The organism is Bacillus sp. MN7755 (assembly GCF_054771475.1).
The window spans coordinates 1-113,316 of record NZ_BTRL01000008.1 but is presented as its reverse complement, the minus strand read 5'-3'; the positions used below and the strand labels follow the sequence as shown (position 1 = coordinate 113,316).

The window sequence follows — 113,316 nt, the reverse complement described above, 5'->3', positions numbered from 1 at the left end:
AAAATAGATTTTGTGGTAACCGATGTAAAAATTCAACAATTAGAACTTGCGGGCTTTATTAGAGTTAGAGGGTATGATAAAAACAATAACAAAAAAAACTTTCGTTGTAATAAATAAATCCCAAAATTATAAAGTCGAATATTGGGGCGACGAATAAAGTGAAACTTTAATCAGTGGGGGTTTTGTTCATCCCCATTGATTATTAGCAAAAGAAGCACTTTTGTAAGCGCTTCTTTTAATTTAATATTTAGGACCCATCATCATAAATTGATTGGAGAAGGGGAAATATGGGTAATTTAAAAAAGAAAAATATTATCATTTTAATCATTGTAACAATTATCGCTTTAACTATAGGATGTACAGCAAAAAGTATTCATGACAGAAATATAACAAAAGAAAAAGCTGCTATAGCTGCCATAGTACATATTAAGAAAAAAGAAAATATTGATGTTATAGTGACTAAAGTTGATATCAGGTCTGCCGTTAGTAGTGGTATGATTCGAGTTTCTGGTCATGTAAAAGACCAGAAAAACAGAAATTTCTTTGTTTCAATTAGTAAACGTCAAAATTATTCAGTTGTTGGATGGGGATTAGATCATCTAGAGTCATAATTACCTTATTACATGTCAACTACCTCCACCACTAATTTCAGCCTAAAACGCTAAAAAGACAATCCGAATTATACCTTCTTCTTTTGAAGCATTAATCATTAAAACAAAAAAGCATCCTAAATCACACATTTAGGATGCTTTCTTTTTAATTCCTATTCAGCAATCGCATACGATAACAATTCATCGTTACTTCCCCAAGTCTTTGCAGTAATTGATAGTTCGCATACGCGCCGACCGGGGCACCGATTATTGGTACGAGCTGAAGCATTTTTGCTAAATCGATATAGTCTCGGTACTCTGTTTGGAACTTTTCCCAGTCCATATGGTTTTCTTCTTCTGTATCCCACGTTTCGATGGCTTTCCATATTTCTTTTCGGTGGTCGTCACTTGAAAAGGCAAGTTGGAAAACGTGAAGGATAAAAAGGCGCTCTTCTTTGTCGCTCGTATCAAATCCGTACAATGTTGCTGCATCGAATAAAAATTTAATTTTAATGCCGAGTAAAAGCGGAAAGTCAGCAAGGCCAAGGAGAATACCGCCTGCTCCCGTCCCCGCTCCTTCTGCCGCTGCTATTTTTTTATACTCATCCATTTTTTTACGTACTTCATCATCTCGTCTTTGCAATGACCAGTTCGTCTCTTTTAATTTCGGCTTTATAAAGTTTGATCCGGCGCTAATTGTTTGTACCATCATCCGAATCGTTTCTGTTAATACTTTTTGCACTTTCGCCGGAATAAGCTGTTGTACTTTCGTCTGCACTTTCTTTGAGAACCGTGTCATCATAGAAGAATCTTTCATGAATGTAGCTTTCCACTGCTCCAGCTCTTTTATAACCTTTTCTTCATATGTAATCATAGGTTCATTCCCTTCAATTTAAACGCTCAATTCGTTTCGCCCCGTATTGATAAACGAAACCGATACTAAATACTATGCTTACGACTAGTAAAATTCCTGTCATTATGAAATCTTTCGTCGCAAGTGCAAATATGATTGTAAATATAATACTACCTGTAATAAGGATCGCATTTAGTAAAGTAAGAAAATCTTTCTTCTTCTCTTCTCCCCCGACTGGGTACAAATCAAGCCAAATCTTCATGCGGTGATGTTTCCATAAAGTTAATAGCTGATAACCAATTAAATATAGGAAGATAAGGCTTACGATAAATCGTCCATATAAAAACGGAATGAAGTACAGAATAACTCCTCCAAGAGCGAGCAGGCGCACATATAAGCCGAAATAGTTACCCGATCGTAAAAACGTTCTCGTATATAAGTATAAATATGTACGCTTTTCGCCAATCATCGAAAGAATGAAATCAAGCCATTTCTTGCGGGATACTCTCTCTTTTAATGCTGGTACATCAACGAACATATTCGCGATGCGGTACAGCAGCATCATCTTCTTACCTTCTTCAGAAATTAAATACTCCCAGTTTAGCGGCTTTCCCTTCACCATTTGATGCAGTACTACGAGGTATAACACCATGAGAAGGATGATTCCGCCAATAAATATAACGGAAGTACGCTCTACAAGGAAGTACACAAATAAGCCGTTTAAAATAAAACGAATGAACCAATCCGCTCTTTGTATATTTTGGTCTGTTAAAAATGATTTTTCCCATGCGACGAATAAGTTCCACGCTTTTACAATGACAAACGCGAGTACAATCCATATGTAAGCTGCTCCTGTTTGCTTCATTTGCTGGAAGTATAACGGGGCAAGCGCTGCCGCTACGATTGCGATTATGTATAACTGAATCATAAACGTAAAAAGAAATGCCTTTGTGAAGTAAGGTTTTAATTTTTGTTCAACTGGCAGCAAGTAAACGAGATCCGCTTCTTTTAATAACGTTTGAATGGATCCGGCCGTTAATACGAGACCAAGCAACACTGCCATAACGAGTGCTGTCGGAAACGAAGCTGTTAACGTTTGTAACCATTGCTGGTAATAGTACGCTCCTGCGCCGATGATAAATACGAAAATAAATTTCAAATGATCATTAAATACGTATTTACTATATGTACGAACTTCTTTTAGAAAGTGACGAAATCGTTCTTTCCATAATGCTGTGCTATTCATAATCTTCTTCCTTCGTTAATGCAATATAAATATCATCTAACGTTGCACCTGGCATATTAAACTGTGATTGCAGTTCAGATAATGTTCCCTTCGCTCTCACTTCACCTTGATGCAGAATAATAAATGAATCACAATAACGCTCTGCCGTCGCTAAAATATGTGTACTCATTAAAATACCCGCGCCGCTCTTTTTCATTTGATCCATCATTTGAAGGAGTGATTGAATTGCTAACGGGTCAAGCCCAACGAAAGGTTCGTCCACAATGTAAAGAGATGGCTCCACTAAAAACGCACTCATAATCATTACCTTTTGTTTCATCCCTTTTGAGAAATGAGACGGAAACCATTTCAAACGATTTTTCATACGAAATTCTTGTAATAGTTGTCCTACGCGTTCTTCATATTGTTTTTCATCTACACCGTACGCCATCGCTGTTAACTTCAAATGTTCTTCTAGCGTTAGCTCATCATATAATACTGGTGTTTCTGGGACGAATGAAAAACTAGAACGGTACGCTGTCATATCGTCACGAATTGTTTTCCCATTAATTGTGACAGATCCTTTTTTCGGTTCCATTAAACCGATAATATGTTTAATCGTCGTACTTTTACCCGCTCCATTTAAACCGATTAAGCCGACAAGTTCGCCTTTATTAACAGAGAACGAAACATCTTTTAGTACAGGTCGCTTCGTATATCCTCCTGTAACATTTTCTACACGCAATAACTCGCTCATACGACACCACTTTCTTCATTAGTATTCATTCTATATTCATCTTACCAAAAATGGCGCTGTACTACATAGTATCGATGTCTTAAAAAAAATTTAAATTTGTTAGCATATATTTTTACGAAAGCGGACATCATAATTAGTGAAGAAGGAACACATTGAAAAAGCGACCACCAATTGATGAGTACAACAACATAGTTAAGTCATCATGAAATGGGGTGTCCATGTTGGACAAAGAAATTTACACATAACCAGATCATTTGTTTCATTTTAGAAACGGGGTGTCTCCGAAAGAGCATATACTGTTTTAAAAAATAAACAATTTCCTTTTATAAAAGATTGCAATTCATTTCACTTGAAAATGGGGTGTCTACGGCAGAAACTTTAGCCGATTTACCGTGCATTTCTTAAATAAATGAGGTGTCTGCGAAACGTAAATTACGATAATGCTTTTTCAATCCCTCTTCAGAAAACAGGAAGCTGAGTCAGCTTCCTGTTTTTCGTGTTTGTTCTCTTATGTAATTATGGTAAAATACGGCTAAGGATATTTGAAAGGATGAGATCGATGAATCATACAGCAGATAATTGTATTTTTTGCAAAATCATTGACGGGCAAATCCCTTGCTCAAAAGTATACGAAGATGAACATGTGCTTGCATTTTTAGATATTAGTCAAGTAACAAAAGGACATACTCTTGTTATTCCGAAAGTTCACAAACAAGACATATTTGCGTTAACGCCAGAAATCGCATCACACATTTTTTCTGTCGTTCCGAAAATCGCAAATGCGATTAAAGCAGAGTTTAATCCAGTTGGTTTTAACCTACTTAACAACAACGGCGAGAAAGCTGGACAAACTGTGTTCCACTTCCACCTTCATTTAATTCCACGCTACGGTGAAAACGATGGTTTCGGTGCTGTTTGGAAATCACATCAAAATGAATACACAATGGAAAATTTACAAAACATCGCAAGTACAATTGCAAATAGTGTGAAATAGTGACACTATAATAAGAAGTAATACATAACAAGCCACTTTCCTAAAGTGATTAAATATTGCAAGGCTTGTTTCTCCATTCAAGATGCCAGGGAATATGTACAGTACACTGTTCTTTCCCTTGTCTTAAAGATATGCATATTTTTTCACATCATGAATACGAACAAAAAATAAGGAGGTCTCCTTTTATGTCAAAAGCTAAATCCTTTATTACAGGTATCATTTGCGGCGGAGCAGTTGCTGGATTAGCTGTTCTTTTCTCTACTCCTTCTTCTGGCAAAGACATGCGCGGCAAGTTAAAAGAAAAAGGAAATGATATTAAAAAGACATTAGCTGATATTACAGCTGATACAAAATTATTAAAACGTCAAATCGTTGAAACTGCTTCAGAAGGTAAAGAAGTGTTTCAAGAATTAAAAGACGATATGCACGATACGCTTTCTAACTGGAAGCAAGATATTTCTCAAAACAAACGACATATTGAGCAAGAGATTTTGGACATTCAAAAATCAATTGAGAAACTACAAGAAGCTGTTCCGGAAAAAGCGTAAACAAATTCCTGCTTAGTTTTTTGCATATAACAAATATTTTTTATATAAATTGACCTTAACACGGCATATCACATAGATATGCCGTGTTTTTATGCATTTACAATATATGTTATCACTTAACATGTAAGGACAACACATGTATTCACGACTCATAAAACGCTTCCATAGTTATGCATGATTTGTATAGAATGTCATTTTTCCAAAAAATTTTCACAATTCTCACAAAAAGACTTTATTAATTTTTATTTTACTGGCATAATAGATAGTAATGAAAAAGAATGTTAAAGTGGGTGAGTAAATGAAAAGTGGAGAAAAAGATTACTCGGTAAAAGAAGCGATGATTTTCAGCCAACGCATTGCTCAATTATCGAAAGCGTTATGGAAATGTGTAGAGAAAGATTGGCAGATGTGGATTAAGCCTTACGATTTAAACATTAATGAGCATCATATTTTAACAATCGCTTATCATTTAAAAGGGGCTTCTATTTCTGAGATTGCTAAGTTTGGAGTTATGCACGTATCAACGGCGTTTAACTTCTCTAAAAAGCTGGAAGAACGCGGCTATCTTGTATTCTCAAAAAAAGAAGATGACAAACGAAATACGTACATTGAGATTACAGACAAAGGGGAAGAGTTACTACTTCGCTTAATGGAGGAGTATGATCCTGAAAATAATTCAGTGTTTAATGGGGCTCTTGCACTTCGTAATTTTTATGGGAAGTTCCCAGAAAATATCGAACTGATTGCTATCTTGCGTAATATTTACGGACAAGACTTCATCGATATTTTTGAGAAATCATTAGAAGATATTGAAGAGAACTTTACAGAATCCGATCAGAAGTTAGTTAAGAAGTAATGTATTTATTTTTTCGCAATCATGCTTAAGAATTCATTCATAAGCGGCTTAAATAAACCTTGTTTTGCTAGCGCTTCCGCAGTTTCGTGTACTTCGAGCTGATGTGGAAGCGCTTTTTCAAATTGATCTAACAGCGCATCGAACAAAAGAAGCCCCTCTGCTTTCTCCACTACATATTGCTCGTTCAGTATTTCACAAAGATTTAGTATACGTTCAATATCTTTTTTACGAGCTTTTTTCTTTATGATTAAAGAATAAAATGGACACTTTTCTTCATCAATCATTTTAAATAGTAGGTCTACGTAGTATTCAGCTTGTTCTAATCTTCTAACAACGTCCATTTTCTCCCTCGCTTTCTAACACAAAGTCTTCTATTTCTGAATTTTATAACACGAACAAAATATCGTATGATACAATATATAAAGTATATGTATTTTAGCCAAAAGGAGGTCTCGCCTCATGACACTTATAACAGTTGTTTTTGTCGCATTCGCACTTCTTGTTATATTTTACACGAATTTCATGACACATACACTGTGTGAACGAAAACAAATAGCTGCGAGCCGCCAACCCGGTGTCTTTCGGGTTATTAATGTATGTATAACAATTTTATTAATTTCTAGTTATATAGAAATTATATTTCATGGAAAGTGAGGAAGGAAAGCCCCTTCCTCACTTTTTTCCTCTATAAGCAAATTATACCTACTATAACCAATAAAATAAACAGTACAAGTAATAAAATAAGTTGAGAATTCATCCCCATCCCCTCCTCTATTCTGTATATGCGGCATACGCCCAATATGGCACACCTTCAAAATCTGACACGATATGGTTAATTTTTCTTTATCAATATGAAATCTAGTCGAAATATGATATATTAAATTCTGTACATATTGCTTATACTATGAAATAAATGACACGCATCTTAACTTTATCCTAAAGCCTCGGTAAGCCCTGTTAAGCGCGCTTTACCAATATAAAAAGCAAAAGTATCAGTGAGACTTAATCGGGCTCTGATGAACTAAAATTCATTGGTATAGGATAAATTAAAAATACATAATAGTAGGAGTGTTTATCGAATGAAGAAAGCTATGCTTGCCTTAGCCGCAACAAGTGTAATCGCACTATCAGCTTGTGGAACATCATCATCAGACAAAATCGTTACATCTAAAGCTGGTGACATTACAAAAGACGAATTCTACGAGCAAATGAAAACACAAGCTGGTAAACAAGTACTAAATAACATGGTTATGGAAAAAGTACTTATTAAAAACTACAAAGTTGAAGACAAAGAAGTAGACAAAAAGTACGATGAAATGAAAAAACAATACGGTGATCAATTCGATACACTATTAAAACAACAAGGTATTAAAGAAGAAACGTTAAAAACTGGTGTGCGTGCTCAATTAGCGCAAGAAAAAGCTATCGAGAAAACAATCACTGATAAAGAATTAAAAGATAACTACAAGCCTGAAATTAAAGCAAGCCACATTCTTGTAAAAGATGAAGCGACTGCTAAAAAAGTTAAAGAAGAACTTGGACAAGGTAAATCTTTCGAAGAGTTAGCGAAACAATACTCTGAAGATACTGGTTCAAAGGAAAAAGGTGGCGACTTAGGATTCTTCGGAGCTGGTAAAATGGTTAAAGAATTCGAAGATGCTGCTTATAAACTGAAAAAAGATGAAGTAAGCGAGCCTGTGAAATCACAATTCGGTTACCACATCATTAAAGTAACAGACATTAAAGAACCAGAAAAATCATTTGAGCAATCAAAAGCTGACATCAAAAAAGAAATCGTTCAGAAGAAAGCACAAGACGGCGAATTCATGAACGACCTTATGATGAAAGAAATCAAAAAAGCTGACGTAAAAGTTGACGATAAAGATTTAAAAGATCTTTTCGATGAGAAGAAAGCTGACGCTAAAAAAGAAGAAAAGAAATAACGAAATAAAAAGCTCGGGCTTAGGCCCGAGCTTTTTTTATCCCCTCTTCTCCCCTATTAATTTATGTTTAGATTCGGTAAATGAAATTATATAGTTGGTCCTCTGAATAAATTAACCTCAGCTCTAAATTATATCGGCGATTTTTCAAATATATCGACCACAATTCTAATTATATCGGCGATTTTCAAAATATATCGACCGTAACTCCAATTATATCAGCGATTTTCGAAATATATCGACTTACCGACAAAAACTGACAACAAGCATGACTCCCTCTTCAAAACAAAAAAAACCTTGATCCACGTAACATGGAACCAAGGTTTATCTTATTATCATTGATTAAATTAAAAAACTATGTTAAATTAGTACAGAAACACGTTTCCGAAAATACAAAGAACGTATTTATCCTTATCTTAATTGTACACCAAAACACATCTTCAGTCAACCTCTATTTTTCACTTTTAAAGGAGTGCTTACCGTATGAACAAAAAACTTGATCTAGAGCAAAAAAGATTGGATACCGTAATCGAAACGATTACGCAGCAAATTGATAAACTGGAAAACGAAACTGGCAGACGCCGGGCAGAAGTAATCAATATTCGTAAACATTTCTGGGATGACGTGAAAGTGAATACTGATACTTTTGATGATTATCTTGAAACAGTTATCAACTTAAGACAACAAGCTCAGTCACTAGCTGTTACACAAATTACCCATAAGCACACCTTTAATCGACTTGCCGCATTAAGACGCATGCATAAAGCACCTTATTTCGGACGAATTGATTTCAAAGAAGAAGGAGAATCTGCTGCAGAGCAAATTTATATCGGCGTAGCTACACTTACTGATGCAAGCGGAGAAAACTTTCTTATATATGACTGGCGCGCACCCATTTCGAGTGTCTACTACGATTATCCACCAGGACCGGCTGAATACAGTACACCAGGAGGCGTAATTCACGGTAATGTGGAGAAAAAATTACAATACATTATTCAAAATGGCGAGATTGATTCTATGTTCGATACGAGTCTTACAATTGGCGATGAAATTCTTCAACAAGCGCTCGGAAAAGGCACAAACAAACATATGCAAAGTATCGTTGCTACGATTCAGCGCGAGCAAAATGAAATTATTCGTCACGATGAAGGCCGACTCCTTATCGTGCAAGGAGCTGCTGGTAGCGGCAAAACGTCAGCTGCCTTGCAACGAATCGCCTACTTACTATATAAATATCGCGAATGGTTAAAAGCGGATCAAATTATTCTCTTCTCCCCTAACTCTATGTTCAATAGCTACGTTTCTAACGTACTACCTGAACTCGGTGAAGAAAATATGCAGCAAGTTACATTCCAGGAATATTTAAATCATAGACTAAGTAAGTCATTTGACGTGGAAGATCCATACGAGCAATTAGAATATATGCTAACTGAAACGAATAGTCCTGCCTATAAAACTAGAAATGCAAGCATTCGCTTTAAAGCATCTACTCAATTTTTCGAGATGATTAGAGCGTACAGACAGTCTCTTGAATCTTCGGGTATGCTATTTAGGGGAATGAAATTTAGAGGAAAGCTAATTGTCTCTGCGAAAGAAATTACAGAGCAATTTTACAATACCGACTCCTCTCTCCGCTTCCATAGCCGAATTGAGAAGTTAACGGATTGGCTAAATAAGCAAATAGATGCACTTGAAAAAGCAGAACTGAAAAAGCCTTGGGTAGAAGAAGACATTGAACTACTTAGTAAAGATGAATATCAAAAGGCTTATAAATACTTGCAGAAAAAAGGCGAGTTTGACGATAACTCCTTTCATGATTTTGAGAAAGAAACGAAAGTACTCGGACGTATGATTGTCCGTAAAAAATTGAAGCCGCTTCGTAAAGGCGTTCAAGCACTACGCTTCATCAATTTCACAGGCATATATAAACAACTTTTCACAGATGCATCATGGGTTACTGGAGAAAAACCGAAAGGCTGGGATGATATTTGCTCATTAACAGTAAACATGTTAGATGAAGGAAAGCTACATTACGAGGATGCAACTCCATTTTTACTTTTAAAAGAGTTAATTGAAGGCTTCCAAACGAATAGATCGATTAAACACGTACTCGTAGACGAAGCACAAGATTATTCTCCGTTTCAGTTCGAGTTTTTAAAACGTCTCTTCCCTGCCGCAAGAATGACGGTACTCGGGGACTTTAATCAAGCGATATTTGCACACGCGAGTGAAACAGTGAATTTCAATACACTTACTAGCTTATACGGACCAGATGAAACGAACGGTATTAACTTAACTCGTAGCTATCGCTCAACAAAACCAATTATTGAATTTACACGTGCTCTCGTACCAGAAGGAAAAAATATTCACGCCTTTGAACGTGACGGCGAGAAACCTACAGTGACGAAAGTATCGAATTACAGCGAACTGCACGAGCATATTACTGCCAAAGTTGCTGAATTACAAAAACAAAATCACAACACGATCGCAATTATATGTAAATCCGCAGCTGAAAGCGCCGCTGCTTACGAAGCACTTCGTCATATCGAGAATATTAAACTTGTGAAGAGTAGCTCAGCCGAGTATGAGCAAGGCATCGTCGTGATCCCTGCTTACTTAGCGAAAGGTATCGAATTTGATGCTGTTATTATTTACGATGCTTCTAAAGATGCATACAGTGATGAGAGCGTTCGTAGATTGTTCTACACCGCTTGTACACGCGCGATGCATGAATTACAACTTTATAGCGTTGGCGATGTTAGTCCTTTTGTGCTTGGGGCTGATTCGGAGAGTTTTGAACTTATTACACCTTGATACGAATCAAGGTGTTTCTTTTTTATGCAGGATTTACACCTTTAAAGTAGAATATATCATTTTAGAAAAAAATAAGGAGTGAAAAAATGAATCATTATTTCATTGCTATTTATAACGGTGAGTTTCCTACCGAAAAATTACATACCCTTTTACAATCTAATCCCACTTTTACTGATCTAAACGTCCGCACCCTTTCAATCTCATCACCAAGACCTTTCACATTATTAGTTGGCGAAGAACACAACGCACTCACAACTGGACTTACAGATAAATACCACTTATTAACGAAAGAATTGCAAACACTTGAGCAGCAAGAGAAATATTATTACGTATATGATTATAAGATTAGAAAAACCATCAAGAATCCCACCCAAAAATGCTTTCCATTAGCACAAATCAATATAAGTGTTACGAAATTCCATCAGATGATTCAAAAAGTAAAAGACTTGAAACGACCTGTATTTGCAGGTTATAACATCATTTCTCATGATGCAGACATACTTACGATTGATGTACTTCTTTCTTCACCTTTATTAGATCCTAACACTTCCGAAAAAAATACAGAAGAATACGCCTATTTACAGCAGCTAGCTGAATCAATTTCTCGTTCTGAATTATGTACTTCTATTAAAGCGAGTTCACTTATTTAAATAGAAAAAGAGGGTTATTTATCATAACCCTCTTCTGCTATCTATTTACGTTTGTACTTAATCATAATAATGAATTCTTTTATATACAACTTATATAAGTATCAAGGTGTTTTTCTCATTCTAAACGACATATCTTTACGTCGATATACACTCAGCACAATCCCCATTATAAATGCATGAAACAGAGTTGGTATCAATCCGTAGCTAATAAAAGGTAATGATATAGAAGCACGTGGTAATATTCCGAGGATCATGCCAACGTTACAAATGAAATGGATTACAAAAAGAGTCACTCCACCAACGAGAAGCAATTTACCATAACCATCATTTATTTTATAAGCTATGTTCATTATTCTTACTGCAAAAAGAGACAGAATCAAGACAAGAACTAGCGCAAGCACATATCCATAATAATAAGTCAAACTCGCGAATACAAAATCAGTATGGGCAGCAGGGATAGACTTTATATTTCCATATGTACCAAACCAACCTGCCGAAGACATCGCCTCTTTTAAACGCAAATACCATTGATCATGTTCTGGGTTTAAAAATCCTAAAATTCTAGCTATCCGATATTCTTTTACGGCAGACCAAGAAAGTAAATCCCTAACAATAAAGAAAAAAATTGGTAACATTGTAATGAGCCATGCCGTTTTCTTTCCTAACTTACTCCACCAAAGCATAACGAATACCATCGTGATATAGATGAAAATTGGTAAAAGAATTGATGTAATTAGAAATAGATATAAAGAAAATACGTACAACATGAGAAGATGTATAAACTTTAACCTACTATTATTGAAAAAAGAAGCCCAAGCTAGAAAGAAGAAAGGCACTGCCATTACACAGTCAATTGCAATTGGGCCGATTTGTATTAACGGTTCTCCAATCATTGAAGCGTTTGGAAAACAGTATAGCATTAACAGGACAACTACTCCGATTATATAAAACAACCATCCCATTCTCTCTAATTTCCGATAATCAAGTAACATCATCCCGATAGCTGTTACAACACCGAGAATAACAAATATCACCTTATTCATGAATAAGTCAGCATGTCCAAAAGTTATAACCGGCAAAAATCCTAGCCCCATCGCAGCCACTAATAAAATAATAAGGAACCAATCAACCTTTGGCTTATACAGTTTGTTAAGTTCTTCGCCAAGTTTAATCGGACTTCCCATTTGCTCAACAGCCTTATCTTCAGCAACTTCCTCACTTAACCCTTTTTCTATCCACATATTCTTCGTCTGTTTCAAGTGAAAGTCTAGTTCCGTTGCCACCAAATCCTTCGCTTCTTTCGATTTAATATGGTTCGTAACTTCCTTTAAAAAACGCTCCCCTTTTTTGTTCAATTTTTTCTCACTCCTGTACTAATCCTTTTAATATAAATCGTGCCTTCGTAGCATTCTTCTCTGCCTTTCGTAGCATCTTGTTTCCTTTATCATTTAATTGATAATATTTAGCTCCCGCGTGATCCCAGCTAGATTGGATAAAGCGATTTTGTTCTAGACGATGTAACAAAGTGTATAGAGAACCTTCATCACCTTCGAATTTTTGAATCCCTCTCCCACGCAGTAACTGCATCAATTCATAACCTGTTTTTTCATTCATAAGAAGTTGCAACACTGCTAAAAGGATATCTTCTTCCTTTTCGGACGATTGATTGATTTTTTCGCGCACCCGCTTTCGATGTTGATCAGAAAAACTCAAATATTTAAACGTTGTATTCTCCATTGATTTTCGCAAGCCTTTTAATCGATCTTCCATTTGATTATTCCTCCAATCCTTCCTTCAAAAGTTCCTTTGCTTTTTTCAGCCTTGTTTTTATTGTGTTTTCCTTCACTTCTATTACCGTAGCAATCTCTTTAATTGATAACTCTTCATAATAAAATAGATAAATCACTTCTCGATATTTTATTGGCAAATCCATTACTGCAGAGGCAAGCCTACTATCCTCAGCATTTTGAATAACTGTTTGTTCCACACTTTCTTTTTGACTCTCCATATACGTAAAGTCATCCTCTGTAACGATAACTTTTTTGTTATACCAACTTTTTAAATAGTCCTTACAATGATTAATCGCAATTCTCCATAACCATGTTTTCAAATTCGAATTTCCTTTATATGTATGAAGAGATTTATAGCATTTCACAAATATATCTTGCGTTAAATCCTCCGCAACCTCTTTATTATTCACATATGAATACACAAGCTGTAGGATTTCTTGTCCATACTTGTTCATTATTTCATCGATAAGGTCCTCCTTATCTTCTATTTCAAACGCTTCTATCGTTAATTCATCCACATCATTTCCTCCTTCCCATATATTAGACGACGCATTGTATGGAAAAGTTTTATAAATTCATAAAAAATACGGCTGACAATAACATTTTTTATAAAACACTTCCTCAGCAAATTACATATAATGAACCGAATAGTCGTTACAATACATTCACCTAAAGAGCGTCTTCCTCCCAAGACGCTCTTTCATTTCGCCTTCGTTTTCTATAGTCAAGATTCCCCTCAGCTCTAAATACCGCTAAATGAAAAAGAGAACTCATTTCACCGAGTCCCCCTTCTTCCTAACACTCACTTAAAGAATCTAATATCTCATGGCCATACAAAGAGGGCTTCATAATATCAAAACCGATAAATTCTTCATACTTCTTATCCGAAAAATAAAATACGATATTATGAAATAACACTTTTTGCAAATGAGTATCTTGAGAAAGTCTAAATGAGTATATGTATGTATTATCACTTGACGTTTTCTTTTTATATATTTTACTCTTATTTGTTAATTCTTTTAATTTACTAGCATTGTCTCCAAAAAACTCAATCCCCACTATGCGATCAAATTGATCTATATCTACATTTAGTTTTGGATTTTCTTCCAATTCTTCAGTCGATTCAATCTCAATTTCTGAAGTGAATGGAATTACATACAGATATGCCATCTGAATTTCAGAATCATAAGTAATTAATTTTTTCATGATACACCTCATATCGGTATCTTATTTATTGTATTACACTTATCTCGATAAACTAAATATTAGGTTTTTCAGTTATAAAATACAAGTATAGTATTTAAAATTCTATAAATAACGTACAAAAAACCACCTAAAGGTTCCCCTTCAGGTGGTTTTCTATTTTACGCTAACGCAGCTGCCTGCTCTTGTTGATCTACAGGAATGACAGCATCTGTTAATGCTTTTTCTAATTCAGCTGTGTATTTCATTTGCTCTTCTTTGCTCCAGCCTAGTTTCGTAGCCATGTAGTTGATTACTGCTTCTTTCCACTCGTATACCCAGTGGATGTTGAAGAATACAGCGCCTCTACGGCGTACGAAGAAGTCAACTGGTTTTGCTGTCATTTCGTAATCCATTGCGTATACAAGTGGGATTAGAACGTCAAGCGGCATGTTGTATTCTTTCGCTTCGTCTTTGTGTTTTTTCGCTAAGTCGAACAGTACGTCAACGTTAGAGCCGTAGAATTTCGCGAACTCTTCTGCTTGTGCTTTCGTTAAACCAGATTTCGTACCTTCGTCTGCTTTTTTCGCAACGAATGCTGGGAATCCGTGTGAACCACTTACATGTCCACCAGAGATTGGCATATGTTTCGTATCACTCTTCGGATATGCACTATGACCTTCTTTTTGTAATAAGTTCGTTACGTAGTCTACTACCATTTCAGCCATTTTGCGGTATCCTGTTAATTTACCACCAGCGATTGTAATTAAACCAGATTCAGAAGTCCAAATTTCATCTTTACGAGAAATTTCAGATGCGTTTTTACCTTCTTCGTAAATTAACGGACGCACACCAGCCCAGCTTGATTCAATATCTTTTTCTGTAATTTTCACACTTGGGAACATGTAGTTAATCGCATTAATGATGTATGTGCGATCTTCTGTTGTCATGTGTGGTACAGCTGCATCTTTATCATAGAACGTATCTGTTGTACCTACGTAAGTTTTTCCGTCGCGAGGAATCGCGAACACCATACGTTTATCTGGTGTATCGAAGTAAATTGCTTGACCTAATGGGAAACGTTTTTGGTCAATTACTAAGTGAACACCTTTTGATAACTGAAGTACTTTTCCTTTTTTCGAGTTATCTTTCTCACGAAGTGTATCTACCCAAGGACCAGCTGCGTTTACAATTTTCTTACCGTAAACTTCGTACACTTCTCCGTCTAGTAAATCGATTACACGTACACCGCATACTTTTCCATCTTTATATAAGAAACTGTCTACTTTTGCGTAGTTAACAGCTTTCGCACCATGCTCAATTGCTTCTTTCATTACTTCAATTGTAAGACGCGCATCGTCTGTACGATATTCTACGTAGTAACCGCCGCCTTTTAATCCTTCTTTTTTCACAAGAGGCTCTTTGTTTAATGTTTCTTCACGGTTAAACATCTTTCTGCGCTCGCTTCGTTTTACACCTGCTAAGAAGTCGTATACACGAAGACCAATTGATGTACTAAATGATCCGAACGTACCGCCTGTATGAAATGGAAGTAACATCCACTCTGGTGTTGTTACATGGGGACCGTTCTCATATACGATCGCACGCTCTTTCCCCACCTCTGCTACCATTTTCACTTCAAGTTGTTTTAAATAACGTAGACCACCGTGTACAAGCTTCGTTGAACGACTTGATGTACCTGCTGCAAAGTCCTGCATTTCAAACACAATTGTTGATAACCCGCGTGTTGCTCCATCTAATGCAATACCAGAACCAGTAATACCTCCACCAATTACGATCACATCTAACTCTTGTTTATTTACTCCGTTTAATACGTCTTTACGTTGTTTACTTGAAAATTTCATGGTAATTCCTCCCTTTGATAACGAAAAAAGAGACCACAAACTCCGCTATAGATTTCGCCTCTATAGCGCGTTGTGGTCTCTCCAAATCTCCTACCGAATTATTAACTTGTCACCATTATAACACTGTTTATGATTATTTGAAAGCTTTTGTTGCTTCAATTGCTTTTTTCCATCCAGCATATAGCTCTTCGCTTGTTTCCGCCTCCATCGTTGGTTCAAAACGTTTGTCCATATGCCACTGCGATTTAATTTCATCTTGGTTTTTCCAATACCCAACCGCAAGACCAGCTAAGTATGCTGCACCTAAAGCTGTCGTTTCGTTGATCACTGGACGCTCTACAGGAACGTCTAAAATATCACTTTGGAACTTCATTAAGAAGTTATTTTTAACCGCTCCGCCATCAACGCGTAATGTTTTTAGTTCAATACCTGAATCTGCTTCCATTGCGCATAATACATCTTTCGTTTGGTAAGCTAAAGATTCTAGTGTTGCACGAATGAAATGCTCTTTCGTCGTACCGCGCGTTACACCAAACATAGCGCCGCGTACTTCACTATCCCAGTAAGGTGTTCCTAATCCAACGAATGCTGGTACAACGTATACACCTTCAGTTGATTCAACGCGAGAAGCATACACTTCACTCTCACTTGCATCTTTAAACATGCGCATCCCGTCACGTAACCACTGAATTGCAGAACCTGCTACGAAAATACTTCCTTCTAATGCGTAGTTTACTTTACCATCTATTCCCCATGCAATTGTTGTTAATAGACCATGCTCAGAAGCTACTGCTTTTTCACCAGTGTTCATTAACATGAAGCAACCAGTTCCGTAAGTATTTTTCGCCATACCTTCACCGAAACAAGCTTGTCCAAATAATGCCGCTTGTTGGTCACCAGCTACACCTGCAATCGGTACATTTTGACCGAAGAAGTGATAATCAATTGTTTCTCCATAAACTTCAGATGATGGACGTACTTCTGGAAGCATGCTCTTTGGTACTGTTAACATATCTAGAAGCTCTTCATCCCACTGTAAGTCGTGGATGTTAAACATTAATGTACGTGATGCATTTGAGTAATCCGTTACGTGCGCTTTACCACCAGATAGTTTCCATACAAGCCACGAATCAATTGTTCCGAATAATAGATCGCCGTTTTCTGCTTTCTCTCTTGCACCTTCAACGTTATCTAAAATCCATTTCACTTTCGTACCAGAGAAGTATGCGTCGATTAAAAGACCTGTTTTTTCGCGAACCATTTCGCCATAACCTTTTTCTTTTAACTCATCACAAATTTCAGCTGTTTGGCGAGATTGCCATACGATTGCGTTGTAAATTGGTTTACTAGTTGTTTTATCCCATACAACCGTTGTTTCACGTTGGTTCGTAATACCGATACCAGCGATTTGTTCTGGTTTTACATCTGCTTCGCTTAAGCAAGTTGCGATAACTGCTAAAATAGATCCCCAAATTTCTTGCGCATTATGCTCTACCCAGCCCGGCTTTGGAAAATGTTGTGTAAACTCTTTTTGAGCTGAATGAACAATTTCACCTTTTTTATTGAACAGAATTGCGCGTGAGCTAGTTGTTCCTTGGTCTAATGAAAGAATATATTTTTTCATATCGGTTTCCCCCTTATGCTACTTTTCTACTATTTGTATTGCTTCCACTTTTTTTGCTTGTCATATAAGAGATTGCTAGTACAATCACAGTTGCAATAATCACATAAATAAGTGCTGCGTTTTGTTTTCCTTCAAATACAACTTGATGGAATAATCCTGCAAGTGATCCACCTAAAATCGGACCTACTACTGGAATCCATGCATACTTCCAGTTTGAACCGCCTTTTCCTGCAATCGGAAGGAAGAAGTGCGCGATACGCGGACCTAAATCACGTGCTGGGTTGATTGCATATCCTGTCGTTCCACCTAATGATAAACCAATACTTACAATTAAGAAACCTACGATAAATGGATTTAATCCATCTGCAAATTTATTTGCACCAATTGCTAATATACCAAATACTAAAACGAATGTTCCAATCATTTCACTTAAAAGGTTTGCAAATGTGTTCGGAATTGCTGGACCTGTTGCAAATACACCTAATTTTGTTCCTGCATCTTCTGTTTCTTTCCAGTGTGGTAAGTAATGTAAATATACAAGAACTGCCCCGATAATTGCCCCAATCATTTGTGCTGCGATATAACCTGGTACGTCACTCCATGGGAACGCTCCCTTAAATGCTAATCCTATCGTTAAAGCCGGATTCAAATGTGCCCCACTAATTGATCCAACCGCATACGCTGCAACCGCTACTGCTAAGCCCCATCCCATCGTAATAACAATCCAACCAGAATCTTTCGCAAACGACTTCTTTAAACTTACACCAGCACAAACGCCACCACCAAGTAAGATTAACAACGCAGTCCCTACTAACTCTCCTAAAAATGCTGACATAGTATCCCTCCACAATCAATTTAAACGCTTCCAAATGTGATAGAGGTAAAATGAATGGCCATTCGTTTTTGTCAAAAGAAAAAGACCCACAGCTTTGCACGCTTCTATATAAGTTTATATAGAAACAATGAAATGTGGATCTCTACTTTTCTCCGTCACGTTTATTAACTTGTCTATAATGTTAACCTCTCATGAAAGCGGTGTCAACAGAATTTTTTCACATTTTCGTCACTTTTTTTGGTAATGTTTCCATAGTTCGCGTTTTGATGTCGTAATTGCTGTCGCACCAGCATTTAACGCTTTCTCCACATCATCAACTGTACGAATAAAACCACCCGCCAAAATCGGTACACCAGTACGCTCTTTCACTTCAGCGATAATGTCCGTCATTGCCCCTGGAAGCACCTCTATATAATCTGGCTTCGTCTTTTCTAAAAGATTGCAACTCTTCTCCATTGCACTCGAATCGATTAAAAAGATACGCTGAATTGCCACAACACCTTTTTGCTTCGCCTTCATAATTACGCTCGCCTTTGTCGAAAGTAACCCGTATGGTCTAAATTCCTGGCATAAATACTCCGTCGCATGCCCATCACTCTGCAAACCATGAATTAAATCCACATGTAAAAACACCTTTTTACAATATTGCTTCGCAAGTGATATAACACTCTTCAATTGACCGACATGAATATCTAAAATAACGATATATTCATACGAACTATGTAGTAACTTCTCCAAATCTTTAATTTGCCTCACTGCCGGCAAAATCTTTTGTTCATGAAATTCCATTCTATATGTCCCCTTCTTTATGTCATCCTATCCTTTATAGTACACAATTTAAGTGAAAAGAACAGCTAGTGTCGGGGATTTCTTTCAAAACTTTCTCTTACCTATATATTTTCTTCAACTTATCAGATCCCATACCACCTATAACCATTAATAAGAGCGGTAAAAAATTCATTACATACGGTGCATCCGCTATAATTGTAATACTCGCTCCTGCAAACTTATTTAACATCCACACAACGATTTTTGTAATAAACAAAAATACGCCCATCATAAATAAGCTATCAAAAAACACCTTCCATTTTGGATACGCTAACTGCTTACTATCTTCAATAACTTTCTGTGTCAACTCTTCATCACTCCTTAGCAATTCATCAATCGTAATACCGAACAAATCGCTTAAATGAATAATAATTTCAATGCTCGGATAGTTCTTTCCCGTCTCCCATTTCGAAACAGACTGCCTACTTACATGAATTTTTTCAGCCAAATCACTTTGCGACCAATTTCGTTTCTCTCGTTCTTGTTTTAAGCGTTCACTAAAAATCATACTGTGTTTATCACCTCTCTACGCCTAGTATGGACAAATACATGATGAAGAGTAAAGCGAGTTGTCGTTGCATAGCCTGTGCAACTTGTGCGTTACAGGTTGTAATTGCGCTATGTATTGTGTCAATTCCATATATTTTTCTTCTATAATAATTTCCCGAACAATAATACAAAGAATTAATACTAATAAAGACTAAATGAGGCATAAAAAATACGTTATCCTTTATTATCATTCTCCACAAAGAATAACGTAAAGTTTCATTTTCAAACCTTTTCATCAAAAAAAAAGAAGCTAACAATACATTGTTAACTTGTCAGCTGAAAGCAAAATAGTATCTTTCCTTATCTTCTAATATCTAGGTTGTGATTGAATATTTGTAAGATGAACATCATACATATCAATGATTTCAAGAAATCTATCAGCTTCACGGAAAACGTGGTCTGCCAATAATGGGTGGATGATACTCTTTATTTTACATTGCTCAATTAAATCACGTGCTGTTTTCTTAAAATCCCGAAGAGATGCAACCGACACACGATTTTGATCTAAAAATTGATCTAAAAGAGGGACTGTTTGGGATTGTGGTTTCATAGATTCTAAGTCAATTGCTTGATACATTAATGCATCAAAATCATTGCTAAAATTCCGTGCTGTATCTACAAGCTTTCTTTCTGATGGATCAAGAAGATGACCAATAAATTTAGCATGGTCTGCCATAATCCTCAAAAAGAAAACATTTTCTTTAATAATAGCATCAGGAAGGGCATCTAATTTTCCTTCATTTAATTCCATTAAACGTTTTCTAAAATAATCAGCTTCCCTACTTGTATGGTCAACTAACAGTGGAAAGTTATTTTGTCCTGGCAATTTACATGTGAGAATCAATCCTAAAATTTTTCGTTTAAATCCCCAAATATTAGTTGCGGCTTGTTGTACTTCTGCATTAAATCTTTTGATTTGCTCAGGATCTGTTTCATTTGTATAGGAATGCGCTATTTGTTCGATATGTTCAAACAATCGATAAAATTGATTCGCCTCTTCGATTAGTTGCGTATCCTCGCATCTAAATCCCAAGCGAAGAAAAAGAGAATGCTCCTTCATGATTCTAGACCAAAAACGAATTTCATTTAATGAACGCTCAACAAACATTACAGATGTAACACCTGTATCAGGATGTAATGTAGTTTCATCTCTATGCATTGTTAATCCCCCCCAGTAAAATACCCCGCTAGTTCCATTCTTATGAGGAAAAAAATATATAAATACCATCAATAAAAGTTCATGATGAATTTCGTATAAAGAAAAAATGCTACCACCTATATGTAAAGTTCTACTAGGTGGTAGCATTTCAAAATTTCTATTAAAGCAATACAGAATCCTTATCACTATCCTGATTACGTTTCTCTCGCTCTTCTTCTAAGCGCTTCATATAAACTTCGCCTTCTTTTTCAATAAACTCATTATCCATCTCTTGCTCTTTTTTTGAAGTATATAAAACCATGTAGCCACTTAATACGATCCCAACGATTACAAGATACACCCACCATGGTAAAGTTTCCACTCAACTTCATTCCTTTCCTTAGACAAGCCTTATTAGTTTCACTGTATGAGGAAAGAAGTGCATTTATGCTTAAAATTTTATTGTGGATTCTTCGCGAAGAACGCTTGTACATACTCCATAAACTCAATTGGTTCCTGGCGAAACGGCGCATGATATCCTTTTTCAATAATATGGAACGTACTATTTGCAAATAGCTGGTGATACAGTTCACCATTTTTCCAGGAAACGCTCTTATCGTGTCGTCCCCATAAAATTAAAGTCGGCACCTTAATTTTATCGGCTTCCATCGCAATGCGGCGCTCTCTCATTTTCGTAAGCTGATCATAATGCTCTTTATCGTCGCGACTATTTTTCACTGCATTTTTATTATAGTCCGTAATCTCTGTTACCGTTTGTAAGTCTGTCGATAGCGGCGGCACTTCATAACTTTCTTTTTGCTGGAAAGACTCAATTCCTGTAGAATCTGCTAAAACGAGATGCGTCACTGCGTCCGGATATAAATACGCTAAATTAAGGGACATCTCTCCGCCCATTGAATGACCGAGCACCGCAAACTGATCGTATCCGAGCTTCTTCATTAACTTATAATATAAATTCACTTGCGCAGGAAACGAATACTGAAAATCAACCGGCTTAGATGAACGCCCAAATCCTAAAATATCAACCGCTATAATCGTGTGATCCTTCACCAGTTCCGGATAAATATCACTAAATCCATCAGATGAACCACCAAACCCATGAAGCATAAGTAAAGGTGGTTTTCCCTCACCAATTTGCTTAAAATAAATTGTCTGTCCGTCAATCTGCGCCATACTCTCTTTCGTATTTATCTTCACCATAACAGTATCTTTCACTTCTCCAACCTTCGCAATCGGCTTATCAACGAAGTTACAAACAATTAACAAAACGAGCACAATACCGCTAATCAAATAAAACTTAAACCGTTTCAACATTCCCGTCTCCTTTCTCAAATTGCTATTTAAAGTTTTTACATTTTTTGGTTATTTTATGATTAATTTTAATTGTAACCATACCAGTTACAATTATACCAAAAAAATATTACTCACTACCATTATTAAAGATTACTTTGTAACTATTATAGTTACATATAAAAAGTAAGTCAATTATTTTATTCAATATACTTATAAAGCGAAAATAAAAAAAGCAAGTAATTTCAGCTATCAGCTAAAACTACTTGCCCTCCTACTTACTATCTCTATTTTTTACTCTTTAATAAATTCCTTCGTACTTCTCACTGTATCAATTGGACGAACTAATTTTTCGATTTCTTCACGTTTTGGCTCTAGGAATGGAGGTAACGATAATTTTTCGCCAAGTGTTTCGTATGGCTCATCTCCCATAAATCCTGGGCCGTCTGTTGCAAATTCAAATAAGATTTGTGGTGCAACTCTTGCGTATAATGACTCGAAGAAGTGACGGTCTACATAGCCAGATGAAGGAAGCCCTACGCTACTGATTCTCTCAATCCATTCTTCTAATACAGCGCGATCTTCTACGCGGAATGCAGCATGGTGCACTGTACCAAAACCTTGTCGTGCTTCTGGAAGAACCGTATTATGTTCTACAATAACAGATGCACCATTTCCACCTTCGTTTACTTCAAATAAATAGAATTCTCCTTCTTGCGCAACCTCTTTAAATAATAGAACTTTTTCTAACACTTCTTTGAAGAAACTAAAGTTTGCAATACGGATGAATACAGGTCCTAAACCAGTAATTGCATATTCTAATGGAACTGGACCGTTTTGCCATGGTGTACCTGATTCGATTCCTTTATCTAATTCATCAGAAATTAATTGATAGTGTTGATCATCGAAATCAACGAAAGAAAGAGTTTTCTTACCAAATTGCTCTTTAATGCCTGTATGTTCTACTTCAAGACGGTCAAAGCGTTTCACCCAATATGCTAACGCTGCATCAGTTGGCACTCGGAATGACGTTTTTGAAATTTCATTTGTACCGTGTACTCCTTTTGGAATACCTGGGAAGTCAAAGAATGTCATATCTGTTCCTGCACTACCTTTATCATCTGCAAAGAATAAATGGTAAGTTTGAATATCATCTTGGTTTACTGTTTTTTTAACTAAACGCATTCCTAAAACGTGAGTGAAAAACTCATAGTTTTTTTCTGCACTACTTGTAATCGCTGTAACGTGGTGAATTCCTTTTAATTGGTTCATTTTATATTCCTCCGATGGTTTTAAATTTTATTTTATCTTTTCTCTTCTATTACTTCTCTTCAATAGGTGCTAAATTCGCTTCAATCTCTGCACGCTGATCTTCTAAGAACGGTGGTAAATCAAGTTTTTCTCCTAAATGTTCCACATCTCCATCAACTGTAAATCCTGGTCCATCTGTCGCAATTTCAAATAGAATTCCGTTTGATTCGCGGAAATATAAGCTTTTAAAATAGAAACGGTCGATGATTCCTGAAGATTGGAAACCTCTTTGTATCACCTGTTCTTCCCAATAAGCAAGCTCTGCATCATTTTTCACACGAATTGCTAAATGGTGAATGCTACCACGGCCCGGTTTTTCAGTAGGACCATCTAAATATTTCACAACGATTTCTCCAAAAGCCTCTCCTTTAATGGACTGAAAAATTGCTTCCTCTTCGCTGCGGCTAACCTCTGTATAACCAAACATCTCTGTAAGTGTACTCGCCATTTTATCAAGTCTACGAACTGTCATTTCCACAGAACCCATTCCTTGAATTTGATGCTTTGCAGGAACTTCTGATTTCTCCCAAGTTTCCCAGTGCTCTACTTTTTCTCCGTTTGAAACGAGTAGTACTAAGCGAAGACCTTCAGCATCCTCAAATTGCAAAGCAGGACGATTTGCATATGTTGTCATTTCACTATGTTTCACACCAAATTCTTCAAATCGTTCTTTCCAGTAATGCAAGCTTTCCTCGGAAGGAACTAGTAATCCAATTCGAGTAATGGCATTCGTACCGCGGTACGTTTTTCCTACTAAAGGAATTTCGAAAAACGATAATTCCGTACCTGGACTTCCTGTTTTATCTCCATAAAATAAGTGATACATTGATGGATCATCTTGGTTTACTGTCATTTTCACACGACGTAAGCCAAGTACATTTTTATAAAAGTGATTATTTTCATTTGCATTTTTCGTAACCATTGAAATGTGATGATGCCCTTTAATTTCATACATTGTTTATTCCTCCGCTTCGTTTTACTAGTCAAGTGACAACTAAAAAAATAACATTTCCCACAACTAATATGGTTTTTAGCGTTTCAATTTATTCTTAATTATGTTTTTGTAAATTTATCGTAGTTTTTACTGCATAAGTTACTTTCGTTTTTAACTCGAAAGCAACTGAGTGTATGTTTTTCATATGACTCAATCGCTTTCGTTACTATCACTTTACACCTCAAGTGATTAAAAAGCAAGTGAAATATCTCAAATTCGAGACATTTTTTTATTGCATAGCATTTTGGACTAGAGAATGGTTTAGTAAATATTAAAAACATTAGTGGCGAAAAGAACAGTCACTCTAGATTAAAGTTGCAACGCCATCAGCAAAACAAAACATCATCAAATCAGGAGCTTTCTCCCCCTATGAAACACCAGATGGGCAACTTAATGGATTGAAAGGATACCTTAATCGTAGATGTTGGTGGTATGAGGTTAAGTAAGATAAGAGCCGTCCTGTTGAGCGGCTTTTTTTATGTTCGTTTCATTATGCTTCATATGCCATGCTATCTGGAAATTCTTCGTTCTTTCTAAGACATCGCACAATCCTAGTACACGCACAATTAAAATAATGTTCTCTCATATTTAAGGAATCCACTGGAGCTTGCTCTATGTCATAAAACATTCGTTCCTTTTTATTATAGTGCATCTTACCTATTTTAGCGGGTGATTCAGAAGGATAGTATTGATAAACAACTATCTCTTCATTCTCAAATTCTTTAGTCATTAATAAACATATTGCCATAAATAAGGCCCCCTTTATTTATATTGAATTTCATGTTTAGAGTTGTCCGAGGAAAATGATTTCCTGATTTCTAGGTTGAAGTTGTGGAAAATGAAGCCACTTTATATGTGAAATAGTAGACAAAACCACCTATTAAAAAGGTGGTTTTGTTTATTGTCATACTTTAAATTTTCGCTAATCCCCACATACTGAATTCATAGTAATATTCCGTTCTCTCAATACATAAGCCGAAATCTAAATCATCACCAACTAATACAAAATCTCCACTGCCAATTAAAAAACCTGATTTGATTGATAAATCCTCTAAATTATCAAATATTTCATCAATATTCAGTTCAACTGCTTCAAGGTCATATTCTGTAAAGAAAAATAATCTCCCTTGGTTAACTGGGAAATTAATGCTATTAATAAGTTCACTTAATAGCTCTATTGAGAGCTTTCTATTTTCTTTATAATTGGTATCACCAATTTTCTTTTTGTCTGAAACTTTTTCTAGCTTACTAAATAATCCTTTACAAAATAAATCATTTGTTTCGGCATCCATAAATGATTCTTCAGAAACAGTAACAAGACTAGATAGTTCATTTATAAGTTCTTTTCTTCGAGCTTTTCTTTTAAGAATCTCCATGCGACTTTTATTTAAATTACTCAAACTTTTTCACACCTTTAATTTTTTATTTTTTTTCCTGTTTTTTATACCCGACAAAATCTTCTGGATAATGTCCGTCAAGCTGATTATATCTTCCTTTATCCATTGGATTCCCTTTTCTATTTGTTGCAATATGAAAATGAGGACCTCTTCCCATTTTATCTTCTTGATGCTCAACAATAAATCTCTTTTGCCCCTTAAAATTAGTATATTCCTCTACCCATCTATTTTCACTTGTTCCATCATACACATGAACAGGTTTTTGATGCGGAGTAGAATTAGGAATTGCGGCATCACGTTTCGCTTTTCGGTATGCACCATTACGAGATAATACTTTATCTTGTCTTTCAAGATGGTTTTTATAATTTTCAGCAGCCCTAATAGATTTAGCAGCTTCAGCTGCCTTAGCGCTTTCAACAGCCTTGGCAGTCATCTTAGCACCTTTAGCAACCTTAGCAAGTTTTCCAACTGGTGTAATACCCAAAACCATCATTCCACCAGCTCCAACTCGATCCAACCATGAAATTTTCTCGCCTGTCGAGGGATCTACGCCATCCCAAACACGTCTGAGATCATATTCACCGGTCAATTCTCCAGTTATGTCACGAGCTAATTTTCCACCATCAAATCCTTTTTCCTCCGAAGAAGGTTTACCGCACATTGCACCTTCTTCCATTGTAACATCTTGATTATCCGCATTGCGAAATTTTTCAGCGATTCGTTTCAAATCTTCTCCTACTTGTATAATTGAATTGATAGATGTAAAAGCTTTTGGTCTCGCATCATTGAACATTTGAACGAATTGTTGATTAGAGGCACCAATCCATTGGAAACACAAATAATCTATTTCATTACATAAATTATTATGTATAGATTCTAATGCGATTCGGGTATTACTTGCACGATTAGCAACTTCTTCTAGCATTTCAGGTGTCACTTTGATTTGAACCATTTCTTTCCTCCCTTTCCCCAATTAAAATTATGAGATAAAAAGAAAAAAATGTAAATACGGAAATTTTAGATTAGTATAACAATGTTTGTGTGAAATAAAATCTGCTTAATTGCACATAGAACCTATGTGCAATTAAGCTAATAAAATAAAAGGGCATCCCCAAACGGAAATGCCCTTTTATTTCAGGTTTAAATTACACCCATCCCTTTTAACATCTCAATTAAACTAGTATAGAAGTATTCACATGCCTCTGCCTCAGAATTAAATGTCTTAAGATTACTCTTTGTTCCTCGCTCACTATAATATACTTCCCATACTCCATCCTGTTCATTGAAACAATACGATTCGTTTGGTAATCGACCCTTTAAACTATATAAGTCCTTTGACACCTCTTCTTGTAATAATTTCTGTTCTAACTCATTTTTTTGCATGTTTAGAACTTACCCTTTGCAATGACTCTTCTTCACTTATTTCCTTTTAACTATTTCATTTTTAATAAAAAAAACAGCCTCACTAAGCGTATTAACACTTAATGAGGCCACTTTATTCACACTATTAATTATGGAACGACGGCTTATAGAACGAACGATTATCAAGAGCAAAGACACGCTCAGTGTATTCACCTGGTTTTGTGCGTCCTAATGCACGGTCCATCATGTTCATTTTTGCATCTAAGTTATCGATGTAATGCAGAATTTCTGCTTCTCTTACTAATGGCGGTTTTGGGCTACCCCATTCTGCTTTTCCGTGGTGAGAAAGAACGATGTGTTGAAGAATTAATACTTCTTCTGCATCGATTTGTAGCTCGTCTGCTGCTTTACCAATTTCGTTCACCATAATAGAAATGTGGCCAAGTAAATTTCCTTCTAACGTGTATGTTGTAGAAATTGGGCCAGATAATTCGATTACTTTACCAAGGTCATGTAAAATAACGCCTGCATATAGTAAATCTTTATCTAACGATGGGTATAAAGCCGCAATAGCTTTCGCTAAATCAAGCATCGATACGACGTGATAAGCTAGTCCAGATACGAACTCGTGATGGTTCTTTGTCGCTGCTGGATAGTCTAAAAATTCGTTTTGATGCTTATTTAATAAATGTCTTGTTAGACGCTGAATGTTCGGGTTTCTCATTTCAAATATGTATTGCGTAATTTTCTCGACCATATCTTCTTTTTTCACTGGTGCTTTTTCTACGAAGTCCGAGATATCTGTTACTTCATTTTCATTCGCAACTCGGATTTGTTTCACACGTAATTGAATACGTCCTTTGTAGTTTAGAATATCTCCAGCTACTTTAACGATCGTTTCCGCTACATATTGTTTCTCAACTTCTGGTGATACGTCCCATAGCTTCGCTTCAATATCTCCACTTGGATCTTGTAGGATTACTGTTAAAAACGGCTTCCCATTGCTTGCTAGACCTTTTGTCGCTGTTTTAATTAACAAGAAAACATCGACTTGTTCACCAACTTCATATTCTGCAATTTTCTTTTTCATTCGAATTCCTCCACCAAATCAGTTACTTTTAGTATAGCACATTACAACTCATTTTCTTTACGCTTATGTGTTAATTTTATAATCTGCTTTTCTGTAAAGAACGATAATAAATGAGCGTGACATGTAAAGAAGATGACTTGTCTATCTTTCGCAATTTCCTTTATTAGTTCAATTGTGCGATTCGTTCTTATCGCATCGAAATGCACGAAACTATCATCAGTAATAAATGGATAATCATGCTCGAATGTTTTCGCTAATGCAAATCGTAACGATAAATATAACTGCTCTGCTGTCGCTTGGCTTAGTTCATGACTGTAAAAACGCATACCGTCGTTACGTTCCACAATAAAAGGTTCCGCCTCTGACGGTGAAAAGATTTTACTATATCGTCCGCCTGTTAAATAGATGAAATACTCTTCTGATTTTTGTAAAATACGAGGAAGATGTACTTCATGATAATATTGCTTCGTTTTTGTTAACACTGTCTTTGCGGTCGCATAAGCAGCCCATTTCTTCACTTGTTCACGCACTTGCGCTTTTTTCATTTCCCATTCGTGCATTAAATCACCGTACGTACTACCTTCTTCTAAATTCGCAATTTCCATACGATGTTTCGCAATGCGCTCTGTCAGTTCTTTCTCTTTCGTAAGACAGTTTTGCGCGGCTGTGATTTCTTGCTTTAATTTTTCATCATAACCGTCAGCTTCATAATGTTCAGCTAATGATAAATTCGTTAAGCGCTGTTCTAAAAGATCAATTTGCGGTAATAAACGCCCTACTTGTTTCTCAGCATCTTCACGTTTTTCTGCCAGTTTACCTGCTTCTAAAAACATCTCTTCATCTGTAGAATCTGCGATATGCCATAATCCATCTCGTTCTACTAATAGTTGTTTCAATTGCTCCTGCATGAACTCATATTCTTCTTGCCATTCAGCTAGCTTCTCTTTTAACTGCTTACAAGTTTGGCGCTTCTCTTTCTCATGTTGCATACGACTTTGTGCTGCGTGCAGCTTACTATACTCCACGCTACCGATAACAGTTTCTAGTTTATGTTCAAATTGTGAAATCATTTCATATAATGAAGATTTCCGCGCGCCTTGCTTCTCTAATTCACGGTATAATTGCTGCATTTTTTCCATACGCTCAAACGCCGGCAATATGTGCGCATACGTATAAAAATCAGGGAACATATAGCGCGTTTTATATGCATCTACTTGTTCGCTGACGCGGAACGTCTCTCTCTCCCATTCCTCATACGATGAAACGACTTTATCATATGCTCGCTCCATCTGCTGCAATTTATAAGACTCTCGTTCAAATAGCTTACGAACCTCTTCGTCTTTTTCTAATTGATAGCGCACAGACATCGCTTCTTCACTTTGTCTCCCGCCAGCACTTTGCTGAAGAGTTAGAAGTTCTTCTTGTAATCCACTTGACGGATCTTTATATAAAACAAGGGCAAGAACAATTCCTACAAAAACAATGACGCTAATAAATAAGAGCGGGCGGTTGTCCATAAATAAGCTCGTGAATAAAATGCCTGTGTTAATAAGAAGTAACAGAAGACAAACCCTTTGCCACTGTTTTTTCTTTTGCATCGCCGCTCCTGCTTTTTCCTCATACTTGCGCTTCATTCGCTCAGCGCCCATACCGATAAACGCCGCATCTTGAAATGATTTTTCTTTCTCAACTAACGTGTTTCGTTCTTCATCCGCTAACATTTGTTGCTTAATCTGTCTTATGTTTTCTTCTTGTTCTTCTAATTGCTCCTGCGCTACTTTAAAGCGATCATCAAGCTGTACTTTTTGTGTTTCTAACTCGCGTGCCTTTTGCACTGTTTGCGTAATCAATTCTTTCGTTGCCAAACTCATATCAAACGAAAGGACTGTTTCTTTTTCAAAAGTAGCACCAATTTGTTGCTCTAGTTCTGCCAGTTCTTCTTTTATATTCGTAATCGTTCCTGTCATATCACGCATTTCTTGGCGTGCATTTTCGTAAGACATATGCTGCATACGAAGTTCTTCCACGTAACTTTCTTTTTGTAAAAACTCTTCATCTATTTGAATCGATTCCATTTCCGATTGCACATTCGTTATTTTTTTATGGAGTGAATCAACTTGTAATTGGAGCGGCTCTATTTTCGCCTTAATCGCTTCATAACGCGCCATTCCGTTTACCGGAAACTGCCCATTCTCTTTTTCTAATATTTTCTCATGCGCACGCTTTTCAATAACGAGCGGCTCAAGCGCTGCTAATATTTCATAATCTTGCTTTCGTTTTTCCGCACTCTCTTTTTCTGCACGAACAGAAACAAGCTTCTCTTCACTTTCTTTTAACTGCTCGACCTGTTTTTCATACGTGCCAATTTTCCCTTGCCATTCTTTCATCTTCTCTTCAAGCTTCTTCATCTCTTGCAGTGACACGTTAATTTCCGGCTTACGACCACTCGGCTTAAAACGCTGATCCATTTCTTTTTCTAACTTTTTATCGAGCTGCAATAATGCATCACTTCCAACTGCACTTGCCGAAAATAAATAATTGCCGATATCCGATTCGCCAAGCTGATGGATGTTTTGAAGACCGTGCATATCAAAAGAAAAGACCGATTCGAATAAACTTTCATTCATTCCGCTTAATATATCGTGTAAAATCTCCTCGCCGCCCGTTTTCCCGTCTTCAAAATAAACGGTTACCTCACCAGCTGCCGTCTTTGGCAATCGTTCAATTTTCAAACGACCATACTTCTCTGTTTGCACAGTCATCGCACCGCCATACTTGCCGCCTTCTTTCGGCTCATAACGGCGCTGTCCTCTCGTCGGAAAACCAAATAAAATACTTTTCATAAATGAGCGAATTGTCGATTTGCCCGCTTCATTTTCACCGTATAACACCGTCAACATTGACAGATCCATTTCCACATTTTCTAATTTTCCGTACCCATAAATATGGAGTTTTTCAATTCTCATTTCTTATCCCTCTCTTGCTGGAATAATTGCTCTAAAATAATATTTTCCGCTTCCTTTTGAATCTCTCTCTTCTCTTCCTCTGTAAAAGATTCAATACTATTACGCGCTACAGGAGATGTCCAAATCGTGCGCAACACGCCGTCCATATTGGTGAAAGCCTCTAACTCTTTTAGCACACTACCGACGAAATGATTTTCCGCTTTCAAACGTTCGATTTCCGCAAAAGAAACCGTCTCATTTTTCCACTTCATTGCATATACGAAATCTTTTCGCTCTTCGCCAGACGCTAAAATATGAAAAATCTCTTCCACACGCTTTTCATCACGCAAATAAGGAGAAAGTGGGCCTTGTCCTGTGAATACGACAGTTAGTAGCGTCCCTTCCTCTTCTCTTCGGCACTCATTCATCGCACTTGATGCTGCCGTCATAAGGTCATCGACAGTTTCAAGCCCATCAATATTTACTTCTATCTCATCCCATACAACATCCGCCGTATGGAAAAATGAGCAATGCGTTCCTTGTTTCGTAAGTTCAATAAGGTACGCACCCTTCTCACCTGTTTCCTTACGATGACGCCCTTGTATGTTCCCCGAATAAATAATATATGGCTCTTCTGATAAAATTTCACGTTTATGTATATGGCCAAGAGCCCAATAATCAAACTGCTTTTCTTTCAGCTCACGAATTTGAAACGGTGCATAGTGATTATGCTCTGCATCTCCTTCCACACTTCCGTGAAGCATGCCAATATGAAAAGGCGCATCACTCATTTTCGTATACTGCGCTGTCATATTATCCGTTACCGCTTGCTGCAAATAACTAAACCCGTAAATAGAAGCTAATAGCTCTCCATTTTTATAAAATGATTTCTCTTCTACATAAGGCTCTGTAAACACATGAACATTTTCCGGAAACTCAATCGCTGCCCAGCTTCCCCCTAAATGATCATGGTTACCGTGAATAATAAAAACAGGGATATCGTACTGCGAAAGTCTCTTCATTTGCTCACGCACAAACACTTGCGCCCTCAAACTTCTCGTCTCCGCATCATACAAATCCCCGGCTAGTAATACGAAATCAACGCGCTCTTGAATCGCTTTATCAATAATACGTTCGAACGATTCAAACGTACTTTGCTTCATTCTCTCCCAAACAGACTGCGGTACATTCATCTCCATCCCTTTAAACGGACTATCCAAATGCAAATCAGCCGCATGTATAAACTTCACTTGTTTCACAAATAACGATCCTTTCTTTTCCGTACTTTACTACAAATAGTAAATCTAGTGTCCATAAAACTTTCACTCTATTTTAACACGCAATGTCATATATTTCTTTGCATATTCTAATGATTTATGCCAAAATAGTTATAAGATTCTGATTTTTATTATTGGAGGGAATTTCATGGGAGTATACGTTCTAACAGTCTTTGAAAAAGATGGTTCTAAAGCATTAGACGAATCATTCGAGGCGGCAACTGAAAAAGAAGCGAAAGCAAAAGGTGAATCTATTTTACAAGAAAAAGGATTGTATGAAAAAACACATCGCTGCACATCTTCTGCAGGTAAGCTCGTTTTATTCCAGCGCTAAAAAAAGAAGCGTCATCCGCTTCTTTTTCACTCTACTATATCTTCATCACACCACGTAAACACCACATCTAGAATGCGATTACCAATACGTACGCGTTTATTCCATTTACCTGTTTGGATCTGATGTTGCAATTCTGCTTTCATCTTTTCCGTCCAGTCGTGAATCGTTTCACTACCGTCGTACGGATATACGCTTGGAAACTCTTTCTGCAGTAGATGCAAGCTCTCTGCATCAAAATGAAAATGGAAGAAGTAGTTTGCTGTAAGCGATGGTTCTTGCAATCGTAAAAAATGATCATCAATTTGCTTTCTATTTCGATAGAAAGTAAAGATATTCACTTTACCACTCGTAATTTGGTCAATTTGAATTTCGTGCTTCTCTATAATCACGTCTTGTCCACCTCGTTGTATACTATCTTTAGTATATATGTCTTTTGCAACAAAGTTAACCATTTTCGCGCGAAATTCATTTCCTTCATTATATTACCTGTACCTCCAAGTACAATCAGAACAAATAAAAACAAAGTTGAAGGGGAGCGATCACATGTATTTCGGAAGCAAAGGTTGGTATGTAAAAGAACTTAAAAAATTAGGTATCCGTACTTATGAAGGTAAAAAACTAGAATCGTATCGTACACATGTGTTATCTAGTTTACTTGAGAGAATGAAGAAGGCTTCGGCTTAATAGATGTAGGAAGCGACTGCGGTTGCTTCCTTTTTATTTAATAAATAAAAAGGAAATCATAATACCTTATTCTACCTCTATCGTTATACCCCCTTGATAGAAACCACCCGTTATCAACTGAATCTCTATTACCAAATACTCTTCCAAATAATCATTCGTATATATTTTAAATTCGCCAAACTTATTAACCCGCCCACTTCCAACAAGCATATCACCACTCGTTATGACAATGATTGAATAAGGCTCTGCACAGCCCGATACATAATTAGCACCATATTTCACAAAACCTATCTTTATTTCCTTATGAATTTTAGTAACTGAATCTATACATTTCTTATTACGCAACTTATCATCTCTCTCTTCAGCCCTCGAAAGCACTCGATTCCTGCTAACCTTTTCTGAAGAGAAAGCAACATTTCCAAGCCAATTAAACCTATCAAATGTAGTAATAGGTAGAAACATCTACGTTAACTCCCCCATTCTTCCAATACGTTCAAGGTTGTGATAAAAGAAAACAGCTTTACTTTTTCATTCAATTTCGCACTGTTAATTTGTATTGAACACATAGAATACTGTTTTTTACCCCAGATGCTATGAAAACACTACACAAAAGGAACCACACTCCATTCAATATAAATCCGCCTTCAAATATGTTAATAATAATTATGTTGCCAATTATTAAGAGAATCCATGAAATAGAATACTGTTTTCCATTTGTGATATATAAAATTTTATCCTTATTACAGGCTATAATTCCCCCACCTTGCCAAACACCAATAGCAAAAGAAAAAAGCGTAACTGCCAGTAACTCTGCTTGTAAATCCCAAGTCATTGGTTGCGGTACCGTACAAGTAATAATTCCTATCATCATTAGAAAAGTTACTATATCTATCCTGCTTATTTTTCTTTGTTTGCTTTGCATCCAAATAAAGAGAATTACTACAGGAATTAAAAACAAAGTTGCCATTTAATTATTCTTCTTCCTTTCCCACATTAAAAACGTCTGTAATTGTACTGTTCTTAAATCTCTCATACTTTCTGTAAGCATAACATGAGAAAGAAATAAAAAAATCGTACAAAAGGGCAAACCTATCATGTACGATTGGGCATATATAATGTTTTAAAAACGAATTAACTTCCTTTCAATAGATACAGCTACCGCTTCTGACCGTGAATTAACACCTAATTTATTGTATATATTTGTTAAATACGCTTTTACCGTTCGCTCAGCTATCCCCATATCGAATGCAATTTCTTTATTCTTATATCCGCGCGCAATAGCTTTCAACACAAACAATTCTTTTTCTGTTAAGTTACTTTCTTCAACCTTATCAGCATATGCTTCTTTCCTTTTATAATTCACTATCTTTTCCATAATATTTGGTTGTAGTAATATTTCACCCCGAATAGCCGCTTCCAATGTTCGAAACAAATTCTCACGATCCGTATCCTTTAGCAAATATCCTTTTGCTCCTAGCTCAATTCCCTTTAACATTAATTCATCTTCGTTATAAGTAGTTAATATAATAATCGGCGTATGATTTTGTTTTTTATTCAAAGCCTCAATTGTTTCTAAACCGCTCATTTTAGGCATATTTAGATCCATTAAAATAAGATCAGGTTTCCTTTTTTCTATGAAAGAAAGGGCTTCTTCTCCATTTGCAGCCTCACCTATAATTTGAAATGAATCACTCGTTTCTATTATTAATTTCAGACCTTCTCTTACAACGAAATGATCATCTACAATTAATACATTATACTTCATGGCTATCTCCTTCATTATTGATAGGTACTTGAATATACACTTTCGTACCCTTTATCTTTTCACTCAATATATGTATTTCTCCATTCATCAACCGAACACGCTCATTTAAGCCAATTAAGCCGTAATGTCCAGGATTCTTACCGATATATCCGGTGTCAAAACCAATTCCATTATCTTCAACTTCAATAGTAAGTTTTTTAATTTTATCAATATATTCAACTTTTAAATTTACCTCTGTTGCCTGCGAATGTTTTGCGATATTCGTTAAACATTCACTAATTACATATAAACAATGTTCCTTTACTAAGCTTGAAATATGCGGGGAGCTTTGAATAGTAAATCTCACATGTATAGACGTAGCCTCAGAAAAACGTTGAACTTCTTCCTCTACTGCTTTATTAAATGAATTGGTAGTATGACGCAAATCATCAATAACCAGCCTCGCATCATGTAACGTTTGTCTCGCTCTTATCATAGTTTGTTTCATAATTTCTTGAGATCGTCCTGCATTCCCTTTTTGCATATGGGCATCTATTGCTTCCAATTGCATAATTAAGCTCGCTACACCTTGCGCTAACGTATCATGTAAATCTCTTGCCATTCGCTGTCTTTCATTAGCTAATGTCAATTCTTCCACTCTCATATATGCAGACTCTAACTCTTGAATGTAACTCTGTATACGATTACGTGCATCAAATTGCTGCTTATTAATATAAGAAAAAGGAATAATAATTGCTAACACTAAAAGAAACATAGAAATAAGAATAGCTAATTTATTCACACCATAATTTATACTAATTGCAGTACAAAATATGGCGTACATAAGAGTAAAAACTGCTATTACTTTAAATATATTGTGATAAACATATAGACTTTGGGCAATTAAAATAGGTGTTAATCCAACAAAAATAGCTATTGAACCATTTGGTACAATAAATGCAGCGAGAAACACAATGAAGAGTTGTACAAAAAAGAAGTACAACAATTGCCTATTCTTTAATGAACTCGCATACCAATGAAAAATAGTATGAATAACAATCACTATTGTAAAGAAGAAACTATCCATCGAGAGAATATTATTACGAAATTCTAAAAGCATTGAAGCTATATATACGAGTGTAATCCATAAAACAATAAACCTTCTTGGAATAAATACCGCTTCCAATACATTTGTATCCAAATCTATATTTGAATTTATTTTTTTCATATTCGACCTCCACCATTATATTATACAAGATACAGCTTACATTTTGATAAAGTGAAACTTTAATCATTGGGGCTTTTGTCCATTCCCATTAGTTATTAACCCTCACCAATTGTACTTTTATGGGCAGCCCGCCTCCCACAAATAGCGGTATAAGTTACTGATTCCGCTTCATCCCCATTACCAAATATAAATATGAAATATTGCATATCGAAATGCATTGATGTTTTTGTAAGCGCTTACTATAATGAGATTATAAAGATTTATTACATACTACTAAAGGAGGCAATCATATGGAAATCGCAATGGCAGTTTTAAAATTTGTAGGTGGAGTAATTCCATTAGTTCAAGAGCTTTTAAAAGCATTCATGTAAGGTTATCATTCAGCAATTTTTTATAAGAATTATCATACAAATGATCTGTATATCAAAAACAAATTGATGCACAGATCATTTGTGTGAGAAAACTTTATACGAGAACTATGTAACCTAGCAGAACAATAATGATACATCTATCTCAAGTTGGAAATAGACGCTCACAAGGGCGTCTTTTTCTTATATTACTATGTATTCAGGAGAAATCGATTTTATCAAATGGATAAACGATGACTTTCTGTTCCCCTTTATTTTTTGCTAATGAAATAACACCCAAAATCAAAAATGCTATAATAAATCCAATCAAACTAAGGGGGAATATTTATCTTGCGCGGAACATGCATTCAATTTCACGAGTTTGGCAATCCCAAAAATGTATTACAAATTGAATATAAAAATATAGAACCATTAAAAGAGAATGAAGTTCTCGTTCGTATGTTAGTTAGACCAATTAATCCATCTGACTTAATTCCCGTTACCGGAGCGTATGCACATAGAATTCCTTTACCTAACATACCTGGTTATGAAGGTGTTGGTATTGTAGAAGATGTGGGAGCTTTTGTTTCTAGAGACCTGATCGGTAAACGTGTTTTACCGTTACGTGGAGAAGGTACTTGGCAAGAATATGTGAAGACGTCAGCTGATTTTGTCGTCCCTATTCCCGATTCCATTGATGATTTCACAGCGGCACAAATGTACATTAATCCTCTTACGGCGTGGGTTACGTGTACAGAAAAGCTAAACTTAAAACAGGGTAGCGTTTTATTAGTGAATGCTTGCGGATCCGCTATTGGTCACCTATTTGCACAGTTATCACAAATTATGAATTTCCGACTCATTGCAGTGACAAGAAATAGTAAACATACAGAGGAATTACTTCAGCTTGGTGCCGATTATGTAATACATACTTCCACTGCCCCGCTTCACGAAACAGTTATGGAATTAACAAACGGGATTGGTGCAGATGCTGCAATTGATTCTATCGGGGGACCAGCTGGAGATGAATTAGCTTTTTCCTTACGTCCAAACGGGCACTTTTTAACGATCGGTCTTCTATCAGGTGTACAAGTAAACTGGGCAGAGATTGTCACGAAAGCAAAAGTGCACGCAAACATATTTCATTTACGACATTGGAATAAAGAAGTGTCACCATATAAATGGCAGGAGACGTTTCGTCACTTAATTCGTCTAGTAGAAAATAAGCAATTACGTTTTATGACGGTACATTCTACGTATGACTTAGCGGATGTGAAAACAGCGGTTGATGTTGTTCAATCTGCTGAGAAAACGAAAGGGAAAGTGTTTTTGACGAGTTATTAACTACAATTGAAGGAGTCTTTTTGATTAGCCATTTAAATAGACTAGATAGTACGTTCAGGAATATCCAATTGTAAGTATCTGGTATAATTCTATTAAAAGGTGAAAGGAGACCCTAATATGTGGTTACTTACGGCAATTGCGCCTGTTTTAATAGCCGGGGGAATTGTAGTATATGTGATTGGAAGGCTGAAGCATAAATATAACAACGGCACATTAGGTAAGAAAAAATCAAAAGAAGCTCAAAACTTATTAGATAGTTTCATACCTATAGGAATGCTTGTTGGCTGTATGATCGGTTTGATTTTCGGTATGTTTTTCCCGGACTTCTCCCTACTTTCAGTTATTTTAGGAGCTGGAATAGGCTATTTATTTGGATTTTTCGCTTATGAATTTTATAGTAAGACAGGAAACAACTTTTCCTAATCCAAAAAGAATACGCGGAACAGTACATAGTTAGTCATATACAATATGTACTGTCCTTTATTTTTGTATCAACGCTATCACCTTACCTTTCACATCCTATACACCTTTTTTATTGATTTCTCTCTCCTCCCTCTTTTGCATATCCGCTTTTTTATTTTCACTGGATCTATATCCAAAGTAAAGTAGCGCACATGTAATAACGGAACCTACAATGTATCCTAAAAAGCACCCTAACCAAAACATAGTGTAACCGCCTCCATTCATAATAAATTTTATGTAATATAACTCTTTACATGCTCCATCGTTTATTTCTATCAACTATACACTCTCTAAAGTTATTCATACCACTAATTTTCTCCGTACCTCAAATAACAATTTTATTATTTGTCATAAAGTTAACACCTTCGTTAAATATATATAATTTCCATATTATTACTTTTATCTTTGAAAATAATATACTACATTTGAAATAAGTAGGCTAGTACATCGGCTCTTCTCCCTCTTAACTTTAAGTTATGAACAAAAGAAAAATAAAAAAATCCCCTCAAAGCATAAACTTCAAGGGGTGAGCCTGTTTTTATTTACTTATATACGTACAGCTGTACCACTTACAGCAACCATTAACATTCCATCACGAACAACTTCGTAATCTACGTCAATACCAACAATAGCGTTTGCACCTTTTTGTTTTGCAAGTTCTTTCATTTCATCCATTGCGATATCACGAGCTTCTTTTAGCTTGCTTTCATAAGAACCAGCACGACCACCGACAACATCACGAACAGAAGCGAATAAATCGCGGACAATATTTGCACCCATAATAGCTTCACCATTTACAATATCAATATACTCAATAATTTCTTTACCTTGAATTCCAGAAGTTGTTGTTACAATCATGACTGACACTCTCCTAATAAGTTGTAGTTTTAATTAGCTTTCTTATGTCTTTATTATGACATGGAAAAAGTAACGAATCTATTGAATTACCTTACAGGAATGTGACAGTTTTGTAAGAATAAAACGCGCATTATGTTTAATTTTAATAAAGCGCTTTAATATTGGGATACATAAAAGATTCTCTATTTTCTTTCCAGTCCTTTTCTACTTCTTTAAAAGTTGGTCGCCCTAATTCTTCATTGTTTTTCTGTTTACGAAACCATTTCTTCACATACTGATCTCCATTTTTATTTTGAACTGTACAAAGGAAGCTATTACTACTATCCTTTAATATTTTTACAATCACGAAAAGACACCTCTTTCCTTTTAAATAACATAATAGAACTTGATCTTTTACTATAAGCCCTTCCTCTCTTATAGTCATACGACTCCTCGGCCGCGCCAAAGTTGTAAGATCAAAAAACGATATTCACTATGTCTACATTTTTCATAACTGATATGTGAAGTAATTATTATTTAAAGAAATCAGAGTTATAAGCATTATACTTATCAAATATTTTATATATTTCTAACTTATCATCTAATTTTGCATCTACTAAAATTAATATATTCCCATCGTAAATATACTCTTCATATTTCTTAGCATGTTCTTCTGGGATTCCTAATCCTATAAATGCTCCTATTAAACTTCCAGCTCCTCCGCCAATACCGGCTCCTCCAATAGCTGCTGCAATAGGTCCCGCTGCTACAATTGGACCCATTCCAGATATGGCAAGTATACCAAGGCCAGTTAATAAACCACCGAGTCCACCCGCTACTCCTCCTGCTACAAGCCCTGTCGCTGAAAAGATATCTGCTTTATGCGCAGTTTCATGATTCACTTTTTCACCCGATTTTTCTTCCAGATGTTCAATTTCCTTTTGATCCTTTGCAATAGCTGAAATGTTATCCGCCGGGTATCCTTTATCTTTTAATTCATTAATAACGAACGCCGCATCATCAATTGTTCTAAAAACACCTACTATTTTTCTATCTACATTCATAACTATTAACCTCCTAAAGTTTTATATAATGTATCTTTATCTTTCTTCATTTCTGTATACACTAATCTTCTTATTAACATAACCATTTACGAAAAAAGCAAATAGTAAAAGCATTACAAGCGAACTACTTAACAAGTAAATTAAATCAAATGTAATATCAATCATCATTTCATTCATGTATACCAGACTCCTTTTTATTTAAAGTAAAAGTATATTTTTATAGACTAGAAATCTTACAATTCATCTTCATTCAATCTCTTTGTAGTATATGTATACCCTTCGTAACCCTTTCTAAACGTAAAAAACTATAATTATATTTTTTTATTTATATGTTTAACATTTTTTAAAACGGGTATGTTTATATTGTTATGCTTACTATATGGAAAGGAATATTTCGATGAATGCAATCCAATCTACTACTATTCTTTATAATGAAACACCTACAATAACTCAGATTCATCATTTTTATGCTTTAATGACAACATTTCAAACGAATTTGTTTATAAGTAAACATGGAACACTGACATCAATTAAAAATTTAAGCACTCTAGTATCCTTTTTCCTTACTGTAAAAAAGAGAGAGCTTGTATTATTTATCTTTGAAGGAATAGATGCAAAAAAAGCTTTAAGTACACTCTTTCCTTCTTAACAGTTTTGTTATCCCCTATTCCCTCGATCTTTACTTTTCATATATGGTTATTTCAAAATGATTTCCTCTATTCAAAACGAGACCCCCTAATACAATAGGGGGATTTCTAGTTTGGCCTTAGGAAAACTGATATAATATATATTACGTTTTTCATTCTTTACAATAGAAAGCTTTTACTAATCTTGAAGGTAGGAATTTTTAATGAACTCGAAAGCAAAATTTAGTATTCGCTACAAAATTATGGCTGGTTATTTAGTTATCATTTTGTTCTTACTTATTTCTTTCATTATGTTAAACAATGAGATTTCCAATTTACAAAAATCTCGTAATTTTATTATTGATCACGATTTTAAAGTTCTTAATTTAACGAACCAAGTGGAGAAAGAATTGCTAACAATTGAAAATAAAGCGAAAGGATTTATCACTTCTAATAACGCGACCTATCTGCAATCTCTTAACTCTGCCGAAAGAGATTATGAAAAACATTACCATGATCTTTTTTCTTTATTAGAAGATAATCCATCTCAGCAAGAAAAATTAAAACAAATTAACGAAAACATTACTAGTTGGATGAATAAAGAAATTCACCCGTTAATTGCAAATCATAATAGTAATAACATAAAAGAAATCGACACTACCGAAATCCAATCATTGCAATCACAGCTAACTGACTTCCGCAGCACTGAGGAGCAATTAACGAAAAAAAGAGCTACACAATTAGATACTGAAAATAATAAATTAGAGATTTGGTTATACAGTTTATTGTTCTTACTTTCTTGTATTTCCATTATCGTTTCACTTTATATTTCTAATTCCATTACAAAAACGATTAAAAATGTAATTCAAGCTATTAAATCTATTTCTTCTAAAGAAAAAATTACGGAAAGAATTCATGTAAACACGCGGGATGAAATAAAAGATCTTGCTCATACAACGAACCATCTACTAGACGAAATATCTAAAAGAGAGTGGTTACAAACCGAGCTTGCAGAATTAATTTTAATGTATCAAGGTGTATCTTCTATTGAGATGTTAGGTAAAAAAATTCTTAGTGGAGTTATACAAAAAACACAAACTTCTTGCGGTGCATTCTATGTACGTGAAGAAATTGAAGACACTGTCTACTATGTGAAGAAAGCTTCTTTCGCCGATCGAGGTGCTGATATTGGAAAACAATCCATTAAAATGGGTGAAGGTTTCATTGGACAGTCTGCCTTAGAAAAGAAAAGTTTTATTCTTCGAGACATACCCGAAGAGTTTCGTTATGTCACTAGCGGCGTATTAGAAATACGCCCTAAAAATCTACTAGTCATCCCTATCTTATTTGAGGATGAAGTGATCGCAGTAATGGAGTTAGTAAGTGTAACTGAGATTTCAGACTTACATCAAGATTTAATTCAACAAACCGTTGATAATCTAGGTTTAACAATCCATAGCATTATGGGACGTATGCGAATTCAAACTCTTTTACATGAATCACAAGCAATGACAGAAGAGTTGCAAGTTCAATCAGAAGAATTACAAACGCAAGCCGAAGAACTACAAATGCAAGCCGAAGAATTACGAACAACGAATGAACAATTAGAGTCTAGAACTGAAGAAGCTGAACAAAAGACAGCTGACTTACAAATTACTAAATCAGAATTAGAAGAAAAAGCAAGCGAGTTGTTACGTAGCTCAAAATACAAATCAGAGTTCTTAGCAAATATGTCACATGAATTACGCACACCATTAAATAGTATTTTACTATTATCTGAAATGTTAAGAGAAAATCATGATAATCATTTATCCGATGATGAAATTGAATTAGCAACCGTCATTCATTCATCAGGGAAAGATTTACTTACTTTAATTAATGACATACTAGATTTATCTAAAGTAGAAGCCGGAAAACTAGACGTCATTTTTGAAGCAACGAACATAAGTGACATGGCAGCAAGTATGCATCAAAACTTTTTACATATAGCTGCACAAAAAAATGTTGAATTTACTGTTGAAGACAGTGATACCATTCCTGATCTGTTTTATACAGATGCAAAACGGATTGAGCAAATTATTAAAAACTTATTATCCAATGCATTTAAATTCACAGAAAAAGGATCCGTCTCTTTACATTTCGATTCGATAGAAACAACCAATTTGAGTCATGATATGCAGTCTGTAAGTAAAGATTGGATTACAATTTCAGTAAAAGATACTGGTATTGGTATCGCTAAAGAACAGCATCAACTTATTTTCGAAGCCTTTCAACAGGCAGATGGCGCAACGATTCGGAAGTATGGTGGTACAGGCTTAGGTTTATCCATTTGTAAAGAGTTTGCTAGATTATTAGGTGGTTGGATTACGTTAGAGAGTCATGTAGGAGAAGGCAGTACTTTCACAGTATATATTCCTAACCTTCCAAATGGATTACATGATATACAGTTATCCAATTTAGAAGTCGCAGCAACGATAGATGAAGTTATTCCTGCTGAAGTTCTCGAGGAAACTATCGTTACTCTAGAAACAAATAACGTCTTCCAAGAGAAAACCATTTTAATTGTCGATGATGATCATCGAAATATATTTGCATTACAAAATGCATTAGAAAAACAACATGCCAACATTATTACTGCACAAAACGGCATAGAGTGTTTAGAAGTACTAAAAGGCAATACAAATATCGACCTTATTTTAATGGATATTATGATGCCGAATATGGACGGTTATGAAACGATGGAAAATATCCGAATGAATTTAGAGTTACATGAAATACCTATTATTGCATTAACTGCTAAAGCAATGCCAAATGATAAGGAAAAATGTTTATCTGCTGGCGCTTCAGATTATATAAGTAAACCATTAAATTTACAGCAACTCTATTCGGTAATGAGTGTATGGTTAATAAAATAAGTGAGGTTTAGTTTCAGTGGAAAATAAGTATTATAATTTTGATCCATCAGTAGATACGGATAAGCGTACGAACTTAGAAATTGAATTACTATTAGAAGCGGTATTTAAACTATCAGGATTTGATTTCCGCCAATATGCTCGTACTTCTATTTATAGAAGAATTTGCAATAGAATGCAGCTCTCTAATATCCCTACCATTTCAAAATTAATTGAAAAAGTAATTCATGAGGAAGGGTTTTTAGAACAGTTATTAAATGATTTCTCCATTAATGTAACTGAGATGTTCCGTAACCCTACCTTTTTTAAGGCGCTAAGAGAGCATGTTATTCCTGAATTAAAAAAGCATCCTGAAATTAGAATTTGGCATGCTGGATGCGCAACTGGTGAAGAAGTATTATCAATGTCCATCTTACTTCACGAAGAAGGATTAAGTGAAAAAGCTGTTATTTACGCAACAGATATGAATACTAATGTGTTAGAAAAAGCCAAACAAGGTATACTTCCATTAAATAAAATGCAAACTTATACGAAAAATTATTTACAAGCCGGGGGTACACAAGCATTTTCTAACTATTATTCAACGGATAGTCGTTTTGCTTATTTTAATCCTTCACTGTTACAAAACATTATTTTTGCACAGCATAATTTAGTAACCGATCAATCTTTTAACGAATTTCATATTATACTTTGCCGTAACGTTTTAATTTACTTTACAGGTAAACTTCAAAACCAAGTACAGCAACTATTTTATGAAAGTTTAGGTCACAATGGATTCCTATGTTTAGGAAATAAAGAAACTCTTCGTTTCTCGGATATAATGCCGCATTATACCCAATTTAATCCACACGAACAAATCTATCAAAAAATACAATAAAAGCGTATGAAATCCTCTGTTTGGATTTCATACGCTTTTTATTTCGCATTCGTTTGTATCATAATTAGACACATATCATCTGATTGTGCTTTCTTCTGTTCTTCCTTATAAAACCCTTCTATCTCTCCTTCTAAATCGCCCCATTTTCTTTCTGTAAAAGTACGTAACTTTTCTTCAGACTCAAATTCATCATTTGAAATTGCTTCAAGTACACCATCTGTAAACAATAATATTTGAGCGTTCTTCTCAAAAGGTATAACTGTCTTTTCAACTTTTATTTCATCAAAAAATCCTACCGCACAACTCCCGCGATCTAGTTCAACTACATTTGTTTCATCAACTAAAACGTATCCAGAAGGATGTCCTGCATTTACATATTCAATTGTTCTATTTTCTGTATTAACTACTAAGTATATCGCTGTAAAATAATATGGAATATTGTCATTCTCATTATGTAAAAGAGTCATATATTTATTTAAGTCTTTAATGACGAGTTCTGGATCAATTAAACATTTAATCGTTTCACGTAATACGGACGAAATGAACATACAAACTAATGAAGCAGATACACCATGTCCCATCACATCTAATAATATAATACCGTAGCGATTTTCATCGATTTTATACCAGTAATACATATCTCCAGCTAGTTTGAATGAAGGTAAGTAACTTGCTTCAATTTTTATATGATCTTCCCTTAATGGACTACTTAATAAGTTTCTTTGTACTTGCGTAGCTAAATCTAGTTCATTCCGAAGATTTTCTTCTTGTTCTTTATGCCAATTTAATTCCGATTTCAAGCGTAACGCTACACGCATACGTGCTAATAGTTCAACTTTATTTATAGGTTTCGTAATATAATCCATTGCTCCCATATCAAGCGCTTCAGCTAATTTATTCGCATCTTCTAAAGCTGTTACAAAAATAATAGGTATATCTTTAAACTTCTCCTCTTTTTGTAATCGCCTACAAACTTCAAGTCCATCAATTTCAGGCATCATGATATCTAATAGGATTAAATCTATTTCATTATGCCTGGAAGAATCTTTTCCAAAATGGATGTATTCGAAAAGCTCTTGTGCAGAATTAAGCGATACAAGATCCTGATATCCGGCTTGTTTTAAAATTTTTTCAATTACAAAGATGTTAACCGGATTATCATCGACAATTAAAATGGACACAAGTTATTTCCCCTTTTCTGATTTAAAATGTAAATCTATTATCATTTTCTATTTTTCTAGTATTACATACTCAGTTATAAAATGAAAATTTCCTACTCAAACATATTTACACAGCAAAAGAACAAACCCCCAGAAATGAGAGTTTGTTCTTTCACTCTATAAATTTCCACTTTTAATTTAACACCATTGCTTTGTCATTTAAAAGACGATCTAATTCTTCCATATGATTTGTTTCATCTGCAATCATATCTTCTAACTTTACAACTAACTCTGTCATATTTAATTCCGCTGCTTGTTCTTTTCGCTTTTCATAACGCTTAATTGTTTCATATTCTGATTGTCTAGCTTCTTCTAACATTTCTCTAACATCTTCTACTTGTTTCACTGGTAAAGGGGTCGTAGTAGGTGTACCACCTAGCGTCTTAATTTTCTCCGCTAAATATAGGGCATGTCCTTGTTCATCACTAATTTCAGATTCAAAGAAAGGTTTTAATACTTGTCTATATATACCAGAAACCGTAGCTGCATTATGGTTATACATAATAATTGCTGAGTATTCTCCTGCTAAATCTTCATTCAATCCCTCGATTAGTTCTTTCACATCGTGTGACATTTAATATCTCCTCCTATACTTAATAAGTACCCCTTTTCTCATGTTTTAAACATCATTATTTAAAATTTTTATGTATCTAAAAACGCTGCTTGCTTCAATTTACTTATCGCTTGTCTTTTAATACGAGAAACGTGCATTTGTGAAATACCTAACCGTTCCCCTGTATCTTTTTGATTTAAATTTTCTCCAAATATATAATGAATAACACTCTTTTCTGTCTCATTTAATACGTTAAAAATATCCTCTAAAACGAGACGCCTTTCTGTCTGTTCATATCCTTGCTCTACTTCACCTACAGATTCAATTCTCGCTACCGAACTTCCATCAGATGAATTTTCAACTACATCATCTAAGGAAGATACTCGATAATTATTTTTAGCATCCATAATCTCTAGCACTTCCTCTTCGGATAGTCCTAAATGATCCGCAATCTCTATAATCTTCGGTGAACGCTGCAAATGATCTGTTAACTCCTCTATCGCAAGTTTAATTTTCCCGCCCAAATCTTTAATTCGCCTTGGAACGTGAATGCCCCAAGTTTTATCACGTAAATACTTCTTTATTTCGCCTACTATAGTAGGTATTGCAAACGGCTCAAAAGCATTCCCTATCGAATAATCATACCTTCTTATTGCGCCTAAGAGCCCTAACATTCCTACTTGTATAATATCCTCATGCATAGGCCCGCCTTTGGAATAACGATATGCAATGGAATATACAAGATTTTTATAATGATTAACTAACCTTTCCTGTGCTTCATCACATTGGTTTTGTTGAAATTCTGCAATTAGCTTAATAACGTCTTCTTTAGTAAGATTCGTAGGTTGAGATTGGATTTCCATCATTCTCCACCTGCTCTCTTTGTATATATTTTGTCATTAAAACTGTCATGCCCTCATCATGCATAATTTGTATATCATCCATTAATGTATTGATTAAATATAAACCTAAACCATTTTCCGGCAAATGTTCTACTGGTTTACTAATATCATACGGACCAACTTTATTTTTTAAGGTGCTAAAATCAAAGCTAATCCCATTATCCGCAACCATAATTTCTAATCGATCTTCATATAAACCAAAAATAATTGTAATTTCTCCAACGTCTTCTTTGTATGCATGTTGTACAATGTTTGTACATGCTTCACTAATAGCAATTTTCATATCTTCTATATCGTCGTAAGCAAAGCCCATTCGATTCGCAACACCAGCCATTGTTAAACGAATAATAGCCACATATTCTGCTTTTGCAGGAATTTTCATTTCTATCTTTTCAAATTTCTCCATCATCCCTAGTCACCTTCTTTCTACTTTTTCAGCATCGGAATTCAAATTTAATATTTCTGTTAACCCTGTAATATCAAATAATCTTTTTAGTCTTTTAGATACACCGATAAACTCTAGTTTTCCATCATTTTTCTTAACTGCTTTTAATAGAGCTATAAAAACGCCTAAACCAGTACTATCCATATAATCTACGTTATGAAAATCTACTACAATATGAACCTCTTTCTCGCTTGCAATAGGCATAATCTTATTTTTCAAATCTGATGCCGTATACGCATCAATTTCACCAGTAAGTTGTACAGTATAACCTAAATCATTTTGCAAAATATTTATTGCCAAATTCATCATTTCCGCCCCCTTATCTCAAACTACTACTATCTTAATTACCCATAAAAATTAGTTTTAAACATATTTTTTTATTTTCATTATAAATAAATTTTCTACACCTTTCTCGGCTTAACACTTAAAAAATATTATCAAATGTTTAAACCTTATAAATTTGTGTATATATAATGTATAAACATTATTTTTAGGGGGGATCTATCTATGGAAGAGCACAGCTTTAAAAAGGGAGATTTCGTTCAATTTTCTTATCGACACGATCATGCTACAAAATTAGTTGGTTCCATTATTAACATACTAACGAATACAATTGTAGTTGATATAGGCAATAACGAGGACTTATCTCATATAGAACCGAGGCAGGTCGTAAGAATAAATAATTGTAAAAAAGTAACGATGGTTTAATACATAATAGAAAGTGTAATTTCAATGAGTGGGGGGTTCTTCATCCCCCACTCATTCCTATGCAGATTACATAAAAAAGCATCCAAATTATTTTAATTGGATGCTTTTTTATGTATATTTATCAGTTTATTAACCTTATAGCTATATATAATAAACTTAAGATTACTATTCATTATCATACTTACGCTTTCCGTAGCATTCTAGAGAAGAATGTAGCGATTAAAATAAAGACGATTGCACCTAATAACGCTGGAAGAATAAAAATGCCTCCCCATTCAGGACCCCAGTGACCAAATAATGCACTACCAACCCAAGATCCAATTAAACCAGCAATTACATTACCAACTATACCTAAAGGAAAGTCTTTTCCTGTAATCATTCCAGCTAACGCACCAATAAGTCCACCTACAATACACGTAATAATAAGTCCCACAATTAAACCTCCTATATTGTTTTTATATTTGATTTATCAAGCTTTGGTATGTAACCAAAGCTTGATAAACATGTATTATTCTTTATTATCCAATCCATCACTTATCTTTTGTTTCACTTTTCCGACTTTTTCTTTTATAGTTCCTTTCGTCTTCTCCCACTTCCCTTCATTTTTCAACTCTCTATCTTCTGTAACTTCACCAATTCCTTCTTTTACTTGTCCCTTTTTCTTTTCAACCTTACCAGTAATTTGTTCTTTTAGCCCGCTCTCACTCATATTTCCAATCTCCTTTTCGTAATAGATTTATAGATTTAAAGGATACAAATTTAAATAGAATACGTGCATCTTCTTTCTTGTAACCATTCACCGACTCTTTCTAAATCTTTAACGAATAACAAGATTTTCCCTTCATCCAGCTTTTCTTCATAAAAGTTAGCTTCTTCCTCATTAAGCCCTAACTCTTGCATCTTATTTCTTAACTGATCTCCCGTTTTTTGAAAGACGTTAATAATACTTGTCCCAAGTCCTTCCTCTTTTATTCCAATTGTATTCACGTCTGCATTGTCTGCGATTCTATCTGTCCTTTCTTTCTCATGTGTTAATACGTAAATATCTTCTTGGTCTATTCCTTTCTTCACTAGATCATTCGCCGCATTCATGACCTCTTTCTCCGTAATAAATTCATATACAAAAGGTTTACTATACTTCGTTTCCATCTTTAACTTCCTCCTCTAAAATGAATTATTTGTTATATTATATGTAGTACACCTATTTTCCCAATGTTAAACATAAAATATGAAAAAAGTTATTTAGATTTTTTTAATAGAGAATGAACAGCGTAATTTTCCACTTTAAAACACCTCACCCCCCTTACAATAACTACCTAATTTAACAGAAAATTGTTATAATTAAACGTAAGGAGGGATACTATGAAAAAAATCATATCTATATGCGCTCTAACCGCTCTATCTTTCACTTTAATTGGTTGTACAAGCACCTCAGCTACAGATAAAGCTTCACAAGTTAAGCAAGAACATACACAAAATACCTTTCAATTAAACTCCGCAAATATTACAGACATTGAAATACTCAAAACAACAAATCATACTACTTCCAAATCTCAAACAAGTAATGAAGAAATGGTAAAATCTATCGTTTCAGCAGTTCAAAATGGAACACCTAAAACAATCACTTTAGATCAAAAAAAGAGAGAATCTGCACATTCTACTATTACTGTTACATATAAAGATGACTCAAAAGAACAATTTCTTGTGTGGGCTGATAATAAGGAGCAAGTTACGATTGCTAAAGATGAGAAGAAGGATAAAATTGAAGGTGTGATAGTGAACATTAAAGATGCGAAAATGATGGAGGATTTCTTTTAAAATTCTAGTTAACGTAAAAAAGTGAAACTTTAATCAGCCCCGGGCTTTTACGTGCAGCAGGGCACCCACCTAACTTCTTTGCTTCTGCTGAATTTTGAGGTGGGGGTCTTACTGCACGTTAATGCGGGATAAATAAATCTATTTTGAAAAGGACCTGCTCCATTCATTCGTAAAAGCATAAAGTAAATGGAATCCGTTAAAACACATGAGTGAATCCTTGGTTTTCCCCTCCTATTAAAAGGAGGAACTGTTATGGGCTTTGGTGGTAGTTGTGGCGGCTGTGGCTTCGCTGGAGGATTTGCTTTATTAGTTGTATTGTTTATTTTATTAATCATCGTTGGAGCTGCTTGCTTCTGCTAAAAAACTATCGAAAAGACACTCATGTGAGTGTCTTTTCTTTATATGTAAAAAAAGCTCGCCTATTTCCGTAGGCGGGCTTTATCTTTATTACACAATATGAAAGTATACTCTCTTTTTCTCTGAAATTTTATGTAATTATACATATTCATAAAAATAGAAGAAGTAAAATCCCAAAATAGCTATATAGAGATAAGATTGTTATTACAACATATTTTCCACTTTCAACTTAGTTATCATTAGAATGTTTTTCTACAAAATCAAGGATTCTGGCATTAACTTCGTTAGAGAATTCACCATTGATTGCGTGAGATGCATTTTTCCAGTTCACTATATCGATATCTTTAACATATCTTTTCCCAGTTTCAACTGCTTTTACCGAATTATGCATTGTACTTTTTTCAGCCATTAATGCAAGCACTGGAATATTGATATTTTTCAAGTCTTCTTTACTAAATAAATCAGGCGCTGGCGTTTTCAGTTTATAGTTACGCATACCCGACTCGATTAACTTAGCGATAGACTCATCTTTATTTATTTCTGCTCCCCCAGAAACATAGCTTAACATCTTTTCTCTTATAAACTTAGGTACAATAGGAACGGAAGCTGGAATAGATGCTAGAATCATCTTTATGGATATTTGCGCAAATACAAAGACTGGATCCAATAAACTAGCCGTAGCAATATGCTCAGGGTTATATCTAGCCAAGTTCATTGTTGTCCAACCTCCAATGGAGACACCCACGATATGCACTTTTTCTAAACCTAATCCTTCAATTACTTCATTTAACCATTCTGCTTGTTGTTTTTGGTTTTCAATCACCTTTGTTTGCACACTCATTCCAGGTTCACCGAGTAAATCTATCGTATAAACAGGCCTTTTCTCCCTTAGCCCTTCTAAATTGGGTACCCACATTGGAGTAGATGCACCACGTCCAGGGAGTAAAAGTATTGGTTCCTTATGTTTGTTTTCTTCTTTAGTAAAGTAATAAGCACGAATTGTGCCATATTTCGTTTTTATATCTTTCGTTTCGTTAGGTTTTGGAAGAAGTGCCATTGATTCATCGTAAACAATTTGAAAATCTTCCTTCCCTTTTTCGGATATAAAGTGACCAATCTTATTATCAGCTCTCTTCATTTGAATTCCCCCTTTCTACAAATATATGGACGAAATTTATCTATATACTTGGTAGTAATCCATTGAAAATTTATCTTCTTTAAGGAAAAACTCTTATTCAGAAAAAAGAACATTGTACGTTTAGATACAATTTGGCAACAAACTAACTGTTTTCTTATACATTAATAGACAACTACTGTAAGAGTTATAGTTCCCTTTTTGCATTTATCTTTTAATCAGATGAATGCTTTTTTTAGTACATAATAAAAAATATAAAAAAATAACTAGAAAAACTGTCACAAAATCCGTTTTTCTGGTTTCTCTATAATACAGGTATCAAATTGAAAGTGAGGTTTAAACTAACATGTTAACGATAGAAAATGAAGAAAGTCATGCTTGTGAGATGACCTTTGAAGATTTATTTAAGCAGTACTATGCTTATGCTGTGAAACAGATTATATGGATTGTTAAAGATCAATCTATCGCTGAAGAGTTAGCACAAGAAGTATTTTTACAATTATATCGTAGTGATTGGAAAGGAATTGAAAACATCCCTGGATGGTTGATTAAATCTTCTACTTATGTTGCTTATAACCATTTCCGATCTGAAAAAAGGCAGCAAGCGAAGATTGATAAAGAAATACAATACCACGAAGTACAAAATGTATCATCATTAGACGATGATTGGATAAGAAAAGAAGAAATTACAAAGGTCCAAACGATACTAAATAAAATGAATGATCGAGAACGAACCCTTTTACTAATGAAATTCTCTGGTTTTCAATATAAAGAAATTGCAGAAATACTTCAAATTGAAATATCTTCTATTGGAACATTATTGGTCCGAGCCAAAATGAAATTTCGCAAGATTTATAAACAAATAGAGGAGGCATAACAAATGAAATGTTATGATATCGGATTTATTCAAACATATATTGATGGCGAACTTTCTCATGATATAAGAAAGGAATTCACAAAGCACCTAGATACATGTGAAGCATGCCAAGATTTATTAGTAGAAATGAGTAAATTAAATCAATGGGAAAACGTAATGCTAGATGAAGAATGTGCAAATTCACCACAAGAAATCAAAATTGATATAGAACAAGCATGGAAAACATTTGAAAGTCGCTCCAAGTTAGGCAATGTTTCTAATATAAATCACAAAAAACAACAGAAGAAAGGAATCTTTACAAACATGAGTAAAAAATCAAAACGTTTCATGTATACAGCAGTAGCTGCAGCAGCACTTTTCACAACAGCAATGATTCCACAAGTACAAGTAGCAGCTACAAATGTTGCCTCGTATTTTTCTAATGCAGTTATAAACGATAAGGTTGTAAATGAGGGGGGTACAGATGAAAATGGTAACAAAATAGATGGAATGAAGAATGGTAAATATATTCCTATTGATGAAAAAATTACAGATCAAGGTATTACTGTACATTTCAAAGAATTATATATCGCAGATTCACGTATATCAGTTCATTATAGAATGGAAAAAGCTGACGGAAGTTTAGTACCATTTGAATTTGATACATCGGGATTAGAACTTGGGAATGATGGTAAGGTTAATGGACAACAAGAAGAAAACCCTGAGCTTAAAAAAGGAGGGGTAATATCTTTTATCCAAGATTCAGATGATCTTCTTCCTTTTGAACTTATGGCAGCAGGTAAAAAATTAGATCATGTAGGCATTCGTGAGAAAGACAAACCAGAAGGTTTCGTTACATTTGTTGAAGGTCCTGAAGGAAAAGACTCTTTCAAACAACCTCTTACGCTAGATATAAATATAAATAAAATTGGAAAAGTAGCTGGATCTTGGAAAGCTCAAATTCCAATTGATACTTCACATTTGAAAAATAATACGAATTAACATGAAAAAAAGAATAGAACAGTATGTATCTAATTCTCAGTTTATATGTTTTCTTGTTTTCGTTACATTTATTTTTTATATAGTTTTTACTCTATCTTTTATTTGTGATTTAAGACCATTATAAGAAAAAGCTCCCTAAAAAAGTAGAGAAATAAATAACCGGTTTCTTAACGTATAAGAAATCGGTTATTTTGTATTTAAAATGCGTTTAAATGTAAAATTTTCTTTTTTTGTAAAAAAGAAAAGACACCCTAAGGTGCCTTCCTCCGACTTGAACCATCTTAATTTTAATAATATGTATTGGACTCCCATCCAACTATTATTTTACCATGTTAAGTTGTTTTTGTTTATTGAGAAATACAATAATTTATTTATGCCGGCCGTCTGTATGAGGTCCTTTTGTAGTCCATGCAGCGATTAATAAAAGAACAATTGCAGTGATGACACCCAAAAGCCCTTGCTTAAGCCACATAGATAATGCGGCATTCCCTCTAGCTCTTTTTCGATTTCTTCAGGATTCATTTAATCTACGAGTTTATAATTACTGTTAGCATCATAGGTAGAATAGCGGGATAAAAGTAGAAATAGCATAATTAAAAAAGGAGTGAAACTTCACTCCTCTTTTTTACTTGTTGATTTTAACATGCATTAGATCACTACTAGAATTTTGCTTCTCTAAGCTTATCTCTATTTTAAGATTGTTTTTATTTATTTCAAAATTACCTGTGCGTGTATTAGAAGCCACTATATTATCAATCTCTTTACTCAAATCTAAGTTTGGATTTATCATAGTGATCCACTTTTTCCCTAACTCTAGTAACGCCTTATTACCTTGGCCTCTCTCAATTACAAAATTAACAGTAAAGTTATTTTCATCATCACCCCTAACAGTGAAATTCCCATAAAATTCTGGAATCCCCTCTAATACTGGAGAGAATAAAACGACCTCTGAACCTGGACCACCTATCGCTGCATACTTTAATTCCGCATTATATTTTGTATTGATTTGAGTAACAAAATTTTGTGCTTCCTTAGATACAGATCTTTTCAGTACAGATGAGCTCTCCATCCAACCTTCATAATAATAAATATCATCATCTGCTAAATCTTGCGGTATAACAGTAGGCTTTAACTCAGGCTCTTTTTCTGATTTATTAATTGCATTGTATAAGAATAGTGCATACTGCTCACGAGTCACGAGACTTTGCGGTTCAAACTTATTATCACCCGTGCCCGTCGTGATTTTATTTTCTTGTAATGCGCTGATAGCATTTGTTGCCCAGTAATTTTTATCTACATCTTTGAAAGTGGTAGTAGATGTTGCTTGGAAGTTAAATGCCTTTGTTAATACAACAGCTAATTGTTCACGTGTTAAAACATTATCTGGACCAAATTTCCCATTACCAAATCCGTTCATAATACCAGCTTTATTAAGAGCTAGAATTTCTTTTTCAAACATATGCCCTTCTATATCTGTGAAAGGTTTTTGTGTAGTAAGTTCATCTGCTGGCTTCAAGTAAGCATATATTAGTCTAGCTACTTGTCCTCGTGTAATGTTATCACCAAAACCAAACATTCCGTTTCCATAACCAGCTACAATATTTTTCTCTTTTAAATCCATAATTGCTTTATAAGACCAGTGATTTTCAGGAACATCTTTAAATTCTACTGTATTTTCTGCTTGCACATTTGTTAGAGGAGTTAGTGTTGTTGATGCAATAACTGTCCCTGCTAAAATTAATTGTTTAAAATTCATAATTGAATCCCCTTATTCTTAAAATAATATGTTGAAAAGAATACCGTGCATACCCTTTTATATTAACATATAAAGATGTTATATGTAGGTTAATTATGGAATATTTAAAGAAGATTATTCCAGTTGATAATGATTACACAACTACATTAAAATCATAATAACTTGCTTCCAATGCGCATTCTTTTCCTTTATCCATTTTAAAAAGATACCATTTACAAATGCAAAAAAAAGCCCCTCAAAGCATCAGCTTTAAGGGGCCCCATCCTATCATCTTCTCTCTTCATACAATCGATTTGCTTTATACGAACAAACTAAATACATAACAATTGCAGCAGGGATAAACAAACATGCAAAGCCTCTCATCAATGCAAATGGTGTTTCAAATAAGAATGACCATAGAAATGATACACCTTGCTTATCCCATAATCCTGGCGTAAAATATAGTTCTTTCGGATTTGCTAGTGCTCCTAAATTAATCGTGTCATTAAACATAAATAGGATTAATATCGGAATAGAGCATATAGCTAATTCTAAAAATGTTTTAGATAGACGTTTATACTTCCCTGCTCGTGACATTTGATCTGAAAAAATGTCATCTTCACTTTCCTCATTTACCTTTTTAAAATAGTACGTACCTGACCACCAATTACCAGCTATATGCTCCCAGCCACTATCTTCAAATAATGTGCAGTAATTAATAAAATCACTTTTTCTACTAAATACTCTATGGTCTATTTTAATCGTCGCATCTTCCCGTTCTGTATATCTAAATGTATAACCAAATGTATTACTTTCTAGTTGATAGCCTTTCCAAGCCATCTCTTCTAGCCATTTTTCCTCTTTCTCAAAGTCTAAAAAGAATTTCAATTTCCACATCATCGTTTCCCCCTAACTATACGTGTAATAAACTTTTTGTAATCTCAATAATGTGCTGCATCCTCATAAAGTCTAAATACAACACTTCTTTCCCACGTTCCGTAATGACATACACTTTTCTTCGTTTATCCTCACTTTTCACCGATTCTATTAACCCTTGTTTTAATAAATTTTCAACCGCACCATACAATGTACCCGCCGCGATTTTCACTTGATGATTACTCAGTTCCTCTACCTTTTGCATAATTAAATATCCATGTGCTGGCTCTAATAAAGCCAAAAGTACGTAATACGTTGTTTCCGTTAATGGTAAATTTTTATCTCTATTCATAAAGACCTCCAATGTAACGATAAATGTATAGCCAAACTATATAGTTCAACTGTATAGTTTGATTTTATACAGTTAGACTGTATATGTCAAATGCAGAAATAACTTTATAATCCATAAGAAAAACGCTACCTTTTTAAAAGATAGCGTTTTTCTTATTATCCTTGCTTATTCTTCGCCTTTGAATGCAGACCCTTTCTTATTCACATAAAACTTAAACCCTTAAAGAACCACGAAAACCTCTGGCAGCATAGTAAGAATCTGCTCCATTGTGGTACACAAAAACATGTCCGAAGCGATAATCACAGAAAAGTGCACCACCGAGCTCTCTAATATCTGAAGGTGTTTGTACCCAACTTGATGATTTTATATCAAAATCCCCAAGTTGTTGCAACTCTCGATATTGCTCTTCAGTCAATAGTTCAATACCCATAGCATTTGCTACATCAATAACCGTATTTTCTGGTTGATGTTTTTTTCTTGATTCTAGCGCTTCACGATCATAACAAAGGCTTCTGCGGCCTTTAGGACTCTCCTTTGAACAATCACAGAAAGTATACTCATCCTTCTCTTTATCATGAGCAATAACATCTGGCTCACCACCAGTTACTTCCATTTCATTAAGTGACCACAATTTTTCAGGATTAGCGTCCAACTTCGCTTTAACTTTAGCCCATTCAAGTTCTTCATGGCGGTTCATATTCTTCTCAAAACGAGCTTTTAATACTTTTAATAATTCTTCTCGTTGTTCTACCGATAACTCATTTTTATTCTTTGTCATATTAGTCCTCCGTATTATGTGTCCTTATAATCATTTAAGTATATGTTTTATAACAAATCTTCTCAATCATTGTTTTGCATGCAGTTTACAATAAATTATATAATTTTTAAAATCTCTTTTTCAACAATAAAAAAAGCATCTGAAACAGATGCTTTCTCTCATTCTCAATACGTAAACGTAATCGTCACTAAAGAATATCCTTCTTTCGCATTATACGGCTCAGCTTTATAAGAAACACGGTTCGCTCCTTGCGGATAACCGATTTCTCCAATTACTTTTTTCACATCTTGCAACGCGCCATCCATTGATTGTTTATAAAGGATTTCAATCTTTGGTGACTTTGCATTATAACGTTGCTGCATTTTATTTTTGAATTCATTATAGTTGTTTGCAATATATTCATTTCCTAAATAATTTAACTTTGTATCTTTTAATATTTGTTGGTATGCAGTGGTTTTCGTACCACCTGCCGCAATTTTATTTGTTAATGTACTATAATAATTTGTTGTAGCTTGCGGATAGTCCCCACGGTTCCACTCATGATTTCTTGCGATTTGCTCATCCGATAAATTGAAATATGAATACGTTACACGGCCTTGTTCATCTGGCACCGGATCATCAAATGTTGTATCAAGGTGATACCATTTATTTTCGATTTTCACTAAATTCCAAGCATGAGGTTGTCCATCGCCAGTTCCCGTTACGAAATGATTCTCAATGCCAGCTTCTTTTAATAATTGATAGGTTAATAGTGCGTAACCTTGGCAAACCGCAGAACGATTTACGAGTGCTTCATATGCTGTGTAAGCTTTATAAGACGTATCGTAAGAAATATGTTTTACGACATAATCATGAATCGCTTTCACTTTTTGGTGATCATCCATTCCAACTTGTGTAATAGAAGAAACGATTGCCTTTGCTTGCTTCATTACATATTCCGTTTGTTCTTTCGTTTCACGATATGTAATCTTTAACGTAAACGTATAATTTCCAGGTGATCCAGAAATTCCATATGAAACATTCGATCTATTATAATTTGTATACTCATTTTTACTTGCCACTTCTTTATAGGCGTTAAAAAGCGTATCCATCACTTCTTGCATATTGCTATTTTTCGTTTTATATGGAAGTGTAATATTTGTTTCATATGTATTAATACGCTTTTGCACTTCATCTTTAAATGCTGCTAATAATGCTGCATCTCCTGTATCTTTCACCGCAACCGCAGGCTTTTTATATTGCAAAGCATTATATAAAAACTGTGCATACTGTTCACGCGTTACCGTTTTTGCAGGTTCAAATTTCCCGTCGCCTGTACCAGATGCAATCCCGTTTGACTGCACCGCACTAATCGCACCTTCTGCCCAAAAACCATTCGGAACATCATTAAATGTATGCTTTTGCTTAGCTGAAACTTGAAAAGCATTTTTAATAATTTGCGCCATTTCTGCACGGCTAACAGAATCTTTCGGTCTAAACCCTCCGTTTCCATCCCCGTTAAAAATTCCTAATTTCGTTAACGTTAAAACCTCTTCTGGAAACAATGTGGATCCTGCGCGAATATCTCGATACGGATTGTTTAAAGTAGATCCATCTTTTAATACATAACGAGCACCTTCATTACTGAACGCACCACCTTGCTTATTCGGTAACAGAGCACGATAAATTAAAGCTGCAACTTGCTCTCTCGTCGCAACATCACCGAAACCAAACTTCCCATTTCCATAACCGGAAATAATATTTTTACTCGATAAATCTTTAATTGCCGGATACGACCAATGCGACGTAGGCACATCAGAAAAAACACCTGCCTCAGCAGCTCTCACGTCACTGCCATTTGTATATAGTAAAGCACCACCTATAAGTGATAATGATGTAATTGATTTTAGTAGTTTTGTGTACATAATTCCTTCTCCCAATATCGTTTCTATTTATATTATTTTTTGTCGAAAAATCTAAAAGAATATGACAAAACATATTATACAATTAAAACTTTTTGAAGGATACATTAAGTTTTGAAATATGCAAAAACTCATATTGTTATAGGGTTTCATAGTGATATTATGTTGTTTTACTTGCGAATATATAAATAAAATGGAAATGTAACATACAAACAGCCCAAGTTCCTCATTGAAACTTGGGCTGTTTCTTATACTTTTCGTTCTAATGCAAAAACATAAGAGCTTGTAAGTACTCCCCTAAACTTGGTCATACTCCCACTATTACTTTAACAAAAATTTTCACTAGAATCTTATATATTATTTAACTGACTCTACTTGTTTTTCTAATTCTATTCCAAGGAATTTAGCAAGCTCAAGCATACCAAATTGATTAGCTACAGACTCTGCATCAGAATTATAGTTTGTGTTTGTATTAATATCATACGTATAAATTGTTCCATCCGAGCTGCGAATAAATTCAATACCAGCAACAGTGATTTCATTTTTCTTCAAAAATTCTTTGTATTGTTCAATAATTGGCTCATGGAAGTCCGATATAATTTCAAATTTTGTTGACGATTCTTTCTTACTCTCTTCTCCTACTGGGCAAAAAGCATCGTGAATCGAGCATGCATCTGCTGGACAAAGCTCAAATCCTTCTGATGTATCTACTTTAACTGCATATACAAACTGACCGCCTACAAACTCACAACGCGTAATATATGGTTCTGGCGCTTCAATATACTGCTGGATTAAAGTAATTCCATCGATAGGTTCTTCAAACGCCGGACTATCCAAATACTGTTCTAAAGCATCGATGGAATGAAATAGTTGAACACCAAGGCCTTTCCCTGCACGGTTATGCTTTGTAATGAACGGTACCCCCCCTAACTCCCTTGCTGCTTTTACTATATTAGCGCGGCCAACAGCACCAATTGTTTTCGGCACTTGTATCCCAAAATTTCTTAATGCTGCATATTGATTCAATTTACTTACTTCAAGGCGTAATGCACGAGATCCATTAAATACTGTTCGCCCGTATCCCTCTAACCAAGCAAGAACCCCCTCAGTCAATTCAGGTGCATAACGATGTCCTCTCGTATGTGAAGAAGCACTCATGCGGCTATAAAAAACACCTTGAGGAGGTTCTTGTTCTAACGATATTGTTCCTTTATCTAAATGCCATTCCTCATACGGTAACTCCAGTTCTTCCAACCTTTTCACTAAATGATCCGTCCATTCCTTATTCTCATGTAATATATAAATTTTACTCATTTGTAATCAATTCCTTTCTTCTTGCTTCAACTAATGGCATCACTTTTTCAGAAAATCGTTTCATCTCTTCAAGCTGTGGTGAAAATTGTAAAAGTAATAATGTAACACCTACTTTTTCAAAAGCGAGTATCCTTTCTGCAATTTGTTCTGGTGTTCCGATTAGATTAGGGCGTAACCCGCGATTAGATACGGAATAATCATTCAATTTCACTTGCTGTTCTAAATGCGATTTACTAATAAAATCTTGGTAACCCGCATAACCTAACGCACCTTCTTTCACATCCGTTATGCGTCTCCATTCCTCTAATGCCTCTTCTTCTGTATCACGACAAATGACGTAAGCCGCAAGCCCGAATGACTGCAATGGCTCCTCTGTGACTTTCTTTCTACGATTCTTCATATCTTCTATTTTCACAGATACTTCTTCCACTGTTCCACCATGCATGACATATGCATCCGCGTGTTTTACGATTACCTCTTTTCCTCGCTTACTCTCACCACCTGCATAGATCTTAATCCCTTGTTTCTGCACAGGTTTTGGACTTAAATGTGTATTATGAATCTCATAAAAATTCCCCTTATAAGAAAACTCTTCTTCTTTCCAAAGCCCTTTCAAAACTGTTACAAATTCCTCTGTACGATCATATCTTTCGTCGTGTGCGGTAAATACCCCGCCATACTGCCTAGCTTCTTCTTCCCACCATGCTGAAACTACATTCAATGTAAAACGGCCATTACTTAATTGATCAATATTCGCTGCCATTTTTGCTGTAACTGCTGGATTGTGGAAACCAGGTCTTACAGCTGTCATGATCTCTAATCTATCCGTCACTGCTGCAAGTGCTGCCGCAGTTGTCCATGCTTCTAAACTTGGTGCTGAAACACCTTTTATATCATTTAAATTTAATTCCGCAATAAGTGTTGTTGAAAAACCTAATTGTTCTGCCGCTTGCGCTGTTTGTTTTGCATACTCAAACGTAGGCGGCATAGATTCATCATCTACATTTCGAAGCCATCCCCCAAAAATCGGCAACCAAAAACCATACTCCACTACCTATTCCCCCTTTACCTTTTAGCCATAAAAAAGGCTACTCTTATCGAAATAAGAGTAGCCTTCTTGACTAAGTGAACCGCTCTTATCTTTCAGGTGTTTTTTCACCTGCAGGATTTGGCACCTTTCGTCTAAAACGAGGTTGCCGAAGTTTCATAGGGCCCGTCCCTCCACTTCTCAACATAAGAATTGTTTGTTTTTGTGATTTTTTTATTATAATCATCAGAATAATAAAAATCAATCATTTAATACTTATTTTTCCGATAAACATTAAATGATATATAAGAAATCATATTTTTATAGCGGTTCATGAGGGTATTATCTTGTTTTACTTACGAATATATGAAGGGGTATGTTGTATCATGTCGAAAACATCATGTATAACCAAGTTGCTTTGCTTCTATTATAAAAATACAGCAAAATAAATACGAACCAAAAGAGGTGTTAGTAATATGAAAAATAAAAGATGTGATAATTGCGGTTCTACTACATTTAAAGAAGGAAGAGTTGGATCTGCTTATCATGCATATGTTTGTGAAGATGATTCTAGTAGGTTCTTTTCAGGAGGGAAACGTTCTAAGCTATTAACCACATTCTGTTTAGAATGCGGTGAGGTAAAATCATTCAGAGTTGAAAAACCAGATACATTCAAAGAATAAAATGTATTCGAGAAGATGTTGTTACTAACATGAAAATAGCATTATTTATATTTAAGCTAATAGAAAAAGAATATTATCTAAAAATGATCCAGATGAACTTATTGAAATACAAAATAAAAAAACACTCATAATTTCGCAAAAGCTATTTACAAAGCACATAGGAGAACTCCCTATAGTTTTTAAGCTTAAAACTATATTATTAAAATTAAGATGGTTTAAGTCGCAGAAAGGTACCTTTAGGTGTCTTTTTTTATGGAGAATCAGTTTAAAAACTAAAAATAAAAGAACCTCAATAAATGAGGTTCAAAAAATCTACTATTTTAAATTACCTTCGTAAAAAGCAACTCCATTTTGAACATGTTTTAAATACCATGTAATCGTCCCGCCACAAACATTTTCATTAAAACTATTAGCATATACTCCATTTGAGTAATACAGAGTTCTTTTGAATTTACCATTAGAATATTCATAAGGAATTGAGCATGTTGCTTGTTTCGGAGAGCTCACAGCTTTTTGCGTATCAGCTGAAGCCGCTCCAATTCCTCCTGTTAATGCAATACCAGTTGCCAATAGCCCTACTACTAATTTCTTGAACATAATAAATCCCCCTTTAATAGTTTTTATAACTTACAACTTAAATGTATCACTTTTGTAATTTATGTAAATATCTTGAATATGTAGAAATATTTATTTAATTTTTGGTAATATTAGGATTTTATTTTATCAAATGAAAAATAGAGGGATTTAGAGAAGTATGTAACAATGCATAATAAATCAATCAGATATTATGATATACTCACAAAGAACTGATACAAAATTTCTTTAGATTGGAAAACTAAAGTCTTATCTACCTAAAAGGAAGGCGCCTAATGGCGTCTTTTCTTTATTTTCAAAAGGACCTGCTCAATTCATTCTTAAAAACATAAGGTAAAGTGAACCCATTAAAATCCATGGAATGAACCCTAGTTTTACCCTTTTATCTAAAGGAGGCACTATTGTTATGGGATATGGTGGTAGTTGCGGCGAAGGCTGCGGTTTCGCTGGAGGATTTGCTTTATTAGTTGTATTATTTATTCTATTAATCATTATTGGATGCAGTTGTTTCTGCTAAAAAACTATTAGAAAAGGTACCTATATATAGGTACCTTTTCTTTATGTGCCTTATTCATTATCTAGTTCCAAACTTTTATCACGATTGGATTCGGTTTTTTCATTTTTCGCATTCATCATACCTCAAATATGAATCGATTTCAGACATGAGCTTTTAACTAAAAGAATTTGGGACCATTTTTTCCCACAAAGGAAATACCTTTTTGAAAACCTCTATTATAGAAGGATCAAATTGTGTACCAGATCCTTCTATAATACGTCTATAAGCTTCTTCAGGAGATAGAGCCGAACGATATGCTCTTGAAGAAGTCATTGCATCGAATGCATCTGCTATTGCAACAATTCTTGCGCATAGTGGTATTTGATTTCCTTTTAATTTTTGAGGATAGCCCTTTCCATCCCATCTTTCATGATGAGAAAGAATTATGTCTTCACTACCTTTTATTAAAGATATATTTTTAAAAACTTCTAGTCCTAATTGTGGGTGTGTCTTAATAATATTATATTCTTCTTCTGTAAGAGAAGATGCTTTCTTTAAAACTTCATCCGGAATACCTATTTTCCCTATATCATGTAATAAACAAATAAAATGAAATTGTTTTAAAGAATTATCATCATATTCATTTGTTTCTTTAGCAAGAATAGTAGCATAATTGGCTACACGTTCACTATGTCCTTTAGTATATTGATCCTTTAATTCCATTATCCTCATTATCGATACAGCTGTTTCTTTCATTTGTTTTTCATAGGATGCTTTAATTTTTTGTACTAAAAATTTTAATGAAAGAAATACAAAAAATGACGTAACAAAAATTGTTAGAAACAATAATATTAATGATATTGGATAGTTAATTTCAAAATAATAAATAGCAATTAAAAATCTACATATCATACAGATAGATACCGATAGAAGATAATGAATACTTAAAAATAAAGGTGCAGAAATTACTAAGAAGCACTCTAAATAAGGGATATGTAAAGAAGCACCTGGATTACGTATAAACATAAGATCGTATGCCAAAAGATAACTAATACTAACGCCAAGAAAAATATATTTTGTAAACATTTGTTTATTCATTTTTTGTAAATACTTACTATATAAAAAAAATGAAATGAAAATAAATAAAAATACGAGTTCAAATAAAAGCTTCTGTAGTGTAAAATCCTTTCCAAGAATAAAATGTTGATAAATATTATCAAACAAAAGAGTACTACAGGGAATAAATAGAAACATGTTTATCGGTTCTTTCGTTTCAATATTTTTAATCCCTTTAATCATTTTACACACCGCCAAACTTTTTTAATAAAAAATAAGTTCATATAGATATTATTAATAATATCCAAGAATAGATAATAGTGCAAAAAATACCCTTTCTCATAACCTATAAATCCATGATAGGAATGTATAAAAAGATGAATAGGGTTATAGAAAATGAAAAAGGCGAATTCCTTTTGAAAGTAGGAATTCGCCTTTTTCTTGCTACCGATAACGAATTTTATGTAAATAAAACATATGCAGAAACTTCTTTCACCAATTCTTTTAGCAGCTCAAACAAAAACTCCATAGGTATATCACCCTTACAATATACAGTTAATTCTATTTTTTCATATTAGTACAATCTCACCAATAAAAAAAAGGCTCCATTGCTGGAGCACTCAAAAATAAAATAAAATACAATAAGTAAATGAATTAAAACAAATAACAGACAATTTAACTATATAGATTAAATATAAATAAATCTATATATATGCAACATTACATATTAAAACCTATTTATTGATGCTATAATAGGCTTACTCGATGATTGTTATATTTTTTCATGGTTTTTAAGCAATATAATACCTTCTTAACACCAAGTGTACAAGTAAGAGAAGACATCTTAATCGATGTCTTCTTTTCTTATACAATAACAACACAATAAAATTAAGTTGATTCAAGCTGCAGGATGGCACCTTGATATGATAGTAAAGAATACATCATCACGGTGTCAGCAAGCAAAAGTGTATTCTGCATTTCTGAAAACAGTAGATGGCAGATTGTGACCTGCTGAATCTGCTAAGAAAGAATATACAAGAACATCCTTAACATCATCTTTATTTCCACTAATAATAACATCAAGAAAATCTTCTATTTGGAATTCTGGAGTAAACAACACAATCTTAGTTGTTCTGTTTGGTTCTAAAGAAACAAAAGTACGAGAGATTTCAACTAATTCATTTTGAGTTGGGAAAAAAGTGTTTGGACTTCTCTTAACAGTTACCGTTACATTACTAGTATGACAGCGTGAATCATTGTTTAACATAATGTTGAGAGCAGTTGGAATAATCCCATTTTCAGAAACTGGAACTCGAAACACTCCAGTAGATTTATGAGCCATATAATCACATCCTTTCAAAATAAAATATATTTACAATATATTAGATGCAAGAAACGTTCATTTTGATAGGGACAAATTATATGATTAATATATCTATAATAACCCTCGATATTACTAAGACAATGATTTACAAGATTAACAAATATCGTGAGACCCAATCGAATGTATATTAAAAGTAAAAAGAATAAGGTGTCTAAAAGATTCCCTATTTTGAGCCAATAATGAGACATTATGTTAATCTTATATGTATAGTTGCACAAAATTGAGAAACTTAAGGAGACAGATTAATTTTATGAGAAAATCATTCATATTACTTACTTTCATTCTAGTATTAGTCAGTTTTACGGCTGCTTGCACACAAGATAAAAAAGATAGTGCCGTTGAAAATGGTCCAATAGAAGAACCAACCGCAAAAAATGAAAATGAAGAATTAATAAATCTTGAAGAAAAAGAAGATATGAGCCGCTTGGAACAAGGTATTTTATTAGTTGGTGAGAGTGTTAAGGGAGGCTATTACTTGACCGCCGTTCAAAATGCATATTTAAATGCTAGTAACGATTCCGTCGTTGTTAATGTCTCTGTAAAAAATGTACGAGGTCAAACGATTGGACTATCAGAATTAAAATATAACTTAAAAGATGAAAAAGCCGGAAAGGCCTATGAAGGAAAGGTGCTTGATCAAAACCCTTCTGATATACAAGTTAAACCAAATGAAACGGTAGAATTAAAAATAGCTTTTGAAGTACTAAGTACCGCAGATGAATATATGTTTTATATTGAAAGCTCTTTAGATCCTCTAGGAGCACACTGGAAAATCGATAAGCTGCAATCACAAAAAAACTAAGTCTAACATACAATTTGATTGAAGAAATCTCTCAAATAAGCAAAAAGTACCGAAAGAAGTCTTCTACATATCAACTATATAAAAGTCCCTCTGACTTAAGACAGAGGGACTTTCTCATTCCTATTTCAAACTACCCGCAATCTCCGTAAAGATAACTCCAAGCGCATGTGCACCTGCATCTGGATAGCCTAAGCTTCTTTCACCAACTGTACCTGCGCGGCCCATGCGAGCTACGATTTCTTTCGTATACTCTGCTCCTTTTTCAAAGGTGATTTTCACTATGTTTAAAATATCTGAAAACATAAATTTATTTACTTTTCACGAAAATAAAATTGTATTGTTTAGAATTTTAATGTTAATCAATTTGAAACTTTATGAGTTAATTAAATGTGATATTTAAAGAAGGAATTTGTGATGAAGTACTCACATGATGGAATTAATGTTAAAAAACAAAAAAACTCTAACTAATTCGTCATGGCGATTTAGTTAGAGTTTTTTTGTTTGAAGTATTCACGAGTATCTACCCTTATCTTTTCAGGTAAAACAATATCAAGTTCTTTATCTAACCATGCAAGAGTCTTTTTACGAAGAAACTCGCGCATGTGTTCTTCCGCTTCAAGCATTACTAAGTTAATTGTACAAGAAGAATTGCTAGGGTCACAAGAATGACAAGCGTCGTCTCGATATAGTAGACCATTCTGTACAATATTTTTACATTGAAAAATAGGTTTTGGACCTTCGACGGCTTCTATTACATCCCAAAAAGAGATATCTTCTGGAGACTTAGCTAACCTATATCCTCCCTTTACACCTGGGACAGAATTCACAATATCAGCTTTAGATAATTTACCGAAAACTTTTGAAAGAAATGTTTCAGAAAGTCCTTGAAACTCTGCCAAATCTTTTATTCCGACACTTTCCTTGGAAGGAGTATTAATTAAATAAACTAGGCAATGCAAGGCATATTCAACCCCAACACTATATTGCATATACAAATCACCTGCTTTTTATTTTAAGGGTTATCAAATTGTATCTTAGGACCATTTAGAATTTTAGTCAAATAAAAAAAGGCTCTTTTAGAATAGTATGTATTTCATTTGACAAAAATAATTTCAGAGTTTATATTAAAGACCGAGTTAATCGACGATTAATTCGGTCGACGATTAAAACGTAAAAACTTTTAAAAAGGGGAAATACAAATGAACAAAACACTTATCATAAACGCACATCCGAAAGTGGATGATCAATCATCAGTCAGCATTAAGGTTCTTAACCACTTTTTAGTATCTTATAAAGAATTAATTCCTAATAATGAAACGATTGAACAGATTAATTTATACGATGATGTAGTACCAATGATAGATAAAACTGTTTTAAGCGCATGGGAAAAGCAAGGAAATGGACAAAAGTTAACTGATGAAGAACAAAAAGTAACAGAGCGTATGTCCGAAATTTTACAACAATTTAAAAGTGCAAATACGTATGTTATCGTATTACCTTTGCACAACTTTAATATTCCCTCAAAGTTAAAAGATTACATGGACAATATCATGATTGCACGTGAAACATTTAAATATACTGAAACTGGATCAGTGGGATTACTTAAAGATGGAAGAAGAATGCTTGTTATACAAGCAAGTGGAGGAATCTATACAAATGATGATTGGTATACAGAAGTGGAATACTCTCATAAATATCTAAAAGCAATGTTTAATTTTCTTGGTATTGAAGATTATCAAATCGTTCGTGCACAAGGAACAGCAGTACTAGATCCAAATGAAGTATTACAAAATGCATATAAAGAAGTGGAAGAAGCAGCTTCTAGATTGGCTAACAAATAATTTTTTCACTGGAAGAATGATGGTTATAATTAAAGATCCCCCCCACCATAAGGCAGAGGGGATCTTCTAATTCCTATTTCAAACTACCCGCAATTTCCGTAAAGATAACTCCAAGTGCATGTGCACCTGCATCTGGATAGCCTAAGCTTCTTTCACCAACTGTACCGGCGCGGCCCATGCGAGCTACGATTTCTTTCGTATACTCTGCTCCTTTGACCGCTGCTTCTGCACCTTTTTCAAAGGCAGTTTTTATGTCTTCTTCGTTTGAAGCGCTATTTAACCAAGAGTCTACACATGGAGCAAGTGCGTCAACAAGTGTTTTATCACCAACTACTGCTCCTCTTCCGAATGATCTTTCACCGATAGATTGTATACCTTGCAGTGCTGCTTGTAACATTTCAGCGAACTCTTTCACTGTTAATTCACGTTTTTCACCGGCTGCTTTACTAGCTGCGCGGAATGCACCGCCCCAAATTGGACCAGATGCGCCGCCGCAATGTTCCATAATAATCATTGAGCAGCCATCAAGGAATGATCCGATCATTACATTCTCTTGTTCTACAATAGAATGCCACTCACGTTTTAATTGCTTAAATCCTTTTGCCACACTCATTCCGAAGTCGCCGTCACCTGCATGTGTGTCTAACTCACAGAACGGTACTTCATTTTTAATAATAATATCGCTCATTTTATCAACGAGATAAATCATGTTGTTTAATGTAATGACATTATTTTTAATAACAGCGTGCTCTTCCGCTGTTTCTATTTCGAACGAAACTTCCTTCTCTTCTGTCTCTTCAAGTACATTCACGTACTCTACACTTTCAACCGGTCCATCTACTTTAAACGCAGGTGTATTACACTCTTTAGATAGTAATGTTTTTAACTCATCATCTAATTTCATCACTGTTAAAGACATACCAGCCATATCGATACTCGTCATATAGTTACCGACGAATACTCTATTAATTTTAATGTTTCTAGCAGCTAATTCTCTCGTAACTGCGTTGTTAAATAGGTAAAGTTCTTGCAGTGGTGTTCCGCCAAAACCGTTAACTAGAAGTGCAATTTCTTCGCCATCTTTTACTCCTAAATCTTTTACAAGATCATTTGTCATACGGTTCGCTAATTCATCTGCTGACAACATTTTTTCACGCTTAATTCCTGGTTCACCGTGAATACCTACGCCGTATTCCATTTCATCTTTTGCAAGTGTGAAAGTAGGTGATCCGCTCGCTGGAACTGTACAAGACGTTAATGCTAAACCGATTGTACGCACGTTAGCCGCTGCTTTTTCTGCGACAGCTTTCACCGCTCCTAAATCCATACCTGCTTCCGCTGCTGCACCGGCAATTTTATGGACTAAAATAACGCCCGCAACGCCGCGGCGTCCTACTGTGTACAGACTATCTTCTACTGCAATATCATCGTCCACTTTTACGTAGTCGACTTCAATTCCATCTTCCGTTGCTAAATGAGCTCCGTTTTTGAAATTCATAATATCGCCGCTGTAATTTTTAATAATTAATAACGTACCTTTTTTACTAGCTGTCTCTTTAATCGCTTGGTATACCTGAATTTGTGAAGGAGAAGCAAATACATCCCCGCACACTGCCGCATCTAACATTCCTTTTCCGACTAATCCTGCATGTGCCGGCTCATGACCACTACCGCCGCCACTAATTAACGTTACTTTGTTTTCGTTCATTTCTTTCTTCTTAATTACTTTATATTTTTTCAAAAGCTCAAGCTCTGGATGAGCCATAACCATTCCGTTACACATTTCCATTACTAATGTTTCTGGTTTGTTTATAATCTTTTTCATTGTAGTTCTCCCTCAATTCCTTTAATATATTGTGATATATTTGAAATCTTCTTCTTACTACTCATGTTAAAATGAAAGCGTTTTATAGTAAACGGACAAAATGGACAATCTGTCTAAAGACACCGCTCTCATTTATAGATAGGATTTTTATATTAATAACATTCTAGGGATGATTCAGATGACCTCTTCTATAATTTCTAAAAAGATAATCGCGAACTCATTGAAGTATTTAATGGAAACAGAGTCATTTCATAAAATATCAGTGAGCGATATTATGTTACACTGTCAAATGCGTAGGCAAACTTTTTATTATCATTTCAAAGATAAATTTGAACTATTAAGCTGGATTTATAGAGAAGAAACGAAGGAAAACATTATCGACTTTCTCGACTATGAAACATGGGAAAACATTTTCGATTTATTATTTGATTACTTTTATGAGAATCAAAAATTTTACCGAAATGCTTTTAAAGTCATTGAACAAAACTCGTTTAATCACTATTTATTTGAGCATACGAAAAACTTATATATGAAAATTATTGATGAACTATCTGTGAGCTGTGGATTCAGCCTTTCTGATGAGACAAAAAATACGATTGCCTCCTTTTATAGTCACGGCTTCGTTGGAACGATAAAAGATTGGATTGAAAGCAAATGTGAAGTAGATCCTTCCATTATGTCTTCTCTCATGAAAAATATGATAAACAATCAATTACTACTATTACTGGAGCAATCTGCAAAGTAATTAAAGGGTGGCAAAAGCAATGAAAAAGATTATGAATGATGTACAAAATATCGTTCAAGATATGATGCATGGCTTTTATTTTGAACATAACGACAAAGTAAATTACGACGAAACAAATCACATCATTTATGTAAAAAATATTGAAAAACTGAAGCAAAACGTCTCTATCATAAGCGGCGGTGGTAGCGGACATGAACCTGCTGATATTGGTTATGTAGGAAAAGGTATGCTTACAGCGGCAGTAAACGGCAGCATTTTCACTCCGCCTACAGTGGAACAAATTGTGGCGGCAACTCGCCTCATACCAAAAGATAAAAGTATACTATTCATCATCAAAAACTTTAAAGATGACGTTGAGAACTTTCTAGCGGCTGAGCAGATCGCTAAAGGAGAAGGAAGACAAATTGACCATATCATCGTAAATGACGATGTTTCAATTGAAGATGATGCTTCTTTTAATAAAAGAAGACGCGGCGTCGCCGGCACTGTTTTCGTTCAAAAAATACTTGGTGCGGCCGCTCTTGAAGGTCACTCTTTAGAAGAACTAACAGCACTCGGCCGTTCTATTACTGAAAACTTACACACATTAGGAGTTGCTCTTTCACCTGCAAACGATCCAGTGAAAGGAAAAGCTTCATTCACATTAAACGAAGATGAAGTCTTTTACGGCGTCGGCATTCACGGCGAAAAAGGTTACCGCAAAGAAGCGCTATCCTCTTCTGAAATATTAGCGATTGAACTGATGAACAAATTAAAAAGCATTTATCGTTGGAGAAAAGGTGACAACTTCGCCATCCTTATTAATGGACTTGGCGCAACGCCATTAATGGAACAATACATTTTCGCAAACGACATTCGCCGTTTATGTGAGCTTGAAGGATTACAAGTTACTTTCGTAAAAGTTGGTACCCTTCTAACTTCTTTAGATATGAAAGGTGTTTCACTGAGTTTGCTTAAAGTAGAGGATTTGGATTGGGTGAAGTGGTTGAAGACGGATGCTCGAGTGGGTAGTTGGTAACTAAAATTATGATAATAAAAGCCTTTAACTATAACGAGTTAAAGGCTTTTTGCAAATTGAAATATCGTACGAGCGTTAAAAAAATTCTTAATCACCTCACTGAATGATTACAGGTCTTCCAAATAAAGCTGGATGATAAATTAACATCGCACCTACAAATGAACACACTAAACAAAAAACAGCTTCGTATTTTATAACTAGAGAAGAATTGGTATCAAGCTTTTCCCCCTCTCTTTTAAATATCATTTTAAAAGCTCTATATAATAAATACCCAATAATCGCCCCGAGGGTGTTCGTAAATAAATCATCAATATCTGTAATTCTATTATTTAGTAATTGATTTAACTCAATTGCCAACGAAAAAAAGAATCCTGTACATACGGTATTTTTCATTTTTCTAAACTGAGGCCAAATAGTCGGTAGTAAGAAACCGAACGGCATAAATAGTAAAATGTTCAAAAGATACGTAGTACTACCTGCCGTATCAAATAGAGTCAAGTTGATTTGATTTACACGAATCCACGTTTCATATCTACTTATATCCCATACAGTCGCGATTTGCGTCACCTTATACACTAGGGAAAGGTAGAATAGAAAAACATATACCCATAGAAAATGCCGAATAGATATAGTTCTTTTCGCTTTAAAATAAAAGCCAATTTGAAACACAATACAAAAAATAATAGTAAAAAAATACGTATACAAATAACTAATTAAAACTCCTGTATGCATGTAGAATCCCCTAACTTTACACTTTCATCTATTATTTTAGAACATAGTTTAAGAACCAGTACTTTGTTCATATATTTAATCTTCTACTTTGTCTTCGAATATAGGGAATATATTAAAAATATAAAATCCCCACTTCTTCATTTTCAGTCTCCTCCTTGCTATAACTTGTTTATAGGATAGGAAAAACTTTTAAAATAAAAAGTGGGGTAAATATAAAATTTTTCTTAAATTTTCACCTTGTACCTAGGTAAAAGAGCCTAACAATCACATAATACAATTCCACACAAAATAAAATTCTGATAATATAAAATAGATAATCATTTATATATGGATTTTTTTTCATATACAAATGATTATCTATTTTAAAGGGGATAAAGAAAATTGGAGCTGATTTTTATTCATGAATAGACAAAATTCTTCTCATAACAAAGGTGATTCCTCAAATAAAATTGCTGCTTTTATTGCAACGCTAGGAGCTCTATTAGTAAGTGTAGAAGTTTTATCTAATTTTTTTATAATTTTTTGGTTAATGATAATAGCAGTAACAAATTTAATAGTTATATTTTATCTTCAAATTAGTGTTTTTAGTTTAGTAACAACAATCCTTTTTGTAATCTTTTACTTTATATACAAAAAGTTATTTGCACATTCTAAATTCGTAGAAACCTTTTCAAAATATAATATGATTATTACAATAATTTCTTTATTAATTTTAAATATGTTATACATATATCAAAAAATGTTTAACGGTGCATTAATTACTCCTGTGGTAATAATTATTACATGGTTAATTTACAAATTTATGTTTAAAAAACATAAAAAATAATCTACCTAAGTAAAAGTAAGCGTCAAATATTCCACACCTACTATTTGTAAATACCCCATGAGATAATCTCCTTACATACTACATGTGGAGATTTTTTTATGAAAAGACACCTAATAATAAACTCGCTTTAGAACTATTTAATGAGGCTGAGAAAGAAAGTGATTCTGATCTCCCGAACCAACCTGTTGACACAATCACCTATCGTCGTAAGAAGAAACGCGGCCATGGGGATGAGTCTGTACAGAACCTTCCGGTTGAAATCACAAAAGAGAACAATCTAAGTTCCTATCATTATCTTCGTTATTTGTTTGAAGCGCTATCCAATAACGATTTAAACAATAAAGAAGGAATTGATAAAGTCTTGCCGTGGTCAATGGATTTACCGTCTAGATGTATAGTGCCGAAAAAAAGTGAAGTAAACAAAGTTAGCTTAGGGCAAAAAAGATGAATATATGTACATCAATAATAGTTCTAATTATAATTAAGATGAAAATATTAATAGTATATGGGGGAATAACAATCAGTGAATAAAAAGGCAACAATTAAAATAGGGGCATTGTTTACAATTTTATTAATTGTATGTGTTTTTTATGGGTATAAGAATTTAAATAGTTTTTTAGTCTGGAATGAACTCGGTGATATACAGATGATTTCAAGTGAAAAAGAGGTTGCAAATGGTATATATTTTGTAAGGGGAGAGATATATTCTGAACGTGTAACAGGAGATGAAACGCTACTTGCTGATGGGTATGCGGTAGTGAATCGAATTCAAAAGAAAAAAACGACATACTATACACAGACTTCTGCACCAAATCGTTCTTTATGGAGTAACGGTCAAGTAACAGCTTTTTATAATGAACCCATACATATAGGAAATAAAGAATTAAAATTAATAAATAAAGAAAATGTGTCTCTGGAAACTCCCTTTATGGAATTAAATGATCAGAATGTAATTTCAACAAGAATAAATGATATTCAGGCGAATGCTACAAAGTTAGCAGATGGAAAAAAACGTTTTTATTCATTTAGAGCAGTAGAAAATAAAGAAAATGTAGTTGTACTTGGGTCAGTAGATGGAAAAGTAATAAAAGAATTACCTAATAGATACGGGAAATTTGTTTATATTGGACATACTAAGGAGCAAATTATAGATAGCTTAAAGAATGGTAATAACAAAAATTCGATATATTTCGCTGTACTTATTATACTGACTAGTATTAGTGGGTTCGTATTATATATGTATGGGAAAGGAAAATGGACAAAAGATGTTTTTGTTTTTACATTTTTCGGAAGAAAGATAACTTAAAAATGGTTTGATTGTAATCGTTAACACCCCCCCTCAAGTATGTAATTCCATACTTGAGGGGGGGGTTAATTTCTAATTAAAGTGTACTAATCTATTCCTTCCCATCTCTCATACTATAATACCCCAAATTAATAATAACCAAGAAATACCCACCCATAATTCCAGATGCAAATGTCCACATGAACTCATGGTGTTCAATTTCATACATAATAATTGCACCGAGTATTGCGGCTGCGAACCGATTCATCATTCCGAGCATCGGTGCTTTTTCTTTTTTTACGATGCTGTCTCCGAACTTTTCAATACGCCTTCCTAAAATCCAGGCGCAGTACATACTAACTAAAAGGCCAATGCTTATCCCTACAAACTGGGCTCGAAAAGGGGTCAGCAACCACCCTACTAACATCACGCCTAGCAAACAATATATTTGTATGTTAAATGATCTTAATGCCATACGAATCATGTTATGCTCCTTTATCTTTTTCATTGTAATTCCGTATCATCAATTCCATTTTTCGGACTTTAAGCTTTCCGATATATCTTTTTTAAAATGAGGGAATTTGATTTTGCTCACCATTAAATAAGCAAGTACGCATGTACCAAACGCCACGGAAACTGGATTATTTAAAAAGCATAAAATGAGGAGACACATGGCCGCGAATGGAATGGGCATTCCGATAAAGGTTGGGAGTTTGCTTTGCTGCGTGTTAAATCTTGCAAGTCGAAGCATTCCGCAAATACTGTAAGCGAGTGCACATATCATCCCGATAGACTGCAAATCTTTTAAAGCGACACTATAGGCAAGAATAGACGGTGCCACGCCAAAGGTAACTAAATCTGCAAATGAGTCTAACTCTCCGCCAATTTCAGAAACAGAATCTAGCTTCCGGGCAACCATGCCATCAAAGAAATCAAATAACATACCTGTAATAATAAAAACTGCTCCCAAATACATATCGTGAACGAGAATAGCGTAAATAGCGAGAAGTCCACATACAAAGTTTGCTATCGTAATCATATTTGGTATGTAACTCATCACATGCTTCCCCTCCTTTTTACTCATTACAATCAAGATCCTTCTGTTTTTCTTCCAATATCACTTTATTTATTTTCGTTAACGTATCAGTCATTTGCTCTAAAGCATTTATATCGATTTTAGAAAAGTATTTCTCAATTAATACATCATCTAACTCAGACAACTCCTCCATATACTTACTACCGTTTGGACCAAGTGTAAGGAAATACTCCCTTTTATTATTAGGATTTACTTGTTTTGAAATCATCTTCTGCTTTTCCAATTTCGATAAAACTTGGCTAACAGCGCTTTTCGATATATTAAAAGTAGTCGCAATGTGATTTGCTGTCGTGTTTTGATTTAAATTAATATGAAATAGCATACTCTCTTGCTGTCCTGTAAGACCATACTCATCTTTCAACTCCTGAAATAGTAAAATGTAGAATTCATTATAGGCTCGGTTCATTTCATTAATTACTTCTTTATACGTTCTCGTCATAGCACTCTTCCTCCATGCTGTTATTTTGTTTCATTTAATAGTTAAGTTCACTTAACTTAACTATATTATACCGTTATGTTTGTGTAAAGGGAAATCTAGCTCTATACATTCCTATAACACGGAATAAAATATGCCCTTTGCCTTTTCCACTGCTTTTAATAGATCAAATTCCGGATTATACATCTATCATTCCGAATAAATAAACGTAATAATTACAAAAATCCCATATAGACCCATTACTGGTTAAAATGTTATAATGAAATCACCCTACATAGTTACTCATATTCCGATTGAGGAACTAGCGTCTTATTAAGCAATGCGCATAACTCAAATAAAAAAGACACTTTCAAGTGTCTTTTTTATTTATTTTCATAAGAATTATCTCTTTTATAAACAAAATCTATTCAACAACAAAGGAGACTATCAAATGGAGAATACTGTATCAAGAGAACTACGTAACATACGTATATGCCTTATCATCTTGATTATTGTCATTGCATTTTGGGATCGTGAGAAAACTGTAGAAATCACTGATCATGGTAGTGATCCCATCTTAAACACCAGCAATATGACTCAAGTTGGTGATAATACATTTGCATACAAAGACGAATCTAACCAAATTAAAATATTTAAATTTGACCCGGATACAAATGAAATAAAGCTAATAAAAGAGTTTTATGCTAGCGAATATTAATTACATACATGGGACAGACGGCACCTCAAGGTGTCTTTTTTTATTTTCAAAAGGACCTGCTCACATTCATGCGTCAAACATAAAGTAAATGGAATCCGTTAAAAAACACGAGTGACCCTTTGTTTTCCCCTCTTATTAAAGGAGGAGCTATTATGGGATTTGGTGGTAGTTGCGGCGGAGGCTGCGGTTTTTCTGGAGGATTTGCATTATTAGTTGTATTGTTTATTTTATTAATCATCGTTGGAGCTTCTTGCTTCTGCTAAACAAACTATCGGAAAAGACACTCTTATATGGGTGTCTTTTCTTTATAAACTAAAAAAGTTTGAGAAATGGAGTCTTTAGTCATAATTATGACTAAAGGCTTTTTTCTATATAAAAATTAAAACATAGTAAAAATGAAATACTTACTCAAATTGTTTTTCGCTTTACAAATTATATCCAAAAAGTTGGATAGCTTCTTTTACTACTCATGTTATTAATGAATAAAGCAATAACTACAATAACAAGAGAACCAACTAAAACTGGTGTTACTAAATAACTCCAACTGTATGCTCCTAAAATAACGACAATTGGATCAGCCCCTGCCGGAGGATGCGTTGTTCTTGTTAACATCATAATAGCAATCGACATCCCAACTGCTAAAGCAATTGTCCAATATTCATTCCCGAACAAATGATATATTGATAGACCAATGAAAGTTGAAATCAAATGTCCTCCAATAATATTACGCGGCTGAGATAGCGGTGCATTCCAAACTCCAAACGCTAATACACAACTCGCCCCAAATGGAGCCATTAACAATTCTGTAGAAGTTATACTCGTTAAATATGTTAAGGTGAGAATTGTTAAAAATCCCCCTAATAGTCCTGTCAAAGAGTCCTTTATATTTACTTGTAACGGACTTCTTCCTTTCCCTTTCATTTTTGCAAAATATCGTACACTTATTGGTGGAGCATCTTTCTTCTTAGCTGCTGTTATATTGTTCATCATTCTCCTCCTTTATTTACCAACAATTATATTCCAAACAAACTAACCGGTCAATATTAATTTTAGAGGTTAGTTTAAGGATGCAGAAAAAAAGAATCAACTCATATAAGTTGATTCCCTAAACTTCTTCACATTTTCGATCCTGAAATTTTGCTACCTTTTTCCGGTTCCCACATATTTTCATAGAACACCATTTTCGTTTTCCGCTTTTATCTATAAATAATAAAACACAGTCGGGATTTGAACACCTTTTAAGAGAAATAAGCTTATTTTCTGTTATTAAGGTTAAAGCATCAAATGCAATTAACGATACAAGTACATCCTCAATTTCTCCAACTGGGATAGGTACTAGACTCTGTTCAATGACTTTATATGTAAATGGTGCCTTCTCAATTTGTTTTTCTAAATACGTAATAAAATCATCAGAAATTTCATGCTGATCGGCAATTGCCTCAAACTGTTTTCTCATTACTTCTCTTGCCTCTAATATGCTAGATGTAACTTGATTGAGTCGCTCTTGAATTCCTATAAGTGTTTTTTCATTCCAAAAAGGAAGATTAACCTTTATTACATGTAGCCATTCTAATACATCTTTATCCGTTATTAATAAATCATAACGTTGTCCACGCCTAACTAACTCTGTATTCACTAAATCTAATGAGAGATTTCCAGATATAAGCGGGAATTGTTTTGTTTCCTGCATGTACTCATCACCTACTCTTTAAATAATCATATTCCAAATTAATACAGAAGTACAACTTTTTTATAAAATACAAAGTATGAAGATCAAAGCCTTTAGCCATAATTACGACTAAAGGCTTTTTTGTATATAACTAAAAAGGAGCTGACTGTATGGAACATAATAAAAATGGAATGCTTGCTTTAATCGTTTTATTTGTAGGACTCGCATTTTTTGTTATCGGTATGGTTTATCATTTATGGGGAACGGTTTAAAAACAAATAATAATTCATTTAAGAAAAAGTACTCGTATGAGTACTTTTTTTAAGATGTCATGTAAAAACATTCTAAACTTACTTACATGCATACAATCATCAATTATAGTTATATAATTGAGAAGGTTATAAATTATCAATCTATTTTTATATAATTTGGAAAGGAGCTAAAAACTAAAAATGTTAGAAATCATTTTTGTTGCTGTATTACTTTTATCTAGCATCACTCCCATCTTTATCGAACGAGGTTTGACGAAAAAAAATGTAGTCATTTTACTGATCAATTATGCATTCTTATTTGCCACCATCATTGTAATTGGCGCAAACTGGCGTATGATCCCCGCCTATTTCTTATTGTTCGTTTTAACATTACAAGTTTTTTTGAAACCCAAAACTACAGCCGTTTCTAAAAAGTTAGTGATGAAAGTTTTAAAAGGTTTAGGAATTATCGTAACGGCTATCGCAATGTTTACATTACCTTTACTTTTTCCGATCATAACACTCCCTGAGCCTACTGGAAAATATACAGTAGGAACGAAAACTTTTCATTTAATTGATACAAATCGAAAAGAAACCACTGTACCAAATAGTCATGGAAATCGTGAGTTAATGATACAAGTATACTATCCTGCCGAAAAAGGATCAGGGAACCCTTCTGCCTATTTTGAGAACATAAACGAGCTGGCTGAACAATTGGCAGTAACAAACGGTGCTCCCTATATCGTAACGACACATTTAGGGCTGACAAAAACAAATTCTTATCAAGATGCTAAGCCACTTCAAGATAAAGAGAAATTCCCCCTCCTTTTATTCGGTCATGGGATGGGATTATATGGTCAACAAAATACATTCCAGTTAGAAGAGCTAGCTAGTCAAGGTTATGTAATCATTGCTCTTAACTTCACAGGATATGCAGCAACAACGATTTTCCCTAACGGAAACCGTGTAGACTCTATACCAATTGAATATACACCTACTGCCTTAAATACCATAGTTCAAAACTGGGAACAGGATACTACTTTTGTTTTAAACGAAGTAATAGAAGGTAATTTCGATAAAAGTTTTAAAACGATCGCAGACTTAATTAACTATGACAAAATCGGAATGTTCGGTCACTCTTTTGGCGGAGCAACTTCCGCACAAATGTTAGTAAAGGATACGCGTATTAAAGCTGCAATTGATATGGATGGCGGATTATATGGCGACCCAATGCCTAAAGACGGTCCTCAGAAACCATTCATGTTGATGAATGCTGAGGCTACGATTCATTATATGAAAGAAGCTGAGAATCAAAAGACAACCGGAATCCAAAATGAATTATTGGAAATATCCTATTTAAGAAATAAAACTATTGAAAAACCGGGCGTGTACACAGTGGTAATTCCCAAAACAAATCATACTAGTTTTACAGATTTAGCAGCATTTTCACCTATTATTAACGAACCAGACGAAGATGTAGCCGCAAATTATACACTCATTAATAAACTAGTAACTAGCTTCTTTGATCAAAATTTAAAAGGAATAAACGAAAATCATTTAGAAGAAATTCAGAAGCAATATCCTGAACTTCAGCTCATTAAACACCAATAATCATTCATTTACCTAGTCATGCAGCCCCTCACTATACTTGAGGGGTTTTTGCTTTAAAACAATTATAAAAAAAGGCCCCATCACTGGGCGCTCAAAAAATAATATAAGTAAATGAATTAAAACAAATAACAGACAACTAAAATATACAAGAATAACATCATATAATCTATATATATGCAACATTACATAAAATTCATTATTAATACATGCTATACTAAAAAAGGAGTCGACAATCGTTATTTTCTTCTTATTTTTAAAGCAATATAGATATATCTTCTTAACACATTTGGATTGTACAAGTAAAAGAAGACATCTTACTAGATGTCTTCTTTTCTTATATTTTTATGAATTTTTTTGAGTTGATGCTCTCCAAGCACGAAAAGATGTTGGGCGTCCAGAATGAGCTCTTTGCTTTGCAGCAGCAACAGCTGGTTTTTCTTCAATAGTCATTGGTTTTTCTTCCACAATCGCTGATTTTTCTTCAAGAGTATTCACAGCTGTTTGTATTTTTTCCAACTGCTCTTTTAAGGCTTGCTGTTCAATCTTTAAATCCGTAAGTAATCGTAAAATCATTTCAGAATTGGCCATAAAGATCCTCCTTCCCCCAATACACAGAATAAAATACAATATGTCATCAGCATAATACCGGTGACAAAAATAAGGTCGTCAACTCTTTTAAAATCTAAGCACCTTTTATTTTTTAAAAGGACCTGCTCAAGTTTATCCGGAAAAACATAAAGTGAATTAAATCCATTATTAAATGGTCTTTATGGAAGGAGGAGTTAATATGGGCTATGGCGGTACTTGTGGTGGAGGCTGCGGTTTCGGCGGCGGATTCGCTTTACTTGTTGTACTCTTTATTTTATTAATCATCGTTGGGGCTAGCTGTTGGGGCGGCGGATTCGGCTGCTAAAGGAAGGCACTCTTGAGAGTGTCTTTTTTGTGTGTTTTTGGATGTACAACCCCTATACATATCGATAGTTTACAAATGCTAAAAACCACTATCAAAAATCAAACTTTTTAAAATTGACATAACACTTCATGCACCTTATACTGTTAACAACAGTATACTGTCATTAACAGTGTATATTCTAATTCATTCTAGGAGGTATATCCATGAAACATACAGGAAGACATACGGGCGCATTTCTTTTGTTATTTCTAGCTGAAGGAGATAACTATGGCGGGCAATTATTGCAAAAGTGCGAGGAAGAACTTCCCGTCAATCCAATCGATAGTGCCATTCTATATCGCACACTAAAAAAATTAGAAAACGAAGATGCAATTGAATCTTATGTAAGCACAGATCATCAAGACAAACCGAGAAAGATGTACAAAATTACGCCTGCTGGAAAGGAACAACTGGCAGATTTTCAAATGGATATTGAAGAAAAAATGAAGAACTTATCCTTCTTCTTAGACAAATATAAAGACTTGAAGGAATCCGATCATGATTAACGGCGTGATTCTTTATACTTTAGCCATTATCCTTACGGGGCTTTCTTTTATGAAGGATCGTACGAAAACGAAAGATGCTCTAATGAAGTCGTGGAAAATGTTTCGCAACCTTCTCCCTGCGATGCTCTCCATCATGCTTTTCGTTGGCTTATCGCTTTCTATATTAACGCCGTCTTTCATCTCTTCTATTATTGGGGAGCAATCTGGATTCATCGGTATTATTTATTCAGCAATACTCGGCTCCGTTGCACTTATTCCAAGCTTCGTCGTATTCCCACTTGGTAATACGTTGGTACAACACGGTGCAGGCCTTCCTCAAGTTGCGGCACTTATGTCTACACTCATGTCAGTAGGAATTACAACCTTACCGATGGAACAAAAGATATTTGGGCGAAGCTTTGCTTACGCACGTAATGCATCTGCTCTGCTCATGTCCCTCCTATTCTCCTATATCATTTGGATGGTGATGGTATGAAAGAACTAAAAAGATATCGCTTCTTTTTCATTTTATTACTGGGACTCTTTGTATTGACTTTTATAAATCAATCTTTAGGATGGAGCGCATTACAATTAACAGGGAATAGCATTTTAGATATGCTGTTTCTCCTCCCCCCTGTCTTACTATTTGTAGGGTTACTTGATCAGTGGGTGAAAAAAGAAACGCTCATGAAATATATGGGCAAAAAATCAGGTATATACGGAATCTTATTTTCTCTATTATTAGGAGGCATTGCAGCTGGTCCTCTCTATGTTGCCTTCCCCATCGCAGCACTACTCTTAAAAAAAGGCGCAAGCATTCGGTACATCGTATTTTTCTTAGGCGTTTGGACAACTGCGAAATTACCAATTCTCGTGTATGAATTTTCTTCATTTGGAGCTACTTTTACACTCATTCATATTTGTTTCGGGCTAGTATTCTTCTATGTAATGGGGATTATTTTTGAGAGGTTTTATGATCAGGGGCAGTTGCTTCGGTATGATGTTACGGAGGAATTGTAAGATTAACAAACATTGGATAACAGACGCAGAAGATCGAACTGTCATTGTAGAGAAAGAGAAACCAACATTAACAACTTGTTACCCCTTTAACTACATTGGTGACGCCCCAGATCGTTATATTATTGAAGCGTCTTTACTTTCTACTAGCTAAAAAGAGGTGTCACCTTATAACTATGTGACACCTCTTTTTTATTTTAGAAACATTACCATAATCTTAATTCGATACAGTATAATAAATGTACAATACAGAAAATTCCATATTTTGTTTTATAATATTTTTTGGAGGTAATTATCTTGAGTAAAAACGTGAATTTACTTCTTCAAATAGTAATTGGAATTATCATTATGATTGCACCTATTCTCATTACAGGGAGTATGTATGATGTTACTAAAACGATGGGTGACTTATTAGTTGCAGAACTTATTATAAGAACACTTTCCCTCATTATTGGACTTTTAGTTATTAGTAAGGCTTTGCATCGTTATTCTCAATAGTTCTTTTTACTAAAAAACAGACAATACATACACCACATTTCCCTCGGCTGTTTGAACTATTATTACGAAAGAAATATAAAAAGACATCTTTAATCGTAAAGATGTCTTTTTATATAAACCTTAATTTTCGTTCTGTAAAACTCTCGTTGCTTTTACTCCCTTTTTCTCTTCTTTTAAGAACAACGATACGATAAATGCAACAATGATAAAGACTAACCCTAATGTAAATGCACCTTGGAACCCTGACGTTAAACCGTTTAACTTCTCTACTGGGTCCATTGGATTTGCGGAGCTTTCCATATACTGAGTTGTTCCTGAAGACATTTTCGAAATAAAGATAGCTGTACCAATTGCGCCCGCTACTTGCTGTAACGTATTAAACAACGCTGTTCCGTGCGGATATAGATCTGGTGTTAATTGATTTAAGCCGTATGTTTGTGCTGTCATGACAAACATGAGTCCAACCATTAATACGCTATGCATGACAATAATTTGTACCATTGATGTATCAGGAGTAATGCCTTTAAATAAGAACATTGCAATCCCCACTAACACAATACCAGGAACGATAATAACTTTCGGACTAAATTTATCAAATAGTTTACCTGCGATCGGCCCCATTATGGCGCTAATAATACTTCCCGGAAGCATGATAATTCCTGATTTAAAAGCTGTAACGAGTAAAACTGTTTGCAGGAACATCGGTAATAAAGTCATCGTTGAAAATAACGACATCATCACAATGACAATTAATCCAACTGATAATGTAAACATCGGAACTTTAAATGCTCGTAATTGTAAAATTGGATTCTCAATTTTCAATTGTCGAACGACAAAAATACATAATGAGATAAGCCCAACAATTAAAGCACCATACACTTTCGGATTAGACCACCCTAAATCACCTGATGCACTAAAGCTATATACAAGCCCGCCAAATCCTAATGTCGATAAAAGGATAGATGGATAATCTACTTTTGGCCTTGTTATCTCTGAAACATTTTGAATGTACTTCATCCCAATCATAATTGAGATAATTACGATAGGAATAACAATATAGAATAACCAGCGCCAATTTAATGAGTCAACGATTACTCCAGATAATGTAGGACCAATTGCCGGAGCGGACATCATCACAAGTGCGATTAATCCCATTGTGGCACCACGTTTTTCAGGCGGACAAATAATTAAAATCGTATTCATTAATAACGGTGAAATTAACCCTGTTGCTACAGCTTGGACAATACGTCCGATTAATAAAACAGAAAATGTCGGTGCAAATCCCGCAATTAATGTACCGATTAAAAACGTTACCATAGCGATTAAAAACATTTGTCTCGTTGTGAGCCATTGCTGAAGTAACGCTGTAATTGGGACTAAAACCCCAACCACCAACATGTATGCTGTAGAAAGCCATTGGATTGTTGAAGCTGTTACGTCAAATTCTTTCATTAATACCGTTAACGCATTACCAAGTAACGTTTCATTTAATAATGCAACCATTGCCCCTAAAAGTAATGCAATTAAAATAGGGGTATGTTTCATATTAGAAGTATCAACTTTGCCACTTGCAGGGCTCTTAGTTGTCATATTCATTTACAGATTCTCCTCCTGTTTCTTAATTAAAAAGCTTTATATAAACCCAAACACATGTAATATAATATACATATGTAGATTAAAAAGGGAGAATCAATTTTCAGCCATTGTATACTTAATCTACAAAAAAGGAGAATTGTAGATGAACGATAGTGAAAAACAGCTTGATTTACGTATTAGACGTACACATAAATTACTATGGGATTCCTTATTCGAATTAATGACGCAATCAAAACAGAAATATAGTACCATCACCATTAACCAAATTTGTGATCTTGCGATGGTACACCGAACAACCTTTTATAAACACTTTGAAGATAAAGATGCTTTATTAACATTTGGATTTAAACGATACGGCAAGATTGTTGCCGAAATACCTCTTTTAGATCGATTAAGTAAACCATTTCAAGTGATGGAACAATTCCTTCACCATGAAGAAATCGGTAAAATATTAGAGACACAAATGTCTGATGAACAATTCACTAGCCGCATGCATTATTTAAGCCACGAAACAAGAAAACAAGAAACCGAAGCGCTAAATCGCCTTTGTAAAAATCATACGATGCCAAACGATTTAATAACGGAATTTTATTCAGGAGCAATCACCTCATTAAGTGCGTGGTGGTTTAAAAATGAAAGAAAAGTTTCTGCAACAGAAATGGACCAATATCTCCACCAACTTATTAATCGGGATATTTTTCAGTTTGAAAAAGAGTAGGACTACAGATAGGAACATGATATGTTTTCGGTAGAATACGATATAAATGTGGCAGCGAATAAATGGCATATAATAAAAAGAAGAGATGCGCTAACATCTCTTCCCTAACTGCTACCGTATAGGGTGGTGGTCATTATATGTTATTTGTTTTTATGAACCCCATCCTTCTGCTTCCTACGGCGCGGAGTTTTTTTTGTTGTCCTTATCCAGAAGTTACTTCCGCAAAAAAATACGCTGAAAATTTCTAGCACTACGGACTCATGGCCAAGCATATTTTGCACAGCAATACACTACACCTACAGGCCTTGTTTTTTCATTAGAACCTGTCTTTTCTGCAGGCTTTGCTTTTGTTTTCACAGATGAAACACTTAACGGGAAAGGGTATTTAGACGCTACGCTTATACTGTTGAGTGTGTTAATTGCTGAGGTGGATTTTAAGAGTTTATTGAGGCCTAGTTAAAAGAAGAATATAGAGTAAACATTTCACTATGATCAGTAAACACACCCTAGAAAATATGAGTCTGTATTATTTTCATTCTCTTCACGTAAATTTTCTTTTTTAATGAGACTTTTTTAGATGCTATCTTCGAATAAGGTAGCATCTAAAAAATCTTAAAAGGAATTTCCTCCTAATGTCTTCTTATATTTTATGTATTCTACATATTTGACCTTTTCTACGTTCTTTGATTACTTACTGAATATAGTCATACAGATTTTTCGCTAACAATAAACAAGTTACTGTAATGAAAAGGGCGCGAACATACCCGCTGCCTTTTTTTATAGCAAATCTGGAGCCGACGATTCCTCCAGCAATTTGAGCAATCCCCATTATGAAGCCATACACATAGTTTACTTGCCCTACATACATAAACATTAACAATGCACCAACGTTACTTCCTAAATTAAGAAACTTCGCAGTACCTGCTGCTTTTAAAAAATCATACCCAATAAATAAAAGAGAAAACATTAAAAATGAACCTGTACCAGGACCTAGAAATCCATCATAAAAACCAATAACAAAAATAAAAAAGGTGAAAATAATGACGTGTCGATTAGACAATTTTTTATGAGTAGAAATACTTCCCCAATCCTTCTTGAATATTGTATAAATAGCGACCACACCAAGCATGATCAGCATTAATGGCTTCAGTACTTCTGGGTTCATTAAATGAACGGTCCATGCCCCTATTATGGAACCTATGAAAGTGATTGGAAATAATTTAAACGCCGATTTCAAATCAAGATTACCAGAATGATAAAACACAATATTACTAGTTGCACTTCCCATTGTCGATGCTAGCTTATTTGTGGCTACTGCACTTGCTGGATTCAATCCTGTAAATAATAAAGCTGGTAAGGCAATGAGTCCGCCACCACCTACAACTGAATCAATAAATGCAGCTACAAATCCAAAAACAATCAAAATCATTAATACAGATGGGTCTAAATAAAAATCCATACTAGTAGCCTCCCCTTTAGTCACTATTGTAATAGTAACTATCAATTTGCTAAATGTAAAGAGTTATTGTAACGTTAAAATATAAAAGCAAACATCGGAGGACGAAAAAAGTGGACTACATAGTGCAACAGCTTAAAAAAATTGGTTTCAATGAATATGAAGCTAAATCTTATGTATCTCTTGTTAAACAAGGGCCTGTCACAGCCTACCAAGTGAGTAAGGATTCAGGTGTCCCAAGAGCGCGAATTTATGAGATTTTGGGTAACCTTGTAGAAAAAGGAATTGTCATGAAGGAAGAAATAAATGACACCACTCGCTATTCACCTCTACCGGTTGAAGTCTTTTTACAAAAGGCTCAATCAGAATGGCAGTCTACTTATGAAGGAATCAGTGATTCATTAAAAAAACTAGAAACTTCCGAGGAAAAAACGGATAATCGAGTGATTACGTTAAAAGACAATAAAACAATCATTAGCTATTGTCAGGCATTAATAAAAAAAGCAGAACAACGTATTGTCATTTCAATGTGGGATAAAATGTATGAAGCGTTAAAAGAAGATCTATCTGAAGTAGCTGATAAAGTTACAATACAAGGTATTACCCTGCATGTTGAAAATCCCATCAAAAATCTAGAAGCTCATCGTATAACACCTTATACAGAAACCTTATCTACAGAACATTGGTTTATTTTATCGATAGATTCTAAAGAGATGATTTATGGACCATCACTTGAAGAGCGTAATATTGCTTTTTATACAGATGACCCCGTTCATATATACCTATTAGAGGATTATGTATGGCATGATGTTTTAGTAAATCGACTTGTCCGACGTAGCCAAGATGATTTGGAGCAATGGATTACGACAGAGAGAAAATCTTTCTTTATGGGAAAATAAGAAACATATTCAAAGAATCAAAGAATTTTAGGAGGGATGTGGAGTAGGTATTTTTTTAGATAGATGAACATACCACGAGGGAATATTCTTTACTATTATTCTCAATCCCTTCACTTCATTTACTTCTAAACAAGCATCATTTTTGAACATTTATCTTTGAGTAAGATACCATCTAGAAAGTATTGATATACAAAATAGCCGACTATTACATAATAGTCGGCCATTTTTAACATGTTGATTTATACAGACACTGATACTTTCTCTCTACGGAAGATTCCCATTAGCCCACCGATTAATAGAAGCACAGCAGGTAATATATAAATGAAAGAGATACAAATAAATCCTCCAATTGCAGCGATTGTCATCATGGCACCGCCAACCTTTGCTTTACTTTTCACCATAACTGATCCAACGATACCCAAAATCGATAGAGCAACGGCTGCCCAGCCTAAACCTATAACATTACTTGCTCCTTCTGCCTCCATAGCAGAAGCAACTCCACCAATAAATAACGCAATAAATGCACATAAAATACCGAAAATACCACCGATTAGTCCTAATACAAATTCTGTTGTGCGTTTCATTTTGAATATCCTACCCTTCCTTTATTTCATTCCCATTTGCGCTTTGCTCGTAGCAAGTTTTTGTCCGTCTTTTTCAGTAAAAGTAACGTTAAAATTCGCTCCAAGATCACCATTAATATTTTTCGTCCAGCTAACAATAATCATTTTAATATCCCCAGCTTGAGACTCCACTTTACTATCTGGCTCTCCAAACTTTGCGACGAGATCTTCGTATTTATCCCCACCCGCACCAGTTAAAGAATCACCTATCTTAATAGCTTCTACGTCAGCTGCTGAGATTTTTTTCTTACTTTCTTTATTCTCTTTCTTCGCTTCTTGCTTCGGCTCTTCTTTTTTCTCATTAGAAGCTTTCTTAGTAGAATCATCACATGCAACTAAACTTAACGCTACAGCACTACCTAAAACCAACGCCCCTAGCCTTTTTAACATTTCAATTACCCCCTATTAAGTATAATGTAAGATTACCAAGCCCATCTTAGCAAAGAATCCGTCCAAAATTTGTCATATCATGTCAGAGCGCATAAAAAAGAGCAATGATGGACATTGCTCCTCTGTTAATGGGATAAACGCTTCTCCCACTCTTTCACCTTTTCAATTGTTACATCTAATTTTGGATCCACTTCTTCAACACTTTATTAGGATATTCTATTATAATTAGATTGAAATAAAAATATGGATGGTGACAAGTTTGAGTAAGAATAATTTGACCGTTGAAACTATAAACAAAACTTTAGAATGGGGCTACGAAAAAGCTTTACACGGTTTACCTGGTACTGATAATATTTTTGAGCTAGCTGAAAGCTATCTTTCTAAAAATTCTACTGTTGATGAAGCAATTGATTCATTGATACGATGGCAAAATACAAAAGCTGCTACTTCCGGATTCTTAACCGGATTAGGTGGATTAATCACATTACCTGTAGCTATTCCAGCTAATCTTGCTTCTGTTATATATGTTCAAATAAGAATGATTGGTACAATCGCTTATATGAGAGGCTATGATTTAAAAAATGATAAGGTAAAAACTTTTGTATTTGCATGCCTTGCCGGTCAAGCAACTTTTGATATTTTTAAAAGTGTAGGAATAAAAATTGGAGAAAAGTTGACAGAGCAAGCAATAAAAAAAATTTCTGGTGAAGTTATAAAAAGAATTAATCAAGCAGTAGGTTTTAGGCTTGTCACTAAATTTGGTGAGAAAGGCATTGTAAACCTTGGAAAGACCATTCCTTTAATCGGCGGTATAATAGGCGCAACTGTAGATGGAATAGGGACCAATTCTATTGGAGAGATTTCTAAAAAGGTATTTAACGAAAATCCTGTGGGAGATTTAGCTGCTTGTCAAATTAACTAGTTTTCCGTTTTAAAATTAATTTCACACACAATAAAACGAATAAATAAGACGTTATCTTATTTATTCGTTTTATACATTCCGACTAATTCCCCTTCTCCACAAACCTCCCATATTCCTTCATAAACCTCAGATTAAAACTACCAACAGGCCCATTCCGATGCTTCGCCACATGAATCTCCGTCATCTCTTTCTGCTTCGTTTCCTTATCATAATATTCCTCGCGATACATAAGCATAATGACATCCGCATCCTGCTCAATTTGTCCTGTCTCTCTTAGGTCAGATAAAAGAGGTCGCTTATCTTGACGCGACTCTACAGAACGAGACAATTGCGATAACGCTACTATACAAACATTTAATTCACGCGCTAATAACTTAAGCTTACGAGAAATCTCACTAATCTCTTGAAATCGATTGCCCTTATGCTTTGGGTCGCCCGTAATAAGCTGCAAGTAATCTACAATAATTAAAATCTTTTTATCACCATGCTTCCTCTTTAACTTACGAGTTTGCATCCAAATATCTTGCACCGTAACACCTGCATGATCGTAAATCTCAAATGGCAACTCACCAATCTCCGCAAACGCCTTACTTATCTTCTCCCAATCTTCCATCGCAAAACGGTGCTTCGGATTTTTCAGTCTACCTCCTGACACTTCACCTACACAAGACGCCATCCTTTTTAACAATTGCTTACTACTCATTTCTAACGAAAACAATCCAACTGCTACTCCAGACTTCGCCGCATGCAGTCCAACATTTAGCGCAAACGCAGTCTTCCCCATAGAAGGACGCGCACCTAGAACAACAAAATCACCTTCCTGTAATCCGCACGTCATTTTATTTAGCGATGTATAACCAGTCTCAATACCAGTAATCTCTTTCGCATCTTGATGAAGCTCTTCATATAAATCAACTAGCGCATCCTTCAAATCAAACTCACATACACAGTCCTTCTCCTCTAACTCACAAAGTGCCGTTATCGTCTCACCAATAATTTTCTCATTCTTCTCCGCAATAAGACGCTCTCCCATCTTGTGCCCGAGAACACCCGCCTGATACATTTTCCAGGCACCTCGAACAAGCCCCTCATAATAAGAGAAGTTGCTAGTAGTAGGCACACCATCCATTAATCCTATAAAATACTCCATTCCCCCGATCCCCTTCAAAAAATTCGGGTCCACTCTAGAAGTGAAAGTTACAAGATCAATCGCTTGCCCCTCTCCTTCCATTTTTCGCATTAACTGAAATATAGACTTATGCACCGGCATCGAAAAATACTGCTCCGTCAAACGGCACTCCTTAATAAGCTCTCCATCAAGCAATAGAGAACCTAACACCGCCTTTTCCGCCTCCACATTTTGAATACTCATGGACGCCACCCGCGCTCCGCTAAAAAGCGCTGCAACTCTTCCTCAGACGGCGCATTTTTCTCCCACTCCTCACACCTCGCCAAAAACTCCTCCGTCTCCCCCGTACTAACAGACGATTCCTTCTTCCTAAAGCTCGCCGTATCAGCCTCAACCTCACACACTTTCGTGAAACCTTTCCCCTGCCAACCTCTCAAAATCCCCTTCACATAAGCAACCGTACGCTTATTATTTTCAAACGCAATTTGAAGAGCCTTCAGCACAAGCTCCTCTGACAAATCTTCCATCCACGCACTCAGTTCCTCTACAGTATGAGGAGACAAACTACCGAAATGCTGCTCATAAAAAGAAAACACGCGACTTCCCGTTTCTTCCTCTACAACCTCTTCTTCCGCCGGCTCCTCACAAACTGGCTCAACATCATCCACAGCCAAATCACTCGGCATACCAAAATGCGCTAAAAGCATCGGAACATTCAGCTCCTCCTCTACGCACTTCTGAAGAAACATATGTACAAACTCCTTATTCTTCACACCCTTAAGCTCACGAAACACACACTTCTCCACATTCGTATTCGTCACAGGATTATAACGAAGCCAATTCAAAACGAATAACTCCCGAGTATCCGCATCATAAAGAATCTTCCCATAATCAACAAAGCGCTGCACAAGCTTATCAACAGTCTCCCGATTATAACCCGTCTCCATCTCAGCTAACCGCTTCGGAAAAGGAAAAATCCCACACTGCGTCGTCTTCGAACAAGTTAACAAATACACATAAAAATACCGCTCCTCCGGCGTCAAATCCAAAACAAAATCATCCTGCCAAAAATTCACCTGCACATTACGATACACCGCCATCCTAATTCCTCCCGTCTCCGTTCAAAAATGAAAATTTCCTCTTTGTACTATATATAGGAAGGAGGGCTGGGTTTTTGGCGTGTTATTTTAAAAATTTTTTGACCACTACTACGGTGTTTGTTGTTGTTTTTGTTTTTGTTATGTTTTTTCTTAGTGATTTATTACTTGGTAGGGGCTTGGAAGGGGCTTATGAGGGGCTAGTTATCGGTTACTTCGATTAGAAATACACGATCTGAAAAGCCACCTCTTTCTTCTGCTTTCTTTTTTCGGATGTTGTTGATTTCTTCTAGTGTTGTGCCTTCGTGTTCGGCTAGGGCGTTGATTAGTTCTAGTAGGTCGGATAGTTCTTCTAGTTTATGCGGTTTTGTTTTTGCTTCGATGTATTCTGTTAGTTCTTGTTGTGTTTTCTTGCATAGTTCCTCTATGTATTCATCTTCGTTTAGGATTCTAGTTGTGGGTGTTTTGCCGTTAGATTTTATTATTTGCGGGATTTTGTCTCGGATTAGTTTGTTGTAGGTTGGCATGGGACTTTCCCTCCGTTTATTTTTCTTCTATTATAATGGAAAAGCAGCTTAACTAGGTGTTAAACTGCTGCATTGCTTCTTTTATATAGTTTTCTTCTTCGGTTGTGAAGATCGTTGGGAATTCAGATAGCGAGAGGTTTGATTTTTGTATTATATCCTCTATATCACTTTGAGGTGTATCAAGATAGTTCGTTACTTCTTCTATTAAATTGAAAAATTCCTTCAAAGTAACTTGAACGTCATGATGACTCGGATCCTTCTCTTCTTCCTTATACTTTTTCAACTTCCCTATCACATCCATAAAACGCTGATCAAACTCTTCTTTTAATTCCTTATTATTATAAAAAGCTTGAACACTATCCTTCGAAAAATGTTCCTCTAACCATTCTTTATTTTCTTTCTCCCATATGAAAGTTTGCAAAAACGAAGAAAACAAAGCAACATCCACTCGTTCTTCCTTTTGAAACTTTTTCGTCATCTCATCCATATGCGAAAGCACCTTAACAATTCTTTCTTGCTCTGCCAAAAGCAATCCTCTTTGAAAATGCATTTGTCTTAAAAAATCTTCCGCCTCAATATCACGCTGCAATATAATATTTTGAATCTCCCCAAGCGAAAAACCGAGATGCTTAAACGATTGAATTTGCTGCAGCACATACAAATCATCTTTCGTATATAGCCGATGCCTACCCTCAGTATAATCGCTCGGCTTTAATAAATTAATCTTGTCATAGTAACGAAGCGTCCGCACCGTAACATCCCCAACACTTGCAAACTCACTAATCATCCACGCCATATCATCACCTACTCCACTAACTTCTCTTTCACATACTGAAACATATGAGAAAAACTCATCTCATTCTGCCTACAATATTGAAACAAACCTACAGCAAGTAACAAAAAAGGAATATTCCTTCTATAACGATTTTCATACTCACTAATACCATCATAAAAGTATTCATACTTTCTTTTTCGTAAAATAATATAAATCGCAATAAACAACACGGCAATCATAATAACAATTCGCTTTCCCCTTATCTCCACTTCTTGTTTCATCGCCTATTCTCCTTCCACAGCGTACTTATCTTCTTTAAATAACGGAATTCGAATGAAATAACGATATGGCTCGTCGCGTATTACTTTCCACGCAACAATGATTACTTGAACGACCTCAAAGGCAAACACAATCCAAAACAAAACATCACTAATACGCGAACTAATATTAAATAGAAGAAAGATTAACAAATGAAAGTTGAACGCCTTTCGGCAATGATATTTGTACACCTCATTTTTACGTGCCAGTGTGATGTACATGAGGAATGGTGAAAAGATTCCTATTGTGGCTGAGATTAGTAGCATGATGATGGTGTTTCTTTTTTCTTTTGTAATGGTTTTCATGAGTGGTTCGCTCCCCCTTTGTTTTGTCTTCTTTAGGTTAGGGGGTGACGTTGGAGGAGGTGCAAGGGGAATATATAGGGAAAATTTATTGATACCGATATAGATAAAATCAGATCTTTACCTTGACAGGGTGGAGGTCATCATTTAAGATTCACATCCATGTTATTTATAAATAAAAAGAAGAGCATATACCCTATATACTCTTCTTCCCATAGTTAACAATACACTTTATCCAATATATTTAATAATTGCATCTACTATTGAACATCCACCATTTTTAACAATTTCTCCACTTCACCTAAAACTCCCATCGTTCCAGGAATATCAATTCTTCCTTTTCCATCTCCCACTCTATAATCCCTCACCACAGCAACCGTCATATATCGCCCATTACCAAATCTAGGTTTCTCCACATTGAAAGAAGAATTATGACTTCGTTCGATTAGCGCTTTACTCCACTTATCCCTAAGTTCTTTTCTTCTATCCTTATCAGCAACATGTATTTTAAAACATAAACGTCCTTCTTCTAACTGCAAATACTGCTTACAATTATTATCTTCTTGTTCATTCCACCATAAGGCATAGAATCCACCATTCGGATTAGCTACATATCCATATTGACCTTTGATCCCACGTTGCTTTAACTCCTCATAAAATCCTTCCCAAGCTTCACCTTTCCACACGCTTAACGGAAGTGTCTTATATGAATCATATTTTTGCTCTATTTCTCTTAAATAAAAATAGTAATCTAAAAACATTTGATTTTGCACGCCTCTGTCTATATTCTCTTGTAAAAATTTAAGCATTTGTTTTCTTGTAAACAACATATACTTTGCATCAATCACTGCTGAATAATCACTTTGATTACCTATTTTATAATAGATAGGCAACAGATCATTTTCTTCATATTTTTTTAATTTCATTACATCTTCATAATAACGTTTTAGTTGATTAGAATGCTCTTTTGTATATGTTTTATCTTCAATTAAAATAGCCTGATTACCATTAACTTCAATAAGTATATCTAAACCTTTAAATTGTGTCGTAATCTTAATTTCTTTAATAGAAGCTGGAAAGTTCTTTTTATGTAAGTCATATATTCTTCTAATAAAATCTATACCAGCTTCATGTAAGCATTCATCGGTTTCTTTATAGATTGGGTTCGCCCACTCTGTTAACCAACAAATAAAAGCATCTTGCGACAATTCACTTGTTCCATATGAAAATAAATTCGGTCTCTTATCCATTATTTAATCCCCTTTGTATCTAAGTGCTATCCCCTAACATTTAGTACTTCTAAAACCTCCCTAAACAACACCGATCCTCTCCCAACAACCAACTCCAAAGGAACTTCCTTAACTCCCCCAACCATAACAACCCCACTCTCATAATCAACCCAAATCTGAACATCCTCCACATAATAACTCTTAACAGAAGAAGCCTCATCTAAATTACGATGATCCAGCTCAACCTTAACTTGCTTCGTAAAACGACGCAGCGTTTTCCAAAGAATTCGTTCTTCTTTTGATTTCATGAAGAGTTCTGGGAGTTCTTGTACTTCTTTTAATAATGACATAGTTGTTATGGTGTATGTTTGAATGCCATATCCTACTGGGCGGATGAGGTGGTCTAGTTTTTTCCATGGCTCTAGTTCGAAATGTACATAATCATCGTTTTGTTGCATTTGAATTTGTTTGATTTTGGCTACGTATTGGATACCGCCTTTTTCTCCGTGCCATTTTTTCGGTGCATATAATGCTATGTACTTTGCTTCTTGCCATCCTGGTTTTAGCTGTGTGACTGGTAACTGGTATAAGCCTTCTTTTCTATATGCTTCATAGTCGGCTTCAGTTTTCACGCTGCCTACTAATACTTTTTCTTCTAGCGAGGAGTGCCATTCTTCTTTTGTGCCTCTTGGAAGGATGCCTTCTCTTATAATTTCTTCTGGGCTTTTTTCAATGAGATGATCTAGAAATTGTTCGACTAGTCTTGTTGCGTTTGGTAAAAACGGGAAGCCACCGATATTTACTTTTTCTATACTTTTATAAAACGGGTGGTTCTCATACGCTTCCTCTTGATTCCATGGGAATAATACGTACGCTCCGTAAGCTGTCCGCTCAAAAGGTCCTTCTTGTTCCACTACTAATGCATCTCTGTAGCGGTGCATTGTGTTAATGTCTTCTTCCATTGGGCCAGGGGTGCCATACTTCCTTTTATAATGAGATCTTTCAGCAAAATCAATTCGGTATTTTGCATCAAAAATGTATTGATATTGATAGTTCTTTCCCTTTTTCTCAATAGCGAGCATCGTATCTGGTTTTTGTGTAACTGTTGGTAGTCTGCCATTTCTTTTCTGGAAATAAAGCTCTATTACTTCATCAGTAACTGGATGCTTAAACGCTCTTTTTGCAGTTTTACTTTCATTAAGCGTTACGTATAAACCGTCTTGCTTCACTTGAATAACATCTTGATGGAGCGGTATATATTTCTTTGATAGAATTTGTCCAAGTTTTAAATATGTCCAGTATTCATATAATCTAGCAACATCTTTTATCGACATTTTAAAAATTTGTCCTCGTAATGTTAAACCGCGCGATAGCATTAAGAAGATTTGATACGCATCTCGATAGCCTGCTGCCATTTGGATAACGAGTGAAAAGACTGAGCGATCTAATTTTCCGATTCCTCTCCAAAATGGATCGTTCAATTCATTTTTCATTCGATACTTCATATTTTTTACATGCTCTAGCAAATCTTCATCAGTTACACCACGTGTATATCTAGACTTTGGCTCTAGCGCCTTAAGTAAATCATCTATTTTATGTACGACTCTTTGAATCATCCATTTAACAAATCGATTTTCCAGCGTATCATAAGAAACTTCCTTATAAGCTGTAATCCCTTTAGTCGGTATACTTTTTTCTCCTTGGAGCAAGTGTGGTCTCTTTCGCAAATAGTTCATTCCGACAGAATCCAGTTTACGAATTTTTTCTCCTCTTACAAGTTGATGTCTAGTCATAAGTGTATGATGCGGTTGTCTTTTTATATAAGAGATTGACTTCATAAATCGCTCAAAGGAATCATTTAAAATACGATAAAATTCACTCTTTGATGGATTTGTAGCGTAAATTGCAGATGCTCCTAAGTAAGTTCTCTTTAGTAAATGAAACGCTAAATTATAAATTTCATCATTTACTTCATCTAATAAGGCTCTGTAATCATCCTTATAATCAAGTTTTGCCGGGAAAACTTCAAATGTAGCAGTTAATAAAGTATCTTGCTCGTTTTTAATTTCAAACGTTGTATTTCCTACCTCATTTGGAAACCAAAGATTCCCCATTAACACATGAAGTGACCCCATTTGAATAGAACTAACTTGCTTTCGAAAACCCGGATGTTCATGATAAAAGGAAAGCTGTTGGTTCTTTTTCGGAACAACAACAAGCTGATAACTTCTATTTTCAAAAAAGATTGGCGGGTGTTCGTTCCATTCATCTAGCCTCTGCAATCTCGCATCAAATACAGAAACGGATTCCGTCTTCCCATCTACATGAAAATACATCATTTCATCTGCGTTCATAGCTTGATATTCTTTTAAACTCTCATATTTTTCATGATAAGGATTTCCCTTAATCGTCAATGATAGCTCCTCTGTTTCAATCTTAACTAACTCTATTTCATTATTAGATCCAGAAAGAGGTGAAACCATCATACTCGAACCTCCTTAACATATGAGACAGCTTGTTAGCTGAACGAGGATACTTAGCATATGAGGCGTCATTATTGCCACTATCATATTCTTCATTTGCACATAATACATACAACTGTTTTAATACCTCTTCTGTTCTACCATCGCTCCCTGCAAGACGCGGTAAAATCTTTTGATATATTTGATAATCAAGTGCTTCATCGAATGACAGTAACTTTCCTTGTTCGTTGTATGCCATATAGAAACAAATTTCATCTCGTATACGGTATCCAACTTGAGCTCCAACTGATTCAAGTATTTTATTTATTGCTATTAAAATGTTCGATATATTTCTCACAAGATCTTCGTTTTCTTTAAAACATTCCTTCAGATGAAGATACTCAGTTTCTAGAGAGCGATTTGAAGCAATTTCAGCTTCTTTCTCTTCTACATCCATTAAGAAATTAAAATAATCTAAGTTAACAGTATTAAACTCAATCGTATTCGCACGATCTAATACTTTTTTACTTAGTGGATGTGTCGTTTCATCCATATTTACAGTTCCGATAATATATACATTTGATGGAATCGTAATATGCTTATTCGTAATTGATTCTGGAAGCACTGGTGACGTAACAATTTTCCCATCTTTCCATTTACGGCTTTCAATCACACTTAAAAAATCACTAAAGTAGTATTCCACTCGAGCTAAATTCATCTCGTCTAACACTACAAAATACGGCCTATTTGGATTTGCATCTGCATTTTCAAGAACTTTAATTAACGGTCTTTCTTGAAACTCTCCTTGAAGATTCACATAACCAAGTAAATCAGAGCTATCACTCCAATCAGGTCGAACTGGAATAAGCGTAAATTGTCCATTCTCTTCCGTAGCCCCTAAACTCTCCGCAAACCACTGAACAATTTTCGTTTTCCCTGTACCTGAAATACCCGATAAAATCACAAATGGCTTCGTCTTTAATGAAAGAAAAAAGTTAATAAGATCTTTTTTCTCATAAAAGAAACCTTTACTTTGAATATAAGAAGACACGTGGTCGATAATTGATTGCTGATCTAAATACACTTCTTTCCTCTCATAAATCGCTTCATACTTAATGCCTTTCTCTTTATAGTTAATAAATCCCTCATAATAGCGAAGCATTTCTTCTAGATCCTCTACTAACTCTGTTTCACTTGGCATTTTCTTAGCATCGTACGCAATATAAGCCGCTGTTGAATTCGCATATCCCTTTGCTTTCGTGCTTGTACCTAGGAAGATTTCATCATCTTTTTTCACCTTTTGGGACATATGTATTTGCTTACGAATCTCTTCTTTAATTTTTTGCATCTCTTCTTTAGTCGTTTCTGTTACACCTTGTCCAATGGTCAAATACAATCGTTGCATATCTTCACTAAATAAATAAACGATATAATACCCTCTCTGTGTCGATGTTGTAATATCTCTATGCATTAGCGCAATCCACGGAACTGTTGCCCAATTCCCTTTCCCAACTGACCCTATCACACTGTACTGCTTCTCATTTATAAATGGTAAACGAATGATCTCTGTTGCTATATCATTTCGGACTGTTAATCCTAATTTATGTCCTGCAAATTTTTCTGTTTTTGCATCCAAATATTCTTTCATTATCTTTAAAAAGACTTCACGTAAACTACTACTCATATTACCGCCCTTTTCTTCACTCTTTTTTATGTATTGTTCGGCTGGAATCCATTCAGCATTAATTAGTCCTACTTGCTCAAGCCAATCTAGTAAATTATTCGTACGCCGCTTCGCTACTGATTCGACCATCAAATTATCCCCTAATGAATTTTGGACAATCGTCATTCCAAAATCAACTAGAGCTTCTTTCTTTTCATCCTTTGAATGCTTCTCTAACAATCCAAGAACGAATAAAACATGACGGAAATATTCTTGTTTTAAAACTAGCTGTGCCATGTAGTTTTTCTTATCTTCCGATTGAACATATTCACTTAATAGCAGCTGATTCATTTCATGAGATTCATTCAAAAATCCCAACAATCTTAAATCTTGGCGCGCATTAGATTTCACTCTATATAAATTTTCATCCGTTTGTTCACATAACGTACTTGGATTATATGTACCATTCATTATCTCTTCTAAAAAGAGCATGACTTTATCGTATTTTTCGCTTGGTAGATTATCGGTTTTGAATTCTTTAAATGTAATAGCTCCTGCTCCGATTACATTCACAAATGGAAGCTGTGAAAAGAAAGCTACCAAGAAAGTATTACATTCACTCGCTTGTCCAAAATCTTCACTCTTTACTGTACGCATAGCGATAAATTTTCTCCAAGCATCCTTAAGAATTTCAAAACTCACTTTAAAATAAGGTGGTGCTTCCTCATCATATTGCTCACGTGAAAATTTAGCTTCAACGTATAATCCTTCATCATCTTTATTTATAACCAGATAAGTTTTATCACCATTTATATCTTCAACCTGCTTCGTTAATTTAGCCAATTCAATTATGAGTTGCTCTAACATTGTCATCCCCACCGTTACAATTAATTACAGTTACTACTATTTTACCAAACTATGTATAAAAGAAAAATTATACTCAGCTTCAAATAAGTATGAACTTTTATTTCATAGTGGAATCTATTTCAAAAATAAACATAAAGGATCTTTTTATCACGAAAAAATACCCTTCCTATAACAACGATATTTTTGTCCATAATCCATCAATAAAAAAAGAAGGTTAAGCTTTATTACTTAACCCTCTTTTTTCTTAATTTTAAACAATTCATATGTGATTACCAACGTCTATAATACATATGAAATGCCCTGTTACTTGTTTCTAAAAACCATACGACATAGTATATCTGTACTTTTTCGCACCATAATTAGCCAAACAGAAAATCCTATTTATTATTATAAAACTTTTTTACTTTTAACAGAGTTGCTCATTATATGTCTTTTGGCTCTACATCTAAATCATAGCATCTAATGTGGATAAATATTTTATCTTCCGTTACTTCCACTTTAATGACTTGACCCATTACACCGATTTCTTCTGTACGATTTTTTCCGCTTTTAATATGCCAAGTTATCTTTTTTAAACGTGTTTCTAATTCTTGGACCCTATTAAAGTGAATTCTCAACTCTATTGGCCCATAGTCATATGGTTTATCTTGCACATTAATATAACCGTGATTTTCAAATGTATAGAACTGACTTTGATTCAATCGCCCCTTAACAAAAATTATAGGATTCAATTTACCGGTCTCAAAGTCTCTTTGTAATTCATCATATATACTAGGATAATAAAATTGTTTATTAAAGCATAATACCCTCGTTACATTCTTTCGGTGCTCATCCGAACGATCAAAAGAAGTATGATAAAGTAATTCTGCTGCACTATTCAGCGTAACTGTAGTTGATTTATTAGGGGCTTTTATTGTTGTGACAGGTCCAACTTTAACTGATTTCCCACCTATTGAATGTGATTTCTCACCTTTCATCCTTACCCCTTCATTTCTCTCTTCCTCATTCCCACAGAGAAAAGGTATTTTTAACTTAATTTTCAATTTTTCGCCTACTGTTCTAATCCTCTCAGATAAATCATCAATTGGTAGATAATTATCACAATTCATTTCATGTTCTGCATCCTTTGAAGGGAGCCTATAATAAGGATTTTTCCCACCTGCATGTACTACCTGTCTCATGCAATCCATGCAATGAAAAGTACCTTTATTTTTCATTTCCATTGTGACATCTTTACAGTTCACTTCTTTTAGATATTCTAAATTGTTATAACCTCTATAGTATGCAACTCTCATAGGTTTGCTTCTTCCCACGCAAGCACCTCCCGTTTCACTATTGTTTTGAATATTAATATTATAGCAAAATTACAAAAAATCCCACTATTAAGTTTCCCTCTAAAACTCCAAAAATTACCATCAAAAAATCCCTACAGTTGTTTTCTATATCCTCCTCAGGCTCTCTTAAAAGATCAATTACAATTACTATAATTTTGTTAAACTATGTATAAAAGAAAAATCATACGCCATACCGTATGATTTACTAATCCCCATTATCCCCCACTAACTTTCCATACTCCTGACTACTCTCCTCCAAAAACCCCCTACTCTCCCCACTCCCCTTATAAAAACTCTCCCAACCCCGCTTCCTCAAAATCCCCTTCCAACTATCACTCTCAACCATCCTCTTAATCACACCATCCCAATAAGCAACCTCTTCCTCCGTCATATCTTTTGGGCCCATAATTCCTTTCCAGTGTTGGAATATGACGTTGATTCCTTGTTCTTTCCACGTTGGGATTTCTGGTAGTCGGTCTAGGCGTTTTGGTGCGGATACGGCTAGTATTTTTATTTTGCCGGCTTTGTATTGTTTTTCGGCTTCGGATAGGGTCATGGTTGCGGCGCCGATTTGTTTGTTCGTTAGGGCGTTTATGATTTTTTCTTTGTTTTCGTAAACGAAGAATTGTAGTTCGGCAGGGTTTATGTCGAAGGCTTTGCTTACTTGTACGAAGGATAGGTGATCGTCGTTTCCTAGGCCGGGGGCAACGCCGATTTTGAAGTTTTTCTTGTCTTGTTTTAGTTGTTCCATTAGTTGTTTTGCGTTTTCTATGTTTGATTCTTTTGATACGACAACGACTTCCCAGTCCGATGCGAGAGTTGCGAGCGGCGTGAAGTCTTTATATGTTAGTTTACTATGGCCTAGTAAGTTGTTCGTTAAGAGTAAGCTTGAGTTAATCGCCAGTACGTGACCGCCTTTTTGTTTCGTATATTTCCATCCGACGTCACCGCTGCCACCTACTTTGTTTGTGACAGTGATTGGTTTGGTGAAGATTTTTTCTTCTGTTAGTGTTTTTTGCATCGCTCGCGCTGTTAAGTCCCATCCTGCTCCTTGAACGTTCGGCGCAACGATTTCTACTTTGTCGATATTCACTTTATTTGTATGAGATTTTTCCGATGAACAACCAGCTATTACTCCTGTCATGATCCATATACATAGTAATAATCGTTTTTTCATAGTCCTCGTCCTATTAGGTACTTTCGTTCTGGCCGTCCGATAATGCCGTATGTGTACTCTACTGTGCATTCGTTTGTCGCTACTAAGTATTCTAAATATCTTCTTGCGGTTGTTCTGGATGCCCCCATTTGTTCTCCCATTTCTTCTATTGTAATTCCCTCTTCGAACCCTTTTATAATTCCTTTCACTTTTTGCAGTGTTAACGGATCAACACCTGTCGGTAAGTTTTTTATGTCTTGTGTTTGTGAAGTGCCGAAGAAGTTATCGATTAGCGCTTGATTTACTTCATTGTTACTATGTAATAATTGCTTCTTTCTTTTATAGTCTTCAATGGTTCGAACAAATTTATCTAACGTGACCGGTTTTATAAGGTAGTTGCTTACACCATTTCGAATTGCTTTTTCTAACATATGGTTTTCATTTGCCGCAGTAACCATAATGACATCAACATTCGGAAAGTCAGCATGAATTTGTGGCAATAAGTCTGTTCCGATTCCATCTGGTAAATAGTTATCTAATAGGAGTAAATCGATTTCTTCTCTTTGTAGTAGTTCCATCGTTTCTTTTGCATTCAATGCTTTTCCAATCACTTTTACGTCCTTTATTTTTGATAAAAACTCTTCCTGAATTTGCGCGACGCGGAAATCATCTTCTGCAATTGCAACCTTCAACATATGCCCATCCCCCTGTTTGTCATGTACTTTCTCTCAATGTTTTCGGAAGGTAAATTGTAAAAATAGCTCCTCCGTTTTTCTCGTTTTGAACTTCAATTGTTCCTTCTAGTAGATCTACCATTTCTTTCACATTCGCTAGTCCGTAACCACGATTATTTCCTTTCGTTGAAAATCCTTTTTGAAAAATGGTACTTATTTTTTCTCCCGGTACTCCTATCCCGCTATCTATCACTTCAAACACAATGTCATGTCCAATATCCGTAACGAAGAAGGAAACACTCTTTTCCTCTCGTTCACTCACCGCATCAAACGCATTGTCTATTATGTTTCCAAGGATCGTAATAAGGTGCGAAACTTTTATATGGTCTGGTAATGGATAAAGCGCACTATCTCCTTCAATATGAAAATCGATTTTCTTCTCAGATGCTGTTCCGATTTTTCCTAATAAAATAGCTTGTACTTTCGCATCATGAATTTGATGGAATAAAATATGGTTTTGGCTTTGATGAATATTAGATTCTTGTTGGATAAATTCAATCGCTTCTTTGTAATGTCCTAACTGAAGTAATCCTGATAAGACAAACAGCTTATTTGTGAATTCATGTGTTTGAGCACGTAAGTCCTCAGAATACTTTCTTACCTCAGATATTGTATTCACTAAGTTTTTCAGTTCTGTTTTATCTCTAAAACTACATACAACGCCTACCGTATTATTATTTTCGAGTATCGGTGTCATGTTTAAAATAAATACTTTATCTTGAAACGCGATTTCTTGATCGTTTTCTAGCACTCTTTCCATATTAAAATCAGGTAAAACTTTTGAAATGTGCCGCTGCATATAATCACCATTTACATGAAGCATTTCCTCTGCTGATGTGTTCATCATCGTAATAAAACCATTTTGATCAATGGCGATAATCCCTTCTTTTATAGATAGTAGTATCGCGCTTCGTTCCCGGTATAGCGCTGCAATTTCATTCGGCTCTAAACCGAGTGTGTCTTTACGAATACTACGTGCTAAAAGAATACCACCAACAATGCCGGCTACTAATACAGCTAAAGAAAAGAGTATAATTTCTTTCGTTCTGCTCAATATGTTAGATTCAATTCCTTTTATTAAAAACTCTACTGTCACAACACCTACTACTTGATCGTAATCTCCGTTATGAACAATAATAGGTGCCTTCGCCATTAAAGACGGACCACTTGTACCATTTCCTTCAAGCGTATAATAGCCGCCAAAAGTGAGTGCTTCATAGTTATATGGATTGTTACTCTTTGTACCAATCAACTCAGAATTAGAATGGGAATACATAACTCCATAGCGATCTTCCACAATTACATAATCCGCACCAGCTTGCTCCCGAACTTGTTCCGCAATAGATTGAATGGTACTTTTATGCTCGTTATTTTGAAAAGCATCTTTTATAGCTGGCATAAAAGAAAGAGATTTAGCTGTTTGCAGTGCCAGCTGCTCCACTTGGCGCTTCGTATCAACGGACTGAATGTAAACAAATATTCCTGCTAATAGGAGAACGACAAATAAAATTAACGCGATAATTAAGCTTACTATTTTCGTTTGCAATGACACTTTGCGTGATTTCTTCATACTTCATATCCTTTGATAAAATATTCGAAACTATCAATCTCCTTTTTCTATTATTATGACAAAACTGAAAATGAAGCAACTATTAAAAATACCCATGCACATAAAGTACAAAAAGAATAAAATTGTCATAATATTGAGATTTAAATCCGTAGACAGTACAATTTAACTACAATGAACACGCTTTCATAATTATCATTTTATTTATAAGCAAGAGGAGGAATGATTATGGCTCAAGCAAAATCTAATCGAGTCGCCGGCAATATCTTCAAAGGTTCTGTCGGCAATTTAATTGAATGGTACGACTGGTACGTTTACTCTGCTTTCGCTGTTTACTTCTCAGCAGAGTTCTTTCCTAAAGGAGATCCAACGAGTCAGTTACTGAACACAGCAGCTATTTTCGCAGTTGGGTTTTTAATGCGCCCTATCGGAAGTTTATTAATGGGACGTTATGCAGATCGGCACGGACGCCGGGCAGCATTAACACTTTCCATTACAGTTATGGCCGGCGGTTCTTTAATTATCGCCTGTACACCTAGTTACGAAAGCATCGGGATTATGGCGCCTATTATTTTAGTTCTTGCTCGTTTACTGCAAGGATTATCACTCGGCGGAGAGTACGGAACTTCCGCAACATATTTATCTGAAATGGCTAGTAGTGGTCGCCGCGGTTTTTATTCAAGTTTCCAATATGTAACTCTCGTTGCTGGACAAATGGTTGCGTTAGGCGTTCAAATTGTTCTTCAGCAATTACTAAGCGAACCAGATATGAAAGCTTGGGGATGGCGTATTCCGTTCATTATTGGAGCGATGGGCGCAGTAGCTGTATTATGGCTTCGCCGCACGATGGATGAATCGGAGCAATTCGCAAACATAAAATCACAAAAACGCGAAAGCGCAGGAACCGTTCGCGCTCTTATGAAACATCCGAAAGCAGTATTAACAGTAGTCGGCCTAACACTAGGAGGCACTGTTGCCTTCTATACGTACACAACATATTTACAAAAATTCATGGTAAACACAGTCGGTCTTCCGAAAGAAGTTGTAAGCTGGATTAACTTTGTCGCACTACTTATTTTCGTTGTACTTCAACCAATTGCGGGGCTATTATCCGATAAAATCGGACGCCGCCCACTATTAATGGCATTCGGTATTCTCGGAACATTACTAACAGCGCCGATCTTCTTCTTCATGGAAAAAACGACAGAACCAATCGTAGCGTTCTTACTTATGATGGTCGGCCTTATTATCGTTACTGGTTACACTTCCATTAACGCAATTGTAAAAGCCGAACTCTTCCCAACTGAAATCCGCGCACTAGGCGTAGGTTTACCCTATGCCCTAACAGTTGCGATATTCGGTGGGACTGCAGAGTTCATCGCACTATGGCTAAAGAGTATCGGAATGGAATCGCTATTCTACTTCTACGTAGCTGGATGTATCGCAATCAGCTTTATTACGTATTGGCGTATGGATGAGTCATCGAAGACTTCGCAGATTGAGGCGGAGCTTGGTGGTGGGGATAAACTAGCTAATAATAAATCTAGCTAAAATTATAAAAGGGTATGTATTCTATGATTTTCATTTATCTGAACTAGATTTTAAATACTTTATCTGAAAAAGTGCCAAGATGGTATATGTGAGTTTGATTTTTTGGGGATTTCTACGGTTAAGCTAAAGATGGGCATAGGGTAGCATCAAGATTTTACGGATTTAAAACATTAAGGATCTATCAATAGGATTTACTCTATTGATAGATCCTTAACTGATTTTACTTCAAATAAGGCTTGCGAGTATCTCTTATGACTTCTCAAAAGATGGTTCTATTGCAAAGTTTCTTAACAGATAGAAAATGAGATGTTTACAGATGAATGTTATGCAACTTCAAGTGATTTTTGTAATTGCCGTTCCTACATGGAATAACATAGATATCCGGAAATTTGATACTGAAATCTAGGATATTCATAAATACTTCGTCTATACTTCTAAATCCATTTCACCTTCATTTTAATCGTATTACTTAATAGTGATGTGCATTCCTATTAAAACTAATATAGAAATAACATCAATACACTTGTAACAATTCCGACCCAAATGCAGAGAATGAAACAATAACCCATGATATCTTTAATTTTCAATCCCAGTACTCCTAAAAGAGGTAGTGCCCAGAATGGCTGAATCAAATTTGTCCATGCGTCCCCCCAGCCTACCGCCATAGCAATAGTAGCTGGATCTACACCTAACTTCAATCCTGCCGGGACCTGCAGTGGCCCTTGTAAAGCCCATTGTCCCCCGCCGGATGGTGCCAATAAGTTCACCAAACCCGCTGACCAATATGTAAATATATCAAATGTATCCTTTGACGCAATGGATGCCATCCATTCAATGATTGAGCTTCCCAATCCTGAACTACCTAAAACAGCGATAATCCCCGCATAAAATGGAAACTGTAGGATAATTGGAGATATGGATTGCGCAGCTTCTTTGAATCCTTTTGCAAAGTTGCCAAGAGAACCATGCAAGAGCAAACCAAGTGACAAGAAAAACAAATTAATGATATTTAAATCTAAACTATGACCGTTTATGAATTCATAAACACAATACAACGTGCCGATTACGCCTAATACTATTCCTAAAACCGGTGTCCATTCCAGTTTTTCCGCAGGAGTTAATTTTTTTTGAGGAGGTTTTACAAAAGAATTTGTATCTGTTTCGAGTGCTTTATACCTGATAATCCCACTTTTGGGAGCCATAAGTACAATAATAATTGGCATCGTGATGAATAGAGCGAAAAAAATAATTAGAGTAGAATAACTAAAGATTGTTTGTGAGGTAGGAATAATTCCAATCATATCTACAAGAAAATGATCCTTTGTGGCAATTATCAGGCCAATAGAACTAGAGAGACCTGCGCTATATAAGGCTGTCGGAGCATAAGCAGCTGCTACAAGTAATGGAAAATGTGCATTCGGATTCTTTTTCGCTACTTCCTTCGCAATGATCGCTCCCACAACTACAGCTAGTCCCCAATTGATATAGTATGCAATTGCACTAATCAAAAATGTCATCGTATAAGCCTTTTGAGGTGTATCGGCCAACTTTGCAACGGACTGCAAACCTCTATTGATAAACGGGACAGAAGCTAGCGTCATTCCTGTAACCATTAGCAATACCATTTGCATTGTAAACGTTAAATAAGTCCAAAATCCATCCCCCCAAGATTTTACGATCTTGTACGGATTTGAGGGATTCATCAACAAAGCTATAATGAAAGTAAATAAAGTAAGCAGCACAGCAATAACAAAGGCATCCGGGACATATTTCTGAGACCATCTCGAAAATACATTTGCACACCGTGTAAGCAATGATTCTTTCTTTCCTGGCTCTGTATTTGTCTCCAATAAGGAATGTTTCATAAATATTCTCCTTTCTAAATTTTAATAAGGGAACTATAAATATCATTCCACAAAAGAAAATAAAACCCTTTTGCACTTGTAAATTCTTCTCCTACTAGATTTAATGAAGTTTTTCATCTCTATCTGCTATTTCCACCTCTTAATCCGCTTCTATGTTTATACTAGAAAAATTCAATTTTTATACATTCTTCATACATCCCTCATGTACTCCTGTCCTCTATATCTTATGTTAATGATTACTTGTCACAATTCTTCCAAACAAGATCCATTAACACAGAAGAACCCAACCCCTACAAAAAAAGACCACCAAAAGGCAGCCCCTCAATCAAAACTCAATCCTATTCCCCACTCCCTGCTCCACCGCCTTCTCATACAAATACTTCGCAACAATAATATCCACCACTGCCAAACCAACCGATTTGAAAACAGTAATCTCTTCATCGTTTTCGCGGCCTGCTTTTTCTCCGCTTATGATTTGACCAAGTTCGGCGTGGATGTCGCTTGCTTTGAATAAACCTTCTTGTATCGGAACTTGAAGATCACCCGTTTCTTCTAATGCTGCTTCTTTTGATTCGACTACTACTTTTGTTGCACTTGCGATGGCGTGGGATGGTAGTTCTTGCATGCTTGGCCTGAATGAGCCGACGGCGTTTATATGTACGCCTTTTTGTAGTTTTTCTGAGAAGACTGGTGTGGATGCGTTCGTAGTTGTGACGATGATGTCTGCTTCGCTTATTGCTTCATTTGCATTGGTGTGAACGTGAGCAGGTGTATTAAATCTCTCTTGTATATATTGCGCAAATGCATATGCTTTTTCTTCTGTTCGATTGTATAAAATGACTTTTTCAATATCTCTAACCGCAAATACAGCTTCGGCAATTCCCTTTGCCTGTTCACCGGTCCCGATAATACATAAAGTTTTTGCGTTATGACGAGCTAAATGTTTTGTTGCTACTCCTGATAAGGCGCCTGTTCGAATCATTGTTAAATAGGATCCTTCTAAAAGTGCGAGCGGTTCTCCCGTTTGAAAGTCTGATAGCATTACAATCCCGTTTATCGTTTTCTTTCCTATCTTTTTGTTCTGCGGGACTACTGTTACTACTTTTAGACCAAGTGCTTCGAGTCCTTCCGCTACTGAAGGCATAATTAATGCCGTATTTTTCTCATTCGCAAATGGTAGTGAAGTACGTATTGGTGTATTCGTTCTTTCTGCAGAAAATTCTTGTAAAGCAAGCGCCGCGTATGCAATGACTTCATTCATATTTACTAAGTTTCTTTGTTCGTTCGCGCTTATGACTAGCATATCTTTCCACCTCCTCCTTCTATCCTAACAAAAACCCACGATTCAAATCATCTCTCGGATCTACAACGAACTGATGAAATCCTGTAATAAATGCATTCCCTGTTACTTTCGGAACGACAGCTTCGTATGTATCTACTGCTGTTACCGACAATACTTCCCCTTCGAATTTCCCGTCAGTAATGCATTCGTGGACGAAAATTTCTCCCTTTTGTAAAGCCTCTTTTTCAAAAAGGGTTGCGATTCTTGCGGAAGTTCCTGTGCCGCAAGGAGAACGGTCTACTTGTCCGTCAGCAAAAATCGTTACATTTCGTAAAGTTGCGTCTTCCCCCTTCGGTTCATCTGAGAAAATAACGCCGTATATTCCTTTTAAACCTTCTTCAAGCGGGTGCTTTACTTCCATTCGGCTCTCAATGTAGCGCTTAATTTTACCGCCCCACGTTTGAATGGCAGATAAGTCTTTGAAATCGACTTTCAAACCAAATTCTTTACTATCCACTACAGCATAAAAAGCTCCGCCAAATGCGATATCTACTTGAAATTCATAGTCATCTATTTTAATAGGAGCGTCTTTTTTGTATACAAATGAAGGAACATTTTCAAATGATACGGACTCTACTTCGCTACCATTAAATTTTGCGTACGCAACCACTTCCCCAGCAGGGCTATCAATAATGAACTTTTGTTTCTCACCTGTCACTTCAAACATACCCGTTTCAATTCCGACTGTAATAACAGCAATAATGCCATGCCCACACATCGTACTCCAGCCTTCATTGTGCATAAATAACACGCCAAAATCAGCGTGAGCACTTGCTGGCGGTGTAATAATACAACCGTACATGCCGTGATGCCCTCTCGGTTCATACATAAGAACCTCGCGAAGATGATCCAAATGTTCCATACAGTATGCGCGTCTTTCTAGCTGCGTTTCTCCCTTTATTTCTGGCACACCGCCTGTAATAATTCGAAGCGGTTCCCCAGCTACGTGCGCATCAATTGTCGTATACACTTTGCTAACCTTCATTTCTATCTCTCCCCTATATGTTGATACTATTTCCTTTGCAAATATCATGCCAACGCATAGGGTATAGATTTGTATACATTGTTAAAAAAAGCATACACTACTGTCTATTTTTTTATACACTTCCTGGAAGCTATTTTATGGAACACATTTCTACAACCAGGCTTATTATTTTCAATGGAAAGTTACTTCCATCCCCAACATATACTGTTCAAAAGCAAAAAGGAAGTGATCCAATGTACTACGGAACAAAAGGCTGGTACGTAGCTGAATTAAAAAAATTAGGTGTGCGCTATCATGAAGGACGAAAACTAGAAAGTTACCGCGGACACATCTTGCGCAATTTACTACTTGCACAACAAGAGAAATTAAAAGAACAGTAATATACTAATGTAACGATATCGGCGATTTTTTAAATTTATCGACGATTCGACATGGAATATCGATTTACCGACAAATTCCAACAAACAACACCCGCAAACTACCAACCAATCACACATCAATACAAAGCAAAAAAGGTCACCCAAACGAGTGACCTTCCTTTCTTATTCACAAACAAGAATTTGTCTAGAAAATGATCCTTTTCTTGTGATACAGCGATCTGTAATTTCGAATCCTGCTTCATGGATCATGTCGTCCATCGTTTCCATCGTGACAACGATTACCTTTTTAGCAATGCGACGCGCGCTTGAAAGAATCGAGAATTGGTCTTCTGGTGTTGCGTGAGTGAATAAATCATACGGCATATCGATAATTGCGACGTCGTAGTTCTCAGTAATTTCTTCAATTGGGCCTTTTGTTACTGTTCCTTCAAACCCGAAATGCGCGATGTTTTTTCTCGTTCCAAGAACCACAAGTGGATTTATGTCTCTGCCAACGATATTAATCCCCATAGAAAGTGCTTCTACTACTACTGTTCCAATGCCGCAGCACGGGTCAATTGCTCGTACTCCCTCTGGATTAGGCACCGCAATATTTGCAACTGATCTCGCAACACGTGTACTAAGAGAAGTCGAATAGCTATGCGGTTTTTTTATGTGATGATACCAAACTGGTTCACTTTCTACATAGTGTCCGAAGTACCAGCGTCCTCCAAGAGGAACAATTCCGAATACACGCTCTGGATTACGGACGTCTGCTTCTCCTTCAATATGCATGCCAAGGTCTCGTTCAATGAGACGTCTTTCCCCATATTCAATTTTATTTTCTCCAACCAGGTCATTGATTTTAACGAAGATAACTTTAAACGACGCCCCCGCCAAATCAATTTGTTCCACTTGTTTTAGAATACTTTCTAAGTCGTCTCCTTCATACATAACCTCAACACGCTCTTTAATAAACGCACTTCTACTCGGATCAATTTTGACATTACTTTTCAGAATATTAACGTGAGACTCCATTCCAAAGAACGAGCGCATTTCCAAGTAACATAAAGCACGCTCCTCCTCGCGAAATGCATACGTATATATACATGCAGGTGTTTTACTATGATTATTCAATCTATGATCATCCTCTATCGTTTAAAATTGTTATGATTACAATTGCTACAATACTTTTTCGTATAAAATTAAATGATATCACATGCTGGAAATAAAGAGAAACGTTAATAAATAAAAGAGACTGCCTGTTTGATATGATCCCCTTATAGTA

Annotated in this window: 127 protein-coding genes, 3 pseudogenes and 1 riboswitch (1 of these 131 only partly in view); of the genes and pseudogenes, 45 read left to right on the top strand and 85 right to left on the bottom strand. The window is 35.2% G+C overall.

The features are described from left to right. Together ACYVEC_RS07595 and ACYVEC_RS07590 are read left to right on the top strand one after the other, a co-directional pair. On the top strand, positions 1 to 7 hold the end of the coding sequence (locus tag ACYVEC_RS07595) for a hypothetical protein (protein ID WP_231428407.1). Its footprint begins 152 nt before the window's first position; 7 of the gene's 159 nt are visible here — the last part of the coding sequence; its start codon lies off the left edge, out of view; its stop codon occupies positions 5 to 7. Positions 8 to 287: 280 nt separating this feature from the next. Then, positions 288 to 611: a hypothetical protein gene (locus ACYVEC_RS07590; protein ID WP_063222398.1), complete on the top strand. Its 324-nt coding sequence runs from the start codon at positions 288 to 290 to the stop codon at positions 609 to 611. A gap of 145 nt (positions 612 to 756) precedes the next feature. On the opposite strand, the gene ecsC is transcribed toward ACYVEC_RS07590, so the two are convergent. The 3 genes from ecsC to ecsA are packed head-to-tail and all read right to left on the bottom strand — an operon-like array spanning position 757 to position 3,425. Further along, the gene (gene ecsC / locus ACYVEC_RS07585) at positions 757 to 1,464 is read right to left on the bottom strand and encodes an ecs operon protein EcsC (protein ID WP_000634127.1); all 708 of its coding nucleotides are present in this window, start codon (positions 1,462 to 1,464) and stop codon (positions 757 to 759) included. Between the two features lie 13 nt (positions 1,465 to 1,477). Beyond that, complete coding sequence (gene ecsB / locus ACYVEC_RS07580; protein WP_063222399.1) at positions 1,478 to 2,689, bottom strand: ABC transporter permease EcsB; 1,212 nt, start codon at positions 2,687 to 2,689, stop codon at positions 1,478 to 1,480. Further along, complete coding sequence (gene ecsA / locus ACYVEC_RS07575) at positions 2,682 to 3,425, bottom strand: ABC transporter ATP-binding protein EcsA (RefSeq protein WP_460506065.1); 744 nt, start codon at positions 3,423 to 3,425, stop codon at positions 2,682 to 2,684. Before ecsA ends, ecsB begins: the two co-directional genes overlap by 8 nt. A gap of 559 nt (positions 3,426 to 3,984) precedes the next feature. Here ecsA and ACYVEC_RS07570 point away from each other — a divergent pair. The 3 genes from ACYVEC_RS07570 (at position 3,985) to ACYVEC_RS07560 (ending at position 5,823) form a co-directional block, all read left to right on the top strand. Beyond that, a complete protein-coding gene (locus ACYVEC_RS07570; protein ID WP_001016840.1) occupies positions 3,985 to 4,419 on the top strand; it encodes an HIT family protein in 435 nt (144 codons plus the stop codon). 185 nt (positions 4,420 to 4,604) lie between these two features. After that, a complete protein-coding gene (locus ACYVEC_RS07565) occupies positions 4,605 to 4,967 on the top strand; it encodes a YtxH domain-containing protein (protein WP_063222401.1) in 363 nt (120 codons plus the stop codon). 298 nt (positions 4,968 to 5,265) lie between these two features. Next, positions 5,266 to 5,823 (top strand): HTH-type transcriptional regulator Hpr, encoded by a 558-nt coding sequence (locus tag ACYVEC_RS07560; protein WP_000834918.1) that lies wholly within the window; start codon positions 5,266 to 5,268, stop codon positions 5,821 to 5,823. A gap of 5 nt (positions 5,824 to 5,828) precedes the next feature. On the opposite strand, the gene ACYVEC_RS07555 is transcribed toward ACYVEC_RS07560, so the two are convergent. Continuing rightward, complete coding sequence (locus tag ACYVEC_RS07555) at positions 5,829 to 6,164, bottom strand: DUF1878 family protein (protein ID WP_000383651.1); 336 nt, start codon at positions 6,162 to 6,164, stop codon at positions 5,829 to 5,831. Between the two features lie 118 nt (positions 6,165 to 6,282). Between ACYVEC_RS07555 and ACYVEC_RS07550 the strand changes: the two genes are divergently transcribed. The 4 genes from ACYVEC_RS07550 to ACYVEC_RS07535 all read left to right on the top strand — a co-directional run bounded on the left by ACYVEC_RS07550 (position 6,283) and on the right by ACYVEC_RS07535 (position 11,227). Then, positions 6,283 to 6,477, top strand: coding sequence for a hypothetical protein (locus ACYVEC_RS07550; protein ID WP_000172690.1), 195 nt, complete (start codon positions 6,283 to 6,285; stop codon positions 6,475 to 6,477). A gap of 425 nt (positions 6,478 to 6,902) precedes the next feature. Then, positions 6,903 to 7,766, top strand: coding sequence for a peptidylprolyl isomerase PrsA (gene prsA, locus ACYVEC_RS07545; protein ID WP_063222402.1), 864 nt, complete (start codon positions 6,903 to 6,905; stop codon positions 7,764 to 7,766). A 480-nt stretch (positions 7,767 to 8,246) separates the two neighbouring features. Next, positions 8,247 to 10,577, top strand: a complete 2,331-nt coding sequence (helD, locus tag ACYVEC_RS07540) for an RNA polymerase recycling motor HelD (protein WP_063222403.1) — start codon at positions 8,247 to 8,249, stop codon at positions 10,575 to 10,577. Between the two features lie 86 nt (positions 10,578 to 10,663). Continuing rightward, positions 10,664 to 11,227, top strand: coding sequence for a hypothetical protein (locus ACYVEC_RS07535; RefSeq protein WP_460506061.1), 564 nt, complete (start codon positions 10,664 to 10,666; stop codon positions 11,225 to 11,227). 101 nt (positions 11,228 to 11,328) lie between these two features. Here the strand turns inward: ACYVEC_RS07535 and ACYVEC_RS07530 are convergent, their stop codons facing one another. The 14 genes from ACYVEC_RS07530 to ACYVEC_RS07465 all read right to left on the bottom strand — a co-directional run bounded on the left by ACYVEC_RS07530 (position 11,329) and on the right by ACYVEC_RS07465 (position 24,615). Continuing rightward, a complete protein-coding gene (locus tag ACYVEC_RS07530) occupies positions 11,329 to 12,582 on the bottom strand; it encodes an FtsW/RodA/SpoVE family cell cycle protein (RefSeq protein WP_460506059.1) in 1,254 nt (417 codons plus the stop codon). Between the two features lie 7 nt (positions 12,583 to 12,589). Further along, a complete protein-coding gene (locus tag ACYVEC_RS07525; protein ID WP_063222406.1) occupies positions 12,590 to 12,997 on the bottom strand; it encodes a PadR family transcriptional regulator in 408 nt (135 codons plus the stop codon). A gap of 4 nt (positions 12,998 to 13,001) precedes the next feature. Further along, a complete protein-coding gene (locus tag ACYVEC_RS07520; RefSeq protein WP_063222407.1) occupies positions 13,002 to 13,535 on the bottom strand; it encodes a sigma-70 family RNA polymerase sigma factor in 534 nt (177 codons plus the stop codon). A gap of 277 nt (positions 13,536 to 13,812) precedes the next feature. Further along, positions 13,813 to 14,223: a DUF2283 domain-containing protein gene (locus tag ACYVEC_RS07515; protein ID WP_063222409.1), complete on the bottom strand. Its 411-nt coding sequence runs from the start codon at positions 14,221 to 14,223 to the stop codon at positions 13,813 to 13,815. A 158-nt stretch (positions 14,224 to 14,381) separates the two neighbouring features. Further along, positions 14,382 to 16,064, bottom strand: coding sequence for an aerobic glycerol-3-phosphate dehydrogenase (gene glpD, locus ACYVEC_RS07510; protein WP_460506056.1), 1,683 nt, complete (start codon positions 16,062 to 16,064; stop codon positions 14,382 to 14,384). Positions 16,065 to 16,197: 133 nt separating this feature from the next. Beyond that, on the bottom strand, positions 16,198 to 17,688 hold the full coding sequence (gene glpK, locus ACYVEC_RS07505) for a glycerol kinase GlpK (protein ID WP_063222411.1): 1,491 nt from the start codon (positions 17,686 to 17,688) through the stop codon (positions 16,198 to 16,200). A 13-nt stretch (positions 17,689 to 17,701) separates the two neighbouring features. Continuing rightward, positions 17,702 to 18,523 (bottom strand): glycerol uptake facilitator protein GlpF, encoded by an 822-nt coding sequence (glpF, locus tag ACYVEC_RS07500; RefSeq protein ID WP_063222412.1) that lies wholly within the window; start codon positions 18,521 to 18,523, stop codon positions 17,702 to 17,704. A 228-nt stretch (positions 18,524 to 18,751) separates the two neighbouring features. Beyond that, complete coding sequence (gene glpP / locus ACYVEC_RS07495) at positions 18,752 to 19,312, bottom strand: glycerol uptake operon antiterminator GlpP (protein WP_060629825.1); 561 nt, start codon at positions 19,310 to 19,312, stop codon at positions 18,752 to 18,754. A 97-nt stretch (positions 19,313 to 19,409) separates the two neighbouring features. Next, positions 19,410 to 19,859 (bottom strand): helix-turn-helix domain-containing protein, encoded by a 450-nt coding sequence (locus ACYVEC_RS07490; RefSeq protein WP_063222413.1) that lies wholly within the window; start codon positions 19,857 to 19,859, stop codon positions 19,410 to 19,412. A 348-nt stretch (positions 19,860 to 20,207) separates the two neighbouring features. Then, on the bottom strand, positions 20,208 to 21,059 hold the full coding sequence (locus ACYVEC_RS07485; RefSeq protein WP_063222414.1) for a DUF2935 domain-containing protein: 852 nt from the start codon (positions 21,057 to 21,059) through the stop codon (positions 20,208 to 20,210). A gap of 160 nt (positions 21,060 to 21,219) precedes the next feature. Next, positions 21,220 to 21,420, bottom strand: coding sequence for a sporulation YhaL family protein (locus ACYVEC_RS07480; protein ID WP_000449229.1), 201 nt, complete (start codon positions 21,418 to 21,420; stop codon positions 21,220 to 21,222). Between the two features lie 77 nt (positions 21,421 to 21,497). Next, the gene (locus ACYVEC_RS07475) at positions 21,498 to 22,370 is read right to left on the bottom strand and encodes an alpha/beta fold hydrolase (RefSeq protein ID WP_460506403.1); all 873 of its coding nucleotides are present in this window, start codon (positions 22,368 to 22,370) and stop codon (positions 21,498 to 21,500) included. A gap of 273 nt (positions 22,371 to 22,643) precedes the next feature. After that, complete coding sequence (locus ACYVEC_RS07470) at positions 22,644 to 23,621, bottom strand: ring-cleaving dioxygenase (protein WP_001072540.1); 978 nt, start codon at positions 23,619 to 23,621, stop codon at positions 22,644 to 22,646. 49 nt (positions 23,622 to 23,670) lie between these two features. Then, positions 23,671 to 24,615 (bottom strand): ring-cleaving dioxygenase, encoded by a 945-nt coding sequence (locus ACYVEC_RS07465; protein WP_063222415.1) that lies wholly within the window; start codon positions 24,613 to 24,615, stop codon positions 23,671 to 23,673. Between the two features lie 368 nt (positions 24,616 to 24,983). Between ACYVEC_RS07465 and ACYVEC_RS07460 the strand changes: the two are divergent. Further along, positions 24,984 to 25,100: pseudogene (locus ACYVEC_RS07460) on the top strand (N-acetylmuramoyl-L-alanine amidase C-terminal domain-containing protein); the annotation flags it as partial. 44 nt (positions 25,101 to 25,144) lie between these two features. Here the strand turns inward: ACYVEC_RS07460 and ACYVEC_RS07455 are convergent. From ACYVEC_RS07455 to ACYVEC_RS07425, 7 genes are all read right to left on the bottom strand, one after another. Continuing rightward, entirely contained in the window at positions 25,145 to 25,402 is a 258-nt protein-coding gene (locus ACYVEC_RS07455; protein WP_087985658.1) for a hypothetical protein, read from the bottom strand. Between the two features lie 163 nt (positions 25,403 to 25,565). Continuing rightward, complete coding sequence (locus ACYVEC_RS07450; protein WP_000067596.1) at positions 25,566 to 26,054, bottom strand: YxiF family protein; 489 nt, start codon at positions 26,052 to 26,054, stop codon at positions 25,566 to 25,568. A 22-nt stretch (positions 26,055 to 26,076) separates the two neighbouring features. After that, positions 26,077 to 27,003 carry a WXG100 family type VII secretion target gene (locus tag ACYVEC_RS07445; RefSeq protein ID WP_098555199.1) on the bottom strand — a complete coding sequence of 309 codons (927 nt, stop codon included), beginning with the start codon at positions 27,001 to 27,003 and terminating at the stop codon, positions 26,077 to 26,079. A gap of 188 nt (positions 27,004 to 27,191) precedes the next feature. Further along, positions 27,192 to 27,434, bottom strand: coding sequence for a hypothetical protein (locus ACYVEC_RS07440; RefSeq protein WP_063221985.1), 243 nt, complete (start codon positions 27,432 to 27,434; stop codon positions 27,192 to 27,194). A 124-nt stretch (positions 27,435 to 27,558) separates the two neighbouring features. Continuing rightward, entirely contained in the window at positions 27,559 to 28,503 is a 945-nt protein-coding gene (gene yhaM / locus ACYVEC_RS07435; protein ID WP_063221986.1) for a 3'-5' exoribonuclease YhaM, read from the bottom strand. A 41-nt stretch (positions 28,504 to 28,544) separates the two neighbouring features. Continuing rightward, a complete protein-coding gene (locus tag ACYVEC_RS07430) occupies positions 28,545 to 31,469 on the bottom strand; it encodes an ATP-binding protein (RefSeq protein ID WP_063221987.1) in 2,925 nt (974 codons plus the stop codon). Further along, complete coding sequence (locus ACYVEC_RS07425; protein ID WP_098555172.1) at positions 31,466 to 32,707, bottom strand: metallophosphoesterase family protein; 1,242 nt, start codon at positions 32,705 to 32,707, stop codon at positions 31,466 to 31,468. Before ACYVEC_RS07425 ends, ACYVEC_RS07430 begins: the two co-directional genes overlap by 4 nt. A gap of 166 nt (positions 32,708 to 32,873) precedes the next feature. Here ACYVEC_RS07425 and ACYVEC_RS07420 point away from each other — a divergent pair, with 166 nt between their 5' ends. Beyond that, positions 32,874 to 33,059: a YhzD family protein gene (locus tag ACYVEC_RS07420; protein ID WP_000539551.1), complete on the top strand. Its 186-nt coding sequence runs from the start codon at positions 32,874 to 32,876 to the stop codon at positions 33,057 to 33,059. Positions 33,060 to 33,085: 26 nt separating this feature from the next. On the opposite strand, the gene ACYVEC_RS07415 is transcribed toward ACYVEC_RS07420, so the two are convergent. Continuing rightward, a complete protein-coding gene (locus ACYVEC_RS07415; protein WP_000582785.1) occupies positions 33,086 to 33,448 on the bottom strand; it encodes a hypothetical protein in 363 nt (120 codons plus the stop codon). Positions 33,449 to 33,602: 154 nt separating this feature from the next. Here ACYVEC_RS07415 and ACYVEC_RS07410 point away from each other — a divergent pair, with 154 nt between their 5' ends. Beyond that, entirely contained in the window at positions 33,603 to 33,743 is a 141-nt protein-coding gene (locus tag ACYVEC_RS07410) for a YflJ family protein (protein ID WP_000273536.1), read from the top strand. Positions 33,744 to 33,809: 66 nt separating this feature from the next. On the opposite strand, the gene ACYVEC_RS07405 is transcribed toward ACYVEC_RS07410, so the two are convergent. The 4 genes from ACYVEC_RS07405 to ACYVEC_RS07390 all read right to left on the bottom strand — a co-directional run bounded on the left by ACYVEC_RS07405 (position 33,810) and on the right by ACYVEC_RS07390 (position 36,715). Next, positions 33,810 to 34,205 (bottom strand): hypothetical protein, encoded by a 396-nt coding sequence (locus ACYVEC_RS07405; RefSeq protein ID WP_063221989.1) that lies wholly within the window; start codon positions 34,203 to 34,205, stop codon positions 33,810 to 33,812. Positions 34,206 to 34,275: 70 nt separating this feature from the next. Beyond that, positions 34,276 to 34,710, bottom strand: coding sequence for a hypothetical protein (locus ACYVEC_RS07400; protein ID WP_063221990.1), 435 nt, complete (start codon positions 34,708 to 34,710; stop codon positions 34,276 to 34,278). A gap of 153 nt (positions 34,711 to 34,863) precedes the next feature. Further along, positions 34,864 to 35,508: a response regulator gene (locus ACYVEC_RS07395; protein ID WP_063221991.1), complete on the bottom strand. Its 645-nt coding sequence runs from the start codon at positions 35,506 to 35,508 to the stop codon at positions 34,864 to 34,866. Beyond that, positions 35,498 to 36,715, bottom strand: coding sequence for a sensor histidine kinase (locus ACYVEC_RS07390; RefSeq protein ID WP_460506048.1), 1,218 nt, complete (start codon positions 36,713 to 36,715; stop codon positions 35,498 to 35,500). Before ACYVEC_RS07390 ends, ACYVEC_RS07395 begins: the two co-directional genes overlap by 11 nt. 695 nt (positions 36,716 to 37,410) lie before the next feature. Between ACYVEC_RS07390 and ACYVEC_RS07385 the strand changes: the two genes are divergently transcribed. Next, complete coding sequence (locus tag ACYVEC_RS07385; protein ID WP_063221993.1) at positions 37,411 to 38,406, top strand: zinc-dependent alcohol dehydrogenase family protein; 996 nt, start codon at positions 37,411 to 37,413, stop codon at positions 38,404 to 38,406. Between the two features lie 117 nt (positions 38,407 to 38,523). Continuing rightward, a complete protein-coding gene (locus tag ACYVEC_RS07380; protein ID WP_063221994.1) occupies positions 38,524 to 38,829 on the top strand; it encodes a hypothetical protein in 306 nt (101 codons plus the stop codon). Between the two features lie 96 nt (positions 38,830 to 38,925). Here the strand turns inward: ACYVEC_RS07380 and ACYVEC_RS07375 are convergent, their stop codons facing one another. The 5 genes from ACYVEC_RS07375 to ACYVEC_RS07355 all read right to left on the bottom strand — a co-directional run bounded on the left by ACYVEC_RS07375 (position 38,926) and on the right by ACYVEC_RS07355 (position 40,946). Further along, positions 38,926 to 39,072, bottom strand: a complete 147-nt coding sequence (locus ACYVEC_RS07375; RefSeq protein WP_162840201.1) for a hypothetical protein — start codon at positions 39,070 to 39,072, stop codon at positions 38,926 to 38,928. Positions 39,073 to 39,414: 342 nt separating this feature from the next. Next, positions 39,415 to 39,726: a YbjQ family protein gene (locus ACYVEC_RS07370; RefSeq protein ID WP_000637510.1), complete on the bottom strand. Its 312-nt coding sequence runs from the start codon at positions 39,724 to 39,726 to the stop codon at positions 39,415 to 39,417. A 142-nt stretch (positions 39,727 to 39,868) separates the two neighbouring features. Further along, positions 39,869 to 40,072, bottom strand: coding sequence for a DUF4028 family protein (locus ACYVEC_RS07365; RefSeq protein WP_063222075.1), 204 nt, complete (start codon positions 40,070 to 40,072; stop codon positions 39,869 to 39,871). A 166-nt stretch (positions 40,073 to 40,238) separates the two neighbouring features. Next, positions 40,239 to 40,769 carry a general stress protein gene (locus tag ACYVEC_RS07360; RefSeq protein WP_063221996.1) on the bottom strand — a complete coding sequence of 177 codons (531 nt, stop codon included), beginning with the start codon at positions 40,767 to 40,769 and terminating at the stop codon, positions 40,239 to 40,241. A gap of 36 nt (positions 40,770 to 40,805) precedes the next feature. Further along, entirely contained in the window at positions 40,806 to 40,946 is a 141-nt protein-coding gene (locus ACYVEC_RS07355; protein ID WP_016089038.1) for a hypothetical protein, read from the bottom strand. Positions 40,947 to 41,166: 220 nt separating this feature from the next. Here ACYVEC_RS07355 and ACYVEC_RS07350 point away from each other — a divergent pair, with 220 nt between their 5' ends. From ACYVEC_RS07350 to ACYVEC_RS07340, 3 genes are all read left to right on the top strand, one after another. After that, positions 41,167 to 41,418, top strand: coding sequence for a hypothetical protein (locus tag ACYVEC_RS07350; RefSeq protein ID WP_063221997.1), 252 nt, complete (start codon positions 41,167 to 41,169; stop codon positions 41,416 to 41,418). Between the two features lie 201 nt (positions 41,419 to 41,619). After that, positions 41,620 to 44,310, top strand: coding sequence for an ATP-binding protein (locus ACYVEC_RS07345; protein ID WP_098555894.1), 2,691 nt, complete (start codon positions 41,620 to 41,622; stop codon positions 44,308 to 44,310). Positions 44,311 to 44,326: 16 nt separating this feature from the next. After that, positions 44,327 to 45,184: a CheR family methyltransferase gene (locus tag ACYVEC_RS07340; RefSeq protein WP_098555892.1), complete on the top strand. Its 858-nt coding sequence runs from the start codon at positions 44,327 to 44,329 to the stop codon at positions 45,182 to 45,184. Positions 45,185 to 45,222: 38 nt separating this feature from the next. Here the strand turns inward: ACYVEC_RS07340 and ACYVEC_RS07335 are convergent, their stop codons facing one another. The 5 genes from ACYVEC_RS07335 to ACYVEC_RS07315 all read right to left on the bottom strand — a co-directional run bounded on the left by ACYVEC_RS07335 (position 45,223) and on the right by ACYVEC_RS07315 (position 48,613). After that, positions 45,223 to 46,365 carry a fused response regulator/phosphatase gene (locus ACYVEC_RS07335; protein WP_063222000.1) on the bottom strand — a complete coding sequence of 381 codons (1,143 nt, stop codon included), beginning with the start codon at positions 46,363 to 46,365 and terminating at the stop codon, positions 45,223 to 45,225. A gap of 172 nt (positions 46,366 to 46,537) precedes the next feature. Then, positions 46,538 to 46,978 carry a ferritin-like domain-containing protein gene (locus ACYVEC_RS07330; RefSeq protein ID WP_063222001.1) on the bottom strand — a complete coding sequence of 147 codons (441 nt, stop codon included), beginning with the start codon at positions 46,976 to 46,978 and terminating at the stop codon, positions 46,538 to 46,540. Between the two features lie 68 nt (positions 46,979 to 47,046). Continuing rightward, positions 47,047 to 47,823, bottom strand: coding sequence for an RNA polymerase sigma factor SigB (gene sigB, locus ACYVEC_RS07325; RefSeq protein WP_063222002.1), 777 nt, complete (start codon positions 47,821 to 47,823; stop codon positions 47,047 to 47,049). Further along, a complete protein-coding gene (rsbW, locus tag ACYVEC_RS07320) occupies positions 47,786 to 48,268 on the bottom strand; it encodes an anti-sigma B factor RsbW (RefSeq protein ID WP_098555891.1) in 483 nt (160 codons plus the stop codon). The genes sigB and rsbW overlap by 38 nt, the downstream gene beginning before the upstream one ends. 6 nt (positions 48,269 to 48,274) lie before the next feature. Beyond that, entirely contained in the window at positions 48,275 to 48,613 is a 339-nt protein-coding gene (locus tag ACYVEC_RS07315; RefSeq protein ID WP_063222004.1) for an STAS domain-containing protein, read from the bottom strand. A 198-nt stretch (positions 48,614 to 48,811) separates the two neighbouring features. On the opposite strand from ACYVEC_RS07315, the gene ACYVEC_RS07310 reads away from it, so the two are divergent. Beyond that, positions 48,812 to 49,012, top strand: coding sequence for a hypothetical protein (locus tag ACYVEC_RS07310; protein WP_000391018.1), 201 nt, complete (start codon positions 48,812 to 48,814; stop codon positions 49,010 to 49,012). 181 nt (positions 49,013 to 49,193) lie between these two features. Here the strand turns inward: ACYVEC_RS07310 and ACYVEC_RS07305 are convergent, their stop codons facing one another. From ACYVEC_RS07305 to ACYVEC_RS07295, 3 genes are all read right to left on the bottom strand, one after another. Beyond that, positions 49,194 to 49,445, bottom strand: coding sequence for a GlsB/YeaQ/YmgE family stress response membrane protein (locus ACYVEC_RS07305; RefSeq protein ID WP_460506041.1), 252 nt, complete (start codon positions 49,443 to 49,445; stop codon positions 49,194 to 49,196). A gap of 75 nt (positions 49,446 to 49,520) precedes the next feature. Continuing rightward, positions 49,521 to 49,721 (bottom strand): CsbD family protein, encoded by a 201-nt coding sequence (locus tag ACYVEC_RS07300; protein WP_000004263.1) that lies wholly within the window; start codon positions 49,719 to 49,721, stop codon positions 49,521 to 49,523. 50 nt (positions 49,722 to 49,771) lie between these two features. Then, on the bottom strand, positions 49,772 to 50,161 hold the full coding sequence (locus ACYVEC_RS07295; protein WP_063222005.1) for a YflT domain-containing protein: 390 nt from the start codon (positions 50,159 to 50,161) through the stop codon (positions 49,772 to 49,774). A gap of 213 nt (positions 50,162 to 50,374) precedes the next feature. Here ACYVEC_RS07295 and ACYVEC_RS07290 point away from each other — a divergent pair, with 213 nt between their 5' ends. Together ACYVEC_RS07290 and ACYVEC_RS07285 are read left to right on the top strand one after the other, a co-directional pair. Next, positions 50,375 to 50,830: a hypothetical protein gene (locus tag ACYVEC_RS07290; RefSeq protein ID WP_098555888.1), complete on the top strand. Its 456-nt coding sequence runs from the start codon at positions 50,375 to 50,377 to the stop codon at positions 50,828 to 50,830. 252 nt (positions 50,831 to 51,082) lie between these two features. Next, positions 51,083 to 51,190, top strand: coding sequence for a YjcZ family sporulation protein (locus ACYVEC_RS07285; RefSeq protein ID WP_000505670.1), 108 nt, complete (start codon positions 51,083 to 51,085; stop codon positions 51,188 to 51,190). A 226-nt stretch (positions 51,191 to 51,416) separates the two neighbouring features. Here ACYVEC_RS07285 and ACYVEC_RS07280 read toward each other — a convergent pair whose 3' ends face one another. Continuing rightward, positions 51,417 to 52,325, bottom strand: coding sequence for an alpha/beta fold hydrolase (locus ACYVEC_RS07280; protein ID WP_460506038.1), 909 nt, complete (start codon positions 52,323 to 52,325; stop codon positions 51,417 to 51,419). Between the two features lie 343 nt (positions 52,326 to 52,668). Here ACYVEC_RS07280 and ACYVEC_RS07275 point away from each other — a divergent pair, with 343 nt between their 5' ends. Both ACYVEC_RS07275 and ACYVEC_RS07270 read left to right on the top strand, forming a co-directional pair. Continuing rightward, positions 52,669 to 53,199, top strand: a complete 531-nt coding sequence (locus ACYVEC_RS07275; protein WP_460506036.1) for an RNA polymerase sigma factor SigX — start codon at positions 52,669 to 52,671, stop codon at positions 53,197 to 53,199. A gap of 3 nt (positions 53,200 to 53,202) precedes the next feature. Then, positions 53,203 to 54,180, top strand: coding sequence for a DUF4179 domain-containing protein (locus tag ACYVEC_RS07270; RefSeq protein WP_460506034.1), 978 nt, complete (start codon positions 53,203 to 53,205; stop codon positions 54,178 to 54,180). A gap of 625 nt (positions 54,181 to 54,805) precedes the next feature. Here the strand turns inward: ACYVEC_RS07270 and ACYVEC_RS07265 are convergent. From ACYVEC_RS07265 to ACYVEC_RS07235, 7 genes are all read right to left on the bottom strand, one after another. After that, a complete protein-coding gene (locus ACYVEC_RS07265) occupies positions 54,806 to 55,936 on the bottom strand; it encodes an S-layer homology domain-containing protein (protein ID WP_063222010.1) in 1,131 nt (376 codons plus the stop codon). 267 nt (positions 55,937 to 56,203) lie between these two features. Then, a complete protein-coding gene (locus ACYVEC_RS07260) occupies positions 56,204 to 56,815 on the bottom strand; it encodes a DUF2812 domain-containing protein (RefSeq protein ID WP_063222011.1) in 612 nt (203 codons plus the stop codon). A 13-nt stretch (positions 56,816 to 56,828) separates the two neighbouring features. After that, complete coding sequence (locus ACYVEC_RS07255; protein ID WP_063222012.1) at positions 56,829 to 57,143, bottom strand: PadR family transcriptional regulator; 315 nt, start codon at positions 57,141 to 57,143, stop codon at positions 56,829 to 56,831. Positions 57,144 to 57,354: 211 nt separating this feature from the next. Then, positions 57,355 to 57,921 carry a DUF4256 domain-containing protein gene (locus ACYVEC_RS07250; protein WP_063222013.1) on the bottom strand — a complete coding sequence of 189 codons (567 nt, stop codon included), beginning with the start codon at positions 57,919 to 57,921 and terminating at the stop codon, positions 57,355 to 57,357. 164 nt (positions 57,922 to 58,085) lie between these two features. Beyond that, positions 58,086 to 59,825 carry an S-layer homology domain-containing protein gene (locus ACYVEC_RS07245; RefSeq protein WP_063222014.1) on the bottom strand — a complete coding sequence of 580 codons (1,740 nt, stop codon included), beginning with the start codon at positions 59,823 to 59,825 and terminating at the stop codon, positions 58,086 to 58,088. Positions 59,826 to 60,179: 354 nt separating this feature from the next. Further along, positions 60,180 to 61,136, bottom strand: a complete 957-nt coding sequence (locus ACYVEC_RS07240; RefSeq protein ID WP_063222015.1) for an ATP-grasp domain-containing protein — start codon at positions 61,134 to 61,136, stop codon at positions 60,180 to 60,182. Continuing rightward, complete coding sequence (locus ACYVEC_RS07235) at positions 61,129 to 62,187, bottom strand: LLM class flavin-dependent oxidoreductase (RefSeq protein ID WP_063222016.1); 1,059 nt, start codon at positions 62,185 to 62,187, stop codon at positions 61,129 to 61,131. The genes ACYVEC_RS07240 and ACYVEC_RS07235 overlap by 8 nt, the downstream gene beginning before the upstream one ends. Before the next feature lie 82 nt (positions 62,188 to 62,269). Further along, a riboswitch (SAM riboswitch) is annotated at positions 62,270 to 62,376 on the bottom strand. A gap of 263 nt (positions 62,377 to 62,639) precedes the next feature. Here ACYVEC_RS07235 and ACYVEC_RS07230 point away from each other — a divergent pair. Further along, complete coding sequence (locus ACYVEC_RS07230; protein ID WP_063222017.1) at positions 62,640 to 62,846, top strand: hypothetical protein; 207 nt, start codon at positions 62,640 to 62,642, stop codon at positions 62,844 to 62,846. Positions 62,847 to 63,161: 315 nt separating this feature from the next. On the opposite strand, the gene ACYVEC_RS07225 is transcribed toward ACYVEC_RS07230, so the two are convergent. Continuing rightward, positions 63,162 to 63,443, bottom strand: coding sequence for an LCI fold-containing protein (locus ACYVEC_RS07225; protein WP_000473837.1), 282 nt, complete (start codon positions 63,441 to 63,443; stop codon positions 63,162 to 63,164). 403 nt (positions 63,444 to 63,846) lie between these two features. On the opposite strand from ACYVEC_RS07225, the gene ACYVEC_RS07220 reads away from it, so the two are divergent. After that, a complete protein-coding gene (locus tag ACYVEC_RS07220; protein ID WP_000540371.1) occupies positions 63,847 to 63,957 on the top strand; it encodes a YjcZ family sporulation protein in 111 nt (36 codons plus the stop codon). A gap of 153 nt (positions 63,958 to 64,110) precedes the next feature. Here ACYVEC_RS07220 and ACYVEC_RS07215 read toward each other — a convergent pair whose 3' ends face one another. Further along, complete coding sequence (locus ACYVEC_RS07215; protein ID WP_063222018.1) at positions 64,111 to 65,235, bottom strand: HD-GYP domain-containing protein; 1,125 nt, start codon at positions 65,233 to 65,235, stop codon at positions 64,111 to 64,113. Positions 65,236 to 65,944: 709 nt separating this feature from the next. Continuing rightward, positions 65,945 to 66,334: a hypothetical protein gene (locus ACYVEC_RS07210; RefSeq protein ID WP_063222019.1), complete on the bottom strand. Its 390-nt coding sequence runs from the start codon at positions 66,332 to 66,334 to the stop codon at positions 65,945 to 65,947. Between the two features lie 292 nt (positions 66,335 to 66,626). Here ACYVEC_RS07210 and ACYVEC_RS07205 point away from each other — a divergent pair, with 292 nt between their 5' ends. Continuing rightward, complete coding sequence (locus ACYVEC_RS07205; RefSeq protein ID WP_098555874.1) at positions 66,627 to 67,178, top strand: hypothetical protein; 552 nt, start codon at positions 66,627 to 66,629, stop codon at positions 67,176 to 67,178. A gap of 120 nt (positions 67,179 to 67,298) precedes the next feature. Here ACYVEC_RS07205 and ACYVEC_RS07200 read toward each other — a convergent pair whose 3' ends face one another. After that, positions 67,299 to 67,469 (bottom strand): DAK2 domain-containing protein, encoded by a 171-nt coding sequence (locus tag ACYVEC_RS07200; RefSeq protein ID WP_371830865.1) that lies wholly within the window; start codon positions 67,467 to 67,469, stop codon positions 67,299 to 67,301. A gap of 191 nt (positions 67,470 to 67,660) precedes the next feature. Further along, positions 67,661 to 68,167 carry an RrF2 family transcriptional regulator gene (locus ACYVEC_RS07195; RefSeq protein ID WP_098555873.1) on the bottom strand — a complete coding sequence of 169 codons (507 nt, stop codon included), beginning with the start codon at positions 68,165 to 68,167 and terminating at the stop codon, positions 67,661 to 67,663. Positions 68,168 to 68,377: 210 nt separating this feature from the next. On the opposite strand from ACYVEC_RS07195, the gene ACYVEC_RS07190 reads away from it, so the two are divergent. Then, positions 68,378 to 69,019, top strand: a complete 642-nt coding sequence (locus tag ACYVEC_RS07190) for an FMN-dependent NADH-azoreductase (RefSeq protein WP_063222023.1) — start codon at positions 68,378 to 68,380, stop codon at positions 69,017 to 69,019. Positions 69,020 to 69,092: 73 nt separating this feature from the next. On the opposite strand, the gene dhaK is transcribed toward ACYVEC_RS07190, so the two are convergent. Next, positions 69,093 to 70,844 (bottom strand): dihydroxyacetone kinase subunit DhaK, encoded by a 1,752-nt coding sequence (gene dhaK / locus ACYVEC_RS07185; protein ID WP_460506026.1) that lies wholly within the window; start codon positions 70,842 to 70,844, stop codon positions 69,093 to 69,095. A gap of 178 nt (positions 70,845 to 71,022) precedes the next feature. Here dhaK and dhaS point away from each other — a divergent pair, with 178 nt between their 5' ends. Together dhaS and dhaQ are read left to right on the top strand one after the other, a co-directional pair. Beyond that, the gene (gene dhaS / locus ACYVEC_RS07180) at positions 71,023 to 71,589 is read left to right on the top strand and encodes a dihydroxyacetone kinase transcriptional activator DhaS (RefSeq protein ID WP_000204220.1); all 567 of its coding nucleotides are present in this window, start codon (positions 71,023 to 71,025) and stop codon (positions 71,587 to 71,589) included. Positions 71,590 to 71,608: 19 nt separating this feature from the next. After that, on the top strand, positions 71,609 to 72,607 hold the full coding sequence (gene dhaQ / locus ACYVEC_RS07175; RefSeq protein ID WP_063222024.1) for a DhaKLM operon coactivator DhaQ: 999 nt from the start codon (positions 71,609 to 71,611) through the stop codon (positions 72,605 to 72,607). 96 nt (positions 72,608 to 72,703) lie between these two features. Here the strand turns inward: dhaQ and ACYVEC_RS07170 are convergent, their stop codons facing one another. Continuing rightward, a complete protein-coding gene (locus tag ACYVEC_RS07170; protein WP_063222025.1) occupies positions 72,704 to 73,339 on the bottom strand; it encodes a VanZ family protein in 636 nt (211 codons plus the stop codon). A 400-nt stretch (positions 73,340 to 73,739) separates the two neighbouring features. Between ACYVEC_RS07170 and ACYVEC_RS07165 the strand changes: the two genes are divergently transcribed. Then, complete coding sequence (locus ACYVEC_RS07165; protein WP_063222026.1) at positions 73,740 to 74,165, top strand: hypothetical protein; 426 nt, start codon at positions 73,740 to 73,742, stop codon at positions 74,163 to 74,165. 523 nt (positions 74,166 to 74,688) lie between these two features. After that, positions 74,689 to 75,471 (top strand): hypothetical protein, encoded by a 783-nt coding sequence (locus ACYVEC_RS07160; RefSeq protein WP_063222027.1) that lies wholly within the window; start codon positions 74,689 to 74,691, stop codon positions 75,469 to 75,471. Positions 75,472 to 75,562: 91 nt separating this feature from the next. On the opposite strand, the gene ACYVEC_RS07155 is transcribed toward ACYVEC_RS07160, so the two are convergent. Genes ACYVEC_RS07155 through ACYVEC_RS07145 form a run of 3 tightly spaced genes read right to left on the bottom strand, consistent with a single transcriptional unit; the run spans position 75,563 to position 76,985 of the window. After that, positions 75,563 to 75,934 carry an ATP synthase subunit I gene (locus ACYVEC_RS07155; protein ID WP_063222028.1) on the bottom strand — a complete coding sequence of 124 codons (372 nt, stop codon included), beginning with the start codon at positions 75,932 to 75,934 and terminating at the stop codon, positions 75,563 to 75,565. 39 nt (positions 75,935 to 75,973) lie between these two features. Then, positions 75,974 to 76,534, bottom strand: a complete 561-nt coding sequence (pssA, locus tag ACYVEC_RS07150) for a CDP-diacylglycerol--serine O-phosphatidyltransferase (protein WP_142332746.1) — start codon at positions 76,532 to 76,534, stop codon at positions 75,974 to 75,976. After that, a complete protein-coding gene (locus ACYVEC_RS07145) occupies positions 76,527 to 76,985 on the bottom strand; it encodes a MarR family winged helix-turn-helix transcriptional regulator (RefSeq protein WP_063222029.1) in 459 nt (152 codons plus the stop codon). Before ACYVEC_RS07145 ends, pssA begins: the two co-directional genes overlap by 8 nt. A gap of 427 nt (positions 76,986 to 77,412) precedes the next feature. Here ACYVEC_RS07145 and ACYVEC_RS07140 point away from each other — a divergent pair, with 427 nt between their 5' ends. Both ACYVEC_RS07140 and ACYVEC_RS07135 read left to right on the top strand, forming a co-directional pair. Next, a complete protein-coding gene (locus tag ACYVEC_RS07140) occupies positions 77,413 to 77,679 on the top strand; it encodes a YmzC family protein (protein ID WP_063222030.1) in 267 nt (88 codons plus the stop codon). Positions 77,680 to 77,831: 152 nt separating this feature from the next. Further along, on the top strand, positions 77,832 to 77,942 hold the full coding sequence (locus tag ACYVEC_RS07135; RefSeq protein WP_071745177.1) for a YjcZ family sporulation protein: 111 nt from the start codon (positions 77,832 to 77,834) through the stop codon (positions 77,940 to 77,942). A gap of 169 nt (positions 77,943 to 78,111) precedes the next feature. Here the strand turns inward: ACYVEC_RS07135 and ACYVEC_RS07130 are convergent, their stop codons facing one another. After that, complete coding sequence (locus ACYVEC_RS07130) at positions 78,112 to 78,666, bottom strand: HPP family protein (protein ID WP_063222031.1); 555 nt, start codon at positions 78,664 to 78,666, stop codon at positions 78,112 to 78,114. Between the two features lie 118 nt (positions 78,667 to 78,784). Beyond that, the gene (locus ACYVEC_RS07125) at positions 78,785 to 79,369 is read right to left on the bottom strand and encodes a CGNR zinc finger domain-containing protein (RefSeq protein ID WP_063222032.1); all 585 of its coding nucleotides are present in this window, start codon (positions 79,367 to 79,369) and stop codon (positions 78,785 to 78,787) included. Between the two features lie 431 nt (positions 79,370 to 79,800). Between ACYVEC_RS07125 and ACYVEC_RS07120 the strand changes: the two genes are divergently transcribed. Continuing rightward, on the top strand, positions 79,801 to 81,210 hold the full coding sequence (locus tag ACYVEC_RS07120) for an alpha/beta hydrolase family protein (protein ID WP_199677797.1): 1,410 nt from the start codon (positions 79,801 to 79,803) through the stop codon (positions 81,208 to 81,210). Positions 81,211 to 81,552: 342 nt separating this feature from the next. On the opposite strand, the gene ACYVEC_RS07115 is transcribed toward ACYVEC_RS07120, so the two are convergent. Next, positions 81,553 to 81,798 (bottom strand): hypothetical protein, encoded by a 246-nt coding sequence (locus ACYVEC_RS07115; RefSeq protein ID WP_063222034.1) that lies wholly within the window; start codon positions 81,796 to 81,798, stop codon positions 81,553 to 81,555. Positions 81,799 to 81,997: 199 nt separating this feature from the next. Here ACYVEC_RS07115 and ACYVEC_RS07110 point away from each other — a divergent pair, with 199 nt between their 5' ends. The 6 genes and pseudogenes from ACYVEC_RS07110 (at position 81,998) to ACYVEC_RS07085 (ending at position 84,162) form a co-directional block, all read left to right on the top strand. Continuing rightward, positions 81,998 to 82,123 (top strand): YjcZ family sporulation protein, encoded by a 126-nt coding sequence (locus tag ACYVEC_RS07110; RefSeq protein WP_000540385.1) that lies wholly within the window; start codon positions 81,998 to 82,000, stop codon positions 82,121 to 82,123. 203 nt (positions 82,124 to 82,326) lie between these two features. Then, complete coding sequence (locus tag ACYVEC_RS07105) at positions 82,327 to 82,668, top strand: PadR family transcriptional regulator (RefSeq protein ID WP_000683181.1); 342 nt, start codon at positions 82,327 to 82,329, stop codon at positions 82,666 to 82,668. Beyond that, positions 82,661 to 83,143: a hypothetical protein gene (locus ACYVEC_RS07100; protein ID WP_063222036.1), complete on the top strand. Its 483-nt coding sequence runs from the start codon at positions 82,661 to 82,663 to the stop codon at positions 83,141 to 83,143. The genes ACYVEC_RS07105 and ACYVEC_RS07100 overlap by 8 nt, the downstream gene beginning before the upstream one ends. Further along, positions 83,140 to 83,667 carry a permease gene (locus ACYVEC_RS07095; RefSeq protein WP_063222037.1) on the top strand — a complete coding sequence of 176 codons (528 nt, stop codon included), beginning with the start codon at positions 83,140 to 83,142 and terminating at the stop codon, positions 83,665 to 83,667. Before ACYVEC_RS07100 ends, ACYVEC_RS07095 begins: the two co-directional genes overlap by 4 nt. Then, positions 83,666 to 83,818 (top strand): annotated as a pseudogene (locus tag ACYVEC_RS07090) (sortase family protein); the annotation flags it as partial. The gene ACYVEC_RS07095 and the pseudogene ACYVEC_RS07090, both read left to right, overlap by 2 nt. Positions 83,819 to 83,961: 143 nt before the next feature. After that, entirely contained in the window at positions 83,962 to 84,162 is a 201-nt protein-coding gene (locus ACYVEC_RS07085) for a hypothetical protein (protein ID WP_063222038.1), read from the top strand. A gap of 120 nt (positions 84,163 to 84,282) precedes the next feature. On the opposite strand, the gene ACYVEC_RS07080 is transcribed toward ACYVEC_RS07085, so the two are convergent. Beyond that, complete coding sequence (locus ACYVEC_RS07080) at positions 84,283 to 85,758, bottom strand: MDR family MFS transporter (protein ID WP_063222039.1); 1,476 nt, start codon at positions 85,756 to 85,758, stop codon at positions 84,283 to 84,285. A gap of 142 nt (positions 85,759 to 85,900) precedes the next feature. Between ACYVEC_RS07080 and ACYVEC_RS07075 the strand changes: the two genes are divergently transcribed. Both ACYVEC_RS07075 and ACYVEC_RS07070 read left to right on the top strand, forming a co-directional pair. Next, positions 85,901 to 86,476: a TetR/AcrR family transcriptional regulator gene (locus ACYVEC_RS07075; protein WP_063222040.1), complete on the top strand. Its 576-nt coding sequence runs from the start codon at positions 85,901 to 85,903 to the stop codon at positions 86,474 to 86,476. A 277-nt stretch (positions 86,477 to 86,753) separates the two neighbouring features. Beyond that, positions 86,754 to 86,936, top strand: a pseudogene (locus ACYVEC_RS07070) (EamA/RhaT family transporter); the annotation flags it as partial. A gap of 231 nt (positions 86,937 to 87,167) precedes the next feature. Here ACYVEC_RS07070 and ACYVEC_RS07065 read toward each other — a convergent pair. Next, the gene (locus ACYVEC_RS07065) at positions 87,168 to 87,935 is read right to left on the bottom strand and encodes a TSUP family transporter (RefSeq protein WP_460506018.1); all 768 of its coding nucleotides are present in this window, start codon (positions 87,933 to 87,935) and stop codon (positions 87,168 to 87,170) included. A 110-nt stretch (positions 87,936 to 88,045) separates the two neighbouring features. Here ACYVEC_RS07065 and ACYVEC_RS07060 point away from each other — a divergent pair, with 110 nt between their 5' ends. Further along, positions 88,046 to 88,831 carry a TrmB family transcriptional regulator gene (locus tag ACYVEC_RS07060; protein ID WP_460506016.1) on the top strand — a complete coding sequence of 262 codons (786 nt, stop codon included), beginning with the start codon at positions 88,046 to 88,048 and terminating at the stop codon, positions 88,829 to 88,831. Positions 88,832 to 89,070: 239 nt separating this feature from the next. Here the strand turns inward: ACYVEC_RS07060 and ACYVEC_RS07055 are convergent, their stop codons facing one another. Both ACYVEC_RS07055 and ACYVEC_RS07050 read right to left on the bottom strand, forming a co-directional pair. Continuing rightward, complete coding sequence (locus ACYVEC_RS07055; protein WP_063222043.1) at positions 89,071 to 89,415, bottom strand: DUF4064 domain-containing protein; 345 nt, start codon at positions 89,413 to 89,415, stop codon at positions 89,071 to 89,073. Positions 89,416 to 89,436: 21 nt separating this feature from the next. After that, positions 89,437 to 89,844, bottom strand: coding sequence for a hypothetical protein (locus ACYVEC_RS07050; protein WP_063222044.1), 408 nt, complete (start codon positions 89,842 to 89,844; stop codon positions 89,437 to 89,439). A gap of 250 nt (positions 89,845 to 90,094) precedes the next feature. On the opposite strand from ACYVEC_RS07050, the gene ACYVEC_RS07045 reads away from it, so the two are divergent. Beyond that, positions 90,095 to 90,766 carry an EcsC family protein gene (locus ACYVEC_RS07045; RefSeq protein WP_239661450.1) on the top strand — a complete coding sequence of 224 codons (672 nt, stop codon included), beginning with the start codon at positions 90,095 to 90,097 and terminating at the stop codon, positions 90,764 to 90,766. An 82-nt stretch (positions 90,767 to 90,848) separates the two neighbouring features. Here the strand turns inward: ACYVEC_RS07045 and dnaB are convergent, their stop codons facing one another. From dnaB to ACYVEC_RS06980, 13 genes are all read right to left on the bottom strand, one after another. After that, a complete protein-coding gene (gene dnaB / locus ACYVEC_RS07040) occupies positions 90,849 to 92,138 on the bottom strand; it encodes a replicative DNA helicase (RefSeq protein ID WP_063222046.1) in 1,290 nt (429 codons plus the stop codon). Next, positions 92,135 to 92,995 (bottom strand): DnaD domain-containing protein, encoded by an 861-nt coding sequence (locus tag ACYVEC_RS07035; protein ID WP_460506013.1) that lies wholly within the window; start codon positions 92,993 to 92,995, stop codon positions 92,135 to 92,137. Before ACYVEC_RS07035 ends, dnaB begins: the two co-directional genes overlap by 4 nt. 197 nt (positions 92,996 to 93,192) lie before the next feature. Beyond that, positions 93,193 to 93,519 (bottom strand): nucleoside triphosphate pyrophosphohydrolase, encoded by a 327-nt coding sequence (locus tag ACYVEC_RS07030; RefSeq protein ID WP_063222048.1) that lies wholly within the window; start codon positions 93,517 to 93,519, stop codon positions 93,193 to 93,195. Positions 93,520 to 93,571: 52 nt separating this feature from the next. Continuing rightward, positions 93,572 to 94,315 (bottom strand): MerR family transcriptional regulator, encoded by a 744-nt coding sequence (locus ACYVEC_RS07025; RefSeq protein WP_431113225.1) that lies wholly within the window; start codon positions 94,313 to 94,315, stop codon positions 93,572 to 93,574. Positions 94,316 to 94,323: 8 nt separating this feature from the next. Then, positions 94,324 to 94,575 carry a hypothetical protein gene (locus tag ACYVEC_RS07020; protein WP_460506010.1) on the bottom strand — a complete coding sequence of 84 codons (252 nt, stop codon included), beginning with the start codon at positions 94,573 to 94,575 and terminating at the stop codon, positions 94,324 to 94,326. A gap of 3 nt (positions 94,576 to 94,578) precedes the next feature. Then, positions 94,579 to 94,917, bottom strand: a complete 339-nt coding sequence (locus ACYVEC_RS07015) for a DUF4870 domain-containing protein (RefSeq protein ID WP_098555852.1) — start codon at positions 94,915 to 94,917, stop codon at positions 94,579 to 94,581. Between the two features lie 257 nt (positions 94,918 to 95,174). Further along, complete coding sequence (locus ACYVEC_RS07010; RefSeq protein WP_098555834.1) at positions 95,175 to 96,164, bottom strand: PD-(D/E)XK nuclease family protein; 990 nt, start codon at positions 96,162 to 96,164, stop codon at positions 95,175 to 95,177. A gap of 26 nt (positions 96,165 to 96,190) precedes the next feature. Beyond that, positions 96,191 to 98,626 carry a DUF2357 domain-containing protein gene (locus tag ACYVEC_RS07005; protein ID WP_460506398.1) on the bottom strand — a complete coding sequence of 812 codons (2,436 nt, stop codon included), beginning with the start codon at positions 98,624 to 98,626 and terminating at the stop codon, positions 96,191 to 96,193. After that, entirely contained in the window at positions 98,601 to 101,135 is a 2,535-nt protein-coding gene (locus tag ACYVEC_RS07000; RefSeq protein ID WP_460506007.1) for an MrcB family domain-containing protein, read from the bottom strand. The genes ACYVEC_RS07005 and ACYVEC_RS07000 overlap by 26 nt, the downstream gene beginning before the upstream one ends. A 422-nt stretch (positions 101,136 to 101,557) precedes the next feature. Next, entirely contained in the window at positions 101,558 to 102,448 is an 891-nt protein-coding gene (locus ACYVEC_RS06995) for a hypothetical protein (protein WP_063222050.1), read from the bottom strand. Between the two features lie 226 nt (positions 102,449 to 102,674). Further along, a complete protein-coding gene (locus ACYVEC_RS06990; protein ID WP_460506395.1) occupies positions 102,675 to 103,646 on the bottom strand; it encodes a tripartite tricarboxylate transporter substrate binding protein in 972 nt (323 codons plus the stop codon). After that, a complete protein-coding gene (locus ACYVEC_RS06985; protein ID WP_063222052.1) occupies positions 103,643 to 104,320 on the bottom strand; it encodes a response regulator in 678 nt (225 codons plus the stop codon). The genes ACYVEC_RS06990 and ACYVEC_RS06985 overlap by 4 nt, the downstream gene beginning before the upstream one ends. 19 nt (positions 104,321 to 104,339) lie before the next feature. Beyond that, entirely contained in the window at positions 104,340 to 105,929 is a 1,590-nt protein-coding gene (locus ACYVEC_RS06980) for an ATP-binding protein (RefSeq protein ID WP_063222053.1), read from the bottom strand. A 225-nt stretch (positions 105,930 to 106,154) separates the two neighbouring features. Here ACYVEC_RS06980 and ACYVEC_RS06975 point away from each other — a divergent pair, with 225 nt between their 5' ends. Further along, a complete protein-coding gene (locus ACYVEC_RS06975) occupies positions 106,155 to 107,477 on the top strand; it encodes an MFS transporter (protein ID WP_061667769.1) in 1,323 nt (440 codons plus the stop codon). Between the two features lie 497 nt (positions 107,478 to 107,974). Here the strand turns inward: ACYVEC_RS06975 and ACYVEC_RS06970 are convergent, their stop codons facing one another. From ACYVEC_RS06970 to ACYVEC_RS06960, 3 genes are all read right to left on the bottom strand, one after another. After that, a complete protein-coding gene (locus tag ACYVEC_RS06970) occupies positions 107,975 to 109,342 on the bottom strand; it encodes a short-chain fatty acid transporter (RefSeq protein WP_098555826.1) in 1,368 nt (455 codons plus the stop codon). Between the two features lie 325 nt (positions 109,343 to 109,667). Next, positions 109,668 to 110,645, bottom strand: a complete 978-nt coding sequence (locus ACYVEC_RS06965; protein WP_063222054.1) for an ornithine cyclodeaminase family protein — start codon at positions 110,643 to 110,645, stop codon at positions 109,668 to 109,670. A gap of 19 nt (positions 110,646 to 110,664) precedes the next feature. Then, positions 110,665 to 111,669 (bottom strand): proline racemase family protein, encoded by a 1,005-nt coding sequence (locus tag ACYVEC_RS06960; protein WP_063222055.1) that lies wholly within the window; start codon positions 111,667 to 111,669, stop codon positions 110,665 to 110,667. A 137-nt stretch (positions 111,670 to 111,806) separates the two neighbouring features. Here ACYVEC_RS06960 and ACYVEC_RS06955 point away from each other — a divergent pair, with 137 nt between their 5' ends. Continuing rightward, positions 111,807 to 112,049 carry a YflJ family protein gene (locus ACYVEC_RS06955; protein ID WP_153039357.1) on the top strand — a complete coding sequence of 81 codons (243 nt, stop codon included), beginning with the start codon at positions 111,807 to 111,809 and terminating at the stop codon, positions 112,047 to 112,049. A 162-nt stretch (positions 112,050 to 112,211) separates the two neighbouring features. Here ACYVEC_RS06955 and ACYVEC_RS06950 read toward each other — a convergent pair whose 3' ends face one another. Continuing rightward, entirely contained in the window at positions 112,212 to 113,165 is a 954-nt protein-coding gene (locus ACYVEC_RS06950; protein ID WP_063222056.1) for a TRM11 family SAM-dependent methyltransferase, read from the bottom strand. Positions 113,166 to 113,316: the final 151 nt, after the last annotated feature.

What these genes read in the sequence shown, in the direction of transcription:
- ACYVEC_RS06975 (WP_061667769.1), top strand. Translation starts at nt 106,155, where the DNA reads ATGGCTCAAGCAAAATCTAATCGAGTCGCCGGCAATATCTTCAAAGGT.
- ACYVEC_RS07240 (WP_063222015.1), bottom strand. Translation starts at nt 61,136, where the DNA reads ATGAGTAAAATTTATATATTACATGAGAATAAGGAATGGACGGATCAT.
- ACYVEC_RS07050 (WP_063222044.1), bottom strand. Translation starts at nt 89,844, where the DNA reads ATGTTAAAAAGGCTAGGGGCGTTGGTTTTAGGTAGTGCTGTAGCGTTA.
- ACYVEC_RS07420 (WP_000539551.1), top strand. Translation starts at nt 32,874, where the DNA reads ATGGGAGTATACGTTCTAACAGTCTTTGAAAAAGATGGTTCTAAAGCA.
- ACYVEC_RS07000 (WP_460506007.1), bottom strand. Translation starts at nt 101,135, where the DNA reads ATGTTAGAGCAACTCATAATTGAATTGGCTAAATTAACGAAGCAGGTT.
- ACYVEC_RS07360 (WP_063221996.1), bottom strand. Translation starts at nt 40,769, where the DNA reads ATGAATGTAGATAGAAAAATAGTAGGTGTTTTTAGAACAATTGATGAT.
- yhaM (WP_063221986.1), bottom strand. Translation starts at nt 28,503, where the DNA reads ATGAAAAAGAAAATTGCAGAATATGAAGTTGGTGAACAAGTCGATGTT.
- ACYVEC_RS07430 (WP_063221987.1), bottom strand. Translation starts at nt 31,469, where the DNA reads ATGAGAATTGAAAAACTCCATATTTATGGGTACGGAAAATTAGAAAAT.
- ACYVEC_RS07005 (WP_460506398.1), bottom strand. Translation starts at nt 98,626, where the DNA reads ATGGTTTCACCTCTTTCTGGATCTAATAATGAAATAGAGTTAGTTAAG.
- ACYVEC_RS07400 (WP_063221990.1), bottom strand. Translation starts at nt 34,710, where the DNA reads ATGGCAACTTTGTTTTTAATTCCTGTAGTAATTCTCTTTATTTGGATG.
- dhaQ (WP_063222024.1), top strand. Translation starts at nt 71,609, where the DNA reads ATGAAAAAGATTATGAATGATGTACAAAATATCGTTCAAGATATGATG.
- ACYVEC_RS07350 (WP_063221997.1), top strand. Translation starts at nt 41,167, where the DNA reads ATGAATGCAATCCAATCTACTACTATTCTTTATAATGAAACACCTACA.
- ACYVEC_RS07270 (WP_460506034.1), top strand. Translation starts at nt 53,203, where the DNA reads ATGAAATGTTATGATATCGGATTTATTCAAACATATATTGATGGCGAA.
- ecsB (WP_063222399.1), bottom strand. Translation starts at nt 2,689, where the DNA reads ATGAATAGCACAGCATTATGGAAAGAACGATTTCGTCACTTTCTAAAA.
- ACYVEC_RS07560 (WP_000834918.1), top strand. Translation starts at nt 5,266, where the DNA reads ATGAAAAGTGGAGAAAAAGATTACTCGGTAAAAGAAGCGATGATTTTC.
- ACYVEC_RS07165 (WP_063222026.1), top strand. Translation starts at nt 73,740, where the DNA reads ATGAATAGACAAAATTCTTCTCATAACAAAGGTGATTCCTCAAATAAA.
- ACYVEC_RS07190 (WP_063222023.1), top strand. Translation starts at nt 68,378, where the DNA reads ATGAACAAAACACTTATCATAAACGCACATCCGAAAGTGGATGATCAA.
- ACYVEC_RS07105 (WP_000683181.1), top strand. Translation starts at nt 82,327, where the DNA reads ATGAAACATACAGGAAGACATACGGGCGCATTTCTTTTGTTATTTCTA.
- ACYVEC_RS07455 (WP_087985658.1), bottom strand. Translation starts at nt 25,402, where the DNA reads ATGGCAATATGTTTATTAATGACTAAAGAATTTGAGAATGAAGAGATA.
- glpD (WP_460506056.1), bottom strand. Translation starts at nt 16,064, where the DNA reads ATGAAATTTTCAAGTAAACAACGTAAAGACGTATTAAACGGAGTAAAT.
- ACYVEC_RS07375 (WP_162840201.1), bottom strand. Translation starts at nt 39,072, where the DNA reads ATGTTTTGGTTAGGGTGCTTTTTAGGATACATTGTAGGTTCCGTTATT.
- ACYVEC_RS07170 (WP_063222025.1), bottom strand. Translation starts at nt 73,339, where the DNA reads ATGCATACAGGAGTTTTAATTAGTTATTTGTATACGTATTTTTTTACT.
- ACYVEC_RS07405 (WP_063221989.1), bottom strand. Translation starts at nt 34,205, where the DNA reads ATGTTTCTACCTATTACTACATTTGATAGGTTTAATTGGCTTGGAAAT.
- ACYVEC_RS07065 (WP_460506018.1), bottom strand. Translation starts at nt 87,935, where the DNA reads ATGGATTTTTATTTAGACCCATCTGTATTAATGATTTTGATTGTTTTT.
- ACYVEC_RS07330 (WP_063222001.1), bottom strand. Translation starts at nt 46,978, where the DNA reads ATGTCACACGATGTGAAAGAACTAATCGAGGGATTGAATGAAGATTTA.
- ACYVEC_RS07080 (WP_063222039.1), bottom strand. Translation starts at nt 85,758, where the DNA reads ATGAATATGACAACTAAGAGCCCTGCAAGTGGCAAAGTTGATACTTCT.
- ACYVEC_RS07030 (WP_063222048.1), bottom strand. Translation starts at nt 93,519, where the DNA reads ATGCCAACCTACAACAAACTAATCCGAGACAAAATCCCGCAAATAATA.
- glpF (WP_063222412.1), bottom strand. Translation starts at nt 18,523, where the DNA reads ATGTCAGCATTTTTAGGAGAGTTAGTAGGGACTGCGTTGTTAATCTTA.
- ACYVEC_RS07250 (WP_063222013.1), bottom strand. Translation starts at nt 57,921, where the DNA reads ATGACAAAGAATAAAAATGAGTTATCGGTAGAACAACGAGAAGAATTA.
- ACYVEC_RS07015 (WP_098555852.1), bottom strand. Translation starts at nt 94,917, where the DNA reads ATGAAAACCATTACAAAAGAAAAAAGAAACACCATCATCATGCTACTA.
- ACYVEC_RS07260 (WP_063222011.1), bottom strand. Translation starts at nt 56,815, where the DNA reads ATGATGTGGAAATTGAAATTCTTTTTAGACTTTGAGAAAGAGGAAAAA.
- ACYVEC_RS06970 (WP_098555826.1), bottom strand. Translation starts at nt 109,342, where the DNA reads ATGAAACATTCCTTATTGGAGACAAATACAGAGCCAGGAAAGAAAGAA.
- ACYVEC_RS07095 (WP_063222037.1), top strand. Translation starts at nt 83,140, where the DNA reads ATGAAAGAACTAAAAAGATATCGCTTCTTTTTCATTTTATTACTGGGA.
- ACYVEC_RS07535 (WP_460506061.1), top strand. Translation starts at nt 10,664, where the DNA reads ATGAATCATTATTTCATTGCTATTTATAACGGTGAGTTTCCTACCGAA.
- ACYVEC_RS07145 (WP_063222029.1), bottom strand. Translation starts at nt 76,985, where the DNA reads ATGACGAGAACGTATAAAGAAGTAATTAATGAAATGAACCGAGCCTAT.
- ACYVEC_RS07210 (WP_063222019.1), bottom strand. Translation starts at nt 66,334, where the DNA reads ATGGCTCATAAATCTACTGGAGTGTTTCGAGTTCCAGTTTCTGAAAAT.
- ACYVEC_RS07590 (WP_063222398.1), top strand. Translation starts at nt 288, where the DNA reads ATGGGTAATTTAAAAAAGAAAAATATTATCATTTTAATCATTGTAACA.
- prsA (WP_063222402.1), top strand. Translation starts at nt 6,903, where the DNA reads ATGAAGAAAGCTATGCTTGCCTTAGCCGCAACAAGTGTAATCGCACTA.
- ACYVEC_RS07135 (WP_071745177.1), top strand. Translation starts at nt 77,832, where the DNA reads ATGGGATTTGGTGGTAGTTGCGGCGGAGGCTGCGGTTTTTCTGGAGGA.
- ACYVEC_RS07140 (WP_063222030.1), top strand. Translation starts at nt 77,413, where the DNA reads ATGGAGAATACTGTATCAAGAGAACTACGTAACATACGTATATGCCTT.
- ACYVEC_RS07525 (WP_063222406.1), bottom strand. Translation starts at nt 12,997, where the DNA reads ATGGAAGATCGATTAAAAGGCTTGCGAAAATCAATGGAGAATACAACG.
- ACYVEC_RS07370 (WP_000637510.1), bottom strand. Translation starts at nt 39,726, where the DNA reads ATGATTGTAACAACAACTTCTGGAATTCAAGGTAAAGAAATTATTGAG.
- ACYVEC_RS07485 (WP_063222414.1), bottom strand. Translation starts at nt 21,059, where the DNA reads ATGCATAGAGATGAAACTACATTACATCCTGATACAGGTGTTACATCT.
- sigB (WP_063222002.1), bottom strand. Translation starts at nt 47,823, where the DNA reads ATGATGGAAATCCAATCTCAACCTACGAATCTTACTAAAGAAGACGTT.
- ACYVEC_RS07315 (WP_063222004.1), bottom strand. Translation starts at nt 48,613, where the DNA reads ATGATGAATTTGGCAATAAATATTTTGCAAAATGATTTAGGTTATACT.
- ACYVEC_RS07155 (WP_063222028.1), bottom strand. Translation starts at nt 75,934, where the DNA reads ATGATTCGTATGGCATTAAGATCATTTAACATACAAATATATTGTTTG.
- ACYVEC_RS07225 (WP_000473837.1), bottom strand. Translation starts at nt 63,443, where the DNA reads ATGTTCAAGAAATTAGTAGTAGGGCTATTGGCAACTGGTATTGCATTA.
- ACYVEC_RS06955 (WP_153039357.1), top strand. Translation starts at nt 111,807, where the DNA reads ATGGAACACATTTCTACAACCAGGCTTATTATTTTCAATGGAAAGTTA.
- ACYVEC_RS07230 (WP_063222017.1), top strand. Translation starts at nt 62,640, where the DNA reads ATGAAAAATAAAAGATGTGATAATTGCGGTTCTACTACATTTAAAGAA.
- ACYVEC_RS07245 (WP_063222014.1), bottom strand. Translation starts at nt 59,825, where the DNA reads ATGTACACAAAACTACTAAAATCAATTACATCATTATCACTTATAGGT.
- ACYVEC_RS07390 (WP_460506048.1), bottom strand. Translation starts at nt 36,715, where the DNA reads ATGAAAAAAATAAATTCAAATATAGATTTGGATACAAATGTATTGGAA.
- ACYVEC_RS07265 (WP_063222010.1), bottom strand. Translation starts at nt 55,936, where the DNA reads ATGAATTTTAAACAATTAATTTTAGCAGGGACAGTTATTGCATCAACA.
- ACYVEC_RS07570 (WP_001016840.1), top strand. Translation starts at nt 3,985, where the DNA reads ATGAATCATACAGCAGATAATTGTATTTTTTGCAAAATCATTGACGGG.
- ACYVEC_RS07025 (WP_431113225.1), bottom strand. Translation starts at nt 94,315, where the DNA reads ATGGCGTGGATGATTAGTGAGTTTGCAAGTGTTGGGGATGTTACGGTG.
- pssA (WP_142332746.1), bottom strand. Translation starts at nt 76,534, where the DNA reads ATGAGTAAAAAGGAGGGGAAGCATGTGATGAGTTACATACCAAATATG.
- ACYVEC_RS06960 (WP_063222055.1), bottom strand. Translation starts at nt 111,669, where the DNA reads ATGAAGGTTAGCAAAGTGTATACGACAATTGATGCGCACGTAGCTGGG.
- dnaB (WP_063222046.1), bottom strand. Translation starts at nt 92,138, where the DNA reads ATGAGTATTCAAAATGTGGAGGCGGAAAAGGCGGTGTTAGGTTCTCTA.
- ACYVEC_RS07125 (WP_063222032.1), bottom strand. Translation starts at nt 79,369, where the DNA reads ATGCAGGAAACAAAACAATTCCCGCTTATATCTGGAAATCTCTCATTA.
- ACYVEC_RS07100 (WP_063222036.1), top strand. Translation starts at nt 82,661, where the DNA reads ATGATTAACGGCGTGATTCTTTATACTTTAGCCATTATCCTTACGGGG.
- ACYVEC_RS07490 (WP_063222413.1), bottom strand. Translation starts at nt 19,859, where the DNA reads ATGATTTTTAGTGAACGCTTAAAACAAGAACGAGAGAAACGAAATTGG.
- ACYVEC_RS07555 (WP_000383651.1), bottom strand. Translation starts at nt 6,164, where the DNA reads ATGGACGTTGTTAGAAGATTAGAACAAGCTGAATACTACGTAGACCTA.
- dhaK (WP_460506026.1), bottom strand. Translation starts at nt 70,844, where the DNA reads ATGAAAAAGATTATAAACAAACCAGAAACATTAGTAATGGAAATGTGT.
- rsbW (WP_098555891.1), bottom strand. Translation starts at nt 48,268, where the DNA reads ATGATGGAGAAATTTGAAAAGATAGAAATGAAAATTCCTGCAAAAGCA.
- ACYVEC_RS07395 (WP_063221991.1), bottom strand. Translation starts at nt 35,508, where the DNA reads ATGAAGTATAATGTATTAATTGTAGATGATCATTTCGTTGTAAGAGAA.
- ACYVEC_RS07120 (WP_199677797.1), top strand. Translation starts at nt 79,801, where the DNA reads ATGTTAGAAATCATTTTTGTTGCTGTATTACTTTTATCTAGCATCACT.
- ACYVEC_RS07055 (WP_063222043.1), bottom strand. Translation starts at nt 89,415, where the DNA reads ATGAAACGCACAACAGAATTTGTATTAGGACTAATCGGTGGTATTTTC.
- ACYVEC_RS07255 (WP_063222012.1), bottom strand. Translation starts at nt 57,143, where the DNA reads ATGAATAGAGATAAAAATTTACCATTAACGGAAACAACGTATTACGTA.
- ACYVEC_RS07380 (WP_063221994.1), top strand. Translation starts at nt 38,524, where the DNA reads ATGTGGTTACTTACGGCAATTGCGCCTGTTTTAATAGCCGGGGGAATT.
- ACYVEC_RS07515 (WP_063222409.1), bottom strand. Translation starts at nt 14,223, where the DNA reads ATGAAAAAATTAATTACTTATGATTCTGAAATTCAGATGGCATATCTG.
- ACYVEC_RS06980 (WP_063222053.1), bottom strand. Translation starts at nt 105,929, where the DNA reads ATGAAGAAATCACGCAAAGTGTCATTGCAAACGAAAATAGTAAGCTTA.
- glpK (WP_063222411.1), bottom strand. Translation starts at nt 17,688, where the DNA reads ATGAAAAAATATATTCTTTCATTAGACCAAGGAACAACTAGCTCACGC.
- ACYVEC_RS07280 (WP_460506038.1), bottom strand. Translation starts at nt 52,325, where the DNA reads ATGAAGAGAGCTGATAATAAGATTGGTCACTTTATATCCGAAAAAGGG.
- ecsA (WP_460506065.1), bottom strand. Translation starts at nt 3,425, where the DNA reads ATGAGCGAGTTATTGCGTGTAGAAAATGTTACAGGAGGATATACGAAG.
- ACYVEC_RS07355 (WP_016089038.1), bottom strand. Translation starts at nt 40,946, where the DNA reads ATGAATGAAATGATGATTGATATTACATTTGATTTAATTTACTTGTTA.
- ACYVEC_RS07215 (WP_063222018.1), bottom strand. Translation starts at nt 65,235, where the DNA reads ATGATTAAAGGGATTAAAAATATTGAAACGAAAGAACCGATAAACATG.
- ACYVEC_RS07020 (WP_460506010.1), bottom strand. Translation starts at nt 94,575, where the DNA reads ATGAAACAAGAAGTGGAGATAAGGGGAAAGCGAATTGTTATTATGATT.
- ACYVEC_RS07445 (WP_098555199.1), bottom strand. Translation starts at nt 27,003, where the DNA reads ATGGTTCAAATCAAAGTGACACCTGAAATGCTAGAAGAAGTTGCTAAT.
- dhaS (WP_000204220.1), top strand. Translation starts at nt 71,023, where the DNA reads ATGACCTCTTCTATAATTTCTAAAAAGATAATCGCGAACTCATTGAAG.
- ACYVEC_RS07220 (WP_000540371.1), top strand. Translation starts at nt 63,847, where the DNA reads ATGGGATATGGTGGTAGTTGCGGCGAAGGCTGCGGTTTCGCTGGAGGA.
- ACYVEC_RS07310 (WP_000391018.1), top strand. Translation starts at nt 48,812, where the DNA reads ATGGAAGAGCACAGCTTTAAAAAGGGAGATTTCGTTCAATTTTCTTAT.
- ACYVEC_RS07130 (WP_063222031.1), bottom strand. Translation starts at nt 78,666, where the DNA reads ATGAACAATATAACAGCAGCTAAGAAGAAAGATGCTCCACCAATAAGT.
- ACYVEC_RS07565 (WP_063222401.1), top strand. Translation starts at nt 4,605, where the DNA reads ATGTCAAAAGCTAAATCCTTTATTACAGGTATCATTTGCGGCGGAGCA.
- ACYVEC_RS07285 (WP_000505670.1), top strand. Translation starts at nt 51,083, where the DNA reads ATGGGCTTTGGTGGTAGTTGTGGCGGCTGTGGCTTCGCTGGAGGATTT.
- ecsC (WP_000634127.1), bottom strand. Translation starts at nt 1,464, where the DNA reads ATGATTACATATGAAGAAAAGGTTATAAAAGAGCTGGAGCAGTGGAAA.
- ACYVEC_RS07195 (WP_098555873.1), bottom strand. Translation starts at nt 68,167, where the DNA reads ATGCAATATAGTGTTGGGGTTGAATATGCCTTGCATTGCCTAGTTTAT.
- ACYVEC_RS07550 (WP_000172690.1), top strand. Translation starts at nt 6,283, where the DNA reads ATGACACTTATAACAGTTGTTTTTGTCGCATTCGCACTTCTTGTTATA.
- ACYVEC_RS07410 (WP_000273536.1), top strand. Translation starts at nt 33,603, where the DNA reads ATGTATTTCGGAAGCAAAGGTTGGTATGTAAAAGAACTTAAAAAATTA.
- ACYVEC_RS06985 (WP_063222052.1), bottom strand. Translation starts at nt 104,320, where the DNA reads ATGTTGAAGGTTGCAATTGCAGAAGATGATTTCCGCGTCGCGCAAATT.
- ACYVEC_RS07115 (WP_063222034.1), bottom strand. Translation starts at nt 81,798, where the DNA reads ATGGCCAATTCTGAAATGATTTTACGATTACTTACGGATTTAAAGATT.
- ACYVEC_RS07035 (WP_460506013.1), bottom strand. Translation starts at nt 92,995, where the DNA reads ATGGCGGTGTATCGTAATGTGCAGGTGAATTTTTGGCAGGATGATTTT.
- glpP (WP_060629825.1), bottom strand. Translation starts at nt 19,312, where the DNA reads ATGGAATTTCATGAACAAAAGATTTTGCCGGCAGTGAGGCAAATTAAA.
- ACYVEC_RS07465 (WP_063222415.1), bottom strand. Translation starts at nt 24,615, where the DNA reads ATGTATGAAATTAAAGGGCATCATCACATTTCAATGGTTACGAAAAAT.
- ACYVEC_RS07075 (WP_063222040.1), top strand. Translation starts at nt 85,901, where the DNA reads ATGAACGATAGTGAAAAACAGCTTGATTTACGTATTAGACGTACACAT.
- helD (WP_063222403.1), top strand. Translation starts at nt 8,247, where the DNA reads ATGAACAAAAAACTTGATCTAGAGCAAAAAAGATTGGATACCGTAATC.
- ACYVEC_RS07295 (WP_063222005.1), bottom strand. Translation starts at nt 50,161, where the DNA reads ATGGAAACGAAGTATAGTAAACCTTTTGTATATGAATTTATTACGGAG.
- ACYVEC_RS07205 (WP_098555874.1), top strand. Translation starts at nt 66,627, where the DNA reads ATGAGAAAATCATTCATATTACTTACTTTCATTCTAGTATTAGTCAGT.
- ACYVEC_RS07290 (WP_098555888.1), top strand. Translation starts at nt 50,375, where the DNA reads ATGAAAAAAATCATATCTATATGCGCTCTAACCGCTCTATCTTTCACT.
- ACYVEC_RS07010 (WP_098555834.1), bottom strand. Translation starts at nt 96,164, where the DNA reads ATGGATAAGAGACCGAATTTATTTTCATATGGAACAAGTGAATTGTCG.
- ACYVEC_RS07470 (WP_001072540.1), bottom strand. Translation starts at nt 23,621, where the DNA reads ATGAACCAATTAAAAGGAATTCACCACGTTACAGCGATTACAAGTAGT.
- ACYVEC_RS07300 (WP_000004263.1), bottom strand. Translation starts at nt 49,721, where the DNA reads ATGAGTGAGAGCGGGCTAAAAGAACAAATTACTGGTAAGGTTGAAAAG.
- ACYVEC_RS06990 (WP_460506395.1), bottom strand. Translation starts at nt 103,646, where the DNA reads ATGAAAAAACGATTATTACTATGTATATGGATCATGACAGGAGTAATA.
- ACYVEC_RS06965 (WP_063222054.1), bottom strand. Translation starts at nt 110,645, where the DNA reads ATGCTAGTCATAAGCGCGAACGAACAAAGAAACTTAGTAAATATGAAT.
- ACYVEC_RS07345 (WP_098555894.1), top strand. Translation starts at nt 41,620, where the DNA reads ATGAACTCGAAAGCAAAATTTAGTATTCGCTACAAAATTATGGCTGGT.
- ACYVEC_RS07110 (WP_000540385.1), top strand. Translation starts at nt 81,998, where the DNA reads ATGGGCTATGGCGGTACTTGTGGTGGAGGCTGCGGTTTCGGCGGCGGA.
- ACYVEC_RS07275 (WP_460506036.1), top strand. Translation starts at nt 52,669, where the DNA reads ATGTTAACGATAGAAAATGAAGAAAGTCATGCTTGTGAGATGACCTTT.
- ACYVEC_RS07440 (WP_063221985.1), bottom strand. Translation starts at nt 27,434, where the DNA reads ATGCAAAAAAATGAGTTAGAACAGAAATTATTACAAGAAGAGGTGTCA.